Source organism: Heliomicrobium gestii, assembly GCF_009877435.1.
GTDB lineage: Bacteria > Bacillota > Desulfitobacteriia > Heliobacteriales > Heliobacteriaceae > Heliomicrobium > Heliomicrobium gestii.
Genome location: NZ_WXEX01000001.1, coordinates 346,029 through 433,445 on the forward strand (window position 1 = coordinate 346,029; position 87,417 = coordinate 433,445).

Sequence of the window (87,417 nt, forward strand, 5' to 3'; positions counted from 1 at the left end):
AGAGAGAATCGCTCTGCTGGACCGTGTAGATGTTCGGACCGCCGGACACCCCGGGCAGATGCAGCGCCTGACCCGGATAGATGGCATCTCCGGACAGGCTGTTGGCGCCCTTCAGCGCCGACAGGGAAAGACCGTGGTTGACGGCCACCCGGTAAAGGGTATCGCCTGCTTGTACGGTATAGAGGCTGGGGTTGGTTTCGGCAGCTTCAGCGCGTTGGGACGGGAGGTTCAATCCCGCGGCAAGCAAGAGTGCGCCGGTGAATATAAAGGAAAATAGGAGTTTTCGTTGCATCGTAGAATCCCCTTTCTGCTTGTATTTTCACTATGTGTATAGTGGTATTCAGCGTCGTTTTGTTAGTCTAGCATAAGCAACGGGCGATATCATTAGTAAATAAAAGGGAACCCGCTAGGCGCCTCTTCCCTTGTGGGGCATCCTAGGAGGGAGATAAATTCATAGCGAGACTAAAATAAATCCGTTATTCAAAAAAACATATACAGATTCCTTACAAACATTCGCTGATTGTGAAATTTTGTTTTTTTTATTATCCAGACATCTACTAGGGCAGGATTTTGTCAGGTGTGCTAGAATTATAATATCGCTGACCGGCCGGAAAGGGGTGTTTTTCGTATGTCAATCAGAATGTGGGAGTCGATCCTGCCTGAATTGTCGAAGGTGCGGGCCCGTCTTGATGACCGTATGCCCGAAATTTCAAAACAACACCTTCGCTTCATGGGATTGGGTTCCTATGATGTGCACAAGATGTTTCCGGCCATTCTGGTGCTGCTCGCGACGCGTATGTTCGGCGCGCCCAGCCTGCAGGCCAACTGCCTGGCGAGCGCTGTCCAGTTTATCCAGACAGGAACGGATATTCACCGGACGATTCCCGATGAAGGTAGAGGCCTTCGCCACCTGGAGCAGGCGACGATTCCTTTCTCCGTGCTGGTGGGCGACCTTTACTACTCCCAGTTTCTATCCCTCCTCTGTGAAGGGGAACTGCTGGAGTACTTGACGCCGATCTCCCGGATGGTCTGCCGCGTCCATGAAGGCGGTGTCCTCCGGAAAGAGCTCGTCGAACCGGGATTCGCCACCGATGAGCATATCATGTCCATGCGTGAGATGGAATTTGCCAGCCTGCCGGCCCTGTCTTGCCGGATCGCCGGCGAACTCTGCGGCGCTTCGCCGAGGCAATTGGCGGCGCTGGAACAGTTGGGACGAGCCGTGGGCCTGCTGGCCGGCTGCCGGATGTTGGCGGCCCCGTCTGATGAGGTCGCCGAGTGGCTTGATGAAGCCCATGAGGCGCTCTGCGCGCTGCCCCAAGGGGCGATGGCCGAGGCATTCCGGGTTTTGCTGTCCCAGTTGGACGGCTGCGCCCGCCATGACGGCCTGAAGCTGCCCCTGGAAAAGCCGCTGCTGGAAGGCATCGTCAAGCCCAGAGTGGTTGTCGTGTGAACAAACAAGCGACTCGATGAGGCCGCCGGATTGTCCGGCGGCTTTTCGACGTGGCGATTTTCGTTGAAGAAGCGCCTCCGGTAATATAAAATAGCGAAGGAAGCGCAAGCTAAAGAACACAGTAAAAGGAAGGCGTGTGTTGCGATCATGGCGGAGGAGTTCCGGTCTGCGGAGGAGAAGGAGCGGTTTATCCAATCCACTTTTTCCGCCATCGCCGCCCGATACGATTTGATGAACCAGGTGATGACCTTCAATTCCGACACCCGTTGGCGGCGCAAAGCGGCGACCCTGTCCCGGCTTCCCGTCGGCGGCGCCGGCCTGGATGTCTGTTGTGGCACGGGGGAATTGGCCCAGGCGCTGGCGGAACGGGTCGGCGCGGGGGGATCGGTCGTCGGCCTCGATTTCAACGCCGACATGCTGACCGTGGCCCGGGAGAAACAGCGGGAAGGCAAGCTGGCCCGGCAGATCGAGTTTATCCAGGGAAACGCCATGGAACTGCCTTTTCCCGATAACCGGTTTGATACGGCCACCATCGGCTTCGGCTTGCGCAATGTGCCCGATTTTCGCCAGGCGCTGCGGGAGATGACTCGCGTCGTCAAGCCGGGCGGCACGGTGGTTTCGCTGGAGACGTCAAAACCCCAGTCATGGCCGATGAAGCCCCTTCATGGGTTTTATGTGGATCAGCTGGTGCCCATCATCGACCGGCTGTCGGTGGGACAAAAGGGTCCCTACGCCTGGTTGGCCCGGTCGGCGCAGGCCTTCCTCCCTCAGGAGGAGTTGAGCGCTGTCTTCCGGGAGGTCGGTCTGACCCAGGTCCGCTATGATAATCTCTTTGGCGGTGTCGCCGCCATTCATGTCGGTTTCAAACCGGATAGAGCAACCCATTGATCCCCCACCCGCGACGGAGAGTCGTCCTGGCGTTTCTGAGGGCGATTTCTCCGTTTTTTCGTTGGCGGCCGGAAAAAACGGGGGAAGCTAACATAGAGGAGGAATCGCACCTTGGCTTTTCGCGACATTCGTGAGTTTATCGAGGAACTGGAGAGACGGGGCTGGCTGAAGCGCATCAAGGCCGAAGTGGATCCCTACCTGGAGATTGCCGAGATCACCGATCGAGTGGGCAAGCAGGGCGGTCCGGCCTTGCTCTTTGAAAACGTGAAGGGATCGGACATGCCTGTACTGACGAACACGGTCACCTCCTATGAACGCCTGCACCTGGCCATGGGTGTCAACCACCTCGACGAAATCGGCGACGAGATCATGAGCTTTCTCCAGGTTCCTGACGTGTCGACGTCATCGTTCTTCGATAAACTGAAAGCCCTGCCGAAGCTGGCCCAGATCGGGAACTTTTTGCCGAAGACGGTGCGCACCGGTCCGGTGAAAGAGGTTATCGACCATGACCCGGATCTGACCAAAATCCCGGTGCTGACCACCTGGCCCGACGATGGCGGCCCCTTTATCACCTTGCCCATGGTCTTCACCAAAGACCCGGTCACAGGCAAGCGCAATGTGGGCATGTACCGCATGCAGGTCTATGATCGCAATACGACGGGCATGCACTGGCACATGCACAAGCAGGGCGCCCAGCACTTGGCTGAGGCGAAAGGGAAGTCGAAGCGGATGGAGGTGGCCGTCGCCCTCGGCGGCGATCCGGTCCTTTCCTATTCGGCGACGGCGCCCCTGCCGCCCGGGATCGATGAGATGCTGCTGGCCGGCTTTTTGCGCAAAAGCCCCGTCGAGATGGTCAAGTGCGAGACTGTCGACATCGAGGTGCCGGCCAACGCCGAGATCGTCCTGGAAGGGTATGTCGATCCGGAGGAACTGCGCTGGGAAGGTCCCTTTGGCGACCACACGGGCTACTACTCGCTGGCTGATTACTACCCGGTCTTCCATGTCACCTGTGTCACCCGCCGCAAAAACCCCATCTACCCGGCGACGGTGGTGGGGCGTCCGCCCATGGAGGACAGCTACCTGGGCAAAGCGACGGAACGCATCTTCCTGCCGCTGCTGAAGCTGGTGGTGCCGGAAGTGGTGGACATGAACCTCCCCTGGGAGGGCGGCTTCCACAACCTGGTCGTCGTCTCCATCAAGAAGAAATACCCCGGCCATGCCCGCAAGGTCATGTGTTCCCTCTGGGGCATGGGCCAGATGATGTTTGCCAAGACGATTGTCGTCGTCGACGAGGATGTCAACGTGCAGGACATGAGCGAGGTCTGGTGGCGGCTGTTCAACAACATTGACCCGCGCCGGGACATCATGTTTGTCGATGGACCCGTCGACGCCCTCGATCATGCGGCGCCGCTGCCTCATTACGGTTCGAAAATGGGCATCGACGGCACCCGCAAGTGGAAGTCGGAAGGGCACACCCGCGACTGGCCTGAGGTGATGGTCATGTCGCCGGAGGTGCGTGAGCAGGTGGCGAAACGCTGGAAGGAATACGGTCTCGATTAAATAACAGATCGGGAATGCGCGTACAGGGGCGCACATGAGCTAGAAACGGCGCCGCTTCGTCACGGGAGGGGATACATCTTGTCCAATTCCACTAGCGCGTTGGGACGGGTCGGCACGTTCCTGGAAATGATCAAGTTTGAGCACACCATCTTTGCGCTGCCCTTTGCCTACATGGGCGCGTTGTTGGCCCAGATTCGCCTTCCCGACTGGCCGGTCCTCTTTTGGATCACCATGGCCATGGTGGGGGCGCGGACGGCGGCCATGACCTTGAACCGGCTCATCGACCGCCACATCGACCGGAAAAACCCGCGCACGGCCAACCGGGCCATGGCCCGGGGGATCATCGGCGCCGGCGAAGCCTGGTTCTACGTAGCCCTCAGCTTTGTGTTGCTGCTGTTTTCAGCAGCCATGCTCAACAGGACCGCCCTGTTGCTGTCACCGTTGGCCGTCTTTGTGCTCGTCCTCTACTCCTACACAAAACGGTTTACCTGGGCCTGCCACGTTGTGCTCGGCCTGGCCCTGGGGGCTGCGCCCATGGGCGCCTGGATCGGCGTCAACGGGGCGGTCGATCCGCCCGTCGTCGTGCTGGCCTTCGCCGTCCTCTTCTGGTCGGCCGGGTTCGACGTGATCTATGCCTGCCAGGATGCCGATTTTGACCGGTCGCAGGGACTTCATTCGATTCCCGCTCGCTTCGGCATCGCCCGGGGACTGATGATCTCGCGATTGCTCCATGTGATCGCGCCGGCGCTGTTGCTGGTCGTCGGCCTCATGCTCGGCCTGGGAACCTTTTACTATGCCGGTGTGGCGATCTCGGCCGGTCTGCTGGTCTATGAACATACCCTTGTGTCTCCCAAGGACCTGAGCCGTCTTGACGCTGCCTTCTTCGCCATGAACGGCTATATCAGCATGACCATGTTTGTATTTACCTTACTGGATATCTTTTTTTAAGAACGGGGTGACATGAATGGAGGGTTTCTTTTCCCACAGCCCTCTGGCTGATCTGATTCCCAAGGTGCAGGCGGGGGAACGGCTTTCCAGAGAAGACGGGGTGCGCCTCTTCGCATCGGATGACCTGCTCACCATCGGCTACCTGGCCGATCTGGTCCGCCGGCGGAAGAACGGCGATAAGGTCTACTTCATCAACAACCGCCACATCAACCCGACCAATGTATGCGTCAACCGATGCAAGCTCTGCGCTTTCGGCGTCGACAAAGGAACCGAGCAGGCCTACCTCTTGGATCTGGAGACCATCGAGGAGAAGGTTCGCCAGTCCCTGGCGTCCAAGCCCTCGGAGATCCATATCGTCGGCGGTCTTGATCCAGACGTGCCCTTTCAGTTCCAGGTGGACATGCTCCGGCGGGTGAAGGCGATCATGCCGGAGACGATCATCCAGGCCTTTACGGCTGTGGAGATCGACTTCTTCGCCGGGCAGACAGGCAAACCGGTGGGCGAGGTGCTGGCGATCCTGCGGGAAGCCGGGTTGGATTCCCTGCCAGGCGGCGGCGCTGAAGTCTTCAGCCCCCGTGTCCGTGAGAAGATCTGTCCGAAAAAAATCTCCGGCGATCGCTGGCTGGAGGTCCATGGCGAGGCCCACAAGCTGGGGATGAAGACGAACGCCACCATGCTCTACGGCCACATCGAGACGCCGGAGGAGCGGGTCGACCACCTGATCCGCCTGCGGGAGCAGCAGGACAAGACCGGCGGCTTTTTGACCTTTATTCCCCTGGCTTTCCATCCGAAAAATACGGAACTGGAGACGATGGGCCTGTCCCGCACGACCGGGTACGAGGATTTGAAGGTCCTCGCTGTGGCGCGGTTGATGCTCGATAACTTCGACCATATCAAGGCCTTTTGGATCATGATCGGGCCAAAACTGGCCCAGGTGTCGCTCGCTTTTGGCGTTGACGATATCGACGGCACCGTCGTGGAGGAGAAAATCACTCACGCCGCCGGCGCGGAAGCCGGGATGGTCATGACCCGGCGCGAACTGGTCGCCATGATTCGCGCAGCGGGACGGACGCCGCTGGAGCGGGACACCCTCTACAATATTGTGCGGAGGGAGTTTTAGCGATGATTCGATTGGGACGCGTGGATTACCTGAATGTGTTGCCCGTCTATTATGCCTTTGAATCGGGTGCCGTTCCCTTGACAGCCGAGTTTGTGCGCGGCGTGCCGGCCCTGTTGAATGGGAAGTTTCTATCGGGCGAACTCGATATCACGCCGATTTCCTCCATCGCTTACGCCGGCCAGCCCCAAGCCGGATGGGTGCTGCCCGATGTGTCGATCAGCGCCGACGGGCGGGTGGCGTCGATCCTGCTCTTCACACGCCGGCCGATCCGGGAATTGCGCGGCGAAACCTTGGCTGTCACCACCTCGTCGGCCACCTCGGTGGCGCTCCTGAAAGTGCTCTTGGCGCGCCATTACGGCGTTCGTTGCGAACTTTCGCCGCAAACGCCGGACCTGGCTTCCATGCTGGCCGATCACCCGGCGGCGCTGCTCATCGGCGATGACGCCTTGCAGGCCGCAGAGGCCTTGCGCCAGGGCGGCCTGAGCGGACTGGGGCTTCACGATGTGATCGACCTGGGTCTCGTCTGGAAGGAGATGACGGGGCTGCCCATGGTCTATGCCCTCTGGGCGATCCGCCACGACTATGTGCAGCGTCATCACGGCGAGATCGAACGGGTTGCGGAAGCATTCCGCCATGCCCGGAGATGGTCTGATGAGCGCCGGCAGGAGGTGCTCGTCGAGGCGCGGCGCCGCTACGACTTCCCGGTGGAACTGCTGCAAGACTATTTCCGGACGATCCGCTACGATCTGGACAATCTCTACCAGCACGCTGCCGAGACCTTTTTCGCGGAAGCGGCGAAGGTCGGCGTCCTGCCGGCGCCGGTGAAGCTAAAGGTGTGGGGTCAAGATGAGGGATAGGGTCACAGCCGATTGGCAAAGGGTTCTGCAAAAGGCTCGACGCGGCGAACGGCTCAGCCTGGAGGAGGGCGTCCTCCTCTTGAACGAGGCGGAACTGCTTCCCTTGGGCGCGGTGGCCCGGGAGGTGAGTGAGCGGATGCACCCCGGCGGACGGGTGACCTTTGTCATTGACCGGAATATCAACTACACCAACATCTGTGTCACCGGTTGCCGCTTTTGCGCCTTCTATCGTTCGCCAGGCCATCGGGAGGGGTACGTCCTTTCTCAAGAAGCGCTTTTTCAAAAGATCGAAGAGACAGTCGCTGTCGGCGGCACTCAGATCCTGATGCAGGGGGGCATCCACCCCGAATTGGGATTGGAGTGGTTTGAAGATCTCCTGCGGGCGATCAAGGCTCGATTCTCCATCCATATCCATTCCTTTTCGCCGCCGGAGATCGTCTTTCTGGCTGATAAAGAGGGCCTCTCCCTGGAAACCGTCATCGGTCGTCTCCACGCCGCCGGCCTCGATTCCATCCCTGGCGGGGGGGCCGAGATCCTCGATGATCGGGTGCGCCAGGCGATCAGCCCGCGCAAGATCGGTTGGCGGCGATGGATGGATGTGATGCAGGCGGGCCACCGTCTCGGGCTGCGGACCACGGCGACGATGATGTACGGCTCTGTGGAAAGCCCGGAAGAGCGGATCCGGCATATGATCCGGGTTCGGGAGGCCCAGGACGAGACGGGAGGCTTTACGGCTTTCATTCCCTGGAGTTATCAGCCTGCTCATACCGAACTGGGAGGAACAGGCACGACCGGTGTCGAATACCTGAAAACTCTTGCCCTTTCGCGGCTGATGCTTGATAATGTTGCCAATATCCAAGCCTCTTGGGTCACCCAGGGCGCCAAGATGGGGCAAGTGGCCCTGGCCTTCGGCGCCAACGACTTTGGCGGCACCATGCTGGAAGAAAACGTCGTCCGGGCCGCCGGTGTGCGCCATCGCGTGCCGATGGACGAGATCGTGCGGGCCATTCGCGATGCGGGCAAACGCCCGGCCCAACGTGACACCCTTTACCACATTCTCCGGGAGTTCTGAGGAGGCCGGCGCGATGATGGAATCAACCCAGGAAGAAAAAACCATGCCCTTGACGGAACACCTGGAAGAGCTGCGGACAGTGTTGATCTGGTCTCTGGTGGCGGCGATAGCGGGTACTTTTGTCGCCTACAACTGGAACCAGGAGTTGATCGCGCTGCTGACCAAACCCATGGGCGATTTAGGGATCAAACCGGTCATCGTCCGACCGGCGGAAGGTTTTTTTGCTTCGGTCAAAGTGTCTTTTTTTGCCGGGCTGATCCTCGCCTCGCCGGTCATCCTGTGGAAGGTTTTGTCCTTTGTCATGCCTGCGCTCTATCCCGATGAGCGCAAGTGGGTCTACATCATCCTGCCCATCTCGGTATTTCTCCTGATCACCGGTGTGGTCTTCGCCTTTTATACGGTCTACCCCATCGGGGTCACCTTCCTGATCACCTTCGGCGACTTTACGCCGATGATCTCCATCAGCGAATACCTTTCCTTTGCGCTCTGGTTCATCCTTCCCTTCGGCCTGGTCTTCCAGATGCCCTTGGTGATCATGTTTCTAGTCCGCCTCGGCATCGTCGATTATCGCTTTTTAGCAAAATACCGGCGGTACGCCATCTTGGCCATGTTCATCATCGCCGCTGTCTTTACGCCGACGCCGGATGTGATCTCACAGACCCTGATGGCGGGACCCATGTACCTGCTCTATGAGATCAGCATCTGGATCGCCCGCTGGATTTCGCCGAAGAAACCGGCGGAGGCGGCGGAAGAAAACGCATTGACCCGTGATGTTCCTTGAGGATAAAGGGAAATCAATGGTGATCATGAATCAAAAGCGAGCCTGGTTTGGCATCGCTTTTTTTTGCTCCTTTTACTGGATTTGCAATCGGAGAGGCAGAGTGAAATGAAAAGTATGCTATAATCACAGTAACACGTCAGGAACTCGGTCATGCCCGGCAAACGTACCTGCAGATCCGGCTGAAGAAAGGGACAGGAAAGGAGTCGACCGATGAGAGTAGAGTGGACGGACAAGTTGTCCATCGGAATCGGCATTATTGATGATCAACACAAGAAACTGGTGGAACGGGTCAACGCCTTTGTGGACGCGGTGGAATGCCGGGATACCCGCAAAATCGAAGAGACAGTCAATTACCTGATTGGGTATACGATTCAACACTTCGGCGCCGAAGAACTGATCATGCTCCGCAATGGGTACAGCGAGTTCAAACGGCACCGGGAAGAACATAACTGGTTTATCAACGCCATCTATGACGTCAATAAAGAGTTGCTCGATCAAGGACTCAGCGACGAGCGCTTAAGCCAGGTGGAGGAAATGCTGGCCGGTTGGATCGTCAACCACATCCAAGTCGTCGACAAACGCCTGGCCGAAGTCATCCGGTGACCAGCGAAATATTTGAGGTGAAACGATGAAGGATATTATCCGCGATATGAGTGACTTTCATCTCGATGTGCTGCGGGAAATCAGCAACATCGGCGCTGGAAACGCAGCCACGGCGTTGTCACAACTGCTGGGCAAGCCAGTGAACATGCGGGTCAGCCGGGTTATTCCGATGCCCTTTAACGACGTCACCGAGTATGTCGGCGGCGCTGAAAATCTGGTGACCACTGTTTTCTCCCGCATCGATGGCGATATCACCGGCAACATGCTCTTTGTGATGGGCGCCGCTGATGGCGGGGCGCTGGTCCGTCATATGGCCGGTGACAACGGCGAGGGGGATGGCGAACTTTCGGAGTTTGCCCAGTCTGTGCTTCAAGAGGTGGGCAATATCCTCTCCGGCTCTTACCTGACGGCCCTCTCTGATTTTACCGGCTTTGATCTGCGGACGAGCGTGCCCTGTCTCTGTGTCGATATGGCCGGCGCCATTTTGAGTTTTGGTCTGATGGAGACCGGAAAAAGCAGCGATTACGCCATCCTGATCGACGCCGAGATCCTCCCCGGCGGGAACGACCAGAACGGTGATGTTCAGAGCTCTTCGGGACACATCTTCCTGTTGCCCGACCCGGAGTCTTTTCATAGAATCTTTTTTGCTTTGGGAGTACATCGCTATGGCAGTAATTAAAGTCGGCATCGCCGATTCCAATGTCGCCAAAGCGCCTGACTCGATCTGCACCCTTGGACTCGGTTCCTGTGTAGGCGTTACCCTCTTTGACGACGCGAAAAAAATTGTGGGAATGGTTCACGTGATGTTGCCGTCAACAGAACTGGCCCGGTCCAGTTCCTACAAAAAGGCCAAGTTCGCCGACTCGGGCGTTCCGGAACTGGTCGACATGCTGGTGCAGGCCGGGGCTTCGCGCATGCGGCTAAAGGCGAAGATGGCAGGCGGCGCTCGCATGTTCAGTTTTGAGGACAGCGCCAAGGGCATCGGTCAGCGCAATATCGAGGCCTGCAAAGAAATCCTGCGCAAACTGGGCATCCCGATCATCGCCGAAGACACAGGAGGCAGCCACGGCCGGACGATCGAGGCTTTTTCCGATACGGGCGTGCTCGAAGTGAGGACTGTGTCCAAGCCGGTGATCCGGATTTGACCTTCAAGGTCAACGATGAAGCGAGGAACATGCAGTTTTCCATTCCAATCGGGGATAGATTGGATCCAATAGAAGAACGCCCTGCCGTTGTTGACGCGGCAGGGCGTTGTCAGTTTTCATCACATCGGGTTGATTAGGTTGGGTTGATCAGAGCGATTCCTGGGCGGGATGACGTGGGGTGGTATCGATGCCGCTTCTCTTGATCGTGCCCCGCGGGCAGGCGCTGGCGCATTCGCCGCAACGGATGCAGGCGTTATCGGTGATGGTCGCCCGGTGGTTGGCGTCCTTGTAACTCACAATCGGGATCTGCATGGGGCATTGGCGTTCACAGAGGCGGCACTCCTTGCAGTCTGAGGCGATTGTCATCGCGCCGCCGCGACCCCGGAGCGCGCCCACCCAGCTGGCCATGGCGCCCATGGGGCAGATGACGCACCAGGAGCGGGTTTTGTAGAGAAGGCCCACGACGAGACCGATGGTCCCTGAGATGATGCCCATGGTGACGAAGACAGAACCGATTTTTTCGATGTCGCCGCCGGTCAGGCTAAGCCGCCAAATAAAGGCGGACATAAAGACGGCGAAAAAGATGTTGCGGGCGTGTTTTGATTTTAGCCAGGCGGGGATGGGCTTTTTTCGGTTGAAAGCGAGGAATTTGTCGTAGAGAAGTCCCCGGGGGCATAAGCCGCCACACCACTTGCGACCGGCAACGGTGGAGATGCCGATGGCGGTGGCCATGCAGAGGGCCATGACGTAGCCGAAGAGGGGATAGTAGAGGCCTAAGGAGAGGTAGGCCAAAGGGATGAGAAAAGCGATGCTCTTGTATTTTTGCAACACAGGAGATACCCCTTTCATGTAATGTCGTCGCTATTATAGCATCGACACAACATTACTGCATAGGGGTATGGGGTATATTTTTCAAAATAATCGGATGCACTGAGTGGGCCCGGCGCTTTCTCAAACGATAAAAAACGCCGGTATGCGATCTTCGCATCCGGCGTCAGGTGAACGATGGACTCAATTGTTGCGTTGCCGGCTGCGATAGGGCATCGTGGCGATTTGTGAATTACTGCTGCAGCCGCTCGGCGATGACCCGGGCCACATGAACACCGCTGGCGCTGGCCTGGGAGAGGCCGCGCGTCACGCCGGCGCCGTCGCCGATGGCAAACATGTTGGCGATCTCTGTCTCCAATTGAGTGGTCAGCTTGAGGCGGGAACTGTAGAACTTCACTTCCACGCCGTAGAGCAGGGTGTCGTTGTTGGCCATGCCCGGGGCGACTTTGTCAAGGGCGTAGATCATCTCGACGATGTTGTCCAGGTGGCGTTTCGGAAGGACGAGGCTGAGATCGCCCGGGATGGCCTTCAAGGTCGGCTTGGTGAAGCTCTGGGCGAGGCGGTGTTCGTTGGTGCGGCGGCCTTTGACGAGGTCGCCGAAGCGCTGGACGAGGACGCCGCCGCCAAGCAGGTTGGAGAAAGAGGCGATCCGCTTGCCATACTGGTGCGGTTCGTTGAAAGGTTCGGTGAAACGGTTGCTCACCAACAAGGCGAAATTGGTGTTGCGGCTGTGCAGTTTTTCGTCGCGGTAGCTGTGGCCGTTGACGGTGATGATGCCGTCGGTGTTTTCGGCGACCACATATCCGTAGGGGTTCATGCAGAAGGTGCGGACCAAGTCGCCGTACTGCTTGGTCCGGTAGACCAGTTTGGCCTCATAGACCTCGTCGGTGATGTGTTGGAACACTTCCGCAGGAATCTCCACGCGCACACCCACGTCAACCTGGTTGTTAAAGAGGGATAAACCGAGGCTCTTGCACTGGCCGGCAAACCACTCCGAACCGGCTCGGCCGGGGGCGGCGATCAGGTAGTCGCATTGGATCTTCTCCGATTTGCCGATATCGAGCAGGAAGCCCTTTCCCTGCGGGGTGATGGCCGAAACGGGCGTCCGGAAAAGGAGGGTCACTTTCTGATCGAGGTATTCAAAGAGGCTCTTCAGGATCTGCAGGTTGTTCTCTGTGCCCAGGTGACGCACCTTGGCGTGAAGCAGATGCAGGTCATGGGCGAGGGCTTTTTTGCCGATGGTGCTTTTCTCGGTGCTGAACAGATCGGAGGGCGCGCCGTACTGCAGGTTGATCCGGTCCACATAATCGATAAGTTCCATTACGTCCTGTGTAGAGAGGTACTCCTGGAGCCAGCCGCCGAATTCGGTGGTAAAGTTATACTTGCCGTCGGAGAAAGCGCCGGCGCCGCCGAAGCCCCGCATGATATCACAGGGGTTGCACTTCACACAACGGGTCGATTTTTTCTCAGCGATGGGGCATTTTCTTGAATAGATATCGCTGCCCGCTTCCAGGATGATCACACGGGCGGTAGGACAGGTGACGACAAGTTCGTAGGCCGCAAAAATAGCGGAAGGTCCGCTGCCGATGATCGCCACATCATACTTGTTCATCCGGACATATCCCCTCGCGTTTTACTTGTTGACAAACCATCGGATATTATACGAAAAGGGATATGAAAAGTAAATGACCAATTGCACAAGTTAACGAATTATTATTTTCCAGGGCGGCAGGGCCTTGAGAGGGGACCTATCGGGAGCAGCGAGCCAACAGTGGGCTCGCTCTATGAGGAGACGCAGTGAATAGGAAAAGATCCAGCCAAATTTGGGCAAAGGCTTGAAAAATTTTCAGGGCTGAATTATAATAAAAGAAAATTAACACATTCACAAAGTCTCGGCCAGATGAAAGACCGATGTAGGTCCGATGAAATGGAAATAGGGCAAGGAGGCGCGTGAAAATGACGCAAGCAATCGTGAATCTGTTTCCCGCCCCGGAAGTCGATCCCTTGCTGATGTGTGTGCACCAACCCCATGAATGTGTTCATTGCGGCGGTTGCGGATTCTCAATGTTGGAACAGGAAGAATCTACGGAAATGCATTGAGCGTCCTCGATTGTTTGTCAGGAAACAAAAGGTCGACAATATGGGCCGGAAAAGCAAAAACGCAGGGGCGTCGCCTCCTGCGTTTTTGTTATAGGGAGAGGCGACGATCATCCTTCCGCTGGCCACCGGCTCAAGAGTTCCCGGAAGAGATCATAATCCGCATGGACGCGCCGAGCGTACTCCAGTGCCCACTCGGTGATCTGAAGGAGGAAACCGCCGGCGTCACGATCGATGGCTTCGGCGATGGCCTCTTCACTGTGATGGGGGAGCAGCAAGCGTTCCACATCGGCGTCGGCTCGCGCATGGATTTTGGCGGTGATGCGGCCCATCAAGGCCACCGTTTCAGCCAGTTCGTCGCCATCGGCCACCGTCTCGGCCTTCAGTTTCTTTTTAAACGGACAGCGCTCCCGCACATAAAAGTCTTCGCCGTTGATGGTCAGGTAGCCCAGGTAGGGATCAGCCCGGTGTTGCATCGCCTTTTGGGTCGTCACGACCCGCTTGCCCTGGTGATCAAACCATCGGAAGAAGGATTCCTGATAGGGGAGAAAACAGGCGGGAATGGGCGTCCGCACCGCTTTGGCCTCGAGAATCAAATCATCGTGGTGGCAGCCGGCATCGCCTTCGACGAGAATGTAGTAGCGTGGCAAGCCGATGGAGGCCGTACCGGAACCGCTCTTGACAGCCACATCTTCGATCCGGTAAAAATCGGGCTTTTCGCGCACCACGGTGTCGATGGAGTCAATGTAATCAGGCCAGAGGCTCATCAGATCCTTGCGCAAGCCATCGCTAGCCGGCGTGATCTCTTCGCTCGAAAGAAAGCGGTGGGTTCCGTCGGCAACGGTGGTGATCCGCATCAGCAGTTTGCGCTCATCCTGTTTCTCCAGTTTTTTTAGCAACTTTTTGATGGGGCCTTCACTGTCGCTGGCGTCGAAGGTTACACTGTGGGGGGACTTTTTGCCCCTGCCATAATCGTCAATATCTGCGGCGTAGGCCTCAAGGTAACGCTGCACGGCCTGGGCGATCTCTTTTTCTTTTAATTGGCCTGTTTGGCCCACAAGGACGATGGATACAGTCATGCGCATCAGGTCATAGAGGTAGGAGCCCAGATACCCTTCATCAAAATCATTGACATCGTAGACGATATTGCCCTTGCGATCTTGAAAAGCGCCGAAGTTTTCAAAATGCAGATCTCCCTGGAGCCAGGTGGGCAGGCGCTCAGGGGTATGGTAGGGCGTGGGGAAGCGAGTGGCGTCATAATAGAAGAGGCAGGCGCTTCCCCGATAAAATCGAAAGACGTTTTCCGACATCTGGCTGTACTTGTCCCGGCGCTGGGCAGCCGAAAGGCCCAGCATCTCTTCATCAATGACGTCAAAGAGCGCGCCGATCGTCTGTCGACGGAGATCGAGGGCCATGGTTTGAATCCTTGCGCTTACAGGGCGAACAGGCATAGAATCATCCTCCTCGTGTCACCGGAGCGGTGAAAGGGTTTCGCCGTTTCCATCTCCCTTGCTGTATCTTATTCTAGCCGTTGCCCCAGTCTTTGTCAGCCAACTTGTTGCTGCTTGTAGAGCTTTTGTGGCTGAAATGAGGAAAAAGTTGAGCGAGAAAATTATAATAATTATTGATTTAATTTTGCGGCGCCTGTATAATTAGCATTGAACCTGGAAAGCGTTGGTTCGCAACGTCGATAGATGGTCATTTGTTGGACCCTTGGAGCAATGCAACATGAGGCAACAACATCAGCCAGGGGATGAAGCAGAGATGGCGTCAAGATTTTTACCAGTTGAGCGGTTGCAAAAGGGCATGACACTGGCGGGAGACATTCGCGTCTCCCCTTCGGACCTGTTGTTGTGTTCCAAGGGCGATATCGTCAACAGCGCAATGATTCACAAATTGCGCTCCTGGGGTATCGAATATGCCGCCATCGAGCACAGCTACGATATGCGCCGGGAACAGAGGGAGCACTGTGTGAAGGCGTTGCGCCAAAAAGTATATGATCTTTTTACCGCCGTCGCTCTCCGTCGAAGCCCTTCCATGTTGGCGTTCACGGAAGCCATCGAAGAGATGGCCTTTGCCATTGACCGGCTTGACCTTGAATTTTTTTGGCAAGCGCTGGCGCAGCTGAAGGGGAAAGACGGATATACCTTTGTCCATTGTCTGGAGGTTGGCCTAGGCGCTTTGCTGATCAGCAAAAATCTCGGATTCAAACGGGAACAACGGGTTCAGCTCTGCCTAGGCGCCACGCTCCATGACATCGGCAAGCTTGGCGTTCCTCAAGCCATTTTGACAAAACCGGGGGCGCTGACAGCCGAGGAGTTTACCATCATCAAGAACCATCCCGCGATCGGCGTAACGCTGCTGCAGTCGTCCGGGATGAGCCACCCGCTGCTGCTGCATGCTGTCGACGAACACCACGAACGCTATGATGGGGCAGGCTATCCCCATGGCCGCCATGGTGATCAGATCACCTTGGCCGGACAGATCACGGCTGTGGCGGATGTGTTTTACGCCCTGACCTCTGATCGCCCCTACCGGAAAGGATGGTGCCCCTTGCGCACCTTCGAATACATCCATTCCCAGAGGGGCGTCCAGTTCAGCCGCGAGGCGGCTGACGCCCTGATTGACAGCCTATCGCCCCTGTACCTGACAGGGATGCAGGTGCTGCTCTCCGATGGCAGTTCAGGCACGGTAGAAGAGGTGGATCCCCGGTTTCCCCACCGGCCCTCGGTTCGCCTGGGAAACCGTATCGTCGACCTGCGCGACTGTCCGGAGATCGCTGTCATCAGCGCCTGAAAAGAGGAGATATCAAAGCCCGCGGATGTAGCGTTCGCGGGCTTTGTTTGTGTTGGTGGACTGACCGGAGAGAGGACTCAACGGTAGGTCCCTGGGACGAGCGCCAATTGCCCCTGCATGGCCATCAACAGGCGGCATTCGACTTCAAACCAATTCACCAATCGCCACCAGGCTTGGATGTAGTCGCGACGCCGGTTTTGGTAGTTCAGGTAATAGGCGTGTTCCCACACATCAACGGCCAGGATGGGGATGGCGCCCCACTGGGTGAGGTTTTGATGTTTTTCCGCCGTAAGGAGTTCCAAGCGCTGCCAGGCAGGCTGCCAGGCAAGCAAGGCCCAGCCCGAACCTTCCACATCAGCGGCGGCGGCGCTGAACTGTTCCTGAAAACTGCGAAGATCACCGAAATAAGCGGCTATATGGCCGCGCGTATGGGGACCCGGCTGTCCGCCCCGTCCCGGCGGCGCCATGACGGCCCAGTAGAGACAGTGGAGGATGTGGCCGGAACCGTGAAAGGCCAGTTCACGCTCCCAGTGTTTGACCAGAGAAAAATCGTTCTGCCGTCGCGCCTCGACGAGCTTTCGCTCTGCCCTGTTTACGCCCTCCACATAGGACAGGTGATGGCGATCATGATGGATTTTCAGGGTTTCCGCGCCGATCAGCGGTTCCAAGGCATTGTAGGGAAAGGGCAGGGGCGGCAGTTGATGGCCGCCGGGCGGGATCATGAGGTAGGACATGGGACGTCTCCCTCCTTCCCACGTCGATCGGTTCACCCTTTTTGAACGGTTTTGCCGTTCCGTACAGGCGGTTTCCGTTCAATGTTACGGAAGAAAGCGCGCGCCTATGCCCACCGCCACCTTTTCCCAACCCATCGCGGCGTTCTCACAATGGCGAGAGATGCGGCGTTTTTTCGCATCGACAAGAAGGGTCGAAGGCCCCATGCGGCTCTTTCTTTACAGCACTCGTCCATTGTGCGATAATACCTTCAAAGAACTGTTCAGGCGTTTACACCGCAGACTACGGTGATGTTCCTGGTGACAAGGCCCTTAAGTCATAATCGTGCTGCGATTGGGTCATTTTAATGAAAGAACTGGCATTCTAACCGTCCCCACGGGCGTTGGCCAGGGAGGTGCTTGGTGTTGGGATCCTTAGGTCTTCCAGAACTGCTGTTGATCCTGGTCGTGGCGATGCTCGTCTTTGGAGCCGGCAAGCTCCCCGAGATTGGAAAGTCTTTGGGACGCGGGATCAATGAGTTCAAAAACGCTGTCAGCAATGACGGGGAAGAGCAAAAAGAATTGAAGGCAAAGCCCCCGGTGAAGGACGATACCCATGGGGATGCTCCTTCAAAGGACAACTGATCTGTAAGGGCACGTCTCAACCGGCGTGTCTTTATTCATGTTATTGGAGCAGGTGACAGGATGCAGTTTCAACTATTTCAGGAGATCCAAGCCGACCTGGCCAAGGTCGAGACGGAATTGGAAAAATACGTCGACACGTCCCTGCCGACACTGACCGCCGCTTCGAGCCATCTGCTCCACGCGGGCGGGAAGCGGCTGCGGCCGGCCTTCGTGTTGCTGGCCGGAAAATTTAACCATTATGCGATGGAGCGGTTGCTGCCGCTGGCAGTGGCTCTCGAGTTGATTCACATGGCTACCCTCGTTCATGACGATGTGGTTGACGAGTCGAAGACGCGCCGAGGGATTCCGACTGTGCGGGAGCGCTGGGGGAACCGCATCTCCCTGCATACGGGCGATCACCTCTTTGCCCGGTCTTTGTTGCTGATCTCCGAATTGAACGATCCCGCCATGACGGCAGTGCTGGCGAAGATCAGCGTTGAGATGGTGGAGGGGGAGATCCAGCAGATGGAGGCCACCTATGATGTGCACCAGACCTTCCGCGACTACCTCTACCGGATCAAACGGAAAACAGCCCTCCTGATCGCGGCGTCATGCCAACTGGGCGCCATGGCCGTCAAGGCCGACCCGGCTGTCGTGCGGGCCCTGAAGCTGTATGGACACCATCTGGGCATGGCCTTCCAGATCACCGATGACATCCTGGACATGACGGCTGACGAAAAGGAATTGGGCAAGCCGATCGGTTCGGACCTGCGCCAGGGCATCATGACCCTGCCGATCATGGAAGCGCTCCGTGAAAGTCGCGATCCGGCGCTGCGAACCCTGGTGGCCAAGCGGGAGAAAAGCCAGGACGAGGTTTGCCGGGCCATCGAGATCATCAAACATACCGGCGCCGTGGAACGCAGCCAGATCATCGCCCGCCGTTTTTTAGACAAGGCGAAAAGCGAGTTGGCGCGCCTACCCGCCATTCCGACGCGGGACACCCTGGCTGTGATTGCGGAATACATCGAGAAGCGAACCTATTAAAGCGTGACGGATATCCTTTTTCCCTCCAGGTGGATATGCTAGAATAGGTTACGTCAAAGTCGAAGGAGTGAGGAAGGTTGGTTCAACCCCAGGAAGAACGGGAAGACGTTTCCGGAGCCAAACAAGGTCTTGTCGACCAACTCTGGGACATCTTCAGTTCCATGAAACTCGGTCTGTTCCTGCTGCTTCTCATCGCTGCCGCCTCGATCATCGGCACGCTCCTTCCACAAAACGGCGACCCTCGACAGTACGGGTCACTTTACCCGCTCTACAAGGCCCTCGGGCTGACTGACATGTACCACAGCACATGGTTTATGCTGCTGCTCTTTGTGCTGGCGATGAATCTCTTCATCTGCACCTTCAACCGGGCGCCCGGGATCTGGCGCCTGTTTAACCGGCCATCGCTGCCTGCAAGCGTTGAATCGATCGAAAGGCTCTCGCAGAAGCTGGCGGTGGATCGACCGGAGCCGGCGGACAAGCTGGCCGGCGAAGTAGTCGAACGGTGGCGGAATCTCGGTTACCGCGTCCTTTCCGAAAGGAAGGACGGGAAGTCCTATATTTCTGCTGATCGAGGCCGGTTTGGGCTCTGGGGCTCCCTGCTCTCCCATGTAGGCATGCTGGTGATCCTTGTCGGCGCCGTGATTGGTCTCTACGGCGGGGAAGAGGGGCAGATGCCGGCGGAAGTGGGCAAGAGCTTTCGTCTTGCCGATGTGCCGGGACTGGCGATTACAGATGCCATGGAAATCCGCGTCAACGATTTTAAGACGATCTACCGGGAAGACGGAACTATTGCCGATTGGTTTAGCAACCTTACGCTTCTAGAGAACGGACAAGAGATCGTGACCAAGGAGATTCAGGTCAACGATCCCTTGGAATACCGCGGTTACAAGATATACCAGTCTTTCTACGGGGCGAACATCGTCGCGAAGGTCACTTCGAAGAATGACCCGGAAGGGCACACCTATTCCGTCGAAACCGGCGACGCCGTTCCCATCGCCGGCACCGATTTAGCGGTTCTCGTCTACAAGTACATTCCCGACTTCGATCCGGAACGGGGCATGATTTCCAAATCGAGCGAACCGAACAACCCGCGCATTGTCTTCGTCGTCTACAAAGGACGCCAGCAGATCGATGCAAGGGCGGCGGAAATTGGTAAGCCCGAAACGATCGCCGGTGGCCTCGCTGAGATCACCTTTCCTCAGTACAAGCCATACACGGGGCTGACGATTCGCCGCGATCCCGGCGTCAATATCGTCTGGCTCGGTTGCGCCTTGCTGCTGAGCGGTTTGGGCCTGTCCTTCTACCTCTACCACCGGCAGGTCCGGGCGGTTATTGAGGCGCGAGAGGGCGGAAGCCGGTTGCATGTGGGCGCTATGGCCGCCAAAAACAAATTCGCCTTTGCCCGCGAATTCGAAGGACTTATCGAACCATATAGCCGATCAGATAGGAGAGATAGGGAAGCATGACAACGATGGGCATGGAAGAAAACCTGCTTTTTTACACGACCTTTGCCGCATACGGCCTTGCCGCCTTTCTCTATATCTGTTTTTTGGTCCTGCGCAAACCGGCGTTGGCCCGCATCGGCTATTATGTGACCGCTGCCGGCGTGATCGTCAATACGGCGGCTCTGGCGGTGCGTTCCGTTGTCGCCGGCTATGTGCCGCTGACGAACGGTTATGAGTTTTTGCTGGCCTTCTCCTGGGGGATCGCCTTTGTCTACCTCTTCGCGGAGCGGAAGTTTCAACTCCCCCTGGCCGGCGCCTTTGTCATGCCCACGGCATGGTTGCTCCTCGCCTATGTCGCTGTCGATATGACACCGGCCGAGCGGGCCGCCCGTCCGCTCATGCCTGCGTTGCAATCGAACTGGTTGACCATTCATGTGGCCACGGCGATGATATCCTACGGCGCCTTTGCCTTCTCTTTTGGCATCGGTCTCATGTACCTCTGGAAGGTTTCCCATGAAAAAAGCGGGGCGACAAAAGGGATTGCCGCCGCTTTTCCCGCTTCCGAGAAACTGGATGAAATCGGCTACCGGCTGATCGCCCTTGGGTTCCCCTTTCTCACCCTCTGCATCATCACCGGCGCCATCTGGGCCGAATACGCCTGGGGGCGCTACTGGAGCTGGGATCCGAAGGAGACCTGGTCGCTGATCACCTGGTTGATCTACGCTGCCTACCTGCATGCCCGCTTCACCTACGGTTGGCGGGGAAGGCGGGCCGCCTGGATGGCGATCATCGGCTTTATCGCCGTGTTGTTCACTTATTTCGGCGTCAACTACTTCCTCGCCGGTCTCCACTCTTATGGAGGGAAGTAACCTATCGGCGCAGAGAAAGGGGCTATGCTGTTGTATCCATTGATGCTAAGGCTGGAGGGACAGCCGTGCTTGGTTGTCGGCGGCGGTCAGGTGGCTGAGAGAAAGATCGAATCTCTCCTGGAGGTAGGCGCTCGCGTCACCGTCATCAGCCCAGCGATCACCGCGCAGATTCAAGACTGGGTGAACGAGGACAAGCTTCGTTGTCACCTGCGGCCATACCAGGATGGAGACGCCGCCGGACACATCGTGGTCGTTGCCGCTACCGATGTGACGGAGGTCAACGAGCAGGTCGCCCGTGATTGCTTTCAGCGCAATATCCTGATCAACACCGTGGACATCCCGTCGCTCTGCAATTTCTATGTTCCCGCCGTTGTGCGGCGAGGCGACCTGACCATCGCCATCTCCACAAACGGAGCCAGCCCAGCTGTGGCCCGTCGAATCCGCGAAAAGCTGGAGGCGACCTTCGGCGAGGAGTATGGCGAATATCTGCAACTGATGAAAAGTCTCCGCGCGCAGGTGTTGCGCGACGTGACCGATCCGAAGCGGCGCAAGGCGATCTTTGACGCCCTGGCCGAAGCGGGACTGCTGGATTGCATCCAGGCAGGCGATGATCAAGCCCTGAAGGAGCGAATCGCCCAGTGTTTATCTTCGTCGTAGGATTGAACCACAAATCGGCTCCGGTTGAGATCCGGGAGCAACTCTCTTTTCCCGAGCACATCCTCACCGACGCCTTGCGCCGCCTGCACGCAGAACCGGCCATCGACGGTTGCGCCATTCTATCGACCTGCAACCGGACAGAGGTCTATGCGGCGGCGACGGACATCGAAAAAGGGCAAGCCGCCGTACGCCGATTCTTTACCCAATCGGGCAAACTCGAGGCGGACAAGTTCGCCAGCTTTTTCTATACCCATACCCTCTACGATGCCATCCGCCATCTCTTCCGCGTCGCCGCCGGCCTCGATTCGATGGTGCTGGGCGAGACGCAGATCCTCGGCCAGGTGCGACGGACCTACCAGGCGGCTTGTGACGCAGGCACCTCCAACGGCGTGCTCAACAGCTGGTTCCAGCAGGCGATCACGGTGGGCAAACGGATCCGCACAGAGACCGGCATCGACCAACATGCCGTCTCCACCTCGTACACGGCGGTGGAACTGGCGAAACAGGTCTTTACGACACTGGAAGGCCGCTCGGCGCTGATCCTGGGCGCAGGCAAGATGAGCGAGCTCACCTTGACCCATCTGATCGCCAATGGCGTTACGACGGTTCTCGTCGCCAACCGCACCCGTGAACGGGCGGAAGAACTGGCCAGCCGCTGCGGCGGCAAGGCCGTGTCTTACGACGAGATCGCCGCCCGGATGGAGGAAGCCGATATTGTCATCTCCTGCACGGCGGCGACTCACTATGTGATCCGTCATGATCTCGTCGAGCGAGTCATGAAAACGCGTCCAGACCGTCCGCTCTTTCTGATCGACATCGCCGTGCCCCGGGATATTGACCCGGCTGTGGCCACTGTGGCCGGCGTGCACCTTTTCGATATCGACGACCTGCAAAGCGTCGTCGACCAGAATCTGGCCCAGCGCCAGAAGGCCGCCTCTGAGGCCGAACTGATCGTGGAACAGGAAATCACCGAGTTTCTCAAGTGGCTGAATTCGCTCTTTGTCGTTCCCACCATCGTGGCGCTCAAAAACAAGGGCGACACGATCCGTGAAAAGGAACTGGAGCGAGTCCTGTCCAAACTCAAGAGCTTGTCCGATAAAGACCAGAACACCATCGGCGCCATGGCCTCGTCGATCGTCAAACAACTGCTGCACGATCCCATCACCCAGATCCGCCACTATGCGGCGAGCCCCGAAGGCCACCTCTACTCCGAGATCCTGCAAAACCTCTTTTCCCTCGAGATCGCCGGACAGCGGTCCAAAGGCCGCGACGATCAATCTGATAGAAGGAGTCAGCCGTAATGTCAGCACTTCAACGACCCGTTGTCATCGGAACCCGGGACAGCGCCCTCGCCCTCTGGCAGACCCACTGGGTGCTTGAACGCCTGAAAGAGCTCTACCCAGAGCAGGCCTTTGAGGTCAAGCATATCAAGACCAAGGGCGACAAGATCCTGGATGTGGCCCTGGCCAAGATCGGCGACAAGGGGCTTTTCACAAAGGAACTGGAAGTGGCCATGCTGAATGGCGAGATTGACATGGCCGTCCACTCTATGAAAGACCTGCCGACCGTCCTGCCGGAGGGTTGCACGATCGGCGCCATCTGTGTTCGCGAGGATTGCCGCGACATTCTGATCTCCCGCAGCGGCGGCGGGCTGGAAGACCTGCCCCAGGGAGCAAAGGTCGGCACGGCCAGCCTGCGGCGCAAGGCCCAGATCTGGAAGGTTCGTCCCGACTTGGAACTCGTCGATATCCGGGGGAACCTGCAGACTCGTCTCCGCAAAATGGAGGAACAAAACCTTGACGGACTGATTCTCGCCGCCGCCGGCGTCAAACGCCTCGGCTGGGCCGAGAAGATCAGCGAATACATACCGGTCGACATGTGCCTGCCGGCAGTCGGTCAGGGGTCTGTGGGCATCGAGATCCGTGAAGGCGACGAAGAGATCGGCCGCCTCGTGGGCGCCTTGAACCACACCGAATCGGCCATCTGTGTCCGCGGCGAACGGGCGTTGCTCCGCACCTTGGAGGGCGGTTGCCAGGTTCCCATCGGTTCGCTCGGCCGCTTGATGGATGGCAAACTCATTCTCGACGGAGTCGTCGCTGCCTTGGACGGCAAAACCATCTGCCGTGACCGGGTGGAGGGCGATCCGGCTGATCCCGAAGAAGCGGGCGTCCGTCTGGCCCAAAAACTGCTGCAACAGGGGGCCAGAGAGATATTAATCCAAGTAAGACAGGAGACGGATCTGTGATGAAGCAAAAGGTAGGGAAGGTTTATCTGGTCGGCGCCGGACCGGGGGATCCGGGCCTCATCACCGTGAAAGGTCTGGAGTGCATCAAAAAGGCCGAGGTGCTCGTCTACGATCGCCTGGCCGGCCATCGACTGCTCACCTATGCGCGGCCTGACGCCGAACTGATCTTTGTCGGCAAAGGGCCGGACAAGCATGTCTATAGACAAGAAGAGATCAACGAAGTGCTCAAGGTCAAAGGCTTGGAAGGCAAGATCGTAACCCGCCTGAAAGGCGGTGATCCCTTCGTCTTTGGTCGCGGCGGCGAAGAAGCGGAAGTCCTGCGTGAAGCGGGCGTTCCCTTTGAGATCGTTCCCGGCATCACCTCGGCCATCTCTGTGCCGGCCTATGCCGGCATCCCCGTCACCCACCGCGATTTCACCTCCAACTTCGCCGTCATCACCGGCAACGAGGATCCCAACAAGGAAGACTCGGCCATCGACTGGGCGAAGATCAGCACCGGCATCGGCACCCTTGTCTTCCTGATGGGCATGGGCAACCTGCCTCACATCGCCGCCAAGCTGATGGAGAACGGCCGCAGCCCTGAAACGCCCGTCGGCCTGATCCGCTGGGGCACCCGGCCGGAACAGCGCACAATGACAGGCACCCTGGCCGACATCGCCCAAAAGGCGAAAGACGCCGCCTTCCAAAACCCGGCCATCATCATCGTCGGCGAAGTGGTCAAACTGCGCGAGAAACTGGCCTGGCTGGAGGAACGTCCCCTCTTCGGCAAGCGCATCGTCGTCACCCGCTCCCGCCAGCAGGCGTCGGCCTTTGCAGCCCGCCTCGAAGAAATGGGCGGCGAGCCTTGGGAGTTCCCCACCATCGATATTCAAGAACCGGAAGATCCCGCGCCGATGGAAGAAGCCATCGCCAAGGTGCATGAATACGAGTGGATCATCTTCACCTCCCCCAACGGCGTGCAACGCTTCTTTGAGCGTTTCTTCGCCATCGGTCATGACATCCGCGAACTCTGCGGCATTCGTCTCTGCGCCATCGGGCCGCAAACCCGCAAGGAATTGCAAAAGTTCGGCCTGAAAACCGACTTTGTGCCTGAAGAGTACCGCGCTGAGGCGATCATCGAAGGCCTGAAAAACCTCGACAACTGGCAAGGCCGCAAAGTTCTGCTGCCCCGCGCCGACATCGCCCGCAAGATTCTCCCGGAAGCGCTGGCCTCTTTCGGCGCTCAGGTTGACGATGTTGTCGCCTACCGGACTGTCCGCGGCGGCGGTGATGCGGTGCTGCTCCGCCAGATGCTGCAAGACAAGCTGATCCACGCTGTCACCTTCACCAGCTCCTCCACAGCGCGTAACTTCGTCGACATGCTCGGCGTGGAAGATGTGGCTGAACGCAACGCCCTGCTCGAAGGCGTGACCATGGCTTCCATCGGTCCCATCACCTCGGACACGATGCGTGACCTGGGACTGAACGTGGATGTAGAAGCCTCTGAATACACCATCCCCGGTTTGACGAAGGCGCTGCTGGCCTACTGGGGCATCAACGAGTAGCACTCGTTTTTCTCCCAGAACCCAGAGAACATAGAGAAGAGGAAGCCTTTTGCCTGCCAGTCTGGCCTAGGCAGGCGATGACACGACCAGGCGAAAGCGCTTCCGATAAGAGGCAAATTGTGCCCGTATTGTTCAACAAATTTATATAGTTTTTCATTTGATTGAAAAACGGGAGAGGAAGGAACACCATGATCGGAGTAAGTAAACTGCTCTGCGGCGTAGAAAACTTTGGCGACAGCCTTCGCTATGCCCACGGATCTCAAGGGCAACGCGACGGCGCCGTAGCCGGTTACGGGCCGGTGGTGGCCTGGAACGTGTCCCGAACCTGCAACCTCCACTGCATCCACTGCTATTCTGACTCGGATGAGCTCGAATATCCCGGCGAACTGACGACGAAAGAGGCCATCAAGTTCATCGACGATCTGGCTGATTTCAATGTGCCCGTCCTGCTGCTTTCCGGCGGCGAGCCGCTGATGCGCCCCGACATCTTCGAACTGGTCGCTCATGCCAGCAAGCGCAACATCCGCGTCACCTTCTCCACCAACGGCACCCTGATCACGCCTGATGTGGCCAAGGAGATCAAGAAGTATGGCGTCGGCTATGTGGGCATCAGCCTCGACGGCATCGGCGAAAACAACGACAAGTTCCGCGGCAAGAAAGGCGCTTTCGAAGACGCCCTGGCCGGCATCCGCAACTGCCTGGCCATCGACCAGCGCGTCGGCCTGCGCTTCACCATCAACCGCCACAACGTCAATGACATTGAAAACATCTTCAACCTCATCGAAGAAGAGAAGATTCCCCGCGTCTGCTTCTACCACCTGGTCTACTCGGGCCGCGGCGTCAACATGACGGAAGAAGACGTCAACCATGCCGAATCGCGCGCCTTCATGGACCTGCTGATGGAAAAGGCCGTTGACTTCTTCAACCGCGGCTTCAATTGCGAACTGCTCACTGTCGACAACCATGCCGACATCGTCTATCTCTACCTGCGTACGAAGGAAAAGAACCCCGAACTGGCCGAGAAGATCTGGAAGCTGATGCAATTGAACGGCGGGAACCGCTCTGGCATCGCCTTCGCCAACGTCGACTCTCAGGGCTTTGTCCACCCCGACCAGTTCACCCAGAACCACACCTTCGGCAATGTGAAAGAACGGCCCTTCAAAGAGATCTGGACCGACACGGCGAACAGCGCCATTCTGGCCGGGCTGAAAGACCGCAAGCCCCTGCTGAAAGGCCGTTGTTCCAAGTGCAAATGGCTCAACGTCTGCAACGGCAACTTCCGTCCCCGCGCCGAAGCCGTCACGGGCGACTTCTGGGAGTCTGATCCGGCTTGCTACCTCACCGACGAGGAAATCGGCATCGCCGAGTAATCGGCGACGTTCCACGATGTTTATTTAGGAGGGAATCAACGGGATGAAACACATCCTTTCCGGTTACCCCATTCAGCGGCCCCGGCGGCTGCGGGAAAACGCAGTGCTGCGCGATATGGTGCGGGAATTTCACCTCCGCCCGGAAGACCTGATCTACCCGCTTTTTGCGGTTCCGGGGAAAGACGTCGTCAATCCCGTCAGCTCCATGCCTGGCGTATGTCAGCTCTCTGTTGACAATATCGTCAAGGAGGCCGTTGACGCCTACAAGGCCGGCGTCCGGTCGGTGGAACTGTTTGGTATACCGCCTGAAAAGGATGAGGTGGCCTCCGGCGCTTATGATCCCAACGGCATCGTCCAAGAGGCGGTCAAAGCGGTCAAGGACGCCTGTCCCGAACTGTATATCATCACCGATGTCTGCCTCTGCCAGTACATGACTCACGGTCATTGCGGCGTTGTCGACGGCGGGCGCATCGTCAATGATCCGTCTCTCGATTACCTGGCCAGAACGGCTGTCTCCCATGCGGCAGCCGGCGCCGATATGGTCGCTCCTTCTGATATGATGGACGGTCGGGTCGGCGCCATCCGCGACGCCCTCGATGAGTCCGGTTTTGAGGGCGTGCCGATCATGTCCTACTCGGCCAAGTACGCCTCGGCCTTCTATGGGCCCTTCCGGGAGGCTGCCGAGTCGACGCCCAAGTGGGGCGATCGCCGCTCCTATCAGATGGACCCCGGCAACAGCACCGAGGCGCTCCGCGAAACGGCGCTGGACATTCAAGAGGGCTGCGACATCATCATGGTCAAACCGGGCATGGCCTATCTGGATATCGTCCGCCGGTTGAAGGAGACCTTCGACCTGCCGGTGGCCATCTACAATGTCTCCGGCGAGTACTCTATGGTCAAGGCGGCGGCGGCCCAGGGCTGGATCGATGAGAAGCGGATCACCCTGGAGATCCTGCTCAGCATGAAGCGGGCCGGGGCGGATATGATCATCAGCTATCATGCGAAGGATGCGATTCGGTGGATGAACGAGTAGGCATCGCTATGCCTGCCTACCGCTCACTGCCCGTCACACCCTAGCGTACGTGTTAGGGAAGCGGGGGTGTATTGGCTCCGTTCGCTAAGAGATCCGCGGCGGCTCGCTCGACGACGGAGCGGGCGCGCCAAACGACTAGGGCTGTTCTGCATGTCGTGGCGCGCCTGTATTGCTCCGTCATCTTGCTCGCTCTTCGCCGCTCCGCTCAAATCGCTCACTGCGCCAATACACCCAAAGCTTTTGTTATCTGCAACAGTTGATTCACTTTAATTTCGGTATTTCTCCATCTGGTTTTCGACTAGACAGAAAAGTCATATTTATCCACCGAAAAAGGAGGGTCTCTCCCTTGATCATTTCCTGGAATACAACGAACCAGTGCAATATGTTCTGTGACCACTGCTACCGCGATGCGGGGGCGAAGGCGGATCAGGAGCTGAATACGCAAGAGGGCAAGCAGCTGCTTGATGAGATCGCCAAAGCCGGCTTTAAGATCATGATCTTCTCCGGCGGGGAGCCGCTCATGCGGCCCGACATCGTCGAGTTGGTCGCTTACGCCACTTCTAAGGGACTGCGTTCGGTCTTCGGCACCAACGGCACGCTGATCACGCGGGAGATGGCCCGTGATCTGAAGAAAGCCGGCGCCATGGGTATGGGCATCTCTCTCGACTCCTTGGACAAGAAGAAGCACGACGAGTTCCGTCGTTACCCCGGCGCCTGGGATGAGGCGGTCCGCGGGATGGAGAACTGCCGTGAGGAAGGTCTGGGCTTCCAGATCCACACGACGGTCATGGACTGGAACCGTCATGAGGTCAATGCGCTCACCGATTTCGCTGTCGAGATCGGCGCTGTCGGTCACCACACCTTCTTCCTGGTGCCCACCGGCCGGGCCGTCAGCATCGAGGAAGAGTCGCTGAAAGCGGAACAGTATGAAGAGATCCTGACGGAGATCATGGAGAAGCAGAAGACCGTCGACATCGAACTGAAGCCGACCTGCGCGCCCCAGTTCATGCGCATCGCCAAGGAAATGGGCATGGATATGCGCTATGCCCGCGGCTGCCTGGCTGGCACCCACTACTGCATCATCTCGCCTGTCGGTATCGTCCAACCCTGCGCCTATCTGAACATCTCCGCCGGCAATGTCCGTGAGACGCCCTTCTCGGAGATCTGGAAAACAGCCCCCATCTTCGAAGAACTGCGCACGCTGAAGTACGAAGGCGGTTGCGGCTCCTGCAAATACCGCTATTCCTGCGGCGGCTGCCGGGCGCGCGCCTACTACTACCACAACCAGAACTTCATGGCAGAAGAGCCCTGGTGCCTCTACCACGGCCGGAAGGGGTACTAAGCCATGAGCCTTGATGAACTGGATCGGCGCTTACTCACCATCATCCAGTCATCCTTTCCCATCGTCGCCGAGCCCTACAAGCAGCTGGCCGAGACGTTGGGAACGACCGAGGCCGATGTGATCGAGCGGGTAGAGCGCTTTAAGGAGCAAGGGCTCGTCCGGCGCATCGGCGGCATCTTCGATTCGCGCGCCCTCGGCTACAAGTCGACCCTCTGCGCCATGAAAGCGCCCGTCGATAAGCTGGACCTGGCGATTGAGGTCGTCAACAGCTATCCCGGCGTGACCCACAACTACCTGCGCGAGCATGAGTTCAACGTCTGGTTTACGTTGATCACGCCTTCGCAGGAGTACATGGAAAAGGTGCTCGACGAGATCCGAGAGAAAACGGGCTGTGAGGTCCACAACCTGCCCGCTGTCCGCTTTTTCAAGATCAAGGTCGATTTCAAACTGGACAAGCAGGCTCCGTCCGCTGTTGCAGCGGCGGAATGACGCGCCGGGAGGGAATGGCAGGCAATGCTGACGGAAACCGATAAGAAGCTGATTCGCCTCTTGCAGGATGACCTGCCGGTCGCGCCGCGGCCCTTCGCGGTCTTGGCGGAACAGGTGGGACTGACGGAGGAAGAGGTCATCGCCCGCACGCGCCGCTATCAGGAACAAGGGCTCATGCGCCGTTTCGGTGTCGCCTTGCGCCACCGGGAAGTGGGCTTTACCGCCAATGGTATGGGTTGTTGGGATGTGCCGGAGGAACGGGCTGAAGAGGTGGGCCGGATCATGGCCACTTTCTCGGAGGCCTCCCACTGCTACCAGCGCCCCCGCTTTGACGGGTGGCCTTACAGCCACTTCACCATGCTGCACGGGCAGTCGCGGGAAGAGTGTGCAGCGGTGGCCCGCCGCATCTCTGAGGCGACAGGTATCACCAACTACCGCTTGCTCTTTTCGACAGAGGAACTGAAGAAAACGAGCATGCGCTACTTCACCGAAGAGTAGGGAACAACTTCATCCAACGCCAGATTCAGCACCCGCGAGGCGGGGCCGTCGCGCCCCCGCGTGGGTGCTGCTTTCGTAAAAGGTTTTTTTGGGGTTCTTGGCGAAAAAACGAAAAAGGGAAATTACAGCCAGTCGGCGATCCGGTCATAGAACCAGCCAGAGAACCGACTAAAGAACCGGCTAAAGAACCAACTAAAGTACCAGTCAGAGAGTGTGAAAAAACACAAAAAACGGAAAGGCTAAGAAAGCACAGGAAAGGCGGGCGACTTTTTTTGAGCCGGATTTATGATCGTTCGGAACAACTGTTTGCCGAAGCAAAAACCTTGATCCCCGGTGGGGTGAACAGCCCCGTGCGGGCGTTCAAATCGGTGGGGCGCAACCCGGTCTTTATCGAGCGGGCCGAAGGCGCTTACCTCTATGATGTCGACGGCAACAAGTATGTCGATTATGTCGGTTCCTGGGGTCCCATGATCGTGGGCCACGTCCACCCTGAAGTCCAGGAGGCGCTAAAAGCGGCCATCGACCGGGGCACCTCTTACGGCGCGCCGACAGAATTGGAAAGCCGCCTGGCCAAGCTGGTCTTGGAAGCCTTCCCGGCCATGGACATGGTGCGCATGGTCAACTCCGGCACCGAGGCGACGATGAGCGCCCTGCGTCTCGCCCGCGGCTACACAGGTCGCAGCAAAATCGTCAAGTTCGAAGGCTGCTACCATGGCCACGCCGACAGCCTGCTGATCAAGGCCGGTTCGGGCGCCCTGACCCTCGGCGTCCCCACCAGCCCTGGCGTGCCTGCCAACATCGCCAGCAACACGATCACCGCCCCCTACAACGACCTAGAGACGCTGAAGGCGATCTTCGAAGAGGCGGGCGATGACATCGCCGCCATCATCATCGAAGGCGTTCCTGGCAACATGGGCGTTGTGCCGCCCGCTCCGGGCTACCTGCAGGGTGTTCGCGAACTGACCCGCCAGTACGGCGCGCTGATGATCGTCGACGAGGTCATGAGCGGCTTCCGCGTCGATTTTGGCGGCGCTCAGACCCGCTTTGGCGTCGAGCCGGATCTCACCTGCTTGGGCAAAATCATCGGCGGCGGCCTGCCTGTGGGCGCCTATGGCGGCAAGGCAGAGATCATGGAAAAAGTTTCGCCCGCCGGTCCCATCTACCAGGCGGGCACCCTCTCAGGCAACCCCCTGGCCATGACGGCCGGCATCGTGACCCTGGAGCTCCTCAAGCGGCCGGGAACCTATGACGCGCTGGAAGAAAAAGCGGCCTACCTGGCCGATGGCCTGGCGAAGGCGGCGGCAAAAGCCGGCGTTCCTGTCTGGACAAACCGCGTCGGCTCCATGCTGACAGGATTCTTCACCGATAAGCCGGTCGTCGACTTCGCTTCCGCCTGCACCGCTGACACGGTCGCTTTCGGAAACTACTTCCGGGCCATGCTCGATCGCGGCGTTTACCTGGCCTGCTCCCAGTTCGAAGCGGCTTTCGTCTCCCTGGCCATGACGAAAGAAGACCTCGACTTCACCATCGCCGCGGCGGAAGAAGCCTTCCAGGTCGTCGCCGCTGAGCGGGCAAAAGCCTAGCCGTGAAAGGATCACCCATTGCGCGTGTGATCACGCTGCTCTTCATCGTCGCCTTCGCTCTTGTCGGCTATTTTGCCATGACCAAAGACAAAAATCCCCATGGCGATTTGGCGCAATGGGAGCGGGAGCATGGGCGCGTCGTCAACACCAACCGCGATCCGGAGCGGTTTTGCTACAAGTGCCATACGGAAAAAGCGGCCTACTGCAGCCGTTGTCATCAGGAACGCGGTGTCAGCCTTTCTGTGCCGCTTCCCTGAACATACCACCCGTCTCCATTCATCTGGAGACGGTTTTTTTCATTTTAAGGGGGAGTTTTACTTGTTATATATATTATTTTGATAGAAAAAGAGGAATGGAGAGAACCGCCATGTAATAGGAATCAGGAATGGATAACCAATGTGATCGACCACGCCCCTAAGGAAACGGGCGATCCCTTCAGCAGGTGACAGAATTGTTTTGGTTGTATGTCTATGAACCGAATGAGGTGAGCGATTTTCAACTCCTCGACTACAGCGCAAGGGATCGGGAGGTTGAACGATCGAGGTGGGATTATATTCATTGCGGTCTCTACCCTGCCGATCGAATGCTGGTGGTGCAGGCCGACACGTCTGCGGCGGCGCGACAGAAGGCGATTCAACAACTGCTGCGCTACAGGTTTTTGAGCGGTTGAGCGGGTCCGGTCGACGCGCATGGAATCGGAACGGGGAAACACAATAAAGCAACAGTAACCGAGCGTCTTGACCTTGCAGTGTTGGGCAAGGGGGGGCGCTTCTTTGCGCCAGCATTGGTTCTAACGAGGTGAAGGGGATTCCATGTGGCTTCTCTTGGCTGTCACCAGCGCCGTCATCTTCGGTCTCGCCGGATTCGGCATGAAGGTGGGGCAGATGCGCCGTGTTCCCTCATCGATGGTTCTGATCGGTTTGTACCTCTCGGGAACCTGCGGCTTTCTCCTGACCTGGCTGGCCGGCGGATCGCCCGTGGGGTACTCGCTGTTGCTGGCCGGCTTGGTGATCGGCCTGGGATCAGCCGGCGGCAACTTCGCCTTCATGCGGGCCTTGGAGACGGGACCGGCCAGTTTGGCGTCGCCCATCGTCAACATGAATGTGGTGCTTGTGATCCTGCTCTCGGTGCTGGCCTACGGAGAAAAGCTCGGTACAGCCAAGGCTGCCGGCGTATTGTTCATCCTGGTCGCGATCGGATTGATTGCCCTGAGGCCTGGCGGGGCCGGAGGGGAGCGTCGCTCCCCCTATTGGCTGGCGCTCGTCTTGCTGAGCACCCTGCTCTTCGCCGTGCGCAACGGGGGGCTCAAGGTGACCCAGGAGTTGGCCCTGGACAACAGCGCCGTGCTTTTTTTCAGTTATCTCTTCCCGCTTCTCTATTTTCTTTTTCGATACCGGGGAGAACTCGCCGCGATTGGGCCGAAGGGGCTGCTGCCGGCGCTGGGCTGGGGGCTGATCAGTGGTGTCGGTTCCTTTGGCGGGCTCCAACTCTATGCCTATGCCCTTTCCCAAGGGCCGGCCTCCGTGATCTCGCCTGTCTTTTCCCTATACGGGTTGGTGATCGTGCTGCTCTCGGTCTGGGTCTACAAAGAACGGCTTACCGCCATGCAGTCCCTGGCCGTGGCGCTCACCTTTGTCGGTCTCCTGTTGGTTCGTTTCTAAAAGGCCGGCCTCCCTCTCGGGGCGGTCGGGGCCGCGCCGGAGCGGACGCGCGGCAAGAGCAACCGGCAAGCTGCTCTAGGGCACTCATTGAAGCCGGATAAAGGGCATCAGAAAACCGCGTCGAAGCTTTATCGACGCGGTTTAGATTTCGGGATCCTTTTCGGCATTCGTCTTGGATTCAGTTTGCTTTCGCCGTTTTCCCATCCAGGTAAAGAGGTAGAAGGCGGTTGCGAGCAACGCCAGCGACCAGACCAGCAGGCTCAGGTAGTGGTGGAAGGCATGCATGAATACCTCATAGGCCTCCCCGACGAGAACACCGATCAGGATCAAGGGGACACACCAGAGGATGGAACCGATCAGATTCCAGAAGAAGGTCTCCCAGAAGGGCATGCCGACAAGGCCCGTAAAATATGGGGTGACATGGCGAACGCCGAGGACCCAGCGGCTGAAGAGAATCATGGTGCGGCGGTTTTTGCGAAACCAGACCTCCACCTTGTCGATATATTGTCGTTTCAGACCGACGCGGGGCCCCCAATCATAGAGAAGCCGGTGGCCGAAACGGCTGCCGATGACATGGGCGGTCATGGAGCCCAGCAGGCTGCCGGCGACACAGACGGGGAGGGTCATATACAGGTTGAGATGATCCTGAGAGATGAGAAAGCCGGCAAAAGCCTGGGACAGTTCACCGGGGAAGGGAAGACCGAGAAATTCGAGAAAAAGCCCGATGAATAGACCCAGATCGCCGTATGTCGTGACAACCCAGTGGGCTGTCTCTTTCAATGCGTCCATCGCGTTGCCCCCTGAGGAACCTCTTGTACCAGCTATATTGTAACAAAGAGGGAGAGGGACCACAATCGCCACCGGAGAGGCTATTTACGGAATTTTCATCGTATCCCCTTGAAAGGATTTTGGCTCCTGTATAGAATATAAGGAAACGACCTCGGGGAATGATTTCTGAGGGTATGTGTAACCGCCGCCGACGGTCATCACCATGGGCGCCGTCGGCAGGTCAACTGAAAAGGTGATCCAAATCCGATGCGGAGAAAGAGTACCGCGATCGCCCGCAGTCACCAGAGAGCCGTCCTTGGCTGAAAGACGGCACTGCAGACGCCGACGGGAAAATCCTCTCCAAGGAGCAGGCTGAAAGGGGATACCTGATTAAGCCCAGCCGGCTGGTCGCCGTTACCGGACCGGGGCAAGCCTGTCTTGCCTCACTGAGGGCTGTTCTGTTTTCCGGGACGGCCAAACAAGGGTGGTACCGCGAAATACCCCTCGCCTCTTGCTGTATAAGAGGCGGGGGTTTTTCTATTTTGCTTGGCAAATGGAATAATTGAAAGATGAGGTGTCAGGGATGAAGATGACCGGAGCGCAAGCCATCGTCGCCAGTCTTGAGAAGGAAGGGGTGGAGTTGATTTTCGGGTATCCGGGCGGGCAAGTGCTGCCGCTCTACGATGCCCTTTATGATTGTAAACTCCGGCATGTTCTGACCCGGCACGAACAGGGCGCCGCCCATGCCGCAGACGGGTACGCCAGGGCCACGGGAAAGGTGGGCGTCTGTTTCGCCACATCGGGACCGGGGGCGACGAACCTGATCACCGGCATTGCCACCGCCTATATGGATTCTGTGCCCATGGTCTGCATCACGGGGCAGGTGCCTCTTTCCGTTATCGGCAAAGACTCCTTTCAGGAGGCCGACATCACCGGGATCACCGCCCCGATCACGAAGCACAACTACCTGGTCAAGAATGCCAATGACCTGCCTCGGGTGATCAAAGAGGCCTTCTTCATCGCCCGGACGGGCCGTCCGGGACCGGTCGTCATCGATGTGCCCAAGTGCCTGATGACGACGACCATCGACTTTGACTACCCTGAGACGGTCCGTTTGCGCGGCTACAAGCCGCAGGCCGAGGGCAAGGCGGAGGAAGTCGAGGCGGTGGTTCAGGCGCTGGCCGAGGCGAAGAAGCCCCTCTTCTTCATCGGTGGCGGCGTCATCACCGCTGAAGCGGCCCCGTTGTTGCGGCGGCTGGCAGAAACGCAGCAGATCCCCCTGATCAGCACCCTCATGGGGCTGGGCGCTATTCCGGCCACCGATCCCTTGTTCCTGGGCATGGTGGGGATGCATGGCACCGTGGCGGCCAACCGGGCCGTCATGGAATGTGATCTGCTCGTCGGCGTCGGCGTCCGCTTTGACGACCGCGTGACCGGCCTGCTGGCGCGGTTCGCCAGCAATGCCCGCGTCGTTCACTTCGACATCGACCGGGCGGAAGTCAACAAAAATGTCGTCGCCGACCTGGCCGTCGTCGGAGACCTCCGTTGGAGCCTCGCTGCGCTCGAAGCGGCGATGGCGGACTTCGCCAAGGCAGGCGGTCCGAGCCGTTGGGAGGACTGGCGCTGTCAGGTTTCCCGCTGGAGTCAGGAGGCGCCCCTGGGCTACCAAAAGAGCGATGAGGTGATCAAGCCGCAGTCGGTGATCGAGGAGATCGATCGCCAGACGAAGAGCGACGCCGTCATCGTCACCGACGTGGGCCAGCATCAGATGTGGGCGGCTCAATACTATCGCTACCAGCGGCCGCGCAGGCTGATCACCTCGGGCGGACTGGGCACGATGGGCTATGGCTTGCCGGCGGCCATCGGCGCTCAGATGGGAAAACCGGAGGAACAAGTGGTGCTGATCAGCGGTGACGGTTCCTTCCTGATGAACTGCCAGGAATTGGCCACCGCTGTGGAGCACCGGTTGCCGCTCAAGGTGGCCATCCTGAACAACAAAGTGCTCGGCATGGTGCGCCAGTGGCAGAAACTGTTCTTTAACCAGCGCTACTCCTACACGACCTTCGCCAATGGCGGAACGGACTATGTGCGCCTGGCCGAGGCCTTCGGCGCCACCGGTCTGCGGGCCGAGCGGCCCGAGGAGATGCCTCAGGTCATCGCCAAAGCCTTGGCGACAGAAGGGCCTGTCGTGATGGATATCCGCGTCTGCTGCGACGAAAATGTGCTGCCCATGGTTCCGGCGGGCGCGCCGCTGGACCAGATGATCAACGGGGAGGTAAAGTGATATGCGCCATACCCTGGCTGTGCTGGTGGAAAACCGACCCGGTGTGCTGGTGCACATCGCCGGCCTCATCGCCCGGCGGGCCTTCAACATCGAAAGCATCACCGCCGGCTACACGGAACAAGCCGACGTCACCCGCATCACCATCGTGGTGGAAGGGGACAACCGCAACCTGGAGCAGGTGGTGAACCAGCTCTCCAAACTGGTCGATGTGATCAAGATCGTGGAACTGACGGCCGAGCCCTCGATCGAGCGGGAGTTGGCGCTGATCAAGGTGAAGGCCCGACCGGAAACCCGTTCCGACATCGTCGATATCGTCGAGATCTTCCGCGCCAAGATCGTCGATGTGAACCGGGAGACCATGGTCATCGAACTGACCGGCGAAGAGACGAAGATCGACGCCCTCTGCGAGGTTCTGGCCGACCATGGCATTGTCGAAATGGTCCGCACAGGCAAGCTCGCCCTGTCGCGCAAGCCTGGCGCCGCGAAAGATTCGGAATAACCCCGTATTGAGACAGACATCCCCTGGTTTTGGCGCATCGAGAGTCAAAGCGGGGGAACCTACTGAGGCATTTGCGCCCCGGCTGGGCGAATTCTAGGGGGAACATTTCTTGGATATCCGCCAGCAACGCAAACTCGATCACATCCGCCAAGCCCTCGCCCTGGACGATGGCCCCGCTTTGAACGGTTTTACCGATGTGCGGCTCATCCATGACGCCCTTCCGGCTGTCGACTTCCGTTCCATCGACCTCTCTGTCCCGTGGGGAGGCAAGCGACTGGCCATGCCGCTGCTGATCAACGCCATCACCGGAGGAACGTCGCTGGTGACGGAGATCAACCGTCGCCTGGCGCGACTGGCCGCCCGCAACGGTGTGGCCGTCGCCGTCGGTTCCCAGGCGGCGGCGCTGCGCGATCCCCGGTTGCGCGACTCTTACCGGGTGATGCGGGACGAAAACCCGGACGGTGTCGTCTTGGCCAACGTGAACCCCAACACACCGGCGGAAAAAGCCCTCGAAGCGGTCAACATGCTGGAAGCCGACGGGTTGCAGGTCCATCTGAACCCCGCCCAAGAACTGGCGATGGCCGAGGGGGACCGCGATTTTCGCCACTGGACCGGCAACATCGCCGAACTGGCCCGCCACTGCCCCGTTCCGCTCATCGTCAAAGAGGTCGGCGCCGGCATCTCCCTGGAGACGGCGCGCCGTCTCCTCGACTTGGGCGTTCGCCACATCGACGTCGGCGGCGCCGGGGGCACCAACTTTGTGGCCATTGAACTGCGCCGCCAGGGGCAATGCCTTCCCGCTTTTGAAGCCTGGGGCATTCCGACGGCGGTCAGCCTGGCGGAAACCGTCTGGGCCGTCCATAGGGGGCTGCCTGCCGGCGAGAAGGCCTGCATCATCGCCAGCGGCGGTATCCGCGACGGCTGGGATGGGGCCAAGGCATTGGCCATGGGCGCTTCCCTGGTCGGCATCGCCGGCGCGCCGCTGAAAGGCCTCCTCGGGGCCGGTTCCGGCGCTTTCAGCGTCGCCGGGAACGGGGAGGGGGACAATGCCGCCCAGGGCTGGATCGACCGTTTCCGCCACGCCCTCCGGTTGAGCCTGGCATTGACCGGCTGTTGCCGTATCGATGACCTGCAAAACCGTCCCTGCCTGCTGACGGGCGATCTCCGCGAGCGGCTGGACCTGCGGGGGATCGCCGCCGCTTTCTGGGCGCGCCGCTCTGGCGAAGGGTGACGGGATCGACGAAAAGAATGGAACCGTCTTTAACGAAGAAGCCTCGGCCTATCGCCGGGGCTTCTTCGATTTCCCGGCTGCCCCATCGGCGAGCGCCATTGACTGTGAATCTTTTCCGGGCCTCTCCGGGCAACCTAGGAGAGGAGGTGAGCGCTTTGCCGCGGTACCCGATCGGCGCGATGTTGCTGTTGTTATCGATGATCGCCTTCGGTTTCGGAATGGGCGGGGGGATCGCCCGGAGTTTGCGCCTCACAAGCAAAACCATTTTTTTGGCGCTTCTGCTCTGGTGGCTCGCCCTTTTTATCGACCTTCCACTTGGCGGTGATCTTCCCTGGGTGGGGGTCAATGCGGGCGGTGCCCTGCTGCCGCTCGTCTATGGCTTTGCCTTGAGCGGCAAGACGACCTTGGAGCCGCGGCGGTTCTGGCTGGCCTTGGCGACGGTCGCCCTGTCGGGACTCATTGGGATGCAGGTGCTGGGCATGGAAGCGGATCACTTTCTCTGGGACGGCCATTGGCTGTTCACCCTGCTGGGGGCTGTCGGGGCCGCCGCAGTGGCAGCCGAGAGCCGGGGCGCCCTGGCGGCGATCCTGCTCGGTTCGGTGTTGGTGGAAACGATCGCGCCCTTTGTCAACGCCTACGGGAGCCTGACGTCTTTGGAAAAAGGCGGTCTGTTGGGGAGCGGGATCGTCTTCGATCGGATCGTCTTATCGGCCTTCTTTGTCCTCGTGTTGACGACGCTCTCCGAGCGGGTAGGGGAGTGGAAACCGGAAAAGCTGCGGGAGACGGGCATGGAGCCGGTGCGCTGGTTGTCCCGGGCGATTCCCCTGTTACGGCGGGTCGATCAGCGCGAGGATGAACTGACCCAGGTGAAGCAGGACGATGGACCGCCCAAGTAGAGGCGTTCCGTTGCCGAAAACGATCGTCGTCCTGCCCGCGTTGCTGTCCGGTTTTCTCTTCCTATGCCTCCTCGCCGCGCTGGCATGGCTGGGCTATGGGCAGTTGGGCGGCGAGCGGTCGCCCCTTGCTTCCCAGACCGCCTGGCAAATGGTCGTGACAGACAGGGGCGAACAATTGGGCGCCTGTCGCTGGCCCTGGCAACAGGGGGAGGCCCTGATCGACACCCAAGGCAGGCGCTGGCAGGTGGAGGGCAGGGGAAAGGCGGAAAGCGCCCCATCGGGAGTGCCGGTCCATGTCCGCCAAGACCTTGCCACCGGGGATGATCGTTCCGATCCGGTCGTCCATCCGGCCCTCTGCCCTGTCGGCGTTCTGTCTCCCGCCGATGGGACCAAAGGGTCCATCGCCCTGCTCGTGCCCGGAGATGACGATTCACAGGCAGCCGTTTGGCAGAAGGCGCTGGAACAAGCGGGCTACCGGATTTTTCGGACCGATGACATGGCCGCCGATTCGCCTCGCGCCATCCGCCAAGCGGCAGCGGGTTCACCGCTGGCGATCGTGCGTCTCCGCCAGTCACCGGCAGGCGGGTGGCGCGGACCAACGGGCGAGCGCCAGCAGGCGCAACTGCTCATCGAAGCGGGCCACCCGCGCCAGCGATCGAACCTGACATTCGCTCTCCGGTGGCAACAGTCGATCCAAACGGCAGAGCGTCCCGTGATCGTGATCACCCGGCGTCGCCTGGGTCAGCATCTCTTCCCCCGAGCCATCGATGTGCTGCTGCCGGAGACCTTCGTCCCCAGCGAATCGGTCGTCCTGGCGAGGGGATTGGCGGCAGCGCTGGAACCCGATTCCTTGACGAATGAGGGCCTGTCCGTCATAATGGATAAAAGAATCATGGACATAAGGGGGCCTCAGCCGTGCAACCTGCAGGCGGCTCGATAGAGGACCTGGATCCGGCAGGTCTGGCAAGCCGTCTCGGTCTGCGGCGAGGCGACCGGGTGATCGCGGTTAACGGTCATGCCATCCACGACGTGCTGGATTATGGCTTTTATATCCGCGAAGCCCGCGTCAGCCTGGATATCCTGGACAAAGCCACCGGGGAGATCCGGCGCTTCGAGTTGAAAAAGGATGAGGACGACGATCTGGGCATTCGCTTTTCCGAGGCCACCTTCGACGGCCTGCGGCGTTGCCAGAACCGCTGTCTTTTTTGTTTTGTCGACCAGATGCCGCCGGGGATGCGACCGTCTCTCTATGCGAAAGACGACGATTACCGCCATTCGTTCTGGCATGGCAATTTCATCACCTTGACCAACCTCTCCGAGGCGGCCTTTGAACGGCTGCTCTCGTTGCGATTAAGCCCCCTTTACATCTCCGTGCAGGCCACCGACGGTGAGACGCGCCAACGCCTGTTGGGGCACCGCCGGGCCGGGGAGATCATGGATCGCCTGCGCCGGTTGGCCGAGGCCAGGATCCAGCTGCACACGCAGATCGTCTGCTGTCCCGGCCTCAATGACGGCGCCGTGCTCGACAAATCGCTGGCCGATCTCGCCTCTCTCGGTTACGCCCTGGCCAGTGTAGCCGTCGTGCCTGTCGGGTTGACGAAGCACCGGGAGGGCTTGTTTCCCTTGCGCCCCTTTGCGCCGGACGAAGCGGAGGCTGTCCTCCGGCAAGTGGGCGCCTGGCGGGAACGGGCGCTGGCGGAACGGGGCGAAAGCGTCTTTTTTGCAGCCGACGAGTTTTACCTGTTGGCCGGGCTCCCCTTTCCGCCGGCTGAGGTCTATGAGGATTATGGCCAACTCGAAAACGGGGTGGGGCTCTGCCGGCTCTTTTGGGAAGACTGGGAAGAGGCGGCCCGGCAGTCACAGGAAAAGCGTGACCCTACAGGAGAGCGCACGTTTATTGTGACAGGCCAGTCAGGCCAGCGGTTTTTGGACCGCCTTCTCAACGATGCCTTGCCGCCATGGGCGGCGAAGGGGCGCGACAGCGACATCCGGTTGATCGGCGTGACAAACCGGTTCTTCGGTACCACCGTGACCGTTGCCGGATTGCTGACAGGGCGCGATGTGATTGAGGCCCTGCGAGGATTGGACAATCCGCCCCAACAAGGGGAACGGGTGTTGTTGCCATCGGTGATGTTCCGGGCCGAAGGCGACGTAACCCTCGATGATTATACGGCCGACGGCATCGCCGAGGCGCTTGGCGGCGTCCGGACAGAGGTCATTGACGCCGAGGGCGGCGCCCTTTTTGCGGCGCTTTTTCCCGGAGAGAAACAGCGGGGAAGCAGGTGAGGTTCTATGGCAAAACCGATCGTGGCCATTGTGGGCCGCCCAAATGTGGGAAAATCGACCCTTTTCAACCGGTTGACCGGCGGAAGGGTGGCTATCGTAGAAGACCAACCGGGGGTGACCCGGGATCGTTTGTACCGTGACGCCAACTGGCTGGAACGGGAGTTCACCGTTGTGGACACGGGCGGATTGGATTTTGGCGACCGTGATAACCCCTTTTCCGCCATCATCCATAAGCAGGCGGAAGCGGCCATGGAAGAGGCCGACGTGATCATGTTCATGGTCGACGGACGGAGCGGGATCACCGCCGATGACGAGGCCGTCGCCACGATCCTGCGGAAGGCGAAGAAGCCCGTTTTCCTCGTCGTCAACAAGATCGAGGACTTTTCCCAAAAAGAACGTTACTTCGATTTTTACTCCCTTGGCCTTGGCGATCCCATTCCCATCTCGGCCTCTCACGGCATGAACACAGGCGACCTGCTGGACGCTGTCGTGGCCGCCCTGCCGGAGAACAATGGCGAAGAGGATGACCCTGATGCGATCAAGATCGCTGTCATCGGGCGGCCGAATGTGGGCAAATCGTCCCTGGTCAACGCCATTTTGGGCCAGGAGCGCGTCATTGTATCCGACATCCCGGGAACGACGCGCGACGCCATCGACACCGCCTTTGACCGTGACGGCAAGCGCTACATCCTGATCGATACGGCGGGCATGCGCCGCAAAGGGAGGATCGATGAGGCCGTTGAGCGGTACAGCGTCATGCGCTCTTTGCGGGCCATCGACCGGAGCGACGTGGTGCTCATGGTGATCGACGCTTCCCAGGGAGTGACCGAACAGGACAAAAAGATCGCCGGTTACGCCCACGAGGCCGGGAAGGCGTGTGTGCTCGTCCTCAACAAATGGGATCTCGTCCCGAAAGACGAAAAGACGATGAACCGCTTCGACAAGGTCGTCCGTTCGGAGATGGGTTTTCTCGCTTATGCACCAACGATTTATGTTTCTGCCTTGACGAAACAGCGTCTGCCGAAGATACTGGAACTGGTGGATTTTGTGGCCGAACAGGCCACCCGCCGCATCAGCACGTCAGTCCTGAACGAACTCCTGGCGGACATCCAGCGGGTGACGCCGGCCCCGACGGACCGCGGTCGACGGTTGAAGATCCTCTTTGTGACGCAGACAGCTGTCAAGCCGCCCACCTTTGTCTTTTTCGTCAATGATGAGGATTTGTTCCATTTTTCCTATCGTCGCCACGTGGAGAACCGCTTCCGGGAGACCTTCGGCTTTGAAGGCGTCCCGATGCGCTTTTTCATCCGCCAGCGCGAGAAGGAAAAGGAATAGAAAGGATCCCGAGCGCTATGAACACCATGCTCACCCCGACAATCAACATGACGTCGCTTGGGCTGATTGCGCTGGCCTTTTTCCTCGGGTCGATTCCCTTTGCCTATCTCGTCGGGAAGCTGCGCGGCATTGACATCCGCCAGCACGGCAGCGGCAATGTGGGCGCCACCAACGCCTTCCGGGTGTTGGGGGCGACCTTCGGCGCCTTGACGCTGATTCTCGACGCCGGCAAAGGGGCGCTGGCCGCCTGGTTGGGGCTGGCGCAGGGCGAAACGATGGCCGTCGTCGCCGGGCTGGCCGCCATTTTGGGGCACACCTTTTCCCCCTTCATGAAATTCAAAGGCGGCAAAGGGGTGGCCAGCGCCGCCGGTGTGGTGCTGTTGCTCGTGCCGGACGTGACGCTGATCTGTCTGCTGGCCTTTGGGCTGGCGGTGTTTCTCACAAAATATGTTTCCGTCGGTTCCCTCACGGCAGCGGTACTGCTCCCGTTGCTGATGTTTTTTCTGCACAAACCGGTTCCTTATCAGTTATTTGCCCTGGTGACGGCCCTTTTTGTCATCTACCGTCACAGTTCCAACATCCGCAGGCTGCTGGCTGGAACCGAAAATCCCATCACAGGCAAACAACATAAATAATGGTGACGTAAAGATAGGGGGAAATTCTGAACATGCAATCGGAAAAAGTCGCTGTACTCGGCGCCGGAAGTTGGGGCACCGCCCTGGGTCGCCTGCTCGTGCAGCAGGGGAAACAGGTCTATCTCTGGTCCCGCCGGAACGATCTGGCCAAGGATATCAACAGTTACCGTGAAAATCGCCGCTATCTGCCCGGCGTTTTGTTGCCGGCTAAGGTTCGCGCCTACTCCGATGTGGACGAGGTGTTGAAAGAAGCCGCCACGATCGTGCTGGCTCTCCCTTCCTCGGCACTGCGCGAGACGGCGGCATTGATTCGTGATAAGGTGGAAGGAGAGGCGCTGATCATCAGCACCTCGAAGGGGATCGACCCGGAGACGTTGAAGCGGCCTTCCCAGATCTTGCGGGAGGAATTGCCAAAGAATTTGGCCGATCGTGTCGTCGTTCTTTCGGGCCCCAGCCATGCCGAGGAAGTGGCGCGCGACATCCCGACGACCGTTGTCGTGTCGGCGGAACAGCGGGCCGTCGCCGAACAGGCCCAGGACCTGCTGATGCGATCCCATTTTCGGGTCTATACCAACCCTGACCTGCTCGGCCTGGAACTGGGCGGTTCGTTGAAAAACATCATCGCCCTGGCCTGCGGCGTCGCCGAAGGGCTTGGCTTTGGCGACAACACCAAGGCTGCCCTGGTCACGCGCGGTCTGGCCGAGATCATCCGTCTCGGAACGGCCCTGGGCGCCCGGGAAACAACCTTCGCCGGTCTTGCCGGTCTTGGCGATCTCGTTGTCACCTGCACCAGCAAACACTCTCGGAACATGCGTTTTGGCAGCTTCCTCGGCAAAGGCAAACCGGTCGAAGAGTCGCTGGCCCTGGTCGGTCAGACCGTGGAGAGCATTCGCACGACCCGCGCCGCCTACCAACTGGCGAAGGCGAAAGGCATCGAAATGCCGATCACCGAAGAGTGCTACCGCGTGCTCTTTGAGGACGCCGCTCCGGCCGACGCTGTCGGTTCCTTGATGACGCGCCTGAAGACCCATGAGGTCGAGGAAGGCGTCGAGGGCTGGAATTAAGATTTCTGCTGAAATTGTTTTTTGTGGGTCTTGCATCGCCAAAAAACATATGGTAAAGTAAACCCAACTTCACAGGAACAACAGCGATGACAGAGAAAAGTAGGTCGGACCCAGCCTTACAGGGAGGAAACGCCATAGACTGAGAGCGTTTTCATGGCATGACAGACTGAAGTTCCCTCTGGAGCTGCCGGCTGAAACCGAGCAACCTTTGGTTGTGACGGCGCGTAGGTCAGGCCGTAGACTTCTGACGTTACATGGAAGGGAGTATCGGAACGACGTTCCCGTACTCTGCATGGAGGTGGATCCTTTTTTTCTTTGGAAAAGCAGGATCAACCAGGGTGGTAACGCGAGAGCATCACGCTTTTCGTCCCTGTTGGGGATGAAAAGCGTTTTTTTATTTTCTCTCCGCTACCGATCATGCAGTCGTGTGTTGTCGTCCTTCCCGCACTCTTATTCTCAATGAGCGGACCGCGCATTTTTTGTGCGGTCAACCAGGGTGGTACCGCGGATGCCCCGTAGCATTCGTCCCTACGAAGGGACGGCTACGGGTTTTTTTTTTGCCATGGTTTGCGTTACTGTCACTGTCCTTCGGTAGCCCTGTAGTGGAACTGGGGCGGATTGGTCTGCGAGCGGTTTGGGCGAAGCGGCGAAAAGCCGAGCGCAGCTGCGAAGCGTCGGGAGCGCCATAACATGCAGAACAACTCAGAGGTTTGGCGCGACCAGCGGAGCAGCGGAGCGAGCCGCCGCGCAGCCCTTAGCGAGCGGGCCAATCCGCCCCGCCTCCAACGCTTGGGGCTCCCCGAAAACGTTCAGTAAGCAAAAACTTGAGACGGGACATAAGAAAAGGAGGAATCACCCATGGTCATCGTCATGACCCCCCACGCCACCCAAGCCCAGATCGAAAAAGTCAATCGGATCCTCTCCGAGTACGGCTTCGCCGGCCACATGATCACCGGGGTGAACCGCATCGTCATCGGCGCTGTCGGCGACCGTCAGGCCATCGCCTCCTTAGGACTGGAGACGCTGGCCGGCGTGGAAAAGGTGGTGCCCATCCGCCGTCCCTACAAACTGGTCAGCCGGGAGGCCAAAGAGGAGAATACCATCGTCCATGTCAAGGATGTGGCCATCGGCGGCGACGAAGTGACCGTCATCGCCGGTCCCTGCGCCATTGAGAGTGTCGAACAGGTCATGAAGGCCGCCGAGGAGGTCCGCCGCTGCGGCGGGAAGATCCTGCGCGGCGGCGCCTTCAAACCGCGCACGTCGCCCTATGCCTTCCAGGGGCTGGAGGAAGAGGGCTTAAAGATCATGCGCACCGCTGGCCGCTTCGCCGGCCTGCCGACGGTGAGCGAGGTCATCGACGAGCCCAGCCTGGAACTGGCCTGCCAATACCTGGACATGGTGCAGATCGGCGCCCGCAACATGCAGAATTTCCGTCTCCTCCAGGCGGTCGGCCGCGCCCGCATCCCCGTTATCCTCAAACGCGGCCTCTCAGCCACCATCGAGGAGTGGCTCATGGCCGCCGAGTACATCCTGTCAGAGGGAAACAGCCAGGTCATCCTCTGCGAACGGGGCATCCGCACCTATGAGACGGCGACACGCAACACCTTGGACCTGAGCGCCATCCCTCTGGTCAAAGAACTCTCCCATCTGCCGATTCTGGTCGATCCCAGCCACTCCACAGGCGCGTCGCGGCTGGTCAAATCCATGTCGAAGGCGGCCGTCGCCGCCGGCGCCGACGGGCTGCTGGTGGAGGTTCACCCTGATCCCTGCCGGGCGCTCTGCGACGGCCCCCAGTCTCTCGATCCCGAAGGGTTCGAGTCGCTGATGAAGGAGTTGACCCCTGTCGCCCACGCGGTGAACCGCGGCATCTAGCCGGGGAAGAAAACGGGCAGACCCCTCTCTTTTCGTTCTAGCCGATGCCTTGGCCACATATCCATACAAATGGGGCGCTGTGGCGGCGGTTTTCAACAAAATGGAACGGATTGGTTTTCCCCGCTATGGAAACAGTCATACGGACACGCATGGCCTCATATAAATCTTAGCGTTAAGGCCTGTCAACGGAAATATTTGGGGTGGAGACCCAACCGAGCGGCCAGGGCAAAACAGTCCGATAAGGAGGGGAAAACCGCGATGGAGAAACTGGATATTTTCCGTGATATCAGTGACCGCACTGGAGGCGACATCTATATCGGGGTGGTAGGCCCGGTCCGCACGGGTAAGTCCACCTTTATCAAACGGTTTATGGAACATCTCGTGTTGCCCAACATCAAGAACGTCCATGACAAGGAGCGGGCTCGCGACGAGCTGCCGCAGTCGGCCGCCGGGCGCACGATCATGACGACGGAGCCGAAGTTCATCCCCAACGAGGCCGTCGAGATCGGCGTCAAAAACGGTCTCAAGATGCGGATCCGCATGGTCGACTGTGTCGGCTACACCGTCGACGGCGCTCTCGGCTATGAGGAAGAGGAAGGCCCGCGGATGGTGATGACCCCCTGGTCGGAAGCGGAGATGCCCTTTCAAGACGCAGCCGAGATCGGCACGCGCAAGGTGATCGCCGATCACTCCACCATCGGACTGGTCATCACCACCGACGGTTCCATCACGGATCTGCCTCGCGATTCCTACATGGAAGCCGAGGAGCGAGTGATTGAAGAACTTCGCGAACTGCATAAGCCCTTCGTCGTCATCTTGAACTCCATGCGGCCCCATTCGCGCGATACGGCCGAACTGGCCTACACCCTGGAGGGTCGCTACCAGGTCCCCGTCCTGCCGCTGAACGTATCGGAACTGAACCAGGAGGACATTCTGAAGCTCCTGGAAGAGGCGCTCTACGAGTTCCCCGTCACCGAGGTGAACATCAACCTGCCCCTCTGGATCGAGGAACTGGAGGTCAAACACCCGCTGCGGCAAAAATTCGAAAGCGCCGTCCGGGAGACGATCTCGCAGGTAAAACGGCTCCGTGACATCGACATCGCTGTGGAAACCCTTGGCGAGTACGATTTCGTGGAGGAGGTCTTCCTCCAGCAGATGAACCTGGGGACGGGCGCCGCCTCCATCGAGATGACGGCGCCGGACAGCATGTTCTATACGGTGCTCCAGGAAGAGAGCGGGTTCACCATCACAGGCGAACACGACCTGCTGCGCTTGATGAAGGAATTGTCCAAGGCGAAACGGGAGTATGACAAGGTGTCGACGGCGTTGGAGGATGTGCGCCAGAACGGCTACGGCGTCGTCAATCCGAGCCTGGAAGAGATGTACCTGGAAGAGCCGGAACTGATCAAACAGGGGAACCGCTTCGGCGTCAAACTCAAAGCCAGCGCGCCGTCCCTGCACCTCATCCGCGCCGACATCACCACCGAGATCACCCCCATCATCGGAACGGAGAAACAGTGTGAGGAACTGGTCCGCTACATCCTCGAGGAGTTCGAAGAGAATCCTCAAAAGATCTGGGAATCCAACATATTCGGCAAATCCCTGCACGACCTGGTCCGCGAGGGTGTCCAGAACAAGTTGCAGCGCATGCCGGAAAATGTGCAAGGAAAATTGCAGGAGACGCTCCAGCGCATCGTCAACGAAGGCAACGGCGGTCTGATCTGCATCATTATCTAAAGAAAAAGCCGGGAACGACGCCCGGCTTTTTTCCTTGTCCCATCAGGAAGGGATTCGCGACGCCCAGGTGGTATTAACTGCATTATATAGAAGTCATGAAAGGGGAAAACAACATACCATGAAAATCGTGCTGGTGAATGGCAGCCCGAACCGGGCAGGAAATACGGCGGCATTGCTCGATGCCGCAGCCGCGGAGATCGTCAAAGCAGGCGCAGCGGTGAGCCGGATCGATGTGGCTGAGGCCTTGGCCAGCGCCCGTTGGCCCTTCTGCACCGCCTGCTCCAACCCCTGTTCCGGCGCCTGTTTTACGGGAACGGCGCTGGAGGAGGCCTATGACGCGATCGCCGGCGCTGACGGCGTCCTGATCGGCAGCCCTGTCTATTTCGGCACGGTGAGCGCTCAACTGAAAGCCTTTTTTGACAAGACCCGCCAGGTTCGAGGGAAAAAAGCCTGGTTTGGCCTCCCCGGCGGCGCCGTCACCTGTGGGGCTTCACGCTTCGGCGGTCAGGAGACGACGGTGCGGGCGATCCACGACATGATGCTGGTGCAGGGAATGACCCTCGTCGGCGACGGTTATCTTGAGAATGACTGCGGTCATTTTGGCGCATCGGCCCAAAAACCGGCGGCCGCCGACGCTGACGGTTTGAAGCGCGCCGGCATCCTCGGCCGCCGGATCGTCGAGGCGGCCCGCGCCCTCGCCCGGAAAGGCTAACGGCCGAGGAGCGACGCCCTCCTGACCATCGTCAGTCAACGGAGTCTGGGGCGAGAGACCCCTGGTTGAGCGAGGTGTGACCATGATTCTTCGGGAAGAATTGGAGCGGCGGGAGGAAAGCCTCTTGTCTCCCTATGCGGCCAAGAGCGCCCACAGCAGGGGTCGCATGAAACCGGAAGAGGAATGCGCCATGCGAACGGCCTTCCAGCGCGACCGTGATCGGATCATCCACTCGAAGGCCTTCCGGCGGCTGAAGCACAAGACCCAGGTCTTTATCTCCCCCGAGGGCGATCACTTCCGCACCCGTCTCACCCATACGCTGGAGGTTGCCCAGATCGCCCGGACGATCGCCCGCGCGCTGGCGCTCAATGAGGATCTGACAGAGGCGATCGCCCTCGGCCATGACCTGGGGCACACCCCCTTCGGCCATGCCGGGGAAGACGCCCTTGACAAGACACTGACAGAAGGGTTCTCCCATGCCCGGCAGAGCCTGCGCGTTGTGGAACTGTTGGAACAGGGGAGCGGGCTGAACCTGACCTGGGAGGTCCGCGACGGCATCGTCAACCACTCCAGCAGCGGCAAGCCGACCACCTTGGAGGGGCAGATCGTCCGCTGGGCCGACCGCTTCGCCTACATCAACCATGACATCGACGACGCCATCCGGGGCGGCATCATCGGGGAGGGCGAGCTTCCCCAGGACTGCCTCCAGGTCCTTGGCGCCAATCATCGCAGCCGCATTAACCGGATGGTCATGGACATGGTGCAGGCGTCGTGGGAACAGCCGGAGATCCGGCTCAGCCCCGAGGTGGAGGAGGCGACGCTGAAGTTGCGGCGCTTCATGTTCAACCAGGTGTACATCGGTTCGCAGGCCAAAGGGGAAGAGAGCAAGGCCAAGGAATTGATCTTTTCTCTGTTCCGCTACTTCAAATACAACCCGCGCGCCATGCCGCAGGAGTTTCAGGAGATGATCGAGACGCAAGGGCTGGAGCGCACCGTCACCGATTACATCTCCGGGATGACGGATCGCTTCGCCGTCAAGGTCTACGAACGGCTGTTTCTGCCCTTGCCTTGGCTCAGCCGTTGGGATTAGAACCCCCCGAGGGTAGGTATAATATAGAGGATCAGAGCGAAGACATCCAGAAAGGGCAAAAAAGTGTCGGATTTCTGGAGGAAATGTCAACTCCGCCGCGAATAACAAGAAAGGATTTCAGGCTGCCGCAAAAGCAGGAGAATGCCGCAAAGCAGGAGAAGAAGGAATTAAGCGCCAGACGGCGAATGCATGATGGGGTGATGGTTTTTGCGAGATCCCCAAATCGTCGATGAGATTCGCCATCGTTTGGATATTGTCGAAATAGTGGCGGATTATGTGGCGCTGAAACGGCAGGGTGGACGGTATGTCGGGCTCTGCCCCTTTCACTCCGAAAAGACACCGTCTTTTACCGTATCGCGGGATAAGCAATACTTTCATTGCTTCGGTTGCGGTACGGGTGGCGATGTCTTTACCTTTGTCATGCTTCGCGAGAACCTGGCCTTTCCGGAAGCCCTCAAAAAGCTGGCCGACAAGGCCGGCGTCACCCTCCCGGAACAGAAACTGACGCCCACCCAGCAGGCCCAGCGCACCGCCGTTGAACGGGGGAGGGCGCTGCACAAGCGAGCGGCGGAACTGTACTTCCAATGCTTGCGTGACGACGGGAGGGCGCGGACGGCCCGTGAGTACCTGAGCCGGCGCGGTGTGAGTGACAGCGTCGCCGTCGATTTCGCCTTGGGCTATGCGCCGCCTGGCTGGGAGTTTCTTGCCACCCGATTACAGCAAGAAGGATACCTTCCGGAAGAGCTGGAACGGTTCGGTTTGATCGTGCCCCGCCAGGGCGGAGAAGGCCACTATGACCGTTTTCGCAACCGGATCATCTTTCCCATATTCGACGCCCAAGGGCGTCCCGTCGCCTTCGGCGGCCGCGTCTTAGATGACGAGGTCCCCAAGTACCTCAACTCGCCGGAAACGCCCCTCTACAAAAAGGGGCAGCACCTCTACGGCCTGAACAAGGCCGGTCCCGCCATCCGGGAAAAAGGGGTGGCCGTGCTCGTCGAGGGTTACATGGATGTCATCGCCTCTCACCAGCATGGCATCCGCCAGGCCGTTGCCAGCCTCGGCACGGCCATGACGCCCGAGCAGGGCCGCCTGCTCCTCCGCTACGCGCCCCAGGTGCTGATCTGTTATGACAGCGACCGGGCCGGCGTCGAGGCGGCGGTGAAGGCCGGCGAGATCCTGACCGGTCTGGGCGCGCGGATCCACGTGCTGACCCTGCCGGAAGGCAAGGATCCCGACGAGTACCTGCAACGCCACGGAGCGGACAGCTTCTGGCTGGCGGCCGAACAGGCGCCGCCCTTTTTCACCTTTTGCTTTTCCCGCATCGCCGCCGGACAGGACCTGTCGACGGCTGCCGGCAAGGTGACCGTCGTCCGCGAACTGGCCTCCCTGTTGCTGATGATACCCAGCGCGGTGGAGCAGGAGGCCAACATCCAGTGGCTCGCCCGGGAACTGCGGATCTCCGAGGCGGCGGTGATGGAAGAAATCCGGGGACACGCCCGGAATGCCCGCGCGCCGGGGATGAGAAAGGAAAATATTAGACATACTATTTCTGCTTCTGCCCCTGTCCGAATCGCCGGAGGCGCTGAGGCGCCAGCTGGGCCGACGGAGACCGGCGCTGTTGATTCAGCCGGGACGACGGGAGCAGGCGGGACAGAGCAACGACAACATAGCCTAAACCGACAAGAACAGGCCTGGCGATATCTCCTTTACTGGATGATCGGGGACCCGGAACGGGTCCGCTGGGTCTTTGAACGGTTGGGCGAGGAAATCCCCCGCGCCACAGGTCCTCTGGGTGAAATCCTTGCCGCCTTGACGGCCGAGTGCCAGGCAGGCGGCGGAGGCTCCCTGACGGGGCGGGTGGCGGAACGGCTGACCTCCGACAGCGCCAAGGGATACCTGAGCGCGCTGTTGGTGGAGGAGATCCTCTGCCAAGAACCGGTGATAGAAGATTGCATCAACACATTGCGTTACGGATGGTTGACAGAAGAAATCGCCAGCCTGGAGAGCCAGGTGGACGCCTTTTCCCGGAGCGGTGACATGGAGGCGATGCAGCGATTGCTGCCACGCCTGTCGCGATTACAGCAAGCCCGCAGCCGGGCGGCGCGCCGACAGGGCGCCATGCCTTTTGGCGGTCGATTGGATCAACGGCCCTGGTACAAGGGGGGGAACCACGGATGAAGGAAGAGCAGAAAGAAGAACAGGTAGAACAAGTACAAAAAGTAAAAGACCTGATTGCCAAAGGGAAGAAAAAAGGGGTCCTCACCTACCAGGAGATCATGGACGCGCTGCAAGGTGTCGAGATGACGGCAGACCAAGTCGATGATATCTACGAGCAATTGGGCAACATGGGAATCGATGTGGTGCCGGAGAACACCGAGTCGGAATCCTTGGATAAAGCCGAAGAACCAATCATCCGGGAAGAGGAAGAGATTGAAGTCGATCTGTCCGTGCCGGAAGGCGTGGGCATCGATGATCCCGTTCGGATGTACCTCAAGGAGATCGGGCGGGTGCCTCTGCTCTCAGCGGAAGAGGAGATCGATCTGGCCAAGCGGATGGAGGAAGGCGATGAGGCGGCCAAGCGGCGCCTCGCCGAAGCCAACCTGCGGCTGGTCGTATCCATCGCCAAGCGGTATGTGGGCCGGGGCATGCTGTTCCTGGATCTGATCCAGGAAGGCAACCTGGGCTTGATCAAGGCCGTCGAGAAGTTTGATTATCGCAAAGGGTACAAGTTCTCCACCTATGCCACCTGGTGGATCCGGCAGGCCATCACCCGGGCCATCGCCGACCAGGCGCGGACGATTCGCATCCCCGTCCACATGGTGGAGACGATCAACAAGCTGATCCGCGTGTCCCGCCAGCTCCTCCAGGAGTATGGCCGGGAACCGATGCCTGAAGAGATCGCCAAGGAGATGGACATCCCTGTCGAGCGGGTGCGGGAGATCATGAAGATCGCCCAGGAGCCCGTCTCCCTGGAAACGCCCATCGGCGAGGAAGAGGATTCTCACCTGGGCGATTTCATCGAAGATCAGGACGCCCCGGCGCCGGCGGAGGCCGCCTCCTTCATCCTGCTCAAGGAGCAGTTGGAAGAGGTGCTGGAAACGCTGACGGCGCGGGAGATGAAGGTCCTTCGCCTGCGCTTCGGACTGGACGACGGCCGCTCCCGCACCCTTGAAGAGGTGGGGCAGGAGTTCGGCGTCACCCGCGAACGGATCCGCCAGATCGAGGCCAAGGCGCTGCGCAAGCTCCGCCATCCCAGCCGGAGCAAGAAGCTGAAAGATTATCTGGATTAACCGGTCCCCGGTTGCACGGTTGGTCCGGAGTCGAAACGATTGCCGGCGCAGCTGGTTGAAAAAGGATTATTGACGGAACGTCGATGGTCATGTATAATCGAATAGACGCTTTTAATGGCATCCTCGCTTCGGGGATGTCGAACGGGCCTATAGCTCAGCGGTAGAGCGGCCGGCTCATAACCGGTTGGTCCCAGGTTCGATCCCTGGTGGGCCCACCACATACGCATCTTCGCCCGTTTGCCTGACCGGCAGACGGGCTTTGTTGTTGTTTTCGGTCGCTCGCACAAATCGACATGTGAAGGATGGATTCTGTTGGAACTGAGCCCGCGACTGCAACGGTTGGCGGCGGCGGCGCCGCCCGGCCTGCCGATCGCCGATATCGGCACCGATCACGCCTATATCCCCGTCCACCTGGTCAAAACCGGCCGCATCCCCTCGGCCGTGGGCGTTGAGGTCCATCCCGGCCCACTGGAGGCGGCGCGGCAGCATGTGGCCGCCTATGGCGTCAAAGACAAGATCGACATCCGCGCCGGCGACGGACTGGCGCCGCTGCAACCGGGCGAGGTCGGCGCCATCGTCATCGCCGGCATGGGCGGCGGCACCATCCAGACGATCCTGACCGAGGGGGACGCCGCTGGCAAACTGGCCGGAGTAAGCCGGCTCATCCTCCAACCCCTCGAAGGCGCCGGGGAACTGCGGCGCTGGCTCCATCACCGGGGATGGCGGATCGTCGAGGAGGATCTGGTGGCCGAAGGGGCCCGGATCTATGAGGTGATCATCCTTGAACCGTCCGGCGCGGATGGTTCGATCCGAGAGCATGCGGAGCATGTGGCGACAGAACATAAGCTGGCAATGATCGGCGATCCCCTTATGGAGATGGTGAAGATCCGGGAGGATGTATTCGGTTCTGAAACCGGGGAAACTTCGGAAGAACTGTTTTGGGATCTCGGACCGCTCCTGCTAGCCCAGCGGCATTGGCTGTTGAGCCCAGTCGTGGAGAAACGGATCGAGCGGGAGCGCCGGGCGCTGGCAGGCATCGGCCAGGCGCGGCAACCGGATGAGGCAAAGATGGTGAAAATCAAATCCCGCCTAGCGGCGTTGGAGAGGGTGAGGGCATGGCTGTCGCCTGTGCGCGCGTAATCGAATGGATCGAAGGGCTGGCGCCGAAAAGGCTGGCCGAAGACTGGGACAATGTGGGCCTACAAGTGGGTGATCCGGCTCATCCCGTCGAAAAGATCTATGTAGCCCTTGATGTGGATGAAAGAGTGGTCCAGTCGGCGGCGGAACAGGGCTGCCAGATGATCGTCTCCCACCATCCCCTCTTTTTTAAACCCATGAAAACGATCCGCTATGACCAGCCCCAGGGGCGGCTGATCCGGGCCATCGTCAAGGCCAACCTCCAGGTCTATTCGGCCCACACCAACCTGGATTCCGCCCGGGGGGGCGTCAACGACATCCTGGCGCAACGCCTCGGTCTTGAGGCGATTGAACCGCTTTTCGACGACAAGCAGGAGGAACTGGTCAAGATCGTCGTCTTCGTCCCTGCCAACCATGAGGCGGTTGTCCGCCGGGCCATGGGCGACGCCGGCGCCGGACATATCGGCAACTACTCCCACTGCGCCTTTGGCAGCGCCGGGCGAGGAACCTTTTTGCCCTTGGCGGGGACGACGCCCTTCATCGGCGTTCAAGGGGTTTTGGAAGAGGTGGAAGAGGTTCGCCTGGAGACGATCGTCTCCCAAAAGGGGTTGAACCGGGTGCTGAAGGCGATGTTGAAGGCCCATCCCTATGAAGAGGCGGCCTATGACCTCTATCCGCTGTTGAACAGGGGAGACAAGACGGGCCTGGGACGCGTCGGCCGCTTGCCTGCGCCGGAGCCCCTGGAAGCGGTGGCGGAACGGATCAAAACGAAGCTCCATGTGGCCCGTGTCCGCTGGACTGGCGCTGACAAGGGACGGATGGTCGAGAAGATCGCTGTCTGCGGCGGATCGGGCGCATCGGCGATCGCTCGCGCCCAGTTTAAAGGCGCCCAGGTGCTCGTCACCGGTGATATCAAATACCATGAGGCCCAGACGGCGGAATTGCTGGGCATCGATCTCATCGACGCCGGTCATTTTGCCACAGAGCGGCCGGTCTTGGAGGCCCTGGCGGCCTATCTGGAAGAGCGGGCCGCCAAAGAGAAGACAACGGTCCAGGTGATCGTCCATCCACAGAGCCAGGACCCTTTTACCGACCTATAGTCGCGTAGAAAGGGGAAACCGGGAAGGAGAGTGGGGCATGCGATACGGAATTCTCGCCGATGTCCATGGAAAACCGGAGGCCTTGCACAAGGCGCTGCGGCTGCTGCATGGTGTGGACCGCATCCTGTTTCTTGGCGATGTTCCGGGGTACCGTGATACGGAGGGTCTGCCTGAGTGTTTGCAAGCCTTGGCTGATGAAGGCGCTTTGGGCGTGCGGGGAAACTGTGACGCCTATGTGCTCAGCCACCGTCGCCCGCCGGAGATCGCGCCGGCGCTCTGGGATTATTACGCAGACTGGCCCGAGTCGATCAAGGAAGAGGGTCTGCTTTTTGTCCACGGCGGACCGCGCGATCCGATCCATGAACGGGTGGATGGGGAGCATGCGGCTTGGGCTGATTTTTGCATCTTTGACTTTGACATCTGTTTTCACGGCCATGAGCACCGCGTCACCGCTTTCGCCTACAGCGACGACGGCGATGTGGCGACGGTGGCGCTGCCGGAAAGCGGATTCTACACCCTGGAGGCGAATCGCCGCTACATCATCGGCGTCGGCTCTGTGGGCAAGCCGAAGGATGACTGCCGGGGCAGCGTCATCCTCTTTGACCAAGGGAAACGGCTGCTCCGGGTGGAGCGTTTTTCAATCGAGTAGGGGGAAAGACGAACGTGAACATCAATCGAAGCAACTGGCAGGATCATCCCCTCGTTGCCTGGCTGTTTTCCTCGACAGGGATGACGGCGCTGGCGGTCATCAACCTTTTGGGGACCCTCTACGGCTTTTGGTGGTATCGCATGCAACTGGCCGAGACGGAGGCTCATCTGTGGCCGCTGGTGCCGGACAGCCCCTTGGCGTCAGGGGATTTTACCCTGGTGCTGGCGCTGCTGCTGCTGGGGATCCGCTGGCCCTGGCTGGAGTGCCTCGCGCCGGTCGTCTTGGTCAAATACGGCCTGTGGGCGGTGATCATCAACATTGACGCGGCCCTGATGGCTGGAGCGACTTTTGAGAACTGGATGCTCGGCCTTTCTCACCTGGGCATGGCCCTCCAGGCGCTGCTGTTCTGGCCGCGCCTCCGCTACTCGAGGCGCATCTGGGCCGCCGTGGCGGTCTGGGTCTTATTCAACGACTTCGCCGATTACCGGTGGGACATCTACCCCTATCTCTTTGACCCGAGCCAGTACAATCTGGCCCTCGTGAGCGCGCTGTTGCTTTCGGCGCTTTCCATCGGTCTGGGCGGCTATTTCGCTTCGTCCTTTTCCGGCATCGGATTGGCCGAGCCGTCCTTGCGGGTCAACCAGTTGCCCAAAAGCGGTGTGAGCAGCACCAGCGCCAAGATCCAGAGCCCGAAGTAAAGGGCGTACTGGAGCGGCGTCAGGGACCGGTGGCCCAAAAAGGAGTAAAAGAGGATCGCCGGTGTCTGGCCGATGGCCGTGCCCCAGGTGAACTCCCACCAGCCTGTGCGGGTGAGGCCGAAGGCATAGGACGTAAAATCGAAAGGCATGAAGGGCATCACCCGTGAGAAGAGGACGGCGGCCCGGCCGTACTCATACAGGTAGTCGTCGATGCGGGACAGGAAGCCCTCGCGGACAAACTGCGACACAAAGGGACGCCCCAACCAGCGCGCCAATCCGAAGCAGAGCAGCGCCGACGCGAGGGAACTCAGCCAGGACAGAACCATGCCGATGGGACCGCCGTAGAGGGCGGCGTTGAGGAGAAAGAGGATCACCGAGGGGATCGGCGAGATAAAGGCTTGCAGCAGCATCAAGAAAAAGGAGACCAGCGGCGCGGCCAGGCCGAAGGAAAGCATGTGGTTCCGCAAGGCCGGCAGATCGGCCTCCACGAGGAGCCGCACAGCCACCACCAGCTTGTGGCGCAGGTGGGGAGCGGACAGGAGAAAAAGCGAAAAGACGATCGGCACAAGCCAACTCAGGTGCTGCCGTACGCTTTTGATGATGTCTTGGCTCTTTTTCTGGACGAGCTTCGCTGTTTCCGTGTATCTCATCGGACAATCCAATCCTTAATCGTTGTTATCAGCGGCAAGGCAAAAGCCAGAGTGGAAAACGTTGTTCCACCCTGGCCGGCGCATGACCGTCAAGCATCAGGAGCCGCCACAGAGCGTTCGGCCCGTTCGATCGCGGCGCGAACGAGGCTTCCGGCGTTTCGGGTGGTGACACCGCCCCAGCCTTCCCGTTCAACCACATCGGCGAAGCCGAGTTCCCGGGCGAGTTCGTATTTGAGCTGTTCTGACATGACAGGTCTACGACGCGCCATAGGCCGCCTCCCTTCCTGTATGTCATGCGCCGGATCTAGTTTTCGGCGCTGGCGACGGCTTTATCCCCTTTTTATGAAGGGAGACTTCGGGGCAGCAGGCCTTCATAAGGGGATGCGATAAAGGAGGCGAGTCTATGGATGGAGCGGCCATCATTTTATCGGGAGGACGCAATTCCCGGATGGGCCGCAACAAGGCCTTTGTCAATGTGAACGGAAAAGCCATCATTGCGCAGATCATCGAGACACTGAGGCCGGTGGCGGCGGAGATCATCGTGGTCACCAACTGCCCCGACGAGTACCGCCATCTGGGTGTCTCATTGACAGGGGACATCATCGCCAACCAGGGGCCCTTAAGCGGCATCCATGCCGGGTTGAGCGCCTCCAACCACCGGAATAACCTCGTCGTCGCCTGTGACATGCCTTTTGTCGAGGCGCCGCTGGCCCAGGCGCTCCTCGAATTGGCCCCCGGCTACGATGTGGTCGTCCCGCAATGGCGCGACTACCTGCAACCCCTCTTTGCCGTCTACGCCAAGACATGCATTGCACCGATCGAGGCGTGTCTCCGTGGGGATATCCGTAAGATCATCGCCTTCTATCCCCAGGTTCGCGTCCGGTACGCCGGTGAACCCCTTCTACGCCAATGGGGCGATCCGGAGCGGATCTTCTTCAATGTCAACACGCCCGCTGATTTGGCGGCGGCAAGCGCGATGGACAGCCCCAAAGCCGCTGAAGGGACAGACCGTTGCGACCTGGCATAGGCGCATGGGTTACGCGGTGAGATACAGGAACCTGGAATAGAGAAGGGAAAGATGGAATCGCCTCGAAAGATCATGTGAGGATAAGCGCGTAAAGGAGGTGCAGCAGTGAAAAAGGATTCGGAGCAGGGGGGCTTTTCCACACCGGTTCCGGCAGAAGCCGCCGCCTTTGCCGATCGACGGGTCGAGCGGGTGATGGCCCTGCGCATCACCGCTTCGGAGCGAACAACCTCGGGCATTGCCGATTTTGGCGAGAGCGGCCAGGAGCAAAAGGGACAACCGCAGGAAGCAGCGGAGCGAGAATGGAACTGCGAACAGGCGGAACGGGAAGAAATGCTTGTCCGCGAGTGGCCTCTCACCCTGTATTTGAACGGGGAGGAACTGGTCACCTTGCTGGCCAGTCCGGAACATATCGAGGACCTGGCCGTCGGTTTCCTGACTGCCGAAGGTTTTCTCCAGCGGCCGGGACAAGTCAAAAGCCTGCGGGGAGACTACGAGAACGGGCAGGTTTTCGTGGAAGCGGACACGGCCCTGTCGGCGGGCAACACCTTTATGAGGCGCTACATCACGACGGGCTGCGGCAAAGGCGTCACCTTCTACGATGTGACCGATGCCCGCCACGCCCGCAACCTCGACGGGGTCGGGAAGGCCATCGCCGCAGACCAACTCCTGGCCCGCATGGCGGACATGCAAAGCCGCTCCGGCCTCTACCGCGAGACGGGCGGTGTCCATTCGGCCGCCCTCTGTGAGAGCGACGGTCTCCTGCTCTACCGGGAGGACATCGGCCGCCACAACGCCGCCGACAAAATCGCTGGCGCTTGCTTTCGCGACAACATTGCTACAGCGGACACGTTCTTTCTCACATCGGGCCGGATCTCTTCGGAAATCCTGTTGAAGGTGGCCAAAATGGGCATCCCCCTGATCGCTTCTCGTTCGGCCCCGACAGACCTGGCCGTCCAACTGGGTGAACAACTGGGAATGACTGTTGTCGGATTTGTGCGGGGAAAGCGGATGAACGTCTACAGCCACCCCTGGCGCATCGCCCGGTGAGGGGCTCTTGAGCCGCTTCGAGGCGTAACCCGTCAACGGCAATTCTCCGAGGCAGTTGGGGAGCCTGTCGAGAGAAGGAATGCGGAAGGGATCAACCGGGAAGGAGAGGTGCGCCGTGAACGAGGAGGAAGCGCGCAAATCTGGTCGCTACGGCCAGGTGCTCATCGCGCTGGAAGAGGCGCGGGAACTGCTTCTGGCAAAGACAGCGCCGTTGCCGGCCGAAGCCGTTCGTCTCATCGATGCCATGGACCGGACGATCGCCGAACCGATTAGGGCGGAAAGACCGCTTCCCCTTTTTGACCGGTCGGCTTTGGACGGATATGCTGTCGCTTCTCGCGATTTGAGGGAGGCCACACAGGATCAACCCGTTCACCTGTTCGTGCAGGAGGAGGTTCCCGCCGGCCACCAAGCCAAGCAGCCCCTCGCCACCGGAAGGACGATCAAGGTGATGACCGGCGCTCCGCTTCCCGAGGGCGCCGACGCAGTCGTCGGCCATGAGTTCACCACTTCCGGATCGTTGAAGGACGCCGTTTTTTTCCGAAGCCCTGTTGTCCCAGGGCAAGGCGTAGCGCCAAAAGGTGAAGAGTATGGCGCCGGCGAGCTGGCGATCCCGGCAGGGGCGGTGATTGGCGCGGCGGAGTCGGCGCTGCTGGCGGCGCTGAGGCGCGACCCGGTCCGGGTGCGCCGGAGGCCGCGCATCGGTCTCTTCGGCACCGGCGATGAGCTCTGGGAAGGCGATGGAACGCCGCCCCCTGGCAAGATCCGGCCCACCAACGTCTATGCATTGGCGGCGTTGGTGCGACAGGCCGGCGGGGAACCGGTGCTGCTCGGAACGGCCGCCGACCGGCGGGAGGCGGTGGCTGACGTCTTTCGCGCCGGCTTGGAGGCCGGGCTCGATCTGGTCATCTCCACCGGCGGCGTTTCTGCCGGCGATTATGACGTCGTCAAGGATGCCCTCTATGGGATGGACGCCGAGATGCTCTTTTGGAAAGTGGCCCTGCGGCCCGGCGCGCCGGCCGTCGCCGCCCGTTGGGAAAAAGGGCTCCTCATCGGTTTGTCGGGCAACCCGGCAGGGGCGGTCATCCTCTTTATCCTGCTGGTGGCGCCGGTCATCGCCTCCCTGTCCGGCCGGTCCTGGTCCTTGCCACGCTCAACGGCCCGCTTGGCGGCCCCCTTCGCCAAGCGCAAAGGGCTGCGCGGCTTTTTATGGGGGAAGGCGGAAGAGCGGGAGGGGCGGCTCTGGGTAAGACTGCTCGACAATCAGAAGTGTGGCGGCATGCGCTCTTTTTTGGAGAGCAACTGCCTGGTCGAGGTTCCCGCCGGCGCCCATGACTGGCCTGCTGGCCGGGAGACATCCGTCCTCTGGCTGCCCAAGGGACGCTTTTGACGAGCTACATAACAAAAAGGGGAGAACGTTGATGCAGACCATCCCGGTGTTGTCCATCGTCGGCACATCCGATTCAGGCAAGACGACGCTCCTGGAAAAATTGCTGCCCGAACTCAAACGGCGCGGCTACCGGGTGGCGACGATCAAGCACGACGTCCACGGCTTTGACATCGACAAGCCGGGCAAGGACACCTGGCGCCACGCCCAAGCCGGCGCTGACGTGGTCGTCATCGCCGCGCCCGATAAGGTCGCCATGATCGAAAAGACACAGGGGGAACTGTCCCTCGATGAGGTGATCGGCCGCATCGCCGGCGTGGACCTTATCCTCACCGAGGGCTACAAGCGCGGTAACAAACGCAAAATCGAAGTCTACCGCGCCTGCATGGAGCGGGAACTCCTCTGCCGCCCCGAGGAATTGGTGGCCATCGCCTCAGACACCCCCTTCGACATGGGCGTTCCCTGCCTGGATATCAATGATGCCGTTGGCTTGGTGGATATCATCGAAGCGACGTTTTTCAAAAAGTAGCCCGAGCGTGTGCAAAAAGGCCTGACTTCCGATCGCGGGAGCCGGGCCTTTTTTGGCTGTTGAGGCCTTCTCCGTCAACACATCAAGAACAGTGAGCAAGGCTGCTGGAAACAAAAAGAAACCAAAAAGAGTAATCAATGTTCTTGTTTCTACTATTGAGATGTTATAAAATGAGACCACAAGTCAACCCCGTTGCCGTCTCATGGCATGGCGCTAAAGTGAAAATGAATACTTTCAGATTAGAGGGAAAACTGCCCCGTACATCGAATCAACGATCAAACAAGTGACAGCACTGAAGTATCACCTTGTCAAGGGCTTCGGTTCCAGCAACTCGCCTGTATTATGTATACAACGCGAGTCTGCCTGGTTTTTTTTATGTGGCGTTATTCTTCAAACCGACGGGAGGTCGTTTTATGGGACCGGTCCAACTCTCCACGACGGTGGTGTCCAGCCAAAGCTTCCGTGCACGCTTGAAGGAGGACTATAGCGCGGACATCTCCCTTTGCTACCAGTGCGGCAAGTGTTCCGCAGGATGCCCGGCGGCATTCGCCATGGAGCACACGGTCCGCCAGATCATCCGGATGGTCCAGGCTGGCCTCATCACAGAAGCGCTTCGCAGCTCCAGCATCTGGGCCTGTGCCGGCTGTGAGACCTGCTCCAGCCGCTGCCCGCGCCAGGTCGATCCGGCCAAAGTGATGGAGGCTTTGCGCATCGAAGCAAAAAAACAGGGCCTTGTCACCGATCGGGAGGCCGACCTGTTCCATGACCTGTTCCTGCAATCGGTCCAGAGCAACGGCCGCCTGCACGAGGTGGGGCTTATGGCTCGCTTCAACATCCTCTCGGGCCAACTCTTCAAGGACGCCGAGCATGCGCCCGGACTGCTCAGCCAAGGCAAGCTGAGCATCCTGCCCCATAAAATTCAGAACCCGGACGCGGTGGCCCGCATCTTCGCCAATGTCAAGAAGAAGCGAGGTGGCAACAAGTGAGATACGGACTCTACCCCGGCTGCTCGGCCAGCGGCACCGGCATCGAATACGGGATGTCGACAAAAGCCGTCGCCCGCCGCCTCGGCATCGAACTCGTGGAAATCCCCGACTGGAACTGCTGTGGCGCCTCGTCGGCCCACAACCGCGATCACCTGCTCAGCATCGCCCTGCCGGCGCGCAACCTCGCCCTGGCGGAGCAAGCGGGGCTGACCGATATCGCCATCCCTTGCGCCGCTTGCTACCAGCGGATGAAAGCCTCTGAACGAGCTGTCGCCGACGCTGCCGAGCGCCGCGACGTGGCCGAAGTCATCGAGATGGACATCAAGGGCACCGCCAAAGCCCGGTCGCTCCTGGAGGTCTTCGCCAACGACCTGGAGCCCGAGACGATCCAGAAGTCCGTCGTCAAGCCGCTGAAGGGCCTGAAAGTCGCCTGCTACTACGGTTGCCTGCTGGTGAAGCCCGCCGAACTGGCCATCGACAGCCCGGAAAACCCGATGATGATGGACCGCCTGATCGCCAACCTGGGCGCCACCCCTGTCGACTGGGCCTACAAGACGGAGTGCTGCGGCGGCAGCCTTGCCATCACCCGAGCGCACGCGGCGGTGGGCATGACGGCCCAAGTGCTCAAATACGCCAAACTGGCCGGCGCCGACTGCATCGCCACGCCCTGCCCGCTCTGCACCTCCAACCTGGATATGCGCCAGAAAGAGGCGGAGAAGGTCCTCGGCATGGAACTCGGCCTGCCGATCTACTATTTTACGGAACTGATGGGCGCGGCCTTCGGCCTGCCTGCGGAAGAACTGGGCATCAACCGCCACTTCACAGAGGCGACGGCCCTGATCAAAAAACCGGTCGCCCCGGCCCCGGCGGAGCGGTGAGGAGGGAAACGGCGTGAAACGAATCGGGGTTTTCGTCTGTCATTGCGGCACCAACATCGCCAACACGGTCGACTGCGCCAACGTCGCTGAAGTGGCCAAAGACTTTCCCGGCGTCGTCTACTCCTGCGACTACAAGTATATGTGCTCCGAACCGGGCCAGGTGATGATCCAGGAGGCCATCCGCGAACACAACCTGGACGGCTACGTCGTCGCCGCCTGCTCCCCGCGCATGCACGAGCCGACCTTCCGCAAGTGCGCCGAGCGGGCCGGCATGAACCCGTATATGGTGGAACAGGTCAACATCCGGGAGCAGTGCTCCTGGGTCCACGCCGACAAGACCAAGGGTACCGGCAAGTCCATCGACATCACCCGCATGGGCGTCGCCAAGGTGGCCCAAAACGAGCCCCTCTTTTCGACGACCATCCCGGTGACCAAGCGGGCCCTCGTCATCGGCGCCGGCATCGCCGGCATCCAGGCAGCCATCGACATCGCCGACGCCGGCTACCCGGTGACCCTCTTGGACCGGGAGCACTCCATGGGCGGCAAGATGGCCCAGGTCGACAAGACCTTCCCGACCCTCGACTGCTCGGCCTGCATCCTGACGCCGAAGATGGTCGAGGCGGCCCAGCACCCGAACATCGAGATCGTCACCTACGCCGAGGTGGAGGCCGTCGACGGCTTCGTCGGCAACTTCGATGTGACCATCCGCAAGAAGGCCCGCTATGTGGACGTCAACAAGTGCACCGGCTGCGGCCTCTGCTCGGAGAAGTGCCCGAAAAAGGTCGCCTCCGAGTTTGAGATGAACCTGGGCACCCGCAAGGCCATTTATGTGCCCTTCCCCCAGGCGGTGCCGAACAAGCCCGTCATCGACGCGAAAAACTGCCGCTTCCTCTTAGATGGCAAGTGCGGCGTCTGCAAAAAAGTCTGCCCCACCGGCGCTGTCGACTATGAGCAAAAAGACGAGGTCATCGTCGAGCGTTTCGGCTCCATCGTCGTCGCCACCGGTTTTGAACAGTTCGATATCTCCAAGTATGAAGAGTACGGCGCCGGCCGCATCCCTGACGTGATCACGGGCCTGCACCTGGAGCGCCTGATGAACGCCTCCGGACCGACCATGGGCAAGATCAAGCGCCCATCGGACGGCAAAGTCCCCGAGAAGATCGTCTTCATCAAGTGTGTCGGCTCCCGCGACGAGGCGAAGGGCCGCCCCTACTGCTCCCGGGCCTGCTGCATGTACGTGGCCAAGCACGCCACGCTGATCAAAGAGAAGATCCCTACGTCGAAGTCTTACATCTTCTATATGGATGTGCGCACTGCCGGCAAGAACTACGAAGAGTTCTACGCTCGCACCCAGAACGAGTATGACGCCCAGTACATCCGGGGCCGCGTCTCGAAGATCTTCCAGGTGGGCGACAAGCTGATCGTGCGCGGCGAAGACTCCCTGCTCGGCCGCCCCGTCGAAATCGAGGCCGACCTGGTCGTCCTGGCCGCTGGCATGGACCCGCAGCAGGATGCCAAAGACCTGGCCCGCACCCTCGGCATCTCCTACGACCAGCACGGCTGGTTCACGGAAGCCCATCCCAAGCTCCGCCCGGTCGAGACCCACACGGCCGGCATCTTCCTGGCCGGCGCTTGCCAGGGACCGAAAGACATCCCCGACTCGGTCGCCCAAGCCTCAGCGGCGGCCGTCAAGGCGGCGGGCCTCCTCTCGAAAAAGGAACTGACGGCGGAAGCCCAGACAGCTGGTTGTAACGAAGCCTACTGCTCCGGCTGCGGCCTCTGCGTCGCCATTTGCCCCTACAAGGCGATCGAACTGAAGAGGATCAGCGAGCGTGTCCACGGCGGCACGCGCGAGCGCCAGGTCTCCAGCGTCAACCAGGGCCTCTGCCAGGGTTGCGGCGCTTGCTCCGTCGCCTGCCCCTCCAGCGCCATGAACCTAAAGGGCTTCAGCAATGATCAAATTCTCGCGGAGGTGGATGCCCTGTGTCAGCGGTAGATGAGAAAAAAGTGAACGCGGCGGGGCAACCCGATCCCAATTGGGAGCCTAATATCGTCGGCTTTGCCTGTAACTGGTGCACCTATGCCGGCGCCGACCTGGCTGGCCTTTCGCGGATGCAATACCCCCCGAACGTGAAACTGATCCGGGTCCCCTGCTCGGGCCGGGCCAACCCCCAGTTCGTGCTGCGGGCCTTTCAAAAAGGCGCTGACGGCGTCCTTGTGGCCGGCTGCCATCCCGGCGACTGCCACTACGCCACCGGCAACTACTTTACCCGCCGCCGTTTCCTGCTCTTCCAGCGGCTCCTCGAATTCTCCGGCATCGACCCGCGCCGCTTCCAAGCCCGCTGGATTTCGGGGGCGGAAGCGCCCAAGTTCCGTGACGTGGTCACCCAGATGGCGGAAGAGGTGAAGGCCCTCGGGCCGAACCGGAAGCTGAGGGAGGAGCTATGAGCGACAACATGCGCAACAATGTGCGCGATAACATGGGCCATATGAACAACCAGCTGACCCAGGAGATGCGCGACCTCGCCCGGGAACTGCTCGCCTCCGGCGAAGTGAAGGGCCTCTTCGGCTGGACCAAGGGCAGCCGCTGGTACCTGACCCCGCCGGTCTTCATCACGAAGCCGGAAGAAGCCGACCGGCTCTGTTATGACGAATTCGCCGTCAACAACCTGACGGGCCTGCTCTTGGACTTTCGCGACAGCCAGGACAAGATCGCCGTCTTCGTCAAGGGCTGCGACAGCCGTGGCATCGTCCGCCTCGTCCAGGACAACCAATTGAAGCGCGAAAACATCGTCGTCATCGGCGTCCCCTGCCCAGGCATGGGCGACAAAGGCGCGGTCACCGACCACCGCCAGGCGCAGGAACTGCCCCTCCTGGCCAAGTGCCTCGAATGCCGCTACCCGAACCCGGTCCTGGCCGACCGGACCATCGGCGCGGTGACTGTCACGACGGAGCCCAGCGCAGCGCCGTCCGGCGCGACCGCTGAGGCGGCGAAAGGGCGCGGCGTCGGCAGCAAAGAGGCGGACCGTTTCGCCCAGGTGGAGGCCATCGAAAAAATGAGCCCCGACGAGCGTTACGCCTTCTGGCAAGCCCAAAACAAAAAGTGCATTCGTTGCTACGCCTGCCGCAACATCTGCCCGGCCTGCAACTGCCGCGAGTGCATCTTCGACTCCGATAAAAAGAACTGGGTCAACAAGGCGGCCACGCCAACGGACAACGCCTTTTTCGGCATCACCCGGGCCATGCACGTAGCCGGCCGCTGTGTCGAATGCGGCGAATGCGAGCGCGTCTGCCCCATGGACATCCCGATCATGGCCATGAACCGCAAGCTCATCGGCGACCTGAACGAACTCTTCGGCCCCTATGACGCCGGTGTCAAGGCGGACGAAAAGCCGCCGCTGGGCGCTTTCAAGCTCGATGACCCGGAAGAGTTTATGTAACGATTTTTCGCAGCGATGCGTTCTTCTAAGGTAAACGGAAGGCAGGTGCAGCATTGTTGAAAGCCTTTCCCAAAGACAAACTGACGGCGGTACTGGACACCCTGGCGAAGCAGGCCACCCTCTGGGTCCCCGCGATCGTCGCCGGCGTCTCCCGCTTTGCGCCCTACGGCCCTGGCCGGGAGGTCCAACTCGGCGCCAACACCGTCATGAGCCCCAAGGAAGCCCTCTTTCCGGCGACGGAAAAGATCTATGAATACAGCGCCTACGGCATCGACGGCGAGTTCACGCCCGTCGACCCGTCGGTAGGCCCTCAGATCCTCTTCGGCTTGCGCTCCTGTGACATGCAGGGCATCCTCTGCCTCGACGATGTCTTCCTGACTCGCGGCTATGTGGACGACTACTATGCCAAGAAGCGGGAGGAGGCCACCCTCGTCACCCTGGGCTGCGTTACCCCCGGCCCGGACTGCTTCTGCTACGCCATGGGCGTCAACCCGGCCGAGCACGCAGCCTCGGACGCCCAACTGTTCGACCTGGGCGACGCCTACGGCATCGTGGCCCGGACGGCCAAAGGAGAGGCGCTGGTGAGCGCCCTGGAAACCGCCGGATTGCTCAGTGAATCGGACAAAGCCCCCCTGCCGACGGGCGACTTCGTCCTGAAGGTCGACGCCGAGGGCATCACCGAGAAGCTGCAACACATGTTCGACCATCCCCTCTGGGACGCCTTCAGCCGCAAGTGCCTCAACTGCGGCGCCTGCGCCTATATCTGCCCCACCTGCCACTGCTTCGACATCTCCGACAAGAAGCGTAACGCCCACTGCGGCATCAAGATCAAGTGCTGGGACACCTGCATGTACTCCGAGTACGCCTTGATGGCCGGCGGTCACAACCCGCGCCCCTCGAAAAAGGAGCGCGTCCGCCAGCGCTTCATGCATAAGCTCCGCTACTTCCCCGAACGCTACGGCAAACTCCAATGCACCGGTTGCGGGCGCTGCATCGCCAAATGCCCCGTCAACCTGGAGATCACTGACGTGATCCAGCAGGTGAGGGAGGCGAAGATCGATGGCTGATCCGACGAATCACGCGAACGCCGCGAACCCCCTGCCTGTGGCGACAGTGGACGATGTGAAACGCATCAACCCGCTGGTGCCCATGAAGGCGCGGGTGACCCGGATCATCGAAGAGACATCTGATGTGAAGACCTTCTGCGTCTCCACCATCGGCGAAGACGGCATGCCTGCCGCGCCCTTTCACACCGGACCGGGCCAACTGGCCATGCTCTCCCTGCCCGGCGTCGGGGAGGCCATGTTCTCGGCCACTGACGCACCCGATCACCTGCAAATTTCCATAAAAAAAGTGGGCCTGCTCACGGAGCAACTCCACGAGATCTGCGAAGGCCAGACCGTCGGCATCCGGGGGCCTTACGGCAACGGCTTCGATATGGAAGCGATGAAAGGGAAGAACGTCCTCTTCATCGGCGGCGGCATCGGCCTCGCGCCGGTCCGCTCCGTCGTCCGTTACTGTGTCGACCACCGGGAAGACTATGGCAACCTGCACCTGATCTACGGCGCCCGCACCTATGACGACCTGGTCTTCAAGTATGACCTCTTTGAGACCTGGCCGAAAGTGCCCGACTTCAAGGTCTCCGTCACCGTCGACAGGGGCGATGATAACTGGAAGGGGAACGTGGGCTTCGTCCCCGCCTTCATCGAACAGTTGCACCCGAGTCCGGAGAACACAGTCTGTATCCTTTGTGGACCGCCGATCATGATCAAGTTTACGCTGGGCGTCCTCGACAAGCTGGGCTTCACGCCGGAGAACGTCATCACCACCCTGGAGATGCGCATGAAATGCGGCATCGGGAAGTGCGGACGGTGCAACATCGGGAGTTGCTTTGTTTGTCTCGATGGGCCGGTGTTTAGTTTGGCGCAGTTGAAGCTACTGCCGAATGAGTATTAGATAATATGAATAACTAAGAGGCTGCCTCAACAATGAGGCAGCCTCTTTTGGCTAAATTGAGGGCGCATTTTCGTCTTTTTAGGGAAGATAAATAGAATAAGAAAGGAAATACAAATTAAATGTCGAAGAAAAAACAAATAAGGTTAAAATTTGCAAACATTACGCAAACTTAAGAGTTTTATTGATTTGGAGGTTATTTATGAGACTTTCACGTTTCACAATAAGAAACTTTAAGGCAATTAATGAACTTACCTTAAGGATCCCAAAAACAGAAATAACTCGGCCGGGTTCTGCTGATTTTTTATCTCTCGTTGGTGAGAATAACTGTTCAAAGTCCACTGTTATGGAGGCATTAAGGCTTGCATTGCCGGCAACAGATTTACCAAAACCTTCTATAGATCATTTTAGGAATAGAAATAACTTAAATGGTCCAATAGAAATTGAATTGGAGTTTGATAACCTAACTCAAGCGGATTGCGAAGAACAGGGGATACGCACTCATATACATGATGGAAAATATACAATAAAAAAAACGTGGCACACCGAAGGAACGAATTGTAATATTTATGCCTATGGTGTTCAATATAATATAACCTGGCCTGAGCCAGCAACTAACAGAAACCACTTTATAAATGCCGGAGACGGTTGGAATGAATTAATTACGTCTTATGAGGCAGAGTATGGTACTATTACTGGTAGAATTACCAACCAAACTAAAGACTCAATAAGGGACTATGCCGTTCGTACTCAATCACCTTTGGTACAACAAACTATCGGATGGATCCCCAATCCAGGTGGGTTTAATGCACATGTCGATTCTGTACTACCTAAAGTTATTTTTATACCTGCTATTAGAGAAACAAAAGAGGAATCCGAAGTATCGAAAAATAAGTCTGCTGCACGTTTAATTGTAGAAACAATGTTTACAAATCAATTGTCCGATCATCCGGCGATTGCTTTATATAATGAAGCAGGGGAACGAGTCAGGCAGTTATTCTCAGGAGAAGAACGAAATGCAGTAATTGAGAATGTAGAAAATAAAATCACGGAAAAGTTACAACGTCTAATAAATCTTAGAGCAACCTTGGATTTTACTCCCCCAGATATTTCCTCAGATCTAGCCACAAAAACGTTTCTTGAAATAAGTGACGGAAATTATCAAACTAAGCCGGAACATCAAGGCCACGGAGCTCAACGCGCCCTCATTTTGTCTTTACTTGAATTACTTGCTGAGGAAATTGGAATTCCTGATCAAAACGGTTTTAGAAGAAGCATATTAATTTTATTCGAGGAACCAGAAATTTACCTGCATCCCCAAATGTGTAGAAAGATGAGAGACGTTTTAATATCTGTCGCTAGAAGAGGTACAGCACAGGTTATTTGCACTACTCATTCACCTGTTTTTTTAGATCTTGCAGATAGACATGATGGGATTGCGATATTCAAAAAAACTGACCAAGGGATTGATATTGTTCAAAGATCAGTTGATTTATTTCCTGGAGGGAACGCAACAAGTCAACGACAACGACTACGTATGATGCTTGATTTTAATCCGGCTGTAAACGAGGTGTTCTTTAGTAAGGAAGTATGCTTGGTAGAGGGAGATTGTGAAATCGCAGCTTTAGAGGCAATAGCAAAAACGCTATCACAGTTAGGAAGGATAGACTATACGAGGTACTTATTGAGACGTCGTGAAATTGTTATGGTTAATTGCAGCGGCAAGTGGACAATCGTAGCATTTCAACGTGTTTTGAATGGATTTGATATTAAATATCGTGTAGTACACGATGTTGATGACGAAGGCGACGCAGGAGCAAACAACGAAATTTTATCATTATTGAACCTTGGTGAAAATCAGAGGTTGTTACATAATCCAAACTTCGAACAGCAAATATTCGGCGAGCATTGGAGAAAAGACAAACCTTGGAGGGCAACAAGAAAAATCCAAGCCGACACAACGGTGTCTCAAGCACTGATCAGCTTTTTTGAATTCGTAATTGGAAAAAGGATTGAAGAACTAATCTAAAGAAATAATACGTTTAAATATGATGTTTGAGTTCGTTTCTGGGTATATTTTAAATCCCTTCAGTTACTTATTGAGCAATAAATAAAACTGCTCAATGAACGAGAATAAGAATTAGAACTAATATGATACGAAAGGGGCAATAAAAATGCTTCAAACACCGCCCATTTCCCCTGGTGCGTGGCTAAGCAATGTCATTCAGTTATATAAACTAAAGTCTTCTAATTATCCCATTATTGTTGATTTTGCGATGTTTTTGAATCACAATGGCTTTTTTATGAGCAATAACGGGGCAGGAAACACTACGTTAAATGCGTGTATATATGGAGACAATTCAGCAGAAGATTGGATTTGTGATGTGAAATTCTTTAATAATAAAACGGATGGGTTAGAAGTAATTGGTCAAGAAAAGTTTTCGAAGAATGAAGCAATAATGAATAATCCTAAGTTTATAAATTTGTTTGAAAAATTGTCTGAAAGAGCGTTTCAATCTCCTCCAACTTCTGAATATAAAATGAATATTGTGTTTAAGGATTTTCATGAAGGTATTAAATTCTTAAAAATGGCCTTAGCGTGCTATAGATTAGAAACCGATTATCCCTATGCTAAAAAATAAAAACAATCGCTTAGGTTGAGCAAAAGCCTTACGATTTAAAGTGATTTTGCTTACACGTGGAAGCCACAGTCGCCCAAATATAAAATCCCAAAATGCCGTTCCGGTCGAGGCTTTTTGGGATTTTTTAATGCTTGTCGACACAGCAATTTATCAACTCAAAATCAACTGCACTAGGAATTCGTCTAGCCCTTGTTTTCAATGCTTCATATAAGTCCTTAGGACTGTACCAATGAGAATGTTTGTTATTCAGTGGATCGTCTAATTCAAATACCAGTAAGTACTCGTTTGCTTTTAACTCGGAGAAAGTCAAAATGCTGGCGATGACAAAAGGATCGTGGCTATGTGGTGAAAATATTTCGCGAGCAGCGGAGACTAAAACAGATTGCTCTTTCCACGATCTCGGAACTTCATTGTTCATCAAGAACCAGGCGTCGGGTGTTAACTGTATGTATTCGTTTTCATCATATCTTGTAAATCGAAGCAGTCCCCACTTTGTCAACCAATCGCGAACCGGCAGGTGTTCATTATTATTTTGGAAGAGAGTAGTTCGTACCCAGTCCTGTTCGCTAACTTGAATATCACTTAGCCAAGTAAGCACTTTAGGTGGATACTCTAGTCTCTGAGTTTGGAATAGCCATTTATAAAAATGAAAAATCCACTTATGTTTTTTCTGATGTAACCATAAAAGCAAATTTGACTCACTTGTAATATTTGGTTCACGGATGCTATTGATAAAACCATTTGTATCCAAATAGTTTAGAAGATTAGTAAGCAAATTAATATCGTCTACTAGCAGTTTTTTAGAATAATGATCTAAAATTCTTTTCTTCCTACTATTAGTTGATTCCTTTTTCTTTGGTTTTGGGGGAGGATATCGGTGTAGCGCGTGAATTAATAAAATCAATTGCATGAAAGCGCTACATTTGCCTGACTTTGGGGTTTGAAGTTGTTCAACGACAAGATGACGAAACGAAGGGGAAAGCATGTCTCTAAGATCTTTAGGTAAACTTCCTTCCTGCACCGTCAGACCAAACCCAAAAAACTCTTTTTCATATTGAAAATTACGAGTTCCACTGCAGAAAATCCACTGCAGCAACTCTTGTTTAGCTCCATCTGAAAGCCGATGGAATACTTTTTTTCGAAAAGTATCGATATTGGTCAATGCTTCTTTTATTTTATGACGATAATAGTGAGCTGTTGCATCGGGAGGAGTTCCAAGATTGAGATTAATGGCGATTGTTCTTAATGAGACAACATCAAGAATCTTAAGGTGCTCAGTCAGATTCAAATACACTCCCCCTTTGTAGCAAATCGTCTAAAGTTACGATGCGGTAACGATAACCATAGTTAATTATTGCTTTGCGACGTGGTTTGAAATCCTCCTCCTCAACAGTTGCTGGCGTTACAGCAGAAATAAAATAACCTTTTCGTTTATTGGGATGGGCAGCTAGTACCTTACCTAATCGAAGATATTCTTCGCGTTCTGAGCTTCCGTGATAGGAAACGGCAACAAGTATATCGATATATTCAATTGGCAACTTTTCCACGACTGACGTGCAAATTAACCGGGTAGATTCTTCTTGATCGAAAGATGTGATGTCGTTTAGATTACTTGAGCGGTTAATCATTGAAATGTTATGATGTCCTGACAGTTTTTTAGCAAGATCAATTTTGTAAGAGACAATAATAATCTTCTTATTCCAGTAATGCTGTAATACATATTTTGTCAATCTTATTTTGTTGGAGTTCATTGCAGCGATACTACGTAAATTATGACTGTTTCTCGAAGTTAAGCTCTCTGAGTCGTAATTTTCCCTCTCTTCCACTGAAAGAGGAACCTTGACTTCAACGCAGGTTACTGGTGAAAGGAAATTTCTGTTCTCTAACTCTCGAGGAAGAACCTCAAGCCACTTGGGGCCAACGAGGGCAAAGATTTGATTACCGCGTTTGTCTGCACGAGCTAACGTAGATGCTATGGCTAACTTGTATTCTGATGGGATAGATAATGCATCTTGGAAAGTATCGGCCAAAGATTTGTGTGCATCATCAAAAATGATGATTCCCCAATTGATTTCATGAACTTTTTTAAATAGTCGATGGTTACCAGATAGATGACTATATGTACAAACAGTAAGAGGTTTGATGTCATTGCTATCTTTGCGGATAAATGTGTAAAGATCATCGGGAAGCGATGTTTTGTCTTTAATCTCATTTAACCAACTACTTGCTCCTGCTTCGTTTTCAACGATTATAAGAACTCTTTTTTTCAATAGCTCAATAATTTTTAAGGCAATAAGAGTCTTGCCGGAGTAAGGAGGGGCAAGGATTACCCCACCTTTACCTGCTTTCGGGCTGTGTTGCAAGTACATATCTACAGCTTCATTTTGGTAATCCCGTAACTTTAAATCTGCGCCTCCGATCGTTTTCTTTTTTAACTGTAAATCGAGAGTATCTCCAGTCATGTCGGTTTCATCAATAACAAAAAGGTGCATATCGAATAGTTCTATCAATAGACGGATACGGTCCTCTAATTTGAAGATAAGCATAGAGTGATCCGAGATATCCTGGACAATTAGTGGAGCTATTTTTGGATTGCTTTTTATATTTTCGATTAACAATGAAACATGGGCTTTTAATATAAGTTGCTTCCCCTGCTGCTTGAGACGTAGCTGACCGAATTGCTCAATATCTTCTCTAATCCGGTTGATTAATTTCTTATCAATCTGGTTTTCGCAATGCTCATTAAGAAACCTGATGATGTGGTCAGCTTCTATATCTTTAGCGGCAGCTGACCAAAGAGCATAAGGAGATAAATAGAAGGTATTCACTTCTTCGGGTGATTTAACCCTATCCGAAAATTCGGTTAATTTTTGTGCTAGTTGTCCATCGGGGTCTTGCCATTCCATTAAATAAATGTGGCCATCAGAATGAACCACTAAAGGCTTCTCATACATGAGCAGCCCTCCGCTTCAGCCGGTCTTGTCTAATTTTTATGTCGACGCGCTTGTCCACTATACTGTTTAACTACGTGACTTCTTGTATTAGCATTGATGACAATGGCATTGGAAGACACACCTGTTTCCGCGCTCAAAATAGCACTTTTCCGAACAGTTTGTGCTTTTCGCTTAACCATCCTCTTCCAATCATAGGACTTTGGGGAAAAAGTTTTTTCCATGGACCTTTTTACAGATAAAAAGTTGATTCGGCCGACCTGCTGTTGAAGCGATATGATCTAGATGGGGTACAAAGGCTGCAATACCAAATGAAAGGTAAGCGTCAAACAAGCCCCACTTGTTGCCAAGTTGTGGCTTTGTATATTGCTTTCTTTGTTACTCGGCAGATATCGGGCAGTGAGCTTACCAAGGAAGCAGTTGATTTTGCTCCTAATGGTATCGTATCGATGCTCCGTAGATTATCCTCAGTGCTTCACAACCGCCCCCCCAATATCCCCAACCACCCCATCCACCTCCGCATCAAACGGTACCGCCGCCAACAATAGCCGCACCTCCCGAACCCCTGCATGCAACCCGGCCTGGTGAACGAGTCGACCGCGCTGCCGTAGTGAGTCCCACGTCGCCTTCCGGCAGGGATAGAGCAGGCAGGCGGTCACTCGTTTCGTCGCATAAGACGTCGTATAGGCAAGCACCTGCAACAAGTCGTTCCGGTGGCGCTCGCGAACGGTGGTCTCCAGGTCATACCAGCGTTCCTGGCTCAACTCTTCCCAGTGGCTTTTGTACTTGGCGTCGATGATGATCGTCTCATCGTCCCGCTCCAACACCAGATCGGGCATCAAAAAGCGCTGCGATCCGGTAAAGGGCGGTTCCCAGATCAGCGGTGTCACCGTCTCCTGTAGCCGGCCGGCACGGACCCGCCCTCCAAAGTGGCGCGCCAGTTCCGTCACCATATATTCGCACCAGGCTTCAAAAAAGGCATCCATCGACATCACCCAGGGCAGGCCGGTATGTTCGGCGAGACCGGCCAGTCCCCGTTCGTCGATGGTCCACTCCATCGCCCGCAGCCCGTCCCGAAAGACCTCCGTCTGCAAGGGCGCACGCAGCCAGAGCAGCCGGTCGCGGTCGGTCGGACGGCGGGGCGGCACATGGCGCACCCGATCGAGTAGGCCCTGGCAGAGGGTGATCAGCGGGAGCACCACCGTCCCCGTAGTACGCTGGCTCTCCAGGCTGGCCAGTTGACGGCGCAGCGTAAAATGCAGGGCGCCCAACAACGCGGCATCGTCTCGCAAGTCCGGAAAACGGCAAGGGACCTCCAACCATCGACCGGTGGGCACTTTGGTCCGGGCGTAACACCCCCAGTCGACACTCCCCCTGGGCGCTGTCAGTTCCGCTTCGCCGATCGTAAAGCGCCGCTGCAGCCGTTCCAACATGGCGCGAATGCGAAAGAGCACCATCGTGGACAGCACCCAAGGCGGCACCTTCCGGTCGGAGCGGGGAAGCATGGGCAGGCGCAGCGGTTCGGGAATGACGCGCCAGCCCATCCGGGCAAGCATGGGACCGATGCCGGGCCAGTCAAAGCGGGGCTGCACCACCAGGCCATAGTCGGGCTTGCCGCTGGTGGGCGACAACAGCGGGATCGCGCCCACGCGGCTGCCCGTTTGCAGGCGCAGTTCCACCTCCCGGCCATCGTAGCCCACATCGGCGGTGATGCCGAAGTTGCGGAGCAGCCCCTGGTTGATGCGCACAAACTGGTGGGCCAGGCGCGCCGTCATCGGCTGCGGATCGCGCGGCGCGCCCCCGCGCAGCAAGAAATCAGCGGAAAGCCGCACCGCTGACGAATCATCGACGGGAAAACAGACCTTATCGCCGGCCTCCACCGGCCGGAGGGGAGACTTGCCGGCCCGAGCGCCCATCCCGCTCATAGGCTCTCCACCCATTGCAGATAGGAACGGATGGCCTCTTCAAAACCGGCCACATAGCCCTGGGCCAGATACTCCTCCAACAGCGGCGCCAGGTTGGTGCGCAGTTTTTGCGCCGCCCGCGTATCGTCCGCTTCAAGAAAATAGGAGTGACCGGGCACGAGGGCCAAGGCGTCGTCACTGGCGTACTCGACGAAGATGGACAGGAGATCGAGGAAGGCTTTTTTCATCAGTGGACCAGACTGGCTCTCGACTACACGGTACTGCGGCCATAGCTTCACAAAGGCGAAGCGGCGGCGCACGGCCACATCGACGATGGCGATGCTCCGGTCCGCGCTGTTCATCGTGCCAAGGATATGTAGATTCTCCGGCAGCGACAGTTCCCGGCCAAAGGGCGCGCCGAAATCGTAGGGGAGAGAGAGCCGGCGCAACGTCTCCGCTTGCGCTTCGAGCAGGTAAATCGACTCACCGAGGACTTTCGCCAGATCGGCCCGGTTGATCTCATCGATATGCAACAGGTACGGCTTTTCCCCGTGAGCGCAGGCCGCCTGGGCCGCTTCCGCCGCCTCCATGAGAAAACCCTTCCGGGGCGCAAACTGAAGGCCGATGGCCCCGTCGGACTCTACCGGCGCGAGGCCGCCGACGAATTGTTCATAGGTCGTGTTGGCGTGAAACTGGACGGTCATGCCGCTTCCGCTATAGGCCTCCTCTTTCAGGCGCAGGGCCATCCGCGTCTTGCCCGTTCCCGGCGGTCCCTGGAGGATGACAAAGCGGCGCTCGGCCAGCAACTGCCGGACTTCCTCTTCACCGGCATCAGGCATGAGGTGAGCAAAGTAGTCGCCGCGAATCCGCTCCGCTTCGGCTTCCGCCGCCTTTAAGGGATACTGGCCCCGTTCGGAGAAAAAGAGATCCAAAAAGGCCTTGAGCGCCACTTCCGTATCTTTTTCCCCATGTTCTTTCGTCGGCGCATAAAAACCGTAAATTACCTTGCCGTAGCGGTCAAAGACAGACCGGTAAGCCGGAAACATCCGGCGGATGCCTTCGGGCACGTCCAAGTCGGTGCGGACCGGCTCCTGCTTGGCCCAGGCCACCATCTGTCCCTTGCCCACCGAGCGGTTGAGCCAGCGGCAGATGGCCGCCACCTTGCGCCCGTGACCGGGCCGGGACAGCACCACTTCATCAGGGCTTAATCCTTGCGTGCCCACCACGAGCGCCACCAGGCAAGGCGCGTCATCCACCGGGAAGAGGACAAAGCTCATGCCGCCGTACGCGCCGGAATCGGGATTGGACGGATGAATATAGGCGGAGAAGGGCACGCCTGTCGAGCCCTTATTGAAACCGGGCGCTCGTAGGGCCACTGACTTTTTCGCTTTGTCTGGGTAACGGCCGCCGTTGGCGCCGAAGAGGGACTGAAAGGCTTGCTGGTTTTTCTCGCTCCAATCATCGGTCAACTCGTTGTGGATGATGTCCAATAGCGGTTTCATCGGAAAGCACTCCCCGCGCGGTTTTTTCTACTGCCGATTCCATCCTGTGATGAACGCGATTAACATGATTAACGTGATTAACGCATTAACGTGATTAACGCATTAACGTGATTAACGCATTAACGCGATTAACGGTCCTTGAAACGAATACGGATATCCGTCTCGTACTCACGAACCATGTGGTTGAACTCCGTAACGAAGTTGTTGACCGATGCCTTATATCGAGATGGCTCAAATTGATTGATCTCATGCAAATTCGCCGAAATAAACTGCTCCGCATCCCAGATGTCAATTCGCTCTTCCAAGCCCATGTACTCCGCCAACGCTTCGGCCACGGGGACTTTTCGGGACAACGTGATGATGATCGGCCTTTTTCCCGAATCCAAGTCAACCTTGCATGTTCGGATCAACGCCTCGCCGGGGGATGAGGAGACGTGGAGCGACACATGACCGATGAGAAAGTCGCCGCTTCCACCCGGTTGCTCGTCGGCGATGGAGATAGACTGGGCGATTTCGGCATTTGGTAGGGCGAGCCTGATGGTCGTTGCAACCAGGTGTTGGAGGACCGCGCTGGCATAGTTCGCTCCGGGATGGTCTCGTTGTCGCTGTTCTGCTTGCTCCAGCACGTCCCGGATCGCAGAGCGCAGGGATTTTCCCTCATCATAGTTCAATACGAAGGGGGGAGCCGTTTCAACGGAGACATATTCCGGTACTTGCCGAATCCACCAGGCTTCGATCGCCTCCGTGTCGGCAAGGTTCTCCTGATGCAAATCATTTAGAAACCGCACATACTGTCGAATCGTATCCATGTTGCCACGGTTCGTCCGACCGCCCTCCTCCGCCAGGACACGCGTGATCCCGTAATCGGCCAGGATCTTCTGAACGACCGCTTTGCCCAAACCATGCACCTGTCCCTTGTCCGTGACAAGCTCGTTTGCATCAAGGGGGAGACCCTTTTCTCTGGCCAGTCGGGATACAAACAACACAACGGCGAGTTTCCCCTTGGAAGTAATCTTTTGTTCGACCCGATACGTTTCCAGTCGCTGCATCAAATCGTTCATAGCAACCTCCGGCAGTTCCTGCGATAGTTCCGCGAATCATGAAGCATCCATCTGACTTATGACATATTTTTCTCGTATTCGGAAGAAAAATCCTGCCGAACACAGCCGATGCTTGATCAAGAGATTGTGGAACGCAAAGACGAGTCGGATGTCGTGGTGACGGATGTTGATGTGCATGGTTTGTACATCAACAGGAACTAACAGGGTATGAAAAAAGGCCACAAGTCGTGGCCTTTTTTTCATACCCATAAATACCGGTGACAACGAAATACATTCGTGTTCGCTTAGCCAGAGTTGTCCGATTTGTGGTATTCATAGGAATTGCATGATTAGGAGTCGTTTGAACGCCCATCGTCCGACCTTCTGTGAAATGAAGGCAGCGCAAAAATAACCGGGTCGAATCGAACCTTTTTCGGTCATCAATGGATGAAGCAAGCCGTTTACAGTGTTGATATTTGTTGATAGAATTTACACAAACAGGGATTTGCATCATAAAATGTAGGAGGCGAAGGCAATGGCGCATCTGATTGCGGGCAATGAATAACGATTGGGGCGGGTTGCGAGTTGAAGATATTCACTCTGCTGACTTTTTTATAATCGGAATCCCTTATGATGCGGGGGCCGGTACCCGTAGAGGACAAGCGGCAGCTCCGTCCTATATCAGGAATATGTCGTACAAGCTGCCTAGTTGCACGAGGAAGGGGATCGATCTAACGAACCTCCGGTTGTTTGATTTAGGAGATGTGGAAATCAATCAGCAAGAAATATTCGCCACAATAAAAAACATTGAAAAAAAGCTAGATGAAAGATGCGGTTTGGCAAGGACAATCATGATCGGTGGAGATCATTCCGTAACATATCCTTCATTTAAAAAGGCATCCGGCCAGCGCAGCACGGGATTGGTTTGGTTTGATGCACACCCGGATGTGTTGGATACATACCAAAACTCTAAGTATTCACATGGATCACCGTTGCGAAGGATTATAGAAGATACACACATCGATACAGATAATATCATGTTGGTCGGAACCAGATTTTACGAACTTGACGAATTCAATTATATAAAATCAAAGCAAATTTATGAAATGCCAGCCTATGAAATCAACGATTCCATCGAATATGCCACGAAATTTTCCACTCGGGTTAACGAAATAGCCTCTAGAGTGGATCAGTTGTATGTATCGATCGACATTGACGTTATTGACTCGGGATTAATAGTAGGAACAGGAGCGCCGGTTACAGGGGGAATTACACCCCATCAGTTGTTTACTATGATTAACGTGATTCCGCCAAAGGCACAATACTTTGACATTATGGAATATAGCCCGATTTGTGATTTTAATGACATTGGCGCAAGGTTTATTCTGGTGCTGTTAAGTGAGATTTTAAGTAACTTTAAGTAACTATAAGAAAGGGGAGTTATACAAATGGGCGACATAGCCGTTATTGTGAATGAATTGCCTGAGTCTGACGCACCGATTCCAGCAGCAGCTTTTTTACAGCGGTTATCAGATCTGAGCGTTCCTATTGTATATCTTGATAATGAAGTCAGGCAGACGAAGCCGGGAGAATATTTTATCCATAAAAAAATCGACAATGGCTTTTTTGAGACAGAGTTAAAGGACGTCCTCGATAAACTTGAAATTAAGAGTGTTATTATCATGGGACTTAAAAAGGGAATGTCAATCGAAACGACTGCCTCAGACGCTTATTTCAATGGGTACAACGTAATTATTGCCAAGGATGCGATCATTACGGATTGTTCTGACGACTTACAATCTATCTATGAGTGGTTTGAGCTGTATTTTGGCGTTTTGCTGTCTTGCGATGAAATACTGACTCGCATTCAGGAGTACGGTTACTTTGACGTAAAGAACGTAGAGATTCCATAAATTATGCAGCGTCGGTGATCTACCGGAGGATAGGCAATGAAAAGGAATGGATAACAGGGGGGACGGCGGAATGAGTGATTTAGATGCAATTGTGCTCGATCATGGGACAGGTTCAAAACGAAGTCGTGAGCTTGTCGAACTGATATCGAATACGCTCGGCGACGTTTACATTGGCCAGATGGAGGATAGCGCAGTATTGCCGATAGGGACAAGTATGATCGCGATGACCACAGACTCCTTTGTTGTTACTCCTATTTTCTTTAGTGGCGGCAATATTGGGAAAATTGCGATTTGCGGCACCGTAAATGACCTAGCCGTTAGCGGCGCAAACCCGAAGTATTTAACATTGTCCTTCGTGCTCGAAGTCGGTCTTCCCATCGCAGATCTGGTATCAATCTTACAAACCATAAGAGAAACATCGCTGGAAGCGGATATTTTGATTGTCGCCGGAGATACCAAAGTGGTAAACAAAGGCGAGGTGGACAAAATTTTTATAAACACCTGCGGTGTAGGCGAATTTATGAATGAGCCTCTTACCTACAAAAATATTCAACCGGGAGACAGAATCATCTTAAGCGGAAATATAGGGGAGCATGCCATTCACTTATTATCACTCCGCGAAGGATTGGGATTTGAAGAGAGGATCAAAAGCGACTGCGCGCCCTTAAACCGCATGATTAGAAATATCATTGACTACACGCCACCTGGAGCCATCCGGTGTATTCGTGACGTGACCCGCGGGGGCCTTTCAGCGGTATTGCATGAATTTGCATCCATGACGAATACAGGGATGAATGTATGGGAACAGGAGTTGCCCATACCGCTTGAAGTGATGATGGCTGCTGATATGCTGGGCATAAATCCGATTCATCTAGCGAATGAGGGCTGTATCTGTCTCTTTGTTAGAGAAGACCAGGCAGAACATGTGCTGTCGCTGCTGCGCAAGGAGACCTATGGCAAAAACGCCTGTTGCATTGGTTACGTCTCTGAGTCTGACAGGAATCATGTCCTGTTCCATCAACCCGATGGATCGAAAAGACGGATAGAGGAATTGGTAGGGATTGAGTTGCCTAGATTGTGCTGAGGATTGGTGAAGATGGAGGTTCGAAAATATCGAATTACGGGAGTCGTACAAGGGGTTGGTTTTAGACCTTTTATTCACAAAATCACGGCTAAGTTAAACATAAAGGGATGGATATTAAACGATTCCGAAGGGGTTCTGTTAGAGGTTGAAAGCAGTTCCCAGAATCTTGATGATTTCATATCAGAAGTGAAAAATTCTCCGCCGCCGCTTGCGAAAATAACGAATGTTGTTTCTCTTCCTTGCAACACACCCGTTGGAACCTATCACGATTTTATCATTAAAAAAAGTGTAACGGCAGAATCGGTTCAAACGTTGATATCGCCTGATTTCAATCTATGTGATGATTGTATAAGAGAACTATACGATGAAAAGGATAAAAGGTATAAATATCCGTTTATAAATTGTACCAATTGTGGGCCACGGTATACGATCATTCAAGACATTCCTTATGATAGACATAACACGACAATGAAAAAATTCGTTTTTTGTCCGACCTGTAAAAGTGAGTATCTGAATATCGACGATAGGCGATATCATGCTCAGCCGAATGCCTGTCCCGACTGTGGTCCGTCGTTGCAATTATTTGATAACCAAGGCAATCAAATCGACCCTGTTGACGTGCTGGCGTTTACATCCCAAAACATTAACGACGGCCATATCATCGCTGTAAAAAGTCTGGGCGGATTTCATCTAACTTGTGACGCGCAAAATGAGGCAGCGATCAAAAAACTTAGAAATAGAAAAAAACGGGATTCAAAGCCGTTTGCATTGATGGCAAAAAATATATCAACAATTGAAAAATTCGCCTACGTATCAAGAGCGGAAGCAGATCTGTTGCAAAGTATTCAACGGCCTATCGTGTTATTGCGTAAAAGAGAGGATATCCAGCTTCCCGACTGCATCGCGCCACACAATCCAAATATCGGAGTGATGCTCCCGTCGGCGCCGATCCATTATTTATTACTGTCTGAATCTGGCTTAGATCTATTGATCATGACGAGCGGCAATATTTCTAGCTTCCCGATTATTTATAAAAACGAAAATGCCATACATAGATTAAAGGATGTCGCTGATTATTTTCTGGTTAACAATCGGGATATCCACACCTTTGTTGACGATTCCATCGTTCGCTGTTCCAGTGTGGGACAATCGGATAGGGATACAATGACAATGATGATTCGCCGGTCCAGAGGGTATGTTCCAATGCCCTTTGAAGCGCCGGCAGAGTACAAAAGCATATTAGGCGTTGGAGCCGAATTGAAAAACACAATCGCACTTAGCCATGACCATAATCTATTTGTAAGCCAACATTTAGGCGATCTAAAAAATAGGGATACACTGGATCGACAAGTTGAATGCATAGAGCATCTGTGCAAAATATTAACGATTTCCCCCAAAATAGTCGCCTGTGACATGCATCCGGCCTATCTCTCAACAGTAACTGCGCAATCCTTTTCGTTACCCCTTGTGAAGGTGCAACATCATCACGCGCACATGGCGTCGTGCATGTTTGAAAACGGCATAAACCATGAGGTTATTGGGGTCATCATGGACGGGACCGGGTATGGCTTAGACGGCACCATATGGGGGGGTGAGTTCTTACTCGGCGATCTGCGCGAGATAAAACGCGTAGGACACCTACGACCATTTCAGTTGATTGGAGGCGATAAAGCCGTAGAAGAACCCTATCGGGTAGCTCTGGACCTGCTTATTCATTCATATGACGATATAAATGATAAAAACATAAAAGAAATATTTAGTGATATAGACGATTTTAAGATTGATGTCTTGTGCAAGATGTCTCGTAGAAGCATAAATTCCTTTAAATCAAGCAGTGTAGGGAGATTGTTTGACGCAGTATCGGCCCTGTTGAACATATGTACTGTTATCGAGTATGAAGCTCAAGCTGCGATAGAACTTGAAGCATTACTGAATAGAAATATGGACATGGCCGATCCTTTTCCATTTAGTATCCATGATAATGGAGAATGTTGCGAAATTGATTATCGCCCCTTAATTCGCGCTATCATTACACAGAGACACAAATTAAGCAAGGAAAAATTAAGCAGAATGTTTCATTCTACCGTTGTAAGTATGGTATCAGAGATGTGTTGTAAAGTTCGAAAAGATTGTAGCGTTAATGACGTGGTCTTGAGCGGCGGTGTCTTCCTAAACGAATTCTTATTGGTAAATACAAAAAAAGTCTTAGAAAGTCAAGGCTTTACTGTCTATTGCCATAGCGCAATCCCGTGCAACGATGGCGGGATATCGGTGGGACAAGTTGCTGTAGCGAATAGCAGGTTAACATAATGGGACGAGCGGCAATCGGTTCGTCTGATAAAGAAGAGTAGGGAGTGTTCATTAATGGGAGACTATGACATTATCCTGGTGCAAGTCCCCTTATTGGCTAAAGAATATAGCGAGCCAGAAGAACTTGAATTTTATGATAAATATTGGGGGATCTTTGGCCGGGTAGTAGAGCGAGACATGTTTAAGGTCCCGATTTACGATGTGAAGGAACTGCCTCTCTGGATAGCCGCCCTTGGCGCCACGTTGGAACAGAATGACATGGATGTACGCGTGCTAGATTTGTCTCCATACGGCGGAGTGAACGTTGATTATGAGGCGATTCGAAAAGAACTGGAAACCTGCTCTTCACCTGTTTTTGCCTTGTCCTCTTTTACGAATAACTTCAGTGTCTGCGTTAAAATATCAAAATTAATTAAAGATATTTTTGGTGAATCAGCTACAGTCGTTGTGGGCGGCGCCCACGCTTCGAATACAGCAGAATTATGTCTCATGCATGGAAGCATCGATATTGTATGCAGGGGTGAAGGGGAACGCGCCATACCTGACATTGTTAAATGTATTAAAAATGGCAAGCCCATTTCCCAGGTTTGCGGTATTAGCTGGAAGAAGGAGGATGGCGGCGTTGTTCATAATCCTGCTGCTTCGACCCGTATTCTTCCCGATGAACTGCCATTGCCGGCATATCATTTAATCCCCCAAACCTATCGGGGCATCATCTCCTTTGCAAGAATATACACCTCGAGGGGTTGCGCATACAATTGCGCCTATTGTGCAGATACGCTTTGGAGCAATCGGAAACCCATACACCAAACGCTGGAGAGAACACTCAAACAAGTGGAAGCCATGCATAATCTCTTTGACATCGATCTTTTTTATGTAGGTGACGAGTCATTTACATACAATAAGTCATACGTTCAAGACTTCGGTTCTGAGATGATCAAAAGGAATTTCAAGTGGATATCCCAGACCAGAACAGACTTGATCACACCGGAGATCCTGAATGTCATGAAAGAAAGCAATTGCAAACTAATTAAGTTTGGCGCCGAGTCTGCGAATCAGCACCTACTGAACAAAATCAGAAAAGGAATTACAGTTGAAAGTATAAGAAAAGCCTGCTATATGGCAAAAAGTGCTGGGTTGAATGTATTGCTTTATTGGATGGTCGGCTTGCCGGACGAATCTCGTGAAACGGCTGAAAATACCATTCAATATGCCGAGAATCTCTTTAACGATAAATTAATTGACTTAGTCGAGTATTATATCACGACGCCTTATCCAGGAACTGATTTGTACGCAAACCCCAACAAATACAACATAGAAATCATCGGCAAGGATTTTGATGAGTGGAGAGAGGACAGGCCATCTGTAACCAATACCCAATATCTGTCACGGGATGAGATATTCCAAATCTGGAAACAGGGCCTGTCTAGATTTGCAAAATGCATGGAAGGGCTGAGATAAGATGGAACGATTCGCCGTCTTAACAAATGACCTGCAATATGCTGCGATGAATAAGCATCCGGAAAGAATAGAAGCAGTAAAAAAGTTTCTTCCTCATCAGATCCATTTCTTGAAGCAGGCTCGCGAACTTTCGGTGCCGGTTATCCACCTTCAGTTGATCAAAGACGGGGGCGAGCAAAATTGGCATGATCGACAGTTTGTAAGGGGGGCGGAGGGGGCTAGAATTATCGATGAGGTCTTAGATGATTCAGACATTATCGTTGAAAAGCCAAAGGACAGCGGTTTCTTTCATACAAACCTCGACGATGTTCTCAAAGAGCGAAACATTACCACTGTCATCATCACTGGTATGCAAACCCAGATCTGTGTGCAAACGACTGCGGCCGACGCCTTCTTTCGAGGATACAAGGTGATCGTCCCCTCCGATGTTGTTGTGTCCACAAAAGAGATGGATACGGAAAGAGCATTGGTATGGTTGGAAAAATATTGCGCAAGGGTGCTCGGATCAGATCAAATCATCGATCTAATCCAGCAAGAAGCAAGCTTGGATCAAGCATAGGGGTGGCGTCGATGAAGAATTGTGGTGTTTTGGCGCTGGTCCATCAAGGCAAGTCGTGGTGCAAAGAAATTCATCGCAAATTAAAGCAATTAGGGTTGGAAACATATATTATTACCACCCAATACGAAAATGATGCAGATGTCGTTGATATTAAAGATACTGTTGAATGGTTTGAAACGGTTGACGGCTCCACCCTAAGCAGAGAAAAAGTATTTGACGTGATCGCACAGTTGGAGAGTGACGGGAAAAAGGTTGTCGCATGTATCGCGCCCATTGAAGCCCAGCGGCTCATCAGCGCGGAGGTCAATATGTGGCTCGGAGCGAAAGACTGCTCCCCTGCATCCATCATGATCGCGCTCGATAAATACCTCTGCCGCAAAGCCCTGATCGATGCCGGTTGTTCTAAAGTAAGGATCGAAGAACTGACTGAGTCTTCCTACGACATAGCCAAAAATCAGTCAGAATCGAAATTTATTAAACCGCGAAGAGCGGCCTATTCCTTCGGCACATTCAAATTGGATTCCAGCAGATCGATATCAGACATCGAGATTCTAACAAGAGAGATGCAGGAGGATCCCTATGTTAAGTTGCTAACGAAGGACGGTGTCGAGTTCGTAATTGAGGACGAAATTGTAGGGGTCGAGTATTCTGCGGAAATGATTGCCTACAACGGTGAGGGGTATATCGTCGCCATCCACCAGAAAGAGATATCGCAGTCTGAATTAACGGTATTGGAAGATCGATTTTACAATCCCTCCGACTTAAATACGACTGAAATAACTGACTTGGCTATCTTCTTAAAAAGGTGCTTGCAGACATTAAGCTTCCATTATGGCTGCTTCCATGTCGAATTTAAGAAAACCGCTAAGGGGTGGGAGATCATTGAAGTCAATCCCAGACCAGGCGGGGTTTTAATCAACGATAGTATACGAATTAGAAGCGGGCGCGAATCTTTAATTGAGCTATGGTTATATGTGCTGCTGCTGCATGTTACGGAATTGAATACGATCAATCTGCTTGCCAAGGCTTCAGCGACTTTTGTAGAAAATAGGATTGTATCGAGGGAAAGTGAGATTGGCATGTTTCAAAAGACATACTTTGCTGAAAGAGGAAAGACGGTAAGTTCCGTTAAAAAGAATCGACTTTCCGTTGAGCCTGATATCTATTTTTGTAACGTAAAGAAAGGGGATACGATACCAAACACACACAAAGAGCACCTGGTCTGCTGTGCTCTGTGGAAGTACCCGGTGAATGATAGGGAGCGATTGGAGGAAATAAAGGCGCAATCAGACAATCTCTTTGAAATCTGTTATAACGATTAGTTTTTTGCAGTTTCCAGTTTCGACATATAGGAAAGCCCTTCCGTGCAACGATTTTGCGCGGAAGGGCTTTCTTAATACAATAAACGTATACGGTTGTCGGTTGTCGCCCTCGTTGTGTCTTTTTCACAAATGGTGATCGCCAAAGCGCTCGTCGATATGGTGGGTCCTATTCAACAGGTGGCAGAAGGAATTCTGTCGATCGCTCCGGTGAAGATGGAGAATCGGCCCATGCGAACAGTAAAGTGACCATGTCCATCCATGGGAGCCTTCTTCGCACTCAGGTAGACTTTTTT

The 87,417-nt window shown here is 56.6% G+C and carries 83 protein-coding genes and 1 tRNA gene (1 of these 84 cut by a window edge); 71 read left to right on the forward strand and 13 right to left on the reverse strand.

Translation table 11 applies throughout. The features are described 5' to 3' along the window. Nucleotides 1-292, reverse strand: partial view of a L,D-transpeptidase gene (locus GTO89_RS01620; protein ID WP_161260301.1) — the start only. 632 nt of this gene lie to the left of the window's left edge; the window shows 292 of its 924 coding nt (coding positions 1-292); the start codon lies at nucleotides 290-292; the stop codon falls past the left edge of the window. 336 nt (nucleotides 293-628) lie between these two features. On the opposite strand from GTO89_RS01620, the gene GTO89_RS01625 reads away from it, so the two are divergent. The 11 genes from GTO89_RS01625 (at nucleotide 629) to GTO89_RS01675 (ending at nucleotide 10,424) form a co-directional block, all read left to right on the forward strand. Further along, on the forward strand, nucleotides 629-1,450 hold the full coding sequence (locus tag GTO89_RS01625) for a polyprenyl synthetase family protein (protein ID WP_161260302.1): 822 nt from the start codon (nucleotides 629-631) through the stop codon (nucleotides 1,448-1,450). A gap of 147 nt (nucleotides 1,451-1,597) precedes the next feature. Then, nucleotides 1,598-2,338 (forward strand): demethylmenaquinone methyltransferase, encoded by a 741-nt coding sequence (locus GTO89_RS01630; protein ID WP_161260303.1) that lies wholly within the window; start codon nucleotides 1,598-1,600, stop codon nucleotides 2,336-2,338. Nucleotides 2,339-2,449: 111 nt separating this feature from the next. Beyond that, nucleotides 2,450-3,898 (forward strand): menaquinone biosynthesis decarboxylase, encoded by a 1,449-nt coding sequence (locus GTO89_RS01635; RefSeq protein ID WP_161260304.1) that lies wholly within the window; start codon nucleotides 2,450-2,452, stop codon nucleotides 3,896-3,898. 78 nt (nucleotides 3,899-3,976) lie between these two features. After that, the gene (locus tag GTO89_RS01640; RefSeq protein WP_161260305.1) at nucleotides 3,977-4,846 is read left to right on the forward strand and encodes a UbiA-like polyprenyltransferase; all 870 of its coding nucleotides are present in this window, start codon (nucleotides 3,977-3,979) and stop codon (nucleotides 4,844-4,846) included. A 16-nt stretch (nucleotides 4,847-4,862) separates the two neighbouring features. Continuing rightward, the gene (gene mqnE / locus GTO89_RS01645) at nucleotides 4,863-5,966 is read left to right on the forward strand and encodes an aminofutalosine synthase MqnE (RefSeq protein ID WP_161260306.1); all 1,104 of its coding nucleotides are present in this window, start codon (nucleotides 4,863-4,865) and stop codon (nucleotides 5,964-5,966) included. Nucleotides 5,967-5,968: 2 nt separating this feature from the next. Next, nucleotides 5,969-6,823: a menaquinone biosynthesis protein gene (locus GTO89_RS01650; protein ID WP_161260307.1), complete on the forward strand. Its 855-nt coding sequence runs from the start codon at nucleotides 5,969-5,971 to the stop codon at nucleotides 6,821-6,823. Then, nucleotides 6,813-7,895: a cyclic dehypoxanthinyl futalosine synthase gene (gene mqnC / locus GTO89_RS01655; protein WP_161260308.1), complete on the forward strand. Its 1,083-nt coding sequence runs from the start codon at nucleotides 6,813-6,815 to the stop codon at nucleotides 7,893-7,895. The genes GTO89_RS01650 and mqnC overlap by 11 nt, the downstream gene beginning before the upstream one ends. 13 nt (nucleotides 7,896-7,908) lie before the next feature. Beyond that, entirely contained in the window at nucleotides 7,909-8,676 is a 768-nt protein-coding gene (gene tatC, locus GTO89_RS01660; RefSeq protein WP_161260309.1) for a twin-arginine translocase subunit TatC, read from the forward strand. A 210-nt stretch (nucleotides 8,677-8,886) separates the two neighbouring features. Continuing rightward, a complete protein-coding gene (locus tag GTO89_RS01665) occupies nucleotides 8,887-9,279 on the forward strand; it encodes a bacteriohemerythrin (RefSeq protein WP_161260310.1) in 393 nt (130 codons plus the stop codon). 25 nt (nucleotides 9,280-9,304) lie between these two features. Continuing rightward, complete coding sequence (locus GTO89_RS01670; protein ID WP_161260311.1) at nucleotides 9,305-9,958, forward strand: chemotaxis protein CheC; 654 nt, start codon at nucleotides 9,305-9,307, stop codon at nucleotides 9,956-9,958. Further along, nucleotides 9,945-10,424 carry a chemotaxis protein CheD gene (locus GTO89_RS01675; protein WP_161260312.1) on the forward strand — a complete coding sequence of 160 codons (480 nt, stop codon included), beginning with the start codon at nucleotides 9,945-9,947 and terminating at the stop codon, nucleotides 10,422-10,424. The genes GTO89_RS01670 and GTO89_RS01675 overlap by 14 nt, the downstream gene beginning before the upstream one ends. A 147-nt stretch (nucleotides 10,425-10,571) precedes the next feature. On the opposite strand, the gene GTO89_RS01680 is transcribed toward GTO89_RS01675, so the two are convergent. Both GTO89_RS01680 and GTO89_RS01685 read right to left on the reverse strand, forming a co-directional pair. Beyond that, nucleotides 10,572-11,255 (reverse strand): 4Fe-4S binding protein, encoded by a 684-nt coding sequence (locus GTO89_RS01680; RefSeq protein WP_161260313.1) that lies wholly within the window; start codon nucleotides 11,253-11,255, stop codon nucleotides 10,572-10,574. Nucleotides 11,256-11,484: 229 nt separating this feature from the next. Then, nucleotides 11,485-12,864 carry an NAD(P)/FAD-dependent oxidoreductase gene (locus GTO89_RS01685; protein ID WP_161260314.1) on the reverse strand — a complete coding sequence of 460 codons (1,380 nt, stop codon included), beginning with the start codon at nucleotides 12,862-12,864 and terminating at the stop codon, nucleotides 11,485-11,487. 344 nt (nucleotides 12,865-13,208) lie between these two features. Here GTO89_RS01685 and GTO89_RS01690 point away from each other — a divergent pair, with 344 nt between their 5' ends. Further along, nucleotides 13,209-13,352: a hypothetical protein gene (locus GTO89_RS01690; RefSeq protein ID WP_161260315.1), complete on the forward strand. Its 144-nt coding sequence runs from the start codon at nucleotides 13,209-13,211 to the stop codon at nucleotides 13,350-13,352. 107 nt (nucleotides 13,353-13,459) lie between these two features. Here GTO89_RS01690 and GTO89_RS01695 read toward each other — a convergent pair whose 3' ends face one another. Next, entirely contained in the window at nucleotides 13,460-14,800 is a 1,341-nt protein-coding gene (locus GTO89_RS01695) for a DUF2252 domain-containing protein (RefSeq protein ID WP_161260316.1), read from the reverse strand. 277 nt (nucleotides 14,801-15,077) lie between these two features. On the opposite strand from GTO89_RS01695, the gene GTO89_RS01700 reads away from it, so the two are divergent. After that, on the forward strand, nucleotides 15,078-16,145 hold the full coding sequence (locus GTO89_RS01700; protein ID WP_161260317.1) for an HD-GYP domain-containing protein: 1,068 nt from the start codon (nucleotides 15,078-15,080) through the stop codon (nucleotides 16,143-16,145). A gap of 77 nt (nucleotides 16,146-16,222) precedes the next feature. Here the strand turns inward: GTO89_RS01700 and GTO89_RS01705 are convergent, their stop codons facing one another. Then, a complete protein-coding gene (locus GTO89_RS01705) occupies nucleotides 16,223-16,879 on the reverse strand; it encodes a superoxide dismutase (RefSeq protein ID WP_161260318.1) in 657 nt (218 codons plus the stop codon). 399 nt (nucleotides 16,880-17,278) lie between these two features. On the opposite strand from GTO89_RS01705, the gene GTO89_RS01710 reads away from it, so the two are divergent. From GTO89_RS01710 to GTO89_RS01790, 17 genes are all read left to right on the forward strand, one after another. Then, complete coding sequence (locus GTO89_RS01710; RefSeq protein WP_204758145.1) at nucleotides 17,279-17,500, forward strand: twin-arginine translocase TatA/TatE family subunit; 222 nt, start codon at nucleotides 17,279-17,281, stop codon at nucleotides 17,498-17,500. A gap of 60 nt (nucleotides 17,501-17,560) precedes the next feature. Continuing rightward, the gene (locus GTO89_RS01715; RefSeq protein ID WP_161260319.1) at nucleotides 17,561-18,523 is read left to right on the forward strand and encodes a polyprenyl synthetase family protein; all 963 of its coding nucleotides are present in this window, start codon (nucleotides 17,561-17,563) and stop codon (nucleotides 18,521-18,523) included. 77 nt (nucleotides 18,524-18,600) lie between these two features. Next, on the forward strand, nucleotides 18,601-19,989 hold the full coding sequence (gene resB, locus GTO89_RS01720; protein ID WP_161260320.1) for a cytochrome c biogenesis protein ResB: 1,389 nt from the start codon (nucleotides 18,601-18,603) through the stop codon (nucleotides 19,987-19,989). Between the two features lie 5 nt (nucleotides 19,990-19,994). After that, nucleotides 19,995-20,837 (forward strand): c-type cytochrome biogenesis protein CcsB, encoded by an 843-nt coding sequence (gene ccsB / locus GTO89_RS01725; RefSeq protein ID WP_161260404.1) that lies wholly within the window; start codon nucleotides 19,995-19,997, stop codon nucleotides 20,835-20,837. Between the two features lie 69 nt (nucleotides 20,838-20,906). Beyond that, on the forward strand, nucleotides 20,907-21,494 hold the full coding sequence (locus tag GTO89_RS01730; protein WP_235920157.1) for a precorrin-2 dehydrogenase/sirohydrochlorin ferrochelatase family protein: 588 nt from the start codon (nucleotides 20,907-20,909) through the stop codon (nucleotides 21,492-21,494). After that, on the forward strand, nucleotides 21,476-22,795 hold the full coding sequence (gene hemA, locus GTO89_RS01735; RefSeq protein WP_161260322.1) for a glutamyl-tRNA reductase: 1,320 nt from the start codon (nucleotides 21,476-21,478) through the stop codon (nucleotides 22,793-22,795). Before GTO89_RS01730 ends, hemA begins: the two co-directional genes overlap by 19 nt. Next, the gene (gene hemC, locus GTO89_RS01740) at nucleotides 22,795-23,739 is read left to right on the forward strand and encodes a hydroxymethylbilane synthase (RefSeq protein ID WP_161260323.1); all 945 of its coding nucleotides are present in this window, start codon (nucleotides 22,795-22,797) and stop codon (nucleotides 23,737-23,739) included. Before hemA ends, hemC begins: the two co-directional genes overlap by 1 nt. Next, nucleotides 23,739-25,283, forward strand: a complete 1,545-nt coding sequence (cobA, locus tag GTO89_RS01745) for a uroporphyrinogen-III C-methyltransferase (RefSeq protein WP_161260324.1) — start codon at nucleotides 23,739-23,741, stop codon at nucleotides 25,281-25,283. The genes hemC and cobA overlap by 1 nt, the downstream gene beginning before the upstream one ends. A gap of 188 nt (nucleotides 25,284-25,471) precedes the next feature. Further along, entirely contained in the window at nucleotides 25,472-26,653 is a 1,182-nt protein-coding gene (gene nirJ1 / locus GTO89_RS01750; RefSeq protein WP_161260325.1) for a putative heme d1 biosynthesis radical SAM protein NirJ1, read from the forward strand. A gap of 43 nt (nucleotides 26,654-26,696) precedes the next feature. Further along, entirely contained in the window at nucleotides 26,697-27,686 is a 990-nt protein-coding gene (gene hemB, locus GTO89_RS01755; RefSeq protein WP_161260326.1) for a porphobilinogen synthase, read from the forward strand. Between the two features lie 346 nt (nucleotides 27,687-28,032). Beyond that, a complete protein-coding gene (gene nirJ2, locus GTO89_RS01760) occupies nucleotides 28,033-29,028 on the forward strand; it encodes a putative heme d1 biosynthesis radical SAM protein NirJ2 (protein ID WP_161260327.1) in 996 nt (331 codons plus the stop codon). A 3-nt stretch (nucleotides 29,029-29,031) separates the two neighbouring features. Then, the gene (gene ahbA / locus GTO89_RS01765) at nucleotides 29,032-29,517 is read left to right on the forward strand and encodes a siroheme decarboxylase subunit alpha (protein ID WP_161260328.1); all 486 of its coding nucleotides are present in this window, start codon (nucleotides 29,032-29,034) and stop codon (nucleotides 29,515-29,517) included. Between the two features lie 24 nt (nucleotides 29,518-29,541). After that, complete coding sequence (gene ahbB / locus GTO89_RS01770) at nucleotides 29,542-30,015, forward strand: siroheme decarboxylase subunit beta (protein WP_161260329.1); 474 nt, start codon at nucleotides 29,542-29,544, stop codon at nucleotides 30,013-30,015. 272 nt (nucleotides 30,016-30,287) lie between these two features. Next, a complete protein-coding gene (hemL, locus tag GTO89_RS01775; RefSeq protein ID WP_161260330.1) occupies nucleotides 30,288-31,598 on the forward strand; it encodes a glutamate-1-semialdehyde 2,1-aminomutase in 1,311 nt (436 codons plus the stop codon). Nucleotides 31,599-31,600: 2 nt separating this feature from the next. After that, the gene (locus GTO89_RS01780; RefSeq protein ID WP_161260331.1) at nucleotides 31,601-31,855 is read left to right on the forward strand and encodes a hypothetical protein; all 255 of its coding nucleotides are present in this window, start codon (nucleotides 31,601-31,603) and stop codon (nucleotides 31,853-31,855) included. 185 nt (nucleotides 31,856-32,040) lie between these two features. Beyond that, the gene (locus tag GTO89_RS01785) at nucleotides 32,041-32,268 is read left to right on the forward strand and encodes a hypothetical protein (RefSeq protein ID WP_161260332.1); all 228 of its coding nucleotides are present in this window, start codon (nucleotides 32,041-32,043) and stop codon (nucleotides 32,266-32,268) included. A 142-nt stretch (nucleotides 32,269-32,410) separates the two neighbouring features. Further along, a complete protein-coding gene (locus GTO89_RS01790; protein ID WP_161260333.1) occupies nucleotides 32,411-33,259 on the forward strand; it encodes a DMT family transporter in 849 nt (282 codons plus the stop codon). Nucleotides 33,260-33,400: 141 nt separating this feature from the next. On the opposite strand, the gene GTO89_RS01795 is transcribed toward GTO89_RS01790, so the two are convergent. Beyond that, nucleotides 33,401-34,048 carry a DedA family protein gene (locus tag GTO89_RS01795; RefSeq protein ID WP_161260334.1) on the reverse strand — a complete coding sequence of 216 codons (648 nt, stop codon included), beginning with the start codon at nucleotides 34,046-34,048 and terminating at the stop codon, nucleotides 33,401-33,403. Nucleotides 34,049-34,610: 562 nt separating this feature from the next. Here GTO89_RS01795 and ilvB point away from each other — a divergent pair. The 21 genes from ilvB (at nucleotide 34,611) to GTO89_RS01895 (ending at nucleotide 56,542) form a co-directional block, all read left to right on the forward strand. After that, the gene (gene ilvB, locus GTO89_RS01800) at nucleotides 34,611-36,311 is read left to right on the forward strand and encodes a biosynthetic-type acetolactate synthase large subunit (RefSeq protein ID WP_161260335.1); all 1,701 of its coding nucleotides are present in this window, start codon (nucleotides 34,611-34,613) and stop codon (nucleotides 36,309-36,311) included. Between the two features lies 1 nt (nucleotide 36,312). Continuing rightward, the gene (gene ilvN / locus GTO89_RS01805; RefSeq protein ID WP_161260336.1) at nucleotides 36,313-36,810 is read left to right on the forward strand and encodes an acetolactate synthase small subunit; all 498 of its coding nucleotides are present in this window, start codon (nucleotides 36,313-36,315) and stop codon (nucleotides 36,808-36,810) included. Between the two features lie 109 nt (nucleotides 36,811-36,919). Beyond that, nucleotides 36,920-38,041, forward strand: a complete 1,122-nt coding sequence (gene fni / locus GTO89_RS01810; RefSeq protein WP_161260337.1) for a type 2 isopentenyl-diphosphate Delta-isomerase — start codon at nucleotides 36,920-36,922, stop codon at nucleotides 38,039-38,041. Nucleotides 38,042-38,196: 155 nt separating this feature from the next. Next, entirely contained in the window at nucleotides 38,197-38,937 is a 741-nt protein-coding gene (locus GTO89_RS01815) for a hypothetical protein (RefSeq protein WP_161260338.1), read from the forward strand. Nucleotides 38,938-38,947: 10 nt separating this feature from the next. Then, nucleotides 38,948-39,877: a hypothetical protein gene (locus GTO89_RS01820; RefSeq protein ID WP_161260339.1), complete on the forward strand. Its 930-nt coding sequence runs from the start codon at nucleotides 38,948-38,950 to the stop codon at nucleotides 39,875-39,877. Next, on the forward strand, nucleotides 39,853-41,223 hold the full coding sequence (locus GTO89_RS01825) for a DUF512 domain-containing protein (protein ID WP_204758146.1): 1,371 nt from the start codon (nucleotides 39,853-39,855) through the stop codon (nucleotides 41,221-41,223). The genes GTO89_RS01820 and GTO89_RS01825 overlap by 25 nt, the downstream gene beginning before the upstream one ends. A 6-nt stretch (nucleotides 41,224-41,229) precedes the next feature. Continuing rightward, nucleotides 41,230-42,558: a ribosome biogenesis GTPase Der gene (der, locus tag GTO89_RS01830; protein ID WP_161260340.1), complete on the forward strand. Its 1,329-nt coding sequence runs from the start codon at nucleotides 41,230-41,232 to the stop codon at nucleotides 42,556-42,558. 17 nt (nucleotides 42,559-42,575) lie between these two features. Then, nucleotides 42,576-43,193, forward strand: coding sequence for a glycerol-3-phosphate 1-O-acyltransferase PlsY (gene plsY, locus GTO89_RS01835; protein WP_407929480.1), 618 nt, complete (start codon nucleotides 42,576-42,578; stop codon nucleotides 43,191-43,193). A gap of 32 nt (nucleotides 43,194-43,225) precedes the next feature. Beyond that, nucleotides 43,226-44,257 (forward strand): NAD(P)H-dependent glycerol-3-phosphate dehydrogenase, encoded by a 1,032-nt coding sequence (locus GTO89_RS01840; RefSeq protein ID WP_161260341.1) that lies wholly within the window; start codon nucleotides 43,226-43,228, stop codon nucleotides 44,255-44,257. 690 nt (nucleotides 44,258-44,947) lie between these two features. Further along, nucleotides 44,948-45,073 carry a hypothetical protein gene (locus GTO89_RS17585; protein ID WP_268894590.1) on the forward strand — a complete coding sequence of 42 codons (126 nt, stop codon included), beginning with the start codon at nucleotides 44,948-44,950 and terminating at the stop codon, nucleotides 45,071-45,073. Nucleotides 45,074-45,115: 42 nt separating this feature from the next. Further along, nucleotides 45,116-46,129, forward strand: coding sequence for a 3-deoxy-7-phosphoheptulonate synthase (gene aroF / locus GTO89_RS01845; RefSeq protein WP_161260342.1), 1,014 nt, complete (start codon nucleotides 45,116-45,118; stop codon nucleotides 46,127-46,129). Nucleotides 46,130-46,387: 258 nt separating this feature from the next. After that, a complete protein-coding gene (spoIVA, locus tag GTO89_RS01850; protein WP_161260343.1) occupies nucleotides 46,388-47,866 on the forward strand; it encodes a stage IV sporulation protein A in 1,479 nt (492 codons plus the stop codon). A 118-nt stretch (nucleotides 47,867-47,984) separates the two neighbouring features. Next, complete coding sequence (locus tag GTO89_RS01855; protein ID WP_161260344.1) at nucleotides 47,985-48,578, forward strand: flavodoxin family protein; 594 nt, start codon at nucleotides 47,985-47,987, stop codon at nucleotides 48,576-48,578. Between the two features lie 82 nt (nucleotides 48,579-48,660). Beyond that, a complete protein-coding gene (locus GTO89_RS01860; RefSeq protein ID WP_161260345.1) occupies nucleotides 48,661-49,668 on the forward strand; it encodes a deoxyguanosinetriphosphate triphosphohydrolase in 1,008 nt (335 codons plus the stop codon). A gap of 207 nt (nucleotides 49,669-49,875) precedes the next feature. Next, a complete protein-coding gene (dnaG, locus tag GTO89_RS01865) occupies nucleotides 49,876-51,846 on the forward strand; it encodes a DNA primase (RefSeq protein WP_161260346.1) in 1,971 nt (656 codons plus the stop codon). Next, nucleotides 51,843-52,958 carry an RNA polymerase sigma factor RpoD gene (rpoD, locus tag GTO89_RS01870; RefSeq protein ID WP_161260347.1) on the forward strand — a complete coding sequence of 372 codons (1,116 nt, stop codon included), beginning with the start codon at nucleotides 51,843-51,845 and terminating at the stop codon, nucleotides 52,956-52,958. The genes dnaG and rpoD overlap by 4 nt, the downstream gene beginning before the upstream one ends. Nucleotides 52,959-53,101: 143 nt before the next feature. Further along, nucleotides 53,102-53,176: transfer RNA gene (locus GTO89_RS01875), tRNA-Ile, on the forward strand. A 94-nt stretch (nucleotides 53,177-53,270) separates the two neighbouring features. Then, a complete protein-coding gene (locus tag GTO89_RS01880; RefSeq protein ID WP_161260348.1) occupies nucleotides 53,271-54,098 on the forward strand; it encodes a tRNA (adenine(22)-N(1))-methyltransferase in 828 nt (275 codons plus the stop codon). Further along, on the forward strand, nucleotides 54,074-55,195 hold the full coding sequence (locus GTO89_RS01885) for a Nif3-like dinuclear metal center hexameric protein (protein ID WP_161260349.1): 1,122 nt from the start codon (nucleotides 54,074-54,076) through the stop codon (nucleotides 55,193-55,195). Before GTO89_RS01880 ends, GTO89_RS01885 begins: the two co-directional genes overlap by 25 nt. Nucleotides 55,196-55,232: 37 nt before the next feature. Next, the gene (locus GTO89_RS01890) at nucleotides 55,233-55,844 is read left to right on the forward strand and encodes a metallophosphoesterase family protein (RefSeq protein WP_161260350.1); all 612 of its coding nucleotides are present in this window, start codon (nucleotides 55,233-55,235) and stop codon (nucleotides 55,842-55,844) included. Between the two features lie 14 nt (nucleotides 55,845-55,858). Continuing rightward, on the forward strand, nucleotides 55,859-56,542 hold the full coding sequence (locus tag GTO89_RS01895) for a DUF1405 domain-containing protein (protein ID WP_161260351.1): 684 nt from the start codon (nucleotides 55,859-55,861) through the stop codon (nucleotides 56,540-56,542). Here GTO89_RS01895 and GTO89_RS01900 read toward each other — a convergent pair. Together GTO89_RS01900 and GTO89_RS01905 are read right to left on the reverse strand one after the other, a co-directional pair. Then, nucleotides 56,428-57,192 (reverse strand): TVP38/TMEM64 family protein, encoded by a 765-nt coding sequence (locus GTO89_RS01900; protein WP_161260352.1) that lies wholly within the window; start codon nucleotides 57,190-57,192, stop codon nucleotides 56,428-56,430. The two genes, GTO89_RS01895 and GTO89_RS01900, sit on opposite strands and share 115 nt — an antisense overlap. An 89-nt stretch (nucleotides 57,193-57,281) precedes the next feature. Then, on the reverse strand, nucleotides 57,282-57,461 hold the full coding sequence (locus GTO89_RS01905) for a small, acid-soluble spore protein, alpha/beta type (protein ID WP_161260353.1): 180 nt from the start codon (nucleotides 57,459-57,461) through the stop codon (nucleotides 57,282-57,284). A 134-nt stretch (nucleotides 57,462-57,595) separates the two neighbouring features. Here GTO89_RS01905 and mobA point away from each other — a divergent pair, with 134 nt between their 5' ends. The 13 genes from mobA to GTO89_RS01970 all read left to right on the forward strand — a co-directional run bounded on the left by mobA (nucleotide 57,596) and on the right by GTO89_RS01970 (nucleotide 71,078). Then, a complete protein-coding gene (gene mobA, locus GTO89_RS01910) occupies nucleotides 57,596-58,219 on the forward strand; it encodes a molybdenum cofactor guanylyltransferase (protein ID WP_161260354.1) in 624 nt (207 codons plus the stop codon). A 105-nt stretch (nucleotides 58,220-58,324) separates the two neighbouring features. Continuing rightward, the gene (fdhD, locus tag GTO89_RS01915) at nucleotides 58,325-59,266 is read left to right on the forward strand and encodes a formate dehydrogenase accessory sulfurtransferase FdhD (RefSeq protein WP_328793843.1); all 942 of its coding nucleotides are present in this window, start codon (nucleotides 58,325-58,327) and stop codon (nucleotides 59,264-59,266) included. Between the two features lie 115 nt (nucleotides 59,267-59,381). Continuing rightward, nucleotides 59,382-60,653, forward strand: a complete 1,272-nt coding sequence (locus GTO89_RS01920; RefSeq protein ID WP_161260355.1) for a molybdopterin molybdotransferase MoeA — start codon at nucleotides 59,382-59,384, stop codon at nucleotides 60,651-60,653. Between the two features lie 31 nt (nucleotides 60,654-60,684). Continuing rightward, nucleotides 60,685-61,179, forward strand: coding sequence for a molybdopterin-guanine dinucleotide biosynthesis protein B (gene mobB / locus GTO89_RS01925; protein ID WP_161260356.1), 495 nt, complete (start codon nucleotides 60,685-60,687; stop codon nucleotides 61,177-61,179). A gap of 413 nt (nucleotides 61,180-61,592) precedes the next feature. Further along, on the forward strand, nucleotides 61,593-62,165 hold the full coding sequence (locus GTO89_RS01930) for a 4Fe-4S dicluster domain-containing protein (protein WP_161260357.1): 573 nt from the start codon (nucleotides 61,593-61,595) through the stop codon (nucleotides 62,163-62,165). Then, nucleotides 62,162-63,043 carry a CoB--CoM heterodisulfide reductase iron-sulfur subunit B family protein gene (locus GTO89_RS17750; protein ID WP_161260358.1) on the forward strand — a complete coding sequence of 294 codons (882 nt, stop codon included), beginning with the start codon at nucleotides 62,162-62,164 and terminating at the stop codon, nucleotides 63,041-63,043. Before GTO89_RS01930 ends, GTO89_RS17750 begins: the two co-directional genes overlap by 4 nt. Before the next feature lie 13 nt (nucleotides 63,044-63,056). Continuing rightward, nucleotides 63,057-65,039, forward strand: a complete 1,983-nt coding sequence (locus tag GTO89_RS01940; RefSeq protein ID WP_161260359.1) for a 4Fe-4S binding protein — start codon at nucleotides 63,057-63,059, stop codon at nucleotides 65,037-65,039. Beyond that, complete coding sequence (locus tag GTO89_RS01945; RefSeq protein WP_161260360.1) at nucleotides 65,027-65,491, forward strand: hydrogenase iron-sulfur subunit; 465 nt, start codon at nucleotides 65,027-65,029, stop codon at nucleotides 65,489-65,491. The genes GTO89_RS01940 and GTO89_RS01945 overlap by 13 nt, the downstream gene beginning before the upstream one ends. After that, nucleotides 65,488-66,483 carry a 4Fe-4S dicluster domain-containing protein gene (locus GTO89_RS01950; protein ID WP_235920159.1) on the forward strand — a complete coding sequence of 332 codons (996 nt, stop codon included), beginning with the start codon at nucleotides 65,488-65,490 and terminating at the stop codon, nucleotides 66,481-66,483. Before GTO89_RS01945 ends, GTO89_RS01950 begins: the two co-directional genes overlap by 4 nt. Nucleotides 66,484-66,539: 56 nt before the next feature. Continuing rightward, on the forward strand, nucleotides 66,540-67,550 hold the full coding sequence (locus GTO89_RS01955; RefSeq protein ID WP_161260361.1) for a 4Fe-4S dicluster domain-containing protein: 1,011 nt from the start codon (nucleotides 66,540-66,542) through the stop codon (nucleotides 67,548-67,550). Continuing rightward, nucleotides 67,543-68,439 (forward strand): FAD/NAD(P)-binding protein, encoded by an 897-nt coding sequence (locus GTO89_RS01960; protein WP_161260362.1) that lies wholly within the window; start codon nucleotides 67,543-67,545, stop codon nucleotides 68,437-68,439. The genes GTO89_RS01955 and GTO89_RS01960 overlap by 8 nt, the downstream gene beginning before the upstream one ends. 199 nt (nucleotides 68,440-68,638) lie before the next feature. Then, a complete protein-coding gene (locus GTO89_RS01965) occupies nucleotides 68,639-70,465 on the forward strand; it encodes an ATP-dependent nuclease (protein WP_161260363.1) in 1,827 nt (608 codons plus the stop codon). Between the two features lie 145 nt (nucleotides 70,466-70,610). Then, the gene (locus GTO89_RS01970) at nucleotides 70,611-71,078 is read left to right on the forward strand and encodes a hypothetical protein (RefSeq protein WP_161260364.1); all 468 of its coding nucleotides are present in this window, start codon (nucleotides 70,611-70,613) and stop codon (nucleotides 71,076-71,078) included. A 124-nt stretch (nucleotides 71,079-71,202) separates the two neighbouring features. On the opposite strand, the gene GTO89_RS01975 is transcribed toward GTO89_RS01970, so the two are convergent. From GTO89_RS01975 to GTO89_RS01995, 5 genes are all read right to left on the reverse strand, one after another. Then, nucleotides 71,203-72,366 carry a hypothetical protein gene (locus tag GTO89_RS01975; RefSeq protein WP_161260365.1) on the reverse strand — a complete coding sequence of 388 codons (1,164 nt, stop codon included), beginning with the start codon at nucleotides 72,364-72,366 and terminating at the stop codon, nucleotides 71,203-71,205. Next, complete coding sequence (locus tag GTO89_RS01980; protein ID WP_161260366.1) at nucleotides 72,353-74,032, reverse strand: helicase-associated domain-containing protein; 1,680 nt, start codon at nucleotides 74,030-74,032, stop codon at nucleotides 72,353-72,355. Before GTO89_RS01980 ends, GTO89_RS01975 begins: the two co-directional genes overlap by 14 nt. A gap of 464 nt (nucleotides 74,033-74,496) precedes the next feature. Next, on the reverse strand, nucleotides 74,497-75,954 hold the full coding sequence (locus GTO89_RS01985) for a 5-methylcytosine restriction system specificity protein McrC (protein WP_161260367.1): 1,458 nt from the start codon (nucleotides 75,952-75,954) through the stop codon (nucleotides 74,497-74,499). After that, nucleotides 75,951-77,435 carry an McrB family protein gene (locus GTO89_RS01990; RefSeq protein ID WP_161260368.1) on the reverse strand — a complete coding sequence of 495 codons (1,485 nt, stop codon included), beginning with the start codon at nucleotides 77,433-77,435 and terminating at the stop codon, nucleotides 75,951-75,953. The genes GTO89_RS01985 and GTO89_RS01990 overlap by 4 nt, the downstream gene beginning before the upstream one ends. A 128-nt stretch (nucleotides 77,436-77,563) precedes the next feature. After that, nucleotides 77,564-78,496, reverse strand: coding sequence for a DUF4928 family protein (locus GTO89_RS01995; RefSeq protein ID WP_161260369.1), 933 nt, complete (start codon nucleotides 78,494-78,496; stop codon nucleotides 77,564-77,566). A 536-nt stretch (nucleotides 78,497-79,032) separates the two neighbouring features. On the opposite strand from GTO89_RS01995, the gene GTO89_RS02000 reads away from it, so the two are divergent. From GTO89_RS02000 to GTO89_RS02030, 7 genes are all read left to right on the forward strand, one after another. Continuing rightward, nucleotides 79,033-79,899 carry an arginase family protein gene (locus tag GTO89_RS02000; RefSeq protein WP_161260370.1) on the forward strand — a complete coding sequence of 289 codons (867 nt, stop codon included), beginning with the start codon at nucleotides 79,033-79,035 and terminating at the stop codon, nucleotides 79,897-79,899. Between the two features lie 24 nt (nucleotides 79,900-79,923). Next, entirely contained in the window at nucleotides 79,924-80,388 is a 465-nt protein-coding gene (locus GTO89_RS02005; RefSeq protein ID WP_161260371.1) for a cysteine hydrolase family protein, read from the forward strand. A gap of 70 nt (nucleotides 80,389-80,458) precedes the next feature. Beyond that, the gene (gene hypE / locus GTO89_RS02010) at nucleotides 80,459-81,472 is read left to right on the forward strand and encodes a hydrogenase expression/formation protein HypE (protein WP_161260372.1); all 1,014 of its coding nucleotides are present in this window, start codon (nucleotides 80,459-80,461) and stop codon (nucleotides 81,470-81,472) included. 12 nt (nucleotides 81,473-81,484) lie between these two features. Continuing rightward, on the forward strand, nucleotides 81,485-83,782 hold the full coding sequence (hypF, locus tag GTO89_RS02015; RefSeq protein WP_161260373.1) for a carbamoyltransferase HypF: 2,298 nt from the start codon (nucleotides 81,485-81,487) through the stop codon (nucleotides 83,780-83,782). A 54-nt stretch (nucleotides 83,783-83,836) separates the two neighbouring features. Further along, nucleotides 83,837-85,243 (forward strand): B12-binding domain-containing radical SAM protein, encoded by a 1,407-nt coding sequence (locus GTO89_RS02020; RefSeq protein WP_161260374.1) that lies wholly within the window; start codon nucleotides 83,837-83,839, stop codon nucleotides 85,241-85,243. Nucleotide 85,244: 1 nt separating this feature from the next. Then, a complete protein-coding gene (locus tag GTO89_RS02025) occupies nucleotides 85,245-85,802 on the forward strand; it encodes an isochorismatase family cysteine hydrolase (RefSeq protein WP_161260375.1) in 558 nt (185 codons plus the stop codon). Nucleotides 85,803-85,813: 11 nt separating this feature from the next. Continuing rightward, a complete protein-coding gene (locus GTO89_RS02030) occupies nucleotides 85,814-87,124 on the forward strand; it encodes an ATP-grasp domain-containing protein (protein WP_161260376.1) in 1,311 nt (436 codons plus the stop codon). Nucleotides 87,125-87,417 lie beyond the last annotated feature (293 nt).

Excerpts from the sequence above, each read along its gene's own strand:
- GTO89_RS01990 (WP_161260368.1), bottom strand. The coding sequence starts at position 77,435 with ATGAAACCGCTATTGGACATCATCCACAACGAGTTGACCGATGATTGG.
- ahbA (WP_161260328.1), top strand. The coding sequence starts at position 29,032 with ATGAGCCTTGATGAACTGGATCGGCGCTTACTCACCATCATCCAGTCA.
- GTO89_RS02030 (WP_161260376.1), top strand. The coding sequence starts at position 85,814 with ATGAAGAATTGTGGTGTTTTGGCGCTGGTCCATCAAGGCAAGTCGTGG.
- GTO89_RS01885 (WP_161260349.1), top strand. The coding sequence starts at position 54,074 with ATGGCTGTCGCCTGTGCGCGCGTAATCGAATGGATCGAAGGGCTGGCG.
- GTO89_RS01705 (WP_161260318.1), bottom strand. The coding sequence starts at position 16,879 with ATGTCCTACCTCATGATCCCGCCCGGCGGCCATCAACTGCCGCCCCTG.
- GTO89_RS01650 (WP_161260307.1), top strand. The coding sequence starts at position 5,969 with ATGATTCGATTGGGACGCGTGGATTACCTGAATGTGTTGCCCGTCTAT.
- GTO89_RS01900 (WP_161260352.1), bottom strand. The coding sequence starts at position 57,192 with ATGAGATACACGGAAACAGCGAAGCTCGTCCAGAAAAAGAGCCAAGAC.
- tatC (WP_161260309.1), top strand. The coding sequence starts at position 7,909 with ATGATGGAATCAACCCAGGAAGAAAAAACCATGCCCTTGACGGAACAC.
- GTO89_RS01690 (WP_161260315.1), top strand. The coding sequence starts at position 13,209 with ATGACGCAAGCAATCGTGAATCTGTTTCCCGCCCCGGAAGTCGATCCC.
- GTO89_RS01970 (WP_161260364.1), top strand. The coding sequence starts at position 70,611 with ATGCTTCAAACACCGCCCATTTCCCCTGGTGCGTGGCTAAGCAATGTC.
- ccsB (WP_161260404.1), top strand. The coding sequence starts at position 19,995 with ATGGGCATGGAAGAAAACCTGCTTTTTTACACGACCTTTGCCGCATAC.
- nirJ1 (WP_161260325.1), top strand. The coding sequence starts at position 25,472 with ATGATCGGAGTAAGTAAACTGCTCTGCGGCGTAGAAAACTTTGGCGAC.
- mobB (WP_161260356.1), top strand. The coding sequence starts at position 60,685 with ATGCAGACCATCCCGGTGTTGTCCATCGTCGGCACATCCGATTCAGGC.
- mqnE (WP_161260306.1), top strand. The coding sequence starts at position 4,863 with ATGGAGGGTTTCTTTTCCCACAGCCCTCTGGCTGATCTGATTCCCAAG.
- GTO89_RS01695 (WP_161260316.1), bottom strand. The coding sequence starts at position 14,800 with ATGCCTGTTCGCCCTGTAAGCGCAAGGATTCAAACCATGGCCCTCGAT.
- hemC (WP_161260323.1), top strand. The coding sequence starts at position 22,795 with ATGTCAGCACTTCAACGACCCGTTGTCATCGGAACCCGGGACAGCGCC.
- GTO89_RS01670 (WP_161260311.1), top strand. The coding sequence starts at position 9,305 with ATGAAGGATATTATCCGCGATATGAGTGACTTTCATCTCGATGTGCTG.
- aroF (WP_161260342.1), top strand. The coding sequence starts at position 45,116 with ATGGTCATCGTCATGACCCCCCACGCCACCCAAGCCCAGATCGAAAAA.
- GTO89_RS01860 (WP_161260345.1), top strand. The coding sequence starts at position 48,661 with ATGATTCTTCGGGAAGAATTGGAGCGGCGGGAGGAAAGCCTCTTGTCT.
- GTO89_RS01790 (WP_161260333.1), top strand. The coding sequence starts at position 32,411 with ATGTGGCTTCTCTTGGCTGTCACCAGCGCCGTCATCTTCGGTCTCGCC.
- GTO89_RS01685 (WP_161260314.1), bottom strand. The coding sequence starts at position 12,864 with ATGAACAAGTATGATGTGGCGATCATCGGCAGCGGACCTTCCGCTATT.
- ahbB (WP_161260329.1), top strand. The coding sequence starts at position 29,542 with ATGCTGACGGAAACCGATAAGAAGCTGATTCGCCTCTTGCAGGATGAC.
- GTO89_RS17585 (WP_268894590.1), top strand. The coding sequence starts at position 44,948 with ATGCAGAACAACTCAGAGGTTTGGCGCGACCAGCGGAGCAGCGGAGCG.
- GTO89_RS01795 (WP_161260334.1), bottom strand. The coding sequence starts at position 34,048 with ATGGACGCATTGAAAGAGACAGCCCACTGGGTTGTCACGACATACGGC.
- mqnC (WP_161260308.1), top strand. The coding sequence starts at position 6,813 with ATGAGGGATAGGGTCACAGCCGATTGGCAAAGGGTTCTGCAAAAGGCT.
- GTO89_RS01930 (WP_161260357.1), top strand. The coding sequence starts at position 61,593 with ATGGGACCGGTCCAACTCTCCACGACGGTGGTGTCCAGCCAAAGCTTC.
- rpoD (WP_161260347.1), top strand. The coding sequence starts at position 51,843 with ATGAAGGAAGAGCAGAAAGAAGAACAGGTAGAACAAGTACAAAAAGTA.
- mobA (WP_161260354.1), top strand. The coding sequence starts at position 57,596 with ATGGATGGAGCGGCCATCATTTTATCGGGAGGACGCAATTCCCGGATG.
- cobA (WP_161260324.1), top strand. The coding sequence starts at position 23,739 with ATGAAGCAAAAGGTAGGGAAGGTTTATCTGGTCGGCGCCGGACCGGGG.
- GTO89_RS02025 (WP_161260375.1), top strand. The coding sequence starts at position 85,245 with ATGGAACGATTCGCCGTCTTAACAAATGACCTGCAATATGCTGCGATG.
- GTO89_RS01625 (WP_161260302.1), top strand. The coding sequence starts at position 629 with ATGTCAATCAGAATGTGGGAGTCGATCCTGCCTGAATTGTCGAAGGTG.
- GTO89_RS02020 (WP_161260374.1), top strand. The coding sequence starts at position 83,837 with ATGGGAGACTATGACATTATCCTGGTGCAAGTCCCCTTATTGGCTAAA.
- hypE (WP_161260372.1), top strand. The coding sequence starts at position 80,459 with ATGAGTGATTTAGATGCAATTGTGCTCGATCATGGGACAGGTTCAAAA.
- GTO89_RS02005 (WP_161260371.1), top strand. The coding sequence starts at position 79,924 with ATGGGCGACATAGCCGTTATTGTGAATGAATTGCCTGAGTCTGACGCA.
- GTO89_RS02000 (WP_161260370.1), top strand. The coding sequence starts at position 79,033 with ATGAATAACGATTGGGGCGGGTTGCGAGTTGAAGATATTCACTCTGCT.
- GTO89_RS01665 (WP_161260310.1), top strand. The coding sequence starts at position 8,887 with ATGAGAGTAGAGTGGACGGACAAGTTGTCCATCGGAATCGGCATTATT.
- spoIVA (WP_161260343.1), top strand. The coding sequence starts at position 46,388 with ATGGAGAAACTGGATATTTTCCGTGATATCAGTGACCGCACTGGAGGC.
- GTO89_RS01890 (WP_161260350.1), top strand. The coding sequence starts at position 55,233 with ATGCGATACGGAATTCTCGCCGATGTCCATGGAAAACCGGAGGCCTTG.
- plsY (WP_407929480.1), top strand. The coding sequence starts at position 42,576 with ATGAACACCATGCTCACCCCGACAATCAACATGACGTCGCTTGGGCTG.
- GTO89_RS01905 (WP_161260353.1), bottom strand. The coding sequence starts at position 57,461 with ATGGCGCGTCGTAGACCTGTCATGTCAGAACAGCTCAAATACGAACTC.
- GTO89_RS01980 (WP_161260366.1), bottom strand. The coding sequence starts at position 74,032 with ATGTATGAGAAGCCTTTAGTGGTTCATTCTGATGGCCACATTTATTTA.
- GTO89_RS01995 (WP_161260369.1), bottom strand. The coding sequence starts at position 78,496 with ATGAACGATTTGATGCAGCGACTGGAAACGTATCGGGTCGAACAAAAG.
- GTO89_RS01855 (WP_161260344.1), top strand. The coding sequence starts at position 47,985 with ATGAAAATCGTGCTGGTGAATGGCAGCCCGAACCGGGCAGGAAATACG.
- GTO89_RS01715 (WP_161260319.1), top strand. The coding sequence starts at position 17,561 with ATGCAGTTTCAACTATTTCAGGAGATCCAAGCCGACCTGGCCAAGGTC.
- GTO89_RS01840 (WP_161260341.1), top strand. The coding sequence starts at position 43,226 with ATGCAATCGGAAAAAGTCGCTGTACTCGGCGCCGGAAGTTGGGGCACC.
- GTO89_RS01985 (WP_161260367.1), bottom strand. The coding sequence starts at position 75,954 with ATGAGCGGGATGGGCGCTCGGGCCGGCAAGTCTCCCCTCCGGCCGGTG.
- GTO89_RS01675 (WP_161260312.1), top strand. The coding sequence starts at position 9,945 with ATGGCAGTAATTAAAGTCGGCATCGCCGATTCCAATGTCGCCAAAGCG.
- ilvB (WP_161260335.1), top strand. The coding sequence starts at position 34,611 with ATGAAGATGACCGGAGCGCAAGCCATCGTCGCCAGTCTTGAGAAGGAA.
- ilvN (WP_161260336.1), top strand. The coding sequence starts at position 36,313 with ATGCGCCATACCCTGGCTGTGCTGGTGGAAAACCGACCCGGTGTGCTG.
- hemB (WP_161260326.1), top strand. The coding sequence starts at position 26,697 with ATGAAACACATCCTTTCCGGTTACCCCATTCAGCGGCCCCGGCGGCTG.
- der (WP_161260340.1), top strand. The coding sequence starts at position 41,230 with ATGGCAAAACCGATCGTGGCCATTGTGGGCCGCCCAAATGTGGGAAAA.
- hypF (WP_161260373.1), top strand. The coding sequence starts at position 81,485 with ATGGAGGTTCGAAAATATCGAATTACGGGAGTCGTACAAGGGGTTGGT.
- GTO89_RS01960 (WP_161260362.1), top strand. The coding sequence starts at position 67,543 with ATGGCTGATCCGACGAATCACGCGAACGCCGCGAACCCCCTGCCTGTG.
- GTO89_RS01965 (WP_161260363.1), top strand. The coding sequence starts at position 68,639 with ATGAGACTTTCACGTTTCACAATAAGAAACTTTAAGGCAATTAATGAA.
- GTO89_RS01950 (WP_235920159.1), top strand. The coding sequence starts at position 65,488 with ATGAGCGACAACATGCGCAACAATGTGCGCGATAACATGGGCCATATG.
- GTO89_RS01630 (WP_161260303.1), top strand. The coding sequence starts at position 1,598 with ATGGCGGAGGAGTTCCGGTCTGCGGAGGAGAAGGAGCGGTTTATCCAA.
- GTO89_RS01700 (WP_161260317.1), top strand. The coding sequence starts at position 15,078 with ATGAGGCAACAACATCAGCCAGGGGATGAAGCAGAGATGGCGTCAAGA.